At 64.9% G+C, this 110,028-nt stretch carries 100 protein-coding genes, 3 tRNA genes and 1 pseudogene; 61 read left to right on the top strand and 43 right to left on the bottom strand.

Features of this window, described 5'->3' with window-relative positions; all coding sequences use genetic code 11:
- Both DT069_RS21890 and DT069_RS21885 read right to left on the bottom strand, forming a co-directional pair.
- Positions 1–275, bottom strand: a pseudogene (locus tag DT069_RS21890) (ferredoxin); the annotation flags it as partial.
- Complete coding sequence (locus DT069_RS21885) at positions 272–3,166, bottom strand: molybdopterin oxidoreductase family protein (protein WP_119462469.1); 2,895 nt, start codon at positions 3,164–3,166, stop codon at positions 272–274. The gene DT069_RS21885 and the pseudogene DT069_RS21890, both read right to left, overlap by 4 nt.
- 158 nt (positions 3,167–3,324) lie before the next feature.
- Here DT069_RS21885 and DT069_RS21880 point away from each other — a divergent pair, with 158 nt between their 5' ends.
- Together DT069_RS21880 and DT069_RS21875 are read left to right on the top strand one after the other, a co-directional pair.
- The gene (locus tag DT069_RS21880; protein ID WP_119462468.1) at positions 3,325–3,549 is read left to right on the top strand and encodes a sulfurtransferase TusA family protein; all 225 of its coding nucleotides are present in this window, start codon (positions 3,325–3,327) and stop codon (positions 3,547–3,549) included.
- Between the two features lie 142 nt (positions 3,550–3,691).
- Positions 3,692–4,126, top strand: coding sequence for a hypothetical protein (locus DT069_RS21875; RefSeq protein ID WP_162913351.1), 435 nt, complete (start codon positions 3,692–3,694; stop codon positions 4,124–4,126).
- A gap of 19 nt (positions 4,127–4,145) precedes the next feature.
- Here the strand turns inward: DT069_RS21875 and DT069_RS21870 are convergent, their stop codons facing one another.
- Entirely contained in the window at positions 4,146–5,243 is a 1,098-nt protein-coding gene (locus DT069_RS21870) for a TAXI family TRAP transporter solute-binding subunit (protein ID WP_425450457.1), read from the bottom strand.
- A 251-nt stretch (positions 5,244–5,494) separates the two neighbouring features.
- Between DT069_RS21870 and DT069_RS21865 the strand changes: the two genes are divergently transcribed.
- Complete coding sequence (locus tag DT069_RS21865; RefSeq protein WP_162913350.1) at positions 5,495–6,037, top strand: GIN domain-containing protein; 543 nt, start codon at positions 5,495–5,497, stop codon at positions 6,035–6,037.
- Entirely contained in the window at positions 6,013–6,612 is a 600-nt protein-coding gene (locus DT069_RS21860; RefSeq protein WP_119462465.1) for a DedA family protein, read from the top strand. The genes DT069_RS21865 and DT069_RS21860 overlap by 25 nt, the downstream gene beginning before the upstream one ends.
- Before the next feature lie 8 nt (positions 6,613–6,620).
- Here DT069_RS21860 and DT069_RS21855 read toward each other — a convergent pair whose 3' ends face one another.
- The 3 genes from DT069_RS21855 to DT069_RS21845 are packed head-to-tail and all read right to left on the bottom strand — an operon-like array spanning position 6,621 to position 9,262.
- A complete protein-coding gene (locus DT069_RS21855) occupies positions 6,621–7,835 on the bottom strand; it encodes a beta-ketoacyl-[acyl-carrier-protein] synthase family protein (protein ID WP_119462464.1) in 1,215 nt (404 codons plus the stop codon).
- A 20-nt stretch (positions 7,836–7,855) separates the two neighbouring features.
- Positions 7,856–8,107 (bottom strand): acyl carrier protein, encoded by a 252-nt coding sequence (locus DT069_RS21850; RefSeq protein WP_119462463.1) that lies wholly within the window; start codon positions 8,105–8,107, stop codon positions 7,856–7,858.
- 12 nt (positions 8,108–8,119) lie between these two features.
- Positions 8,120–9,262: a UDP-3-O-(3-hydroxymyristoyl)glucosamine N-acyltransferase gene (locus DT069_RS21845; protein ID WP_119462462.1), complete on the bottom strand. Its 1,143-nt coding sequence runs from the start codon at positions 9,260–9,262 to the stop codon at positions 8,120–8,122.
- 375 nt (positions 9,263–9,637) lie between these two features.
- Between DT069_RS21845 and DT069_RS21840 the strand changes: the two genes are divergently transcribed.
- Positions 9,638–14,659 carry a HAMP domain-containing protein gene (locus DT069_RS21840; RefSeq protein ID WP_119462461.1) on the top strand — a complete coding sequence of 1,674 codons (5,022 nt, stop codon included), beginning with the start codon at positions 9,638–9,640 and terminating at the stop codon, positions 14,657–14,659.
- A 34-nt stretch (positions 14,660–14,693) separates the two neighbouring features.
- Entirely contained in the window at positions 14,694–16,781 is a 2,088-nt protein-coding gene (locus DT069_RS21835) for a response regulator (RefSeq protein ID WP_119462460.1), read from the top strand.
- 5 nt (positions 16,782–16,786) lie between these two features.
- Here the strand turns inward: DT069_RS21835 and DT069_RS21830 are convergent, their stop codons facing one another.
- Complete coding sequence (locus tag DT069_RS21830) at positions 16,787–17,566, bottom strand: enoyl-CoA hydratase-related protein (protein WP_119462459.1); 780 nt, start codon at positions 17,564–17,566, stop codon at positions 16,787–16,789.
- Positions 17,567–17,789: 223 nt separating this feature from the next.
- Between DT069_RS21830 and DT069_RS21825 the strand changes: the two genes are divergently transcribed.
- Together DT069_RS21825 and DT069_RS21820 are read left to right on the top strand one after the other, a co-directional pair.
- Positions 17,790–20,261 carry a sensor histidine kinase gene (locus DT069_RS21825; protein WP_119462458.1) on the top strand — a complete coding sequence of 824 codons (2,472 nt, stop codon included), beginning with the start codon at positions 17,790–17,792 and terminating at the stop codon, positions 20,259–20,261.
- Between the two features lie 179 nt (positions 20,262–20,440).
- Entirely contained in the window at positions 20,441–22,315 is a 1,875-nt protein-coding gene (locus tag DT069_RS21820) for a sensor histidine kinase (RefSeq protein WP_119462457.1), read from the top strand.
- A 28-nt stretch (positions 22,316–22,343) separates the two neighbouring features.
- Here the strand turns inward: DT069_RS21820 and DT069_RS21815 are convergent, their stop codons facing one another.
- Positions 22,344–23,312, bottom strand: coding sequence for a GlxA family transcriptional regulator (locus tag DT069_RS21815; protein ID WP_119462456.1), 969 nt, complete (start codon positions 23,310–23,312; stop codon positions 22,344–22,346).
- Positions 23,313–23,436: 124 nt separating this feature from the next.
- Here DT069_RS21815 and DT069_RS21810 point away from each other — a divergent pair, with 124 nt between their 5' ends.
- The 5 genes from DT069_RS21810 to DT069_RS21790 all read left to right on the top strand — a co-directional run bounded on the left by DT069_RS21810 (position 23,437) and on the right by DT069_RS21790 (position 28,380).
- The gene (locus DT069_RS21810) at positions 23,437–23,622 is read left to right on the top strand and encodes a hypothetical protein (protein WP_119462455.1); all 186 of its coding nucleotides are present in this window, start codon (positions 23,437–23,439) and stop codon (positions 23,620–23,622) included.
- Positions 23,623–23,788: 166 nt separating this feature from the next.
- Positions 23,789–25,915: an acetate--CoA ligase family protein gene (locus DT069_RS21805; RefSeq protein ID WP_119462454.1), complete on the top strand. Its 2,127-nt coding sequence runs from the start codon at positions 23,789–23,791 to the stop codon at positions 25,913–25,915.
- 263 nt (positions 25,916–26,178) lie between these two features.
- Entirely contained in the window at positions 26,179–27,387 is a 1,209-nt protein-coding gene (locus DT069_RS21800; RefSeq protein ID WP_119462453.1) for a pyridoxal-phosphate-dependent aminotransferase family protein, read from the top strand.
- A 148-nt stretch (positions 27,388–27,535) separates the two neighbouring features.
- Entirely contained in the window at positions 27,536–27,757 is a 222-nt protein-coding gene (locus tag DT069_RS21795) for a hypothetical protein (protein WP_119462452.1), read from the top strand.
- 11 nt (positions 27,758–27,768) lie between these two features.
- Complete coding sequence (locus DT069_RS21790) at positions 27,769–28,380, top strand: glutathione S-transferase family protein (protein ID WP_119462451.1); 612 nt, start codon at positions 27,769–27,771, stop codon at positions 28,378–28,380.
- 11 nt (positions 28,381–28,391) lie between these two features.
- Here the strand turns inward: DT069_RS21790 and DT069_RS21785 are convergent, their stop codons facing one another.
- Positions 28,392–28,763, bottom strand: a complete 372-nt coding sequence (locus tag DT069_RS21785) for a response regulator (RefSeq protein WP_119462450.1) — start codon at positions 28,761–28,763, stop codon at positions 28,392–28,394.
- 163 nt (positions 28,764–28,926) lie between these two features.
- Positions 28,927–30,033 carry an ABC transporter substrate-binding protein gene (locus tag DT069_RS21780; protein ID WP_119462449.1) on the bottom strand — a complete coding sequence of 369 codons (1,107 nt, stop codon included), beginning with the start codon at positions 30,031–30,033 and terminating at the stop codon, positions 28,927–28,929.
- Positions 30,034–30,311: 278 nt separating this feature from the next.
- Here DT069_RS21780 and DT069_RS21775 point away from each other — a divergent pair, with 278 nt between their 5' ends.
- From DT069_RS21775 to DT069_RS21760, 4 genes are all read left to right on the top strand, one after another.
- A complete protein-coding gene (locus tag DT069_RS21775; protein WP_119462448.1) occupies positions 30,312–31,340 on the top strand; it encodes an NAD(P)H-dependent flavin oxidoreductase in 1,029 nt (342 codons plus the stop codon).
- Between the two features lie 32 nt (positions 31,341–31,372).
- Complete coding sequence (locus tag DT069_RS21770; RefSeq protein ID WP_119462447.1) at positions 31,373–31,987, top strand: 5-formyltetrahydrofolate cyclo-ligase; 615 nt, start codon at positions 31,373–31,375, stop codon at positions 31,985–31,987.
- A gap of 444 nt (positions 31,988–32,431) precedes the next feature.
- Entirely contained in the window at positions 32,432–33,085 is a 654-nt protein-coding gene (locus DT069_RS21765) for a CDP-alcohol phosphatidyltransferase family protein (protein ID WP_119462446.1), read from the top strand.
- A 202-nt stretch (positions 33,086–33,287) separates the two neighbouring features.
- Positions 33,288–36,146 carry a PAS domain-containing sensor histidine kinase gene (locus tag DT069_RS21760; protein WP_119462445.1) on the top strand — a complete coding sequence of 953 codons (2,859 nt, stop codon included), beginning with the start codon at positions 33,288–33,290 and terminating at the stop codon, positions 36,144–36,146.
- An 18-nt stretch (positions 36,147–36,164) separates the two neighbouring features.
- Here the strand turns inward: DT069_RS21760 and DT069_RS21755 are convergent, their stop codons facing one another.
- Positions 36,165–37,247 carry an AI-2E family transporter gene (locus DT069_RS21755; RefSeq protein ID WP_119462444.1) on the bottom strand — a complete coding sequence of 361 codons (1,083 nt, stop codon included), beginning with the start codon at positions 37,245–37,247 and terminating at the stop codon, positions 36,165–36,167.
- Between the two features lie 1,084 nt (positions 37,248–38,331).
- The gene (locus DT069_RS21750; RefSeq protein WP_119462443.1) at positions 38,332–38,757 is read right to left on the bottom strand and encodes a hypothetical protein; all 426 of its coding nucleotides are present in this window, start codon (positions 38,755–38,757) and stop codon (positions 38,332–38,334) included.
- Positions 38,758–39,054: 297 nt separating this feature from the next.
- On the opposite strand from DT069_RS21750, the gene DT069_RS21745 reads away from it, so the two are divergent.
- Positions 39,055–40,863 carry a glycoside hydrolase family 15 protein gene (locus DT069_RS21745; protein ID WP_119462442.1) on the top strand — a complete coding sequence of 603 codons (1,809 nt, stop codon included), beginning with the start codon at positions 39,055–39,057 and terminating at the stop codon, positions 40,861–40,863.
- 179 nt (positions 40,864–41,042) lie between these two features.
- Here the strand turns inward: DT069_RS21745 and DT069_RS21740 are convergent, their stop codons facing one another.
- The 4 genes from DT069_RS21740 to DT069_RS21725 all read right to left on the bottom strand — a co-directional run bounded on the left by DT069_RS21740 (position 41,043) and on the right by DT069_RS21725 (position 43,467).
- Positions 41,043–41,528, bottom strand: a complete 486-nt coding sequence (locus DT069_RS21740; protein WP_119462441.1) for a hypothetical protein — start codon at positions 41,526–41,528, stop codon at positions 41,043–41,045.
- A 1-nt stretch (position 41,529) separates the two neighbouring features.
- Positions 41,530–42,174 carry a DUF5671 domain-containing protein gene (locus DT069_RS21735; protein ID WP_119462440.1) on the bottom strand — a complete coding sequence of 215 codons (645 nt, stop codon included), beginning with the start codon at positions 42,172–42,174 and terminating at the stop codon, positions 41,530–41,532.
- Positions 42,175–42,302: 128 nt separating this feature from the next.
- Entirely contained in the window at positions 42,303–42,638 is a 336-nt protein-coding gene (locus DT069_RS21730; protein ID WP_162913349.1) for a hypothetical protein, read from the bottom strand.
- 607 nt (positions 42,639–43,245) lie between these two features.
- Complete coding sequence (locus tag DT069_RS21725; protein WP_119462438.1) at positions 43,246–43,467, bottom strand: hypothetical protein; 222 nt, start codon at positions 43,465–43,467, stop codon at positions 43,246–43,248.
- 730 nt (positions 43,468–44,197) lie between these two features.
- Between DT069_RS21725 and DT069_RS21720 the strand changes: the two genes are divergently transcribed.
- Both DT069_RS21720 and DT069_RS21715 read left to right on the top strand, forming a co-directional pair.
- Complete coding sequence (locus DT069_RS21720) at positions 44,198–44,584, top strand: hypothetical protein (RefSeq protein WP_119462437.1); 387 nt, start codon at positions 44,198–44,200, stop codon at positions 44,582–44,584.
- A 248-nt stretch (positions 44,585–44,832) separates the two neighbouring features.
- Positions 44,833–45,180 (top strand): hypothetical protein, encoded by a 348-nt coding sequence (locus tag DT069_RS21715; protein WP_119462436.1) that lies wholly within the window; start codon positions 44,833–44,835, stop codon positions 45,178–45,180.
- Positions 45,181–45,404: 224 nt separating this feature from the next.
- Here DT069_RS21715 and DT069_RS21710 read toward each other — a convergent pair whose 3' ends face one another.
- The 4 genes from DT069_RS21710 to DT069_RS21695 form a co-directional block, all read right to left on the bottom strand.
- Positions 45,405–46,442 carry a YeiH family protein gene (locus DT069_RS21710; protein ID WP_119462435.1) on the bottom strand — a complete coding sequence of 346 codons (1,038 nt, stop codon included), beginning with the start codon at positions 46,440–46,442 and terminating at the stop codon, positions 45,405–45,407.
- Between the two features lie 31 nt (positions 46,443–46,473).
- Positions 46,474–46,926 (bottom strand): hypothetical protein, encoded by a 453-nt coding sequence (locus DT069_RS21705; RefSeq protein ID WP_119462434.1) that lies wholly within the window; start codon positions 46,924–46,926, stop codon positions 46,474–46,476.
- 172 nt (positions 46,927–47,098) lie between these two features.
- Positions 47,099–47,174: transfer RNA gene (locus DT069_RS21700), tRNA-Thr, on the bottom strand.
- Positions 47,175–47,367: 193 nt separating this feature from the next.
- Complete coding sequence (locus DT069_RS21695) at positions 47,368–47,745, bottom strand: hypothetical protein (RefSeq protein ID WP_162913348.1); 378 nt, start codon at positions 47,743–47,745, stop codon at positions 47,368–47,370.
- A 186-nt stretch (positions 47,746–47,931) separates the two neighbouring features.
- Between DT069_RS21695 and DT069_RS21690 the strand changes: the two genes are divergently transcribed.
- Entirely contained in the window at positions 47,932–48,792 is an 861-nt protein-coding gene (locus DT069_RS21690; RefSeq protein ID WP_119462432.1) for a carbon-nitrogen hydrolase family protein, read from the top strand.
- Between the two features lie 22 nt (positions 48,793–48,814).
- Here DT069_RS21690 and DT069_RS21685 read toward each other — a convergent pair whose 3' ends face one another.
- From DT069_RS21685 to DT069_RS21675, 3 genes are all read right to left on the bottom strand, one after another.
- Positions 48,815–49,420: a hypothetical protein gene (locus tag DT069_RS21685; RefSeq protein WP_119462431.1), complete on the bottom strand. Its 606-nt coding sequence runs from the start codon at positions 49,418–49,420 to the stop codon at positions 48,815–48,817.
- A 113-nt stretch (positions 49,421–49,533) separates the two neighbouring features.
- Positions 49,534–50,886 carry an aspartate aminotransferase family protein gene (locus DT069_RS21680; protein ID WP_119462430.1) on the bottom strand — a complete coding sequence of 451 codons (1,353 nt, stop codon included), beginning with the start codon at positions 50,884–50,886 and terminating at the stop codon, positions 49,534–49,536.
- Between the two features lie 161 nt (positions 50,887–51,047).
- The gene (locus tag DT069_RS21675; protein WP_162913347.1) at positions 51,048–52,040 is read right to left on the bottom strand and encodes a tetratricopeptide repeat protein; all 993 of its coding nucleotides are present in this window, start codon (positions 52,038–52,040) and stop codon (positions 51,048–51,050) included.
- A 195-nt stretch (positions 52,041–52,235) separates the two neighbouring features.
- On the opposite strand from DT069_RS21675, the gene DT069_RS21670 reads away from it, so the two are divergent.
- Positions 52,236–53,111 carry a DMT family transporter gene (locus tag DT069_RS21670; RefSeq protein ID WP_119462428.1) on the top strand — a complete coding sequence of 292 codons (876 nt, stop codon included), beginning with the start codon at positions 52,236–52,238 and terminating at the stop codon, positions 53,109–53,111.
- A gap of 42 nt (positions 53,112–53,153) precedes the next feature.
- Here DT069_RS21670 and DT069_RS21665 read toward each other — a convergent pair whose 3' ends face one another.
- The 3 genes from DT069_RS21665 to DT069_RS21655 all read right to left on the bottom strand — a co-directional run bounded on the left by DT069_RS21665 (position 53,154) and on the right by DT069_RS21655 (position 55,750).
- Positions 53,154–53,510, bottom strand: a complete 357-nt coding sequence (locus tag DT069_RS21665) for a response regulator (RefSeq protein WP_425450456.1) — start codon at positions 53,508–53,510, stop codon at positions 53,154–53,156.
- A gap of 229 nt (positions 53,511–53,739) precedes the next feature.
- Positions 53,740–54,486: a Crp/Fnr family transcriptional regulator gene (locus DT069_RS21660; RefSeq protein ID WP_162913346.1), complete on the bottom strand. Its 747-nt coding sequence runs from the start codon at positions 54,484–54,486 to the stop codon at positions 53,740–53,742.
- Entirely contained in the window at positions 54,479–55,750 is a 1,272-nt protein-coding gene (locus tag DT069_RS21655; protein WP_119462425.1) for an MFS transporter, read from the bottom strand. Before DT069_RS21655 ends, DT069_RS21660 begins: the two co-directional genes overlap by 8 nt.
- A 391-nt stretch (positions 55,751–56,141) precedes the next feature.
- On the opposite strand from DT069_RS21655, the gene DT069_RS21650 reads away from it, so the two are divergent.
- Positions 56,142–56,423, top strand: a complete 282-nt coding sequence (locus DT069_RS21650) for a hypothetical protein (RefSeq protein ID WP_119462424.1) — start codon at positions 56,142–56,144, stop codon at positions 56,421–56,423.
- A 13-nt stretch (positions 56,424–56,436) separates the two neighbouring features.
- On the opposite strand, the gene speB is transcribed toward DT069_RS21650, so the two are convergent.
- Positions 56,437–57,390 (bottom strand): agmatinase, encoded by a 954-nt coding sequence (gene speB, locus DT069_RS21645; RefSeq protein WP_119462423.1) that lies wholly within the window; start codon positions 57,388–57,390, stop codon positions 56,437–56,439.
- A gap of 107 nt (positions 57,391–57,497) precedes the next feature.
- Here speB and DT069_RS21640 point away from each other — a divergent pair, with 107 nt between their 5' ends.
- From DT069_RS21640 to DT069_RS21630, 3 genes are all read left to right on the top strand, one after another.
- Positions 57,498–57,869, top strand: coding sequence for a DUF6152 family protein (locus DT069_RS21640; protein ID WP_425450455.1), 372 nt, complete (start codon positions 57,498–57,500; stop codon positions 57,867–57,869).
- Complete coding sequence (locus DT069_RS21635; protein WP_119462421.1) at positions 57,869–58,369, top strand: hypothetical protein; 501 nt, start codon at positions 57,869–57,871, stop codon at positions 58,367–58,369. The genes DT069_RS21640 and DT069_RS21635 overlap by 1 nt, the downstream gene beginning before the upstream one ends.
- Positions 58,370–58,471: 102 nt before the next feature.
- Complete coding sequence (locus DT069_RS21630) at positions 58,472–59,659, top strand: pyridoxal phosphate-dependent aminotransferase (RefSeq protein WP_119462473.1); 1,188 nt, start codon at positions 58,472–58,474, stop codon at positions 59,657–59,659.
- Here the strand turns inward: DT069_RS21630 and DT069_RS21625 are convergent.
- Positions 59,623–60,306, bottom strand: coding sequence for a TetR/AcrR family transcriptional regulator (locus tag DT069_RS21625; protein ID WP_119462420.1), 684 nt, complete (start codon positions 60,304–60,306; stop codon positions 59,623–59,625). The genes DT069_RS21630 and DT069_RS21625 overlap by 37 nt on opposite strands.
- 104 nt (positions 60,307–60,410) lie before the next feature.
- On the opposite strand from DT069_RS21625, the gene DT069_RS21620 reads away from it, so the two are divergent.
- From DT069_RS21620 to DT069_RS21605, 4 genes are all read left to right on the top strand, one after another.
- On the top strand, positions 60,411–61,505 hold the full coding sequence (locus tag DT069_RS21620; RefSeq protein ID WP_119462419.1) for an ABC transporter substrate-binding protein: 1,095 nt from the start codon (positions 60,411–60,413) through the stop codon (positions 61,503–61,505).
- A 110-nt stretch (positions 61,506–61,615) separates the two neighbouring features.
- Positions 61,616–62,449: an ABC transporter permease gene (locus DT069_RS21615; RefSeq protein WP_119462418.1), complete on the top strand. Its 834-nt coding sequence runs from the start codon at positions 61,616–61,618 to the stop codon at positions 62,447–62,449.
- Positions 62,449–63,231: an ABC transporter permease gene (locus DT069_RS21610; protein ID WP_119462417.1), complete on the top strand. Its 783-nt coding sequence runs from the start codon at positions 62,449–62,451 to the stop codon at positions 63,229–63,231. Before DT069_RS21615 ends, DT069_RS21610 begins: the two co-directional genes overlap by 1 nt.
- Positions 63,228–64,289, top strand: a complete 1,062-nt coding sequence (locus tag DT069_RS21605) for an ABC transporter ATP-binding protein (RefSeq protein WP_119462416.1) — start codon at positions 63,228–63,230, stop codon at positions 64,287–64,289. The genes DT069_RS21610 and DT069_RS21605 overlap by 4 nt, the downstream gene beginning before the upstream one ends.
- Here DT069_RS21605 and DT069_RS21600 read toward each other — a convergent pair.
- Complete coding sequence (locus tag DT069_RS21600; protein ID WP_119462415.1) at positions 64,286–65,038, bottom strand: MBL fold metallo-hydrolase; 753 nt, start codon at positions 65,036–65,038, stop codon at positions 64,286–64,288. The genes DT069_RS21605 and DT069_RS21600 overlap by 4 nt on opposite strands.
- A gap of 157 nt (positions 65,039–65,195) precedes the next feature.
- On the opposite strand from DT069_RS21600, the gene DT069_RS21595 reads away from it, so the two are divergent.
- From DT069_RS21595 to DT069_RS21585, 3 genes are all read left to right on the top strand, one after another.
- A complete protein-coding gene (locus DT069_RS21595; protein WP_162913345.1) occupies positions 65,196–66,488 on the top strand; it encodes a TylF/MycF/NovP-related O-methyltransferase in 1,293 nt (430 codons plus the stop codon).
- Between the two features lie 102 nt (positions 66,489–66,590).
- Positions 66,591–67,181: a putative pterin-binding protein gene (locus tag DT069_RS21590; protein ID WP_119462413.1), complete on the top strand. Its 591-nt coding sequence runs from the start codon at positions 66,591–66,593 to the stop codon at positions 67,179–67,181.
- A 39-nt stretch (positions 67,182–67,220) separates the two neighbouring features.
- Positions 67,221–68,663, top strand: a complete 1,443-nt coding sequence (locus DT069_RS21585) for a sensor histidine kinase (protein WP_119462412.1) — start codon at positions 67,221–67,223, stop codon at positions 68,661–68,663.
- A 125-nt stretch (positions 68,664–68,788) separates the two neighbouring features.
- On the opposite strand, the gene DT069_RS21580 is transcribed toward DT069_RS21585, so the two are convergent.
- Positions 68,789–69,646, bottom strand: a complete 858-nt coding sequence (locus DT069_RS21580; RefSeq protein ID WP_119462411.1) for a DMT family transporter — start codon at positions 69,644–69,646, stop codon at positions 68,789–68,791.
- Between the two features lie 45 nt (positions 69,647–69,691).
- The gene (locus DT069_RS21575) at positions 69,692–70,498 is read right to left on the bottom strand and encodes a FadR/GntR family transcriptional regulator (protein ID WP_162913344.1); all 807 of its coding nucleotides are present in this window, start codon (positions 70,496–70,498) and stop codon (positions 69,692–69,694) included.
- Between the two features lie 138 nt (positions 70,499–70,636).
- Here DT069_RS21575 and DT069_RS21570 point away from each other — a divergent pair, with 138 nt between their 5' ends.
- The 6 genes from DT069_RS21570 (at position 70,637) to DT069_RS21545 (ending at position 77,236) form a co-directional block, all read left to right on the top strand.
- Entirely contained in the window at positions 70,637–71,977 is a 1,341-nt protein-coding gene (locus DT069_RS21570) for an NAD(P)/FAD-dependent oxidoreductase (protein WP_119462409.1), read from the top strand.
- A gap of 131 nt (positions 71,978–72,108) precedes the next feature.
- Entirely contained in the window at positions 72,109–73,575 is a 1,467-nt protein-coding gene (locus DT069_RS21565) for a glutamine synthetase family protein (protein ID WP_119462408.1), read from the top strand.
- A gap of 86 nt (positions 73,576–73,661) precedes the next feature.
- The gene (locus DT069_RS21560; RefSeq protein ID WP_425450454.1) at positions 73,662–74,537 is read left to right on the top strand and encodes a class II glutamine amidotransferase domain-containing protein; all 876 of its coding nucleotides are present in this window, start codon (positions 73,662–73,664) and stop codon (positions 74,535–74,537) included.
- A complete protein-coding gene (locus tag DT069_RS21555) occupies positions 74,534–75,367 on the top strand; it encodes a GltB/FmdC/FwdC-like GXGXG domain-containing protein (protein ID WP_119462406.1) in 834 nt (277 codons plus the stop codon). The genes DT069_RS21560 and DT069_RS21555 overlap by 4 nt, the downstream gene beginning before the upstream one ends.
- Positions 75,368–75,412: 45 nt before the next feature.
- On the top strand, positions 75,413–76,792 hold the full coding sequence (locus tag DT069_RS21550; protein WP_119462405.1) for an FMN-binding glutamate synthase family protein: 1,380 nt from the start codon (positions 75,413–75,415) through the stop codon (positions 76,790–76,792).
- Between the two features lie 12 nt (positions 76,793–76,804).
- Positions 76,805–77,236, top strand: a complete 432-nt coding sequence (locus DT069_RS21545) for a hypothetical protein (protein ID WP_425450453.1) — start codon at positions 76,805–76,807, stop codon at positions 77,234–77,236.
- 173 nt (positions 77,237–77,409) lie between these two features.
- On the opposite strand, the gene DT069_RS21540 is transcribed toward DT069_RS21545, so the two are convergent.
- A complete protein-coding gene (locus DT069_RS21540) occupies positions 77,410–78,003 on the bottom strand; it encodes a hypothetical protein (protein ID WP_119462404.1) in 594 nt (197 codons plus the stop codon).
- Positions 78,004–78,471: 468 nt separating this feature from the next.
- Between DT069_RS21540 and DT069_RS21535 the strand changes: the two genes are divergently transcribed.
- Both DT069_RS21535 and DT069_RS21530 read left to right on the top strand, forming a co-directional pair.
- Entirely contained in the window at positions 78,472–79,833 is a 1,362-nt protein-coding gene (locus DT069_RS21535) for an ammonium transporter (RefSeq protein WP_119462403.1), read from the top strand.
- Positions 79,834–79,851: 18 nt separating this feature from the next.
- Entirely contained in the window at positions 79,852–80,088 is a 237-nt protein-coding gene (locus DT069_RS21530; protein ID WP_119462402.1) for a hypothetical protein, read from the top strand.
- Positions 80,089–80,140: 52 nt separating this feature from the next.
- Here the strand turns inward: DT069_RS21530 and DT069_RS21525 are convergent, their stop codons facing one another.
- Positions 80,141–80,362, bottom strand: coding sequence for a hypothetical protein (locus tag DT069_RS21525; RefSeq protein WP_119462401.1), 222 nt, complete (start codon positions 80,360–80,362; stop codon positions 80,141–80,143).
- A gap of 69 nt (positions 80,363–80,431) precedes the next feature.
- Here DT069_RS21525 and DT069_RS21520 point away from each other — a divergent pair, with 69 nt between their 5' ends.
- From DT069_RS21520 to DT069_RS21465, 12 genes are all read left to right on the top strand, one after another.
- Positions 80,432–81,673 carry an FAD-dependent oxidoreductase gene (locus DT069_RS21520; RefSeq protein ID WP_119462400.1) on the top strand — a complete coding sequence of 414 codons (1,242 nt, stop codon included), beginning with the start codon at positions 80,432–80,434 and terminating at the stop codon, positions 81,671–81,673.
- Positions 81,674–81,686: 13 nt separating this feature from the next.
- Positions 81,687–81,995: a sarcosine oxidase subunit delta gene (locus tag DT069_RS21515; protein ID WP_119462399.1), complete on the top strand. Its 309-nt coding sequence runs from the start codon at positions 81,687–81,689 to the stop codon at positions 81,993–81,995.
- Positions 81,992–84,937, top strand: coding sequence for an FAD-dependent oxidoreductase (locus DT069_RS21510; protein ID WP_425450452.1), 2,946 nt, complete (start codon positions 81,992–81,994; stop codon positions 84,935–84,937). The genes DT069_RS21515 and DT069_RS21510 overlap by 4 nt, the downstream gene beginning before the upstream one ends.
- Positions 84,938–84,939: 2 nt before the next feature.
- The gene (locus tag DT069_RS21505; protein WP_119462398.1) at positions 84,940–85,671 is read left to right on the top strand and encodes a sarcosine oxidase; all 732 of its coding nucleotides are present in this window, start codon (positions 84,940–84,942) and stop codon (positions 85,669–85,671) included.
- A gap of 99 nt (positions 85,672–85,770) precedes the next feature.
- Positions 85,771–86,409 (top strand): helix-turn-helix domain-containing protein, encoded by a 639-nt coding sequence (locus DT069_RS21500; protein WP_119462397.1) that lies wholly within the window; start codon positions 85,771–85,773, stop codon positions 86,407–86,409.
- A 105-nt stretch (positions 86,410–86,514) separates the two neighbouring features.
- Entirely contained in the window at positions 86,515–87,423 is a 909-nt protein-coding gene (locus tag DT069_RS21495; RefSeq protein WP_119462396.1) for a class II glutamine amidotransferase, read from the top strand.
- Positions 87,420–88,103: a protein glxC gene (locus DT069_RS21490; RefSeq protein ID WP_119462395.1), complete on the top strand. Its 684-nt coding sequence runs from the start codon at positions 87,420–87,422 to the stop codon at positions 88,101–88,103. Before DT069_RS21495 ends, DT069_RS21490 begins: the two co-directional genes overlap by 4 nt.
- A complete protein-coding gene (locus DT069_RS21485) occupies positions 88,103–89,449 on the top strand; it encodes an FMN-binding glutamate synthase family protein (protein WP_119462394.1) in 1,347 nt (448 codons plus the stop codon). Before DT069_RS21490 ends, DT069_RS21485 begins: the two co-directional genes overlap by 1 nt.
- A gap of 113 nt (positions 89,450–89,562) precedes the next feature.
- On the top strand, positions 89,563–90,870 hold the full coding sequence (gene glnT, locus DT069_RS21480) for a type III glutamate--ammonia ligase (RefSeq protein ID WP_119462393.1): 1,308 nt from the start codon (positions 89,563–89,565) through the stop codon (positions 90,868–90,870).
- Positions 90,871–91,053: 183 nt separating this feature from the next.
- Entirely contained in the window at positions 91,054–92,736 is a 1,683-nt protein-coding gene (locus DT069_RS21475) for a formate--tetrahydrofolate ligase (protein ID WP_119462392.1), read from the top strand.
- 28 nt (positions 92,737–92,764) lie between these two features.
- Positions 92,765–93,109 carry a cupin domain-containing protein gene (locus DT069_RS21470; protein WP_119462391.1) on the top strand — a complete coding sequence of 115 codons (345 nt, stop codon included), beginning with the start codon at positions 92,765–92,767 and terminating at the stop codon, positions 93,107–93,109.
- A gap of 113 nt (positions 93,110–93,222) precedes the next feature.
- On the top strand, positions 93,223–94,725 hold the full coding sequence (locus tag DT069_RS21465; protein WP_119462390.1) for an aldehyde dehydrogenase: 1,503 nt from the start codon (positions 93,223–93,225) through the stop codon (positions 94,723–94,725).
- Between the two features lie 123 nt (positions 94,726–94,848).
- On the opposite strand, the gene DT069_RS21460 is transcribed toward DT069_RS21465, so the two are convergent.
- The 4 genes from DT069_RS21460 to DT069_RS21450 form a co-directional block, all read right to left on the bottom strand.
- Complete coding sequence (locus tag DT069_RS21460; RefSeq protein WP_119462389.1) at positions 94,849–95,112, bottom strand: hypothetical protein; 264 nt, start codon at positions 95,110–95,112, stop codon at positions 94,849–94,851.
- A 116-nt stretch (positions 95,113–95,228) separates the two neighbouring features.
- Entirely contained in the window at positions 95,229–95,795 is a 567-nt protein-coding gene (locus DT069_RS21455) for a PEP-CTERM sorting domain-containing protein (protein WP_119462388.1), read from the bottom strand.
- Between the two features lie 146 nt (positions 95,796–95,941).
- Complete coding sequence (locus DT069_RS25090; RefSeq protein ID WP_425450458.1) at positions 95,942–96,559, bottom strand: HAD family hydrolase; 618 nt, start codon at positions 96,557–96,559, stop codon at positions 95,942–95,944.
- A complete protein-coding gene (locus tag DT069_RS21450) occupies positions 96,448–96,957 on the bottom strand; it encodes an HAD hydrolase-like protein (RefSeq protein WP_425450459.1) in 510 nt (169 codons plus the stop codon). Before DT069_RS21450 ends, DT069_RS25090 begins: the two co-directional genes overlap by 112 nt.
- A gap of 544 nt (positions 96,958–97,501) precedes the next feature.
- Here DT069_RS21450 and DT069_RS21440 point away from each other — a divergent pair.
- Complete coding sequence (locus tag DT069_RS21440) at positions 97,502–98,266, top strand: SDR family NAD(P)-dependent oxidoreductase (protein WP_119462386.1); 765 nt, start codon at positions 97,502–97,504, stop codon at positions 98,264–98,266.
- A 9-nt stretch (positions 98,267–98,275) separates the two neighbouring features.
- Here DT069_RS21440 and aguB read toward each other — a convergent pair whose 3' ends face one another.
- From aguB to DT069_RS21425, 3 genes are all read right to left on the bottom strand, one after another.
- Positions 98,276–99,154: an N-carbamoylputrescine amidase gene (gene aguB, locus DT069_RS21435; protein ID WP_119462385.1), complete on the bottom strand. Its 879-nt coding sequence runs from the start codon at positions 99,152–99,154 to the stop codon at positions 98,276–98,278.
- Between the two features lie 173 nt (positions 99,155–99,327).
- Positions 99,328–100,707 carry an aspartate aminotransferase family protein gene (locus DT069_RS21430; protein WP_119462384.1) on the bottom strand — a complete coding sequence of 460 codons (1,380 nt, stop codon included), beginning with the start codon at positions 100,705–100,707 and terminating at the stop codon, positions 99,328–99,330.
- A gap of 398 nt (positions 100,708–101,105) precedes the next feature.
- Positions 101,106–102,458: a glutamine synthetase family protein gene (locus DT069_RS21425; RefSeq protein WP_119462383.1), complete on the bottom strand. Its 1,353-nt coding sequence runs from the start codon at positions 102,456–102,458 to the stop codon at positions 101,106–101,108.
- Between the two features lie 292 nt (positions 102,459–102,750).
- Between DT069_RS21425 and DT069_RS21420 the strand changes: the two genes are divergently transcribed.
- Genes DT069_RS21420 through DT069_RS21410 form a run of 3 tightly spaced genes read left to right on the top strand, consistent with a single transcriptional unit; the run spans position 102,751 to position 105,157 of the window.
- Complete coding sequence (locus tag DT069_RS21420; protein WP_425450451.1) at positions 102,751–104,154, top strand: glutamine synthetase family protein; 1,404 nt, start codon at positions 102,751–102,753, stop codon at positions 104,152–104,154.
- A gap of 4 nt (positions 104,155–104,158) precedes the next feature.
- On the top strand, positions 104,159–104,581 hold the full coding sequence (locus DT069_RS21415; protein ID WP_119462382.1) for a VOC family protein: 423 nt from the start codon (positions 104,159–104,161) through the stop codon (positions 104,579–104,581).
- Between the two features lie 18 nt (positions 104,582–104,599).
- Complete coding sequence (locus DT069_RS21410) at positions 104,600–105,157, top strand: GNAT family N-acetyltransferase (protein WP_119462381.1); 558 nt, start codon at positions 104,600–104,602, stop codon at positions 105,155–105,157.
- Here the strand turns inward: DT069_RS21410 and ald are convergent.
- Together ald and aptA are read right to left on the bottom strand one after the other, a co-directional pair.
- The gene (ald, locus tag DT069_RS21405; RefSeq protein ID WP_119462380.1) at positions 105,154–106,272 is read right to left on the bottom strand and encodes an alanine dehydrogenase; all 1,119 of its coding nucleotides are present in this window, start codon (positions 106,270–106,272) and stop codon (positions 105,154–105,156) included. The genes DT069_RS21410 and ald overlap by 4 nt on opposite strands.
- 104 nt (positions 106,273–106,376) lie before the next feature.
- Positions 106,377–107,720 (bottom strand): omega-aminotransferase AptA, encoded by a 1,344-nt coding sequence (gene aptA / locus DT069_RS21400; protein ID WP_119462379.1) that lies wholly within the window; start codon positions 107,718–107,720, stop codon positions 106,377–106,379.
- 173 nt (positions 107,721–107,893) lie between these two features.
- On the opposite strand from aptA, the gene DT069_RS21395 reads away from it, so the two are divergent.
- Positions 107,894–108,451 carry a cupin domain-containing protein gene (locus DT069_RS21395; protein ID WP_119462378.1) on the top strand — a complete coding sequence of 186 codons (558 nt, stop codon included), beginning with the start codon at positions 107,894–107,896 and terminating at the stop codon, positions 108,449–108,451.
- Here DT069_RS21395 and rlmB read toward each other — a convergent pair.
- Entirely contained in the window at positions 108,448–109,371 is a 924-nt protein-coding gene (gene rlmB, locus DT069_RS21390) for a 23S rRNA (guanosine(2251)-2'-O)-methyltransferase RlmB (protein ID WP_119462377.1), read from the bottom strand. The genes DT069_RS21395 and rlmB overlap by 4 nt on opposite strands.
- Before the next feature lie 167 nt (positions 109,372–109,538).
- Here rlmB and DT069_RS21385 point away from each other — a divergent pair.
- From DT069_RS21385 to DT069_RS21375, 3 genes are all read left to right on the top strand, one after another.
- A tRNA-Tyr gene (locus DT069_RS21385) sits at positions 109,539–109,624 on the top strand.
- Between the two features lie 84 nt (positions 109,625–109,708).
- Positions 109,709–109,782, top strand: a tRNA-Gly gene (locus DT069_RS21380).
- 132 nt (positions 109,783–109,914) lie between these two features.
- The coding region (locus tag DT069_RS21375; protein ID WP_162913343.1) for a GTP-binding protein at positions 109,915–110,028 on the top strand (114 nt) is incomplete at its 3' end.

Raw genomic sequence — 110,028 nt, 5'->3', positions numbered from 1 at the left:
GGGACGCAGGCCGGCTCTTCGCAGTGCAGGCAGGAGCGCGGGAAGTGGACCATCCGGCCGGCGGCGCCGGCGCCGGCCTCGAAGCTGTGCACCCGGTTGAACCAGACGCCGTCGGGCGCGCCGCCGTAGGGCTCCGTGTCGGTCAGGGGCGCCATCGCCCCGCCGCTGTTCCACTGCTTGCAGTTGACCGCGCAGGCGTGGCAGCCGACGCAGGTGTCCAAATCGATCACCAGACCCAGACGCGTCGCGCTCCGCTGGTCCGCAAGGCGCGTCACCGCTTCTGCTCCGGGCGCTCCCGGAAAGCGGCGCCGTAGCGCAGAATCCCAGGTCGCTTCGGAAGGCCGGGCGGGGTCGTCAAGGTGGGGAAATGCGGTGCCGGCTCGCCGGCCTCGTCCGCCGCCACCTTCTCCAGGCGGATGCGCAGATCGTACCAGGCGGCTTGGCCGGTTATCGGATCGGCATTGGCATAGCGATAGCCATCGGCGCGTGGCGGCAGCAGTTCCGCGATCACATGGTTCAGCAGGAAGCCGCGCGCGGCCTCGCCCGCATCGGGCGCCAGGTTGGCGGCGCCGGCGCGCCGGCCGATGGCGTTCCAGGTCCAAACCGTGTGCTCGTTCACGCCCTCCATCAGCTTGATCGGTGCCTTGACCCGGCCGTGATGGCTGACGATCCAGACCCAGTCACCGTCGGCCAGCCCCAGTTGCTCGCCGGTGCGGCGGTTGACATAGAGCCGGTTGGCGTTGTGGATCTGGCGCAGCCAGGCGTTCTGCGAGCCCCATGAGTGATACATCGACATCGGCCGCTGGGTGATCGCCTGCAGCGGAAAGGCGTCCTCCTCGATCACCAACTGCTCGAACGGCGGATACCAGAACGGCAGCGGATCGAAATAGGCCTCGACGCGGGCGCGGTCGCGCTCGGGCGGCTGCACGGCGCCGTGACCGCGCGCCGCCAAGCGGAATTTCTGCATCGGCTCGCTGTAGAGCTGCAGGATGATCTGCTGCGGCCGTTCGATGAAGCCGATCGTCGCCGCCCAATCGAGATAGGCGCGGTTGGCGTGGCGGAAGAATCTCTGCTCCTCCGGCAGCTCGTGCCGCCAGAAGCATTCGTTCTCCTTGTAGCGTTCGAGCTGATCGGGGTTCGGCGTGCCCTTGCCGTGCTGCGCGCCCTCCGGGCCGCGCCAGCCGGCGAGCATGCCAATGCCGGGCTTGCGCTCGTGGCGCACCATGTAGTCGGGATAGCCGCCGGGATACTTTGGCGCGCCGTCGGCATCGACCAATCCGGGCAGGCCCAGGCGGGCGCCGAGATCGATCAGCACATCCTGGAACGGCCGCACGTCGCGATCCGGCGGCAGGATCGGCTGACGGATCGCATCGGCGGCGCCGTCCGCATCGCAGATCGGCCGGTCGAGCAGCGAGATGCAGTCATGCCGCTCGAGATAGGTGGTGTCCGGCAGCACCAGGTCCGCATAGGCCACCATCTCGGAGAAATAGGCGTCGGCATAGATGATGCGCGGAATCTTGTAGTCACCGGTCGCCGCGTCCCGATCCGTCAGCATCGTCATGGTGCCGGCCGTGTTCATGGCCGAGTTCCAGCTCATGTTCGCCATGTACATGAACAGCGTGTCGATCGGATAAGGATCGCCGGCCCACGCGTTGGCGATCACCATTTGCATCATGCCGTGGGCGGCGAGCGGCGCTTCCCAGGAGAAGGCCTTGTCGATGCGCCGGGGCGTGCCGTCGGCCTCGACCAGCAGATCCTCAGGGCCCATCGGGAAGCCCAGCGGCGGGCCGGGCAGCGGCTGGCCGGCCATGACCTCGCCGACACGACCGGTCGGCCTCGGTCCCGGCGGCGCGGCGCGCGGGAAGGGCGGCTTATAGCGGAAGCCGCCCGGGCAATCGATGCTGCCCAGCAGCATCTGCAGAAGATGAATCGCGCGGCAGGTGTGGAAGCCGTTCGAATGGGCGGAGATGCCGCGCATCGCATGCATCGCGACCGGCCGGCCGATCATCTTGTCATGGCGGCGCCCGGCCCAGTCGGTCCAGGGAACGTCGAGCGTGATCTCCTGTGCGAAGGCGGCGTGGGCGAGCTCGGCGGCGATCCGGCGGATGGTCGCGGCGGAAATGCCCGTCTCGGGCGCCACCGCCTCGGGATCGTAGCGGGCATCGAGATAGCGCGCCGCCATCAACTGAAAGGCCGGCACGGCGGCTCGGCCGTCGGGCAGCGTGAAGCGGCCGACGAGCGCCGGCGTCACCTCGGGCAGGAGCGCGTTGACGGCGGCACCGCCGGTCTTGTCCCAGCAGAGCGGATTGCCGTCCGCGTCGCGGGCGAACAGGCCGTCATCGGCCGCGCCCGGATCCTGGATCACCAGCCAGGGCGCGTTGGTGTAGCGGACGAGGAAGGCGGTATCGATCTTGTCCGCCTTCAGCAGCTCGTGGATGAGCGCGAAGACGAGCAGGCCATCGGTGCCGGGCCGGATGCCGACCCATTCGTCGGCGATCGCCGAATAGCCGGTCTTGATCGGGTTGATCGAGACGAACTTCGCGCCGCGTTCCTTGAGCTTGCCGAGGCCGATCTTGATCGGGTTGCTGTCATGATCCTCGGCGACGCCGAACATCAGGAAGTACTGGGTGCGCTCCCAGTCAGGCTCGCCGAATTCCCAGAACGAGCCGCCGATCGAATAGAGCCCGGCCGCCGCCATGTTGACCGAGCAAAAGCCGCCATGGGCGGCGTAGTTGAGAGTGCCGAACTGGCTCGCCCACCAGCCGGTCAGCGCCTGGCTCTGGTCGCGCCCGGTGAAGAAGGCGAGGCGGCGCGGGTCGGTCCGGCGGATCTCGCCGAGCCACTGCGTCGCCAGATCGAGGGCCTCGTCCCACTCGATCTCCTTGAATTCACCGGCGCCCCGGTCGCCGACCCGGAGCAGCGGCTTCGACAGCCGCGCCGGCGAATACTGGGTCATCAGGCCGGCCGAGCCCTTGGCGCAGAGCACGCCCTTGTTGACCGGATGGTTGCGGTTGCCCTCGATGTAGCGGATGCGCCCGTCCTTCAGATGCACCTTGATGCCGCAGCGGCAGGCGCACATGTAGCAGGTCGAGAATTTGACGCTGTCGCCGACCTGCGGCGACAGATCGACGTCGTGCTCTTCGCGCGGCATGGAATCGACGCTCATCCCTTCGGGTCCCTTTCTCCGACGGTCGCCGCGACATAGAAAGGCGAAAACCGGGCAAGGTCAAACCCGCTGTCGCGAAACCGGCGCCCGGACTTCGCCGTGGCGCTTTCGGTGGCGGCAATCCCTTTGATAAGCTCGCAGGAGGAGGCAAAGAGATCATGACCACCACCCTCAACACCAAGGGGCTGAAATGTCCGCTGCCGGTCCTGCGCGCCCGCAAGGCGATGAAGGAGGTGCCGCCCGGCGGCCTGCTCCAGGTCCTGGCCACCGACCCCGGCGCGGTCAAGGACTTCGCGCATTTCTGCGAGGCGGCCGGCCATGAGCTGCGCGAGTCGACCGAAGCGGATGGCGTCTTTACGTTCCTCATAAAGAAGGCGAGTTAAGCTGCGGGAACGCGGCAGCTCCGGGGTTGGCTGGAACGAATGGCCAAGCTCCGAACCGTCGCGACTTGCCTTCCCATAGCGGGTGGCGGCGCTGGGAGGACGATCATGGCCCTGAAGAGCGCGCTTTCTCAGCCTGCTTCTGGTGGCGCTGACGCTTGGGATGACGTTCTGCCACGTCATGGAGATTCCGGGAAAGCTGCGCCTCGGCGGCGCGGCGTGGCTGACGGTCCAGCACAATCTGTATTTCGCCTTTGGGGTCGTGGGGGCCGCCATCGAGCTGTTGTCCATCCTGCTGACCTGGGTCGTGGTCTTTCTGGTCCGCAGGCGGCCCGCCTTCTTCTGGACCTTGGGCGCGGCGCTCTGCGTCACCGCAGGCCTTGTCGGCTGGTTCCTTATGGTGGCCCCAATGAATGCGGCATTGAGCGGCTGGACAGCGGAGACGCTGCCTGCAGACTGGACCAGCTATCGCAACCAGTGGGAAGCCGGGCATGCCATGCATGCCGCTTTCTTCGGGCTCGGCTTCAGCGCCCTCGTCGTGGCCCTCCTTGCAGAGACCCGGAAAAGCCCCTCGCGTTGAACGGCGAAGCCGGCCGGCGCTATTTCGGCAGCGGGCGAAGGCCGCGCAGTTGGTCGGCCTCGGCGTAATAGCGGGCGGCGCCGGGGTGGAGCGGGATCGGTATGCCGAGCAGCGCGGTTTCGATTCGGATGCGGCGGCCGATCGGATTGCCCTCGTCCAGCAGCTTGCGCGTCGAGGGGTGCCATAGGGCCCGCGCGAGGCCGAAGACCACGTCCTCCGAAAGCGTCGCGCTCACCAGCCAGAGCGTGCCGATGCCGATGGTGATGGTCGTGTCGGTGCCGCGATAGGCGGTGGCGGGAATGAGGTCCACCGTCAGGAAGGGGTATTTCATGCGCAGGGCCTCGGCGCCCTCGCCGTCGACGGGCAGCAGCCGGATGTCCTGCCGTCGCGCAAGGTCGACGATGGCCGGCAGCGGGTGACCGCCGACCATGAAGAAGGCGTCGATCTCGCCCGCGGCCAGCCGGCTCGCCGCCGCGCCGATCGAAAGATATTCGGCCTTCAGCGCCTTCCGCGCGATGCCGAAGCTGTCCAGCACCATGTCGGCGGTCAGCAGCGTCCCCGATCCCTTCTCGCTGATCGACACGCGCTTGCCGGTCAGATCCTCGATCGCGTGAATGTCGGAGTCGGCGCGGACCACGACATGCAGGCTCTCCTGGTACAAATGGGCAATGGCGCGCAGGCTGTCGATCGCGCCGGTCTCAGCGAAGATGCTGCTTCCGGTGAAAGCCCAATGGGCCACATCCGCCTGACAGAGGGCGGAGTCGAACTGCCCCGATCCGATCGCACGGACATTCTCGACCGAGCCCTGCGTCGTCTGCGCCACGGCGATCAGGCCGGGAATGCCGCAACTGCCGCCACGGTCGCATGACCGCGAACCCGGCGGGTTGCTGATTGCATTGGCGATCATGCCGCCGACTGGGAAATAGGAGCCGCCGGTCGCGCCGGTTCCGATCCGGAAGAAGCGAATCTCCTGCGCCAAGGCTGGCAGGGCGGTTAGCGTCAGGCAGCCGGCCAAGGTTCCGAGAACAGTCCCGAGACAGGCGCGCCGGTCGCGTCGCGAGATCCGCCGCTGGTCGAAAAGGCGCCGATAGGATCTCCAACCAAGCTCGTCCATCATGTTGGCTCCCGCAGGCTCCCTCAGGTCCCCCAAGATGTCACAGTCCAGGAGAACTTTGACTAAAATATGAAGATCCGAACGGCCACACCCGTTGTATCCGGATGGCGGGAATAGCCTTTCGGCCGCGCCATGTTAACTTTCCGAATCTCGGCGGCGTTCCGTCATGCGTTCTGCCTCTGGCGGGGCGCTCTTAGCAGGTCGGGATCGGCATGAAGGGACTTTCCGTCCTCCTGTTCGTCTTGCCGGCGATCGTGATCGGGCCGCTCCCCGGACTCGCGCATGGCGTGATCGAAAGGTCGGGAAAGGTCATCGTCGAACCAAGGAACATCGAAAATGGGGAGGTCGGTGATGTCGACTGCGTAAGGCTGGCCGGCATCGGTACGCTCATTCTCGAGCAAGGCGAGGGCGTCTCCCTGGCCGTCGAAGCGGAAGACAATATCCTGCCCCATGTGAAAATGGCGGTCAGCGACGGGGTGCTCACACTTTCGATCGAAACCGGCGAGGCGTATGCGATCCATCCGACCAAGCCGATCCTGTACCGGCTCAAGCTGGAGGATGTGGAGGGACTCGAACTTACAGGCGCCGGCAGCATTCAGGCCCAAGATATCCACATGGCGCTCCATCCATCTCTCAGGCCATTACCGGCATCGGCCGCGTCGCCGGAGCAGGCGCTCTCTAAACGGATCCCGCGCAGGTCGTCGGAACGAACCGGGCTTGCGGTCGTTGACGATTGGGACTTGGGACTCATCGCGGCAGCGGACGGGAGCGGATGGCCGACTGGATCAAGGGTGTGATGGATTCGCTGGGCTATCCAGGCATCGCGCTGCTGATGTTTCTAGAGAACATCTTCCCGCCGATTCCCTCCGAGGTGATCATGCCGATGGCGGGCTTCACGGCCAGCAGCGGCGAGCTCACGCTGATCGGCGTGGTGGTGGCCGGCGTCGCGGGATCGCTGATCGGCGCGCTGCCCTGGTATTTCGCTGGCCGGCTTTACGGGGGCGATCGGTTGAAGCGGTTCGCCGACCGGCATGGCCGGTGGCTCGGCGTCTCGCGGGACGACATCGAGCGGGTGACCGCATGGTTCGGTCATCACGGTCGAACGGCCGTCCTGATCGGCCGCCTCGTGCCGGGCGTGCGGACCTTGATCTCGGCGCCCGCCGGCGTCTGCGGCATGCCCTTGCTGTCGTTTCTGATCTACTCGGGCATCGGCACGCTGGGCTGGACCGCGGTGCTCGCCTATGCCGGCGTCCTGCTGCAGAGCAACTGGAGCGTCGTCGGGGATTATGTCGGCCCGATCGGCTCCATCGTCGTCGGCCTGATCGTCGCCTGGTTCGTCGTCCGGCTGATCCGGAATCGTTGCGGCGGTTGATGACTGATCTAATCGAACCGACGCAGCGCGAGGACCGCGTTCAGCCCGCCGAAGGCGAAGGAGTTCGAGAGCGCGGCGCCCACCACCCGCTCGCGCGCTTCGTTCGGCACGTAGTCGAGGCTGCAGTCCGGATCGGGCGTCATGAAGTTGGCTGTCGGCGGCACGACCCCGTCGGTGATGGCGCGAATCGCGGCGAGCAGCTCGAGCGCGCCGGCGGCGCCGAGCGCGTGGCCGTGCATCGACTTGGTCGACGACACCGCCAGCCGGCCGGCATGATCGCCGAACACGCGGAGCAGGGCCTGCGTCTCGGTCGCGTCATTGGCGACCGTGCCGGTGCCGTGGGCGTTGACGTAGTCGATTCGATCGGTCGGCAGTTCGGCATCCTTCAGCGCGCCCACGATCGCCCGGGCGGCGCCCGCCGCGGAGGGCTGAACGAGGTCGCCGGCATCGGCGGACATGCCGAAGCCGGCCAGTTCGGCGAGGATCGGGGCACCGCGGGCGCGGGCATCCTCCAGCCGTTCCAGAACCAGAATCCCGGCACCCTCGCCAAGGATCATGCCGCGCCGCTCGCGACAGAACGGCCGGCAGGTGTCCATCGCCATAACCCGCATCGCCTCCCAACCCTTCATGGTGCCGACGGTGATGCAGGCTTCGCTGCCGCCGGTGACGGCAGCGCGTGCCTGGCCGTGGCGCACCATCCAGAAAGCCTGACCGATCGCGTGATTCGCCGAGGCGCAGGCGCTGGCGACCGAAAAAGCGGGGCCGGAGATCCCGAACGTCATCGAAATATGGCTGGCGGCCGCGTTCACCATCAGCTTCGGGATCGTGAACGGGTGCAGCCGCGCGATGCCCTCGCCATAGAGCCGGCGATAGGAGTCGTCCTGCGTGTTCTGACCACCGACACCGGTGCCGACGATTACGGCCGTCTCCTCGGCCAAGCCGCTTTCGGCGAGTGGCAGACCCGACCCGGCGAGGGCTTCGCCCGCGGCAATCAAGGCGAACTGCACGACGCGGTCGAGGTAAGCCAACCGCTTTTCCTCGAAATGGCGCGTCGGTACGTAGTCCTTCACCTCGGCCGCGACGCGGACGCTGAGGAGGTCGGTCGGAATCGTAGTGATTGGAGCGATGCCGGAGCGGCCGTCCCGCATCGCCTGCCAGCAATCTTCGGCCCGATGGCCGAGCGCCGAGATGCAGCCATACCCGGTGATGACGACGCGATACATGGGGGAGGGGCGGTCGCCGGTCAGGCGGTTTCTTTTTCGCGCAGCACGCGCTCGACGGTCTCGACCAGATCGCCCACCGTGCGGACGTCGAAAGTCGGATTGTTATAAGGCATGTAGATCTGGAAATGTTCTTCGATGGCGAAGATGATCTGCACGACGTCGAGGGACTCGATTTCCAGATCATCGAGAGTCGATGTTGTCTGGATGCGATCGCGGTCGGTGTTGCCTTCTTTCGCGATGATATCGAAGATCTGCTCCCGAACCGCTGCCATCCTCAGCCTCTCCTACGTTTCGCTGCCTTCCCGCTCACCGTGCGCCTTCTCGATTCTGTCGACCCGCTGCGTCAGATTCATAAGATCTCGGAACATCCTCTTCAGGCGCTTGACATAGGCAATCTGCTCGAACGTCTCGTTCTTCGGCATTGCCGGAGAGCCGACGACCACGGAGCGGGGCGCAACATCGCGGGCAATGCCCGATCCCGCCAGGGCGATCGCATCATCACCGATGGTGATGTGGTCCGCGACGCCGGCCTGTCCGGCGAGCACGACGCGGTCGCCGATCCGGCAACTGCCCGATATTCCCACCAGTCCGGCGATCAGACAATTCTCACCAATCGTCGTGTTGTGGCCAATCTGCACAAGGTTGTCAATCTTGGTGCCGCGGCGCACGGTCGTGACGCCAAGGGTCCCGCGGTCGATGGCCGCGTTCGCGCCGACCTCGACATCGTCCTCCAGGATCACGGTCCCGACGGAGTTGATACGGACGATCCGTGTGTTCTGCGCTTCGACCCGTCCCGTGGCCCGGACGGTATCGATGCTGCCGGCCTCCGGCGTCGCATAGCTGAAGCCATCGGCGCCGATCGATGCGTTGTGCTGGAGGATCACGCGATCGCCGAGCACCACCCGCTCGCCGATGCGCGCGCCCGAGTGCAGCCGGCAGTTCTGGCCGATCCGGGCGTCGGCGCCGATCGTCACATGCGGCATCAATACGGTCTGCGCGCCGACGACGGCCCGCGGCCCGATATAGACGAAGGCGCCGACCGAGCAGAACTCGGCGACCTGCGCCGAGGGATCGATCACTGCCGTTGGATGAATGCCGTCCGGGGCGTGGAGCGGTTTGTCGAAGAGGTCGAGCAGAAGCGCCAGCGCGTAGCGCGGCCGCTGAACGACGAGATAGTTGGGTGGCCCCGCTGGCGGCTCTTCAGAGGGCGCCGGCTTCTCGGTGACGATCGCTGCGCCGGCGGCGGTCTTGGCCAGCGCCGCGTAGGCGCTCGGCTCGATGGCCAGCGCAAGATCGGACTCCGCCTGTGCCGCTGAAGGATGCACGACCTGGCGCACCCGGAACGACCCGTCGCCGACGAGCCTTGCCCCGAGGGAGTCGGCCAGGTCGCGGAGGGTCCGTCCGGGAAGGGGGTCCTGGATGCTCATGCGGAAAGTTTCCTCGCCGATCGAAAAGGGCAGGCCGGTTTTCCCGCTGTCATAGAGCTTATTCGGCGGCGGAGCGCAAGGGCGAGGTCGCCGGGAACGGCGGGAGGATCATCGGCGTGGACTTGCAATATTCGACAGGCTTTAATCCCTGTCGGACGCTCACTTGGATCAAGTCGGGCTTGCGCGTCTTTGCGGACCTCTGCCGGGGGCACCAAATGGCCAATGCAAGCGCGCCGGCGATCGACCGGCAACGCGGGCTTCCGGCGCGGACCAGAGAAGCCGTGCGAAACCGGTGGCGCAGATGAGCCCGCGCGACGCTAAGCAGCACAAGGCCAACATCCATCAGGCCAAGCCGTAGAAGGGGAGAAGGATAGCATGCAAACCGCCGTTCAAACCGATCACCTCGAATCGCGGCGCCTGCTCCGAGCCTTGCGCGCGTTCCGCCGCGGCGATTTTTCGGTGCGCCTGCCCGAGGATATGGCCGGCGTGGACGGCGAGATCGCCCGATCCTTCAACGAGGTTGTCGAGCTGAACCAGTCCATGACCCGGGAGTTCGAACGGCTGAGCACGGTCGTCGGCAAGGAGGGCAAGATTGGTCAGCGCGGAAAGGTTGCCGGTGCGCAGGGCGGATGGGAAGCCTGCGTCGACTCGGTGAACCGGCTAATCGGCGACTTGGTTCAGCCGACGACCGAAGTGGCGCGGGTGATCGGCGCAGTCGCCAAGGGCGACCTGTCGCAGACGATGGTGCTGGAGATCGACGGAAGCCCGCTGCGCGGCGAGTTTCTGCGGATCGGCAAGACCGTCAATACGATGGTCGGGCAGCTCGGCTCCTTCGCGTCGGAAGTGACGCGCGTCGCCCGCGAAGTGGGCACCGAGGGCAAGCTGGGCGGCCAAGCTCGAGTCAAAGGCGTCGCCGGCACCTGGAAGGACCTGACCGACAACGTGAACGCGATGGCGACCAACCTGACCGGCCAGGTCCGCAATATCGCCGAGGTGACGACGGCGGTCGCGAAGGGCGACCTGTCGAAGAAGATCACCGTCGACGTGAAGGGCGAGATCTTAGAGCTCAAGGACACCATCAACACGATGGTGGACCAGCTCAACTCCTTCGCGTCCGAGGTGACGCGCGTGGCGCGCGAGGTCGGCACCGAGGGCAAGCTGGGCGGGCAGGCGCGGGTGGAGGGCGTGGCCGGTACCTGGAAGGACCTGACCGAGAACGTGAACGCGATGGCGACCAACCTGACCGGTCAGGTCCGCAATATCGCCGAGGTGACGACCGCCGTGGCGAGCGGTGACTTGTCGAAGAAGATCACCGTCGACGTCAAAGGCGAGATTCTCGAGCTGAAGAACACGATCAACACGATGGTCGATCAGCTCAACTCCTTCGCGTCGGAGGTGACGCGCGTCGCCCGCGAGGTCGGCACTGAGGGTAATCTGGGTGGCCAGGCGCGAGTGGAGGGCGTCGCCGGTACCTGGAAGGACCTCACCGACAACGTGAACGCGATGGCGACCAACCTGACGGGTCAGGTCCGCAACATCGCCGAGGTGACGACGGCGGTCGCCAAGGGTGACCTGTCGAAGAAGATCACGGTCGATGTGAAGGGCGAGATCCTGGAGCTGAAGAACACGATCAACACGATGGTCGATCAGCTCGGCTCCTTCGCGTCGGAGGTGACGCGCGTCGCGCGCGAGGTCGGCACGGAAGGTAATCTGGGCGGGCAGGCTCGCGTCGAAGGCGTCGCCGGCACCTGGAAGGACCTGACCGACAACGTCAATCTGATGGCGGCGAATCTGACGGGTCAGGTCCGCAACATCGCCGAGGTGACGACGGCGGTCGCGAAAGGCGACCTGTCGAAGAAGATCACCGTCGACGTGAAGGGCGAGATCTTGGAGCTCAAGGACACCATCAACACGATGGTGGACCAGCTCAACTCCTTCGCGTCCGAGGTGACGCGCGTGGCGCGCGAGGTCGGCACCGAGGGCAAGCTGGGCGGGCAGGCGCGGGTCGAAGGCGTCGCCGGCACCTGGAAGGACCTGACCGACAACGTCAATCTGATGGCGACGAATCTGACCAATCAGGTGCGCGGCATCGCCGACGTGGTGACCGCGGTGGCGCGCGGCGATCTGAAGCGGAAGCTTGCGGTCGATGCGAAGGGCGAGATCGCCGCCCTGGCGAATACCATCAACGGCATGATCGAGACGCTCGCGACCTTCGCCGACCAGGTGACGAATGTGGCCCGCGAGGTCGGCATCGAGGGCAAGCTCGGCGGTCAGGCGAAGGTGCCAGGCGCCGCCGGCCTGTGGCGCGACCTGACCGACAACGTCAACCAGCTCGCCGCCAATCTGACGACGCAGGTCCGCGCCATCGCGGAGGTCGCCACCGCGGTGACCAAGGGCGACCTGACGCGCTCCATTACCGTCGAGGCATCGGGCGAGGTCGCCGCGTTGAGCGACAACATCAACGAGATGATCCGTAATCTCAAGGACACGACGCAGAAGAACATGGAGCAGGATTGGCTGAAGACCAACCTGACCCGGTTCACGCGCATGCTGCAGGGCGAGCGCGACCTCATGACCGTATCCAACCTGATCCTGTCGGAGCTGGCACCGCTTGTGGATGCGCAGTACGGCGTCTTCTATGTCGGCAATCGGGAGAACGACGAGACCGTTCTCGATCTCGTCGCCAGCTATGCGTCGGAACCGGCCGAGAGCCTGACCAGCCGGTTCCGCCTCCGCGAGGGCCTGATCGGCCAATGCGCCCAGGACAAGCGGCGCATGCTGCTGACCAATGTTCCGGGCGACTACCTGCACATCGGGTCCGGCCTCGGCCGGTCGGCGCCGGTCACAATCATCGTCCTACCCGTGCTGTTCGAAGGCGAGATCAAGGCGGTCATCGAGCTGGCCTCCTTCGGTCAGTTCAGCGACACGCACCAATCCTTCCTCGACCAGTTGATGGAGAGCATCGGCATCGTGCTCAACACGATCGCCGCGACGATGCGCACCGAAGGCCTCCTGAAGCAGTCGCAGCTTCTGACCGGAGAATTGCAGAGCCAGCAGGAAGAGCTGAAGAAGACGAACGACCGGCTGGAGATGCAGGCGCGTTCGCTGCGCAAGTCCGAGGAGATGCTGAAGAGCCAGAGAGAGGAGCTGCGGCGCACCAACGAGGAGCTGCAAGAGAAGGCGCAGCTCCTTTCCAACGAGAAGAAGCAGGTCGAGGCAAAGAACCTCGAAGTCGAGCTGGCCAAGAGCGCGCTCGAGGAGAAGGCGGAGCAGCTGGCGCTGACCTCGAAATACAAGTCCGAGTTTCTCGCCAACATGTCCCACGAGCTGCGGACGCCGCTCAACAGCCTGCTGATCCTGTCCAAGCTGCTGGGCGAGAACACGGACGGAAACCTCACCGAGAAGCAGACGGAGTTCGCGCGAACCATCAATGCGGCGGGGTCCGATCTGCTGTCGCTCATCAACGACATCCTGGACCTTTCGAAGATCGAATCCGGCACCGTCACCCTCGACGTCAGCGACATGCCGTTCCTGAGTCTGCGGCACCATATGGAACGGACCTTCGGCCAAGTCGCGGACGACAAGGAACTCGACTTCTCGATCGAGTTCTCCGATGCGCTGCCGCGCAGCATCAAGACCGACGAGAAGCGTTTGCAACAGGTCGTGATGAACCTTCTGTCCAATGCCTTCAAATTCACCAAGGAGGGATCAGTCAGGCTGCAGGTGAAACCGGTCACGGAAGGATGGAGCGGCATTCATCCGGCGCTGAAGAATGCGAAGCGCGCCTTGTCCATCGCCGTCTCCGATACGGGAATCGGCATTCCCGAAGACAAGCAGCGAATCATCTTCGAGGCGTTCCAGCAGGCCGACGGCACGACCAGCCGCAAATATGGCGGAACGGGACTCGGCCTGTCGATCAGCCGCGAGATCGCGCGGCTGCTGGGCGGCGAGATCCACGTCGCCAGCACGCCGGGCACCGGAAGCACCTTCACACTTTACCTGCCGCTCGAGGTGCCGGCGGCTCTCGGTTTTGCAGCGGACGCCGCGGCGCCGACGCAGCCCTATATCGGCGGGGCGGAGGATGCCGGACTCGCCCTTCTGCCGTCGACGGAGATAAAGGACGACCGCGAGCATATCCGGCTGGGCGACCCGGTCGCGCTGATCGTGGAGCAGGACGTGAAGCTCGCCGGACTCCTGCTCGATCTGGCGCGCGAGCATGGCTTCAAGGGTGCGGTATCGACGACGGGCGCGGGCACCCTGTCCCTAGCCAAGAAGTTCCGCCCCGACGCGATCATGCTGGAGATCGGCTTGTCGGATATGGACGGCTGGGTGCTGCTGGATCTGCTGAAGCGGGACTCTCAGACCCGCCACGTTCCCGTGCATGTGATTTCGGCCGAGGCGTACAGATGGCGCGCGCTGAACATGGGCGCCTTCAACTTCACCGCAAAGCCCGCCGGCAAACCCGCCGATAAGGACGCGCTGGTCGCCGCTTTCGACCGGCTGAAGCGCTTCACCGAGCGGTGGGTGAAGAAACTGCTTCTGGTCGACGACGATGAGGTACAGCGACGCAGCATCGTCAGCCTGATCAGCGACGAGGATGTGCAGATCGAGACGGTGACGTCACCCGATAAGGCGCTGAAGACTCTGACCGAGCAGGAATTCGACTGTCTCGTCGTGAATCTGACGACTCCCGAGGCAGGGGGCATCGAACTGATCGAGGGCGTCCGGTCGAGCGATCGTCTCGCGGCCATGCCGATCGTGGTCTACGCGGCGGAGCACGAGATGGGGACGGACGAGCGGCTCCGGAAGCTGGCTGAGACCGCCGTCCTGCGCTGCGCGGAATCAACCGGCGAGCTGTTCGACGACACGGCGCTGTTTCTGCACCGCATCGTAATGAACCTGGCCGACGAGAAGCGGCGGCTCCTGCAGCAGACCCGGTTGAAGGACCCGATCCTGCGCGGCAGGAAGGTCCTGATCATCGACGACGACATCCGCAATATCTTCTCGCTGATCAGCGTGTTCGAGCGGCACGCGATGGAAGTGCTTTATGCCGAGAATGGCCGTGACGGCATCGCCCTCCTGGAAGACACGCCGGACATCGACGTTGCCTTGATCGACATCATGATGCCGGATATGGACGGCTTTCAGACGATGCGGCAGATTCGGCAGCGCGAGGACCTCAAGGCCATGCCGCTGATCGCGGTCACCGCCAAGGCGATGAAGGGCGACAGGCAGAAATGCATCGCGGCCGGGGCATCGGATTATGTTGCGAAGCCCGTCGACATCGACTTGCTGCTGTCGCTGATCCGCGTGTGGCTTCAGCGGCAGGACGAGATGCCGGCCTGGGCGGGAGGAGCCGCGGCGCTGCCGTCGCGTACGGTCGAGGCTGGTGATTGAGGAGAGTGAAACGGCGCGCATAGGATCGGCGAAGATGAGCGCAACCGACGATCGGGCGAAGCAGTTGGAGGAAGGCGAGGAGCCGTTCCATGACGAGCAGGAACGCTCGATTACGGACGATGTCGCGAAGATCCTGATTGTCGATGACGATGAGCGGAATCTCTTCGCGCTCGAACGCGTGCTCGAGGAGCTGGGCGAGGAGATCGTGGCGGTCCGATCCGGCGAAGAAGCGCTGCGGCGCCTTCTGCGCGAGGATTTCGCGGTCATTCTGCTGGATGTCCTGATGCCCGGGCTGGACGGCTATGAGACCGCGTCGATGATCCGGCAACGGGAGCGATCGCGCCATATCCCGATCATCTTCCTGACGGCGATCAACAAGGACGAGGTCCATATGTTTCGCGGCTATTCGGCCGGCGCCGTCGACTATGTCTTCAAGCCCGTCGAGCCGTTCATTCTCAGGTCGAAGGTCGCGGTCTTCGTCGATCTCTTCAAGAAGACCCAGGAAATCCGGCGAAGTGCCGCACAGGAGCGTACGCTGCTGTCGGAGAATCTCCGGGCCCGTACGGAGAAGATGCTGGCGGAGCAGGCGCTGCGCCGCAGCGAGGAGCGACAGGCGCTGATCATCGAGTCGCTGCCGATCGCCCTCTACGCCATGGATTTTTCCGAGAAGGCTCCCGGTATCCGGCTCATGAGCGGCAATACCGAGGGAATCTGCGGCTTCCCGAGCGCGCGGTTCGAGGAGGACCCGGAGATCTGGGCAAGCCGAATCCATCCGGAGGATCGCGGGCGCGTGCTCCGGGAGTTCGGCAGGCTCGGGGCCGCCGGTTCGTTCGCGATCGAATATCAGTGGCGTTGCGCCGACGACGCCTATCGCTGCTTCCTGGACCAGGCCGTGCTGGTGCGGGACGACCATGGCAAGCCGAAGGAGATCTTCGGCACTTGGCTGGACGTGACCGAGCGGCGGCGGCTGGAACAGCAACTCGTCCATGCCCATAAGATGGAGGCGATCGGTCAGCTGACGGGCGGAATCGCCCACGACTTCAACAATATGCTGACCGTGGTGATCGGTAGTCTCGACCGGCTCCACCGATCGCTACAGGACGACAAGCGGGCCGCCAACCGTATCGAGATGGCGCTCCAGGGCGCGCTTCGCTGCTCCGACCTGACGCAACGTCTGCTGGCGTTCGCCCGCCGCCAGCCTCTGCAGCCGCAAGCTCTCAATCTGAACGAACTCGTCCCGCGGATGGCGGGCATGCTGCGCCGGACGCTCGGTGAGATGATCGAGATCGAGATCCGACCGGCGCCGCAGCTCTGGATCGCATGGGCCGATCCCTCGCAGGTCGAGTCGGTGCTCGTCAATCTGGTGATCAACGCGCGCGATGCCATGCTGGATGGCGGCACCCTGACCATCGAAACGGGAAATGTCAGCGTGTCGGAAGCCTTCGCCGCGCAGGAGCCGGATCTGCTTCCCGGCGACTATGTGATGCTGACGATCCGTGACACGGGCACCGGAATTCCGCCGGAACTGCTGGACCGCGTGTTCGAGCCGTTCTTCACGACCAAGGATACCGGACGGGGAACGGGGCTGGGGCTCAGTATCACCTACGGCTTCGTCAAACAGTCGGGCGGGCACATCAAGATCGACAGCCAACCGGGCCGCGGCACGACGATTCAGGTCTATCTGCCGCGTGGAACGGCATCCGGAACAACCGAGCGCGACCGTCACGCAGCCGACTTCACTGTCCCGCGGGCCCATGACGGCGAAGTCGTCCTGACGGTCGAGGATGACCAGGAGGTACGCAATCTGGCGGTCTCGATCCTGCAAGAGCTGGGATATACGGTGCTCGAAGCGGAGAACGGCAGGGTGGCGCTGCATATCCTGGACGAACAGGGTCCTGTGCATCTTCTGTTCACGGACGTCGTCATGTCGGGCGGGCTGAGCGGCCCGGATTTGGCGGCCGAGGCCATCAAGCGTCGACCGGACCTGAAGGTACTCTTCACCTCCGCCTATGCGGGCCAGTTCGTGAAGGAGTCCACGCTCCCCAATCAAGGCCGCCTGCTAAGGAAGCCCTATCGCGATCACGAGATGGCCTGCGCGATCCGGAGCGCTCTCGACGGCTGACGGCGTCAGCGGCCGCGCCAGACGGGCGGCCGCTTCTCCGCGAAGGCGCGCGGCCCTTCCTGGGTATCCTCGGAGGCGAGCAGGCGATCATAGGCGGGCGCTTGCCCGGTCCGCATCGCCGCGTAGGCCTGATCGATCGGCAGATGCTCGGTCACGGCAATCACTTCCTTGACCGCCGCAATGGACAGCGGCGCCGCGGCGACGATGCGGTCGGCCAGCTCGCGGGCTGCCGCGTGCAGTTCGGATCCTGACACCACCCGGTTCACGAGGCCCAGCCGATAGGCATCGGCCGCATCGAGACGGCTGCCGGTCAGCAGCATCTCCATGGCGATGGCCCGGGGCAGGCGGCGCGGCAGCCGCAGTACGCCGCCGGCATCCGGGATCAGCCCGATATTCACCTCGGGCAGGAAGAAGGTCGCCCTGTCGGCGGCGACGATCAGGTCGCAGGCAAGCGCCAGCTCGAAGCCGCCGCCGACCGCCATGCCGTTCACCGCGGCGATGACCGGCTTCCTCAGGTCGAACAGTTCGGTCAGGCCGGCGAAGCCGCCGACACCGTAATCCTGCGCTTCTCCGCCGGCGGCCGCCTTGAGGTCCCAGCCGGCGGAGAAGAACTTGTCGCCGGCCGCGGTGACGATGGCGACGCGCAATTCGCGGTCGTCGCGGAAGCCGGCGAAGATCTCGCCGAGACGGCGGCTGGTCGCCGCATCGATTGCATTGGCCTTCGGCCGGTCGATCACGATTTCGAGTACCGCACCCCGCCGCTCCGTCTGCACCGCATCCGTCATCTCAGATCTCCTCCGCCGCAGGTCCACATCCTGAGTGTGGCCGCACGACACTGTCAACGGCGGCCGCTGATGGCGGTCGAGCTCCGTTAATATTTTGGTAACCCTTATTAACGTTTAATCGAGCATCGGGTTAGCGGCTATTTGGCGCGCTTTTCGGCCAGTTACGGGCGCTCCGGTTTGCGGACCTCTTGACGGGGATCATCCCTGGTGACGACTCGCTCTGATGGCGATTCTTTCGACGGCTCAATCTAAGGTGTTGCGTCCAAGCTGGTTTGCCTTGCCCGAATGGGCGAAGCAGATCAAAGGGCGGCGACATGTTCAGCTGTTCGCCCTGGCGGCAACGGCGGTCTTGCCGATCCTCATCTTCTCGATCGTCATGGTGGTCCTGTTCGACCGTCAGCAGCAGCACTCGGTCGAGCAGATCCTCCGGCAAAGCGCCCTGTCGGCGATGGCCGCGATCGACCGCGAGCTCGCGTCCCACATCGCGACACTGGAGGCGCTGGCGGATTCGCCGCGGATCGACGACCGGGACATGGCCGGCGTCTACCGGCACGCCAAACGGGTGCTCGACAGCCGTCACGAATGGCTGACCATGCGGCTCAGCGATGCAAAGACGCATCGTCAAATCATCAACCTGCTGACGCCGCTGGGCGACGTCCTTCCGTCGGCGCTCGATCCGGAGGATATCGACACCGTCGTGGAAACCCGCCGGCCGCTGATCGGGAGCGTCCGTCCGGCCGATACGAGCGACACCGAGCCCTCCGTGATCCTCCGCGTGCCCGTAATACGCGACGGCACCGTTCTTTATACCCTGTCCGCATCCGTGCGAGCCGAGGCGTTTTCCGAGATCCTGATCAACCACGGTATTCCCGAGGGCTGGATCGCCACCGTGATCGACCAGCAGAACACCATCGTCGGGCGCAACGTAAGCCAGAAGGCGTTCGTCGGCACGCCGGCCTTGGTGTCGATGCCGGTGATGGAAGGCGACGCTACTGGAGGCTTTCTCTTCGTCCAATCCAAGGAGGGTGACCCGCTCTATGCGGCAATCAGCAGCTCCTACTTCTCCGGTTGGACCGTCGCGGTCGGCGCCCCGGTCGACATTATCGAGGGGCCGCTGCGGCGCTCGCTTCTTGTAGTTGGCGGCGGCGGCGTCACGGCGCTGCTCCTGGCGTTGGCGCTGGCCACGATCCTCACTCGTAATCTCGCGGGCCGCCATGAGGCGGAGCAGCGGCTGGCGGGCATCCAAGCGGAGCAGACTGCCGAGCGCCGCCTCACCGATATCGCCGCCAATTTTCCGGGCCTGATATATCGGCGGGCGCTGCAAGCCGATGGACTGATCAGCTTCCCCTATATCAGCGCGCGAGCCGAGCCGCTGATGGGGCTGAAACCGGAGCAGATCAAGCGCCAGATGCCGCTGGAGGAGTTCGGCCGGCAATGCATCTTCGCGGAAGACCTGCCGCGCTGGCGGGATGCGGTGCTGGTTTCGGCGCGGACGCTGGAACCCTATCGCCTCGAATACCGGATCCGCGATCCGGAGGGCGGGGTCCGATGGGTGCGCAGCATGGCTTACGCCCAGCGCGAGGGAGATGGCACCGTTGTCTGGGACGGTGTCATGCTCGACATCTCCGACCTGAAGGAGACCGAGCTGGCGCTGCGCGACAGCGATGAGCGCCTTCGGCTGGCAGTCGAAGCGACGGAGCTCGGCGCTTGGGACTGGAATCCGCAGAACGCGTCCTTCACCTGTTCCGATCGGAGCAAGAGCATCTTCGGCTTGGCACTGGAGGTGCCGGTGGACTATCAGGTCTTCCTCGCGCGCGTGCACCCGGAGGACCGACAACGTACGCACCGGGCGCTCAAGCATGCCCTGGACCCGGGCGGCGTAGCCGAGCTCAACCTCGAATTCCGCTCGCGCTGGCCCGATGGCACGGTGCGCTGGGTCGCGGCGCGGGGACAGGCGATGTTCGACGACGATGAGAGCGTGCGCCGCGCGGTACGCTTCATCGGTACGGTCCGGGACATTACCGCGCGCAAGAGTTCCGAGGAGGCGCTGGCGGCGGCCCTTGCGGAACAGGACAATCTGCTTCAGCAGAAGGACACGCTCCTGCGGGAAATCCATCATCGGGTCAAGAACAACCTGCAGGTGATCTCAAGCCTGATGAATCTCGAGGCCCTGCAGGTCGAGGATGACGACGCGCGCGAGCGTTTGAGGCTGGTCAGCCAGCGGATCGTGATTCTGGGGAACATCCACGAGCAGCTCTATCGCTCGGACGACTTCGCGCGGATCGATATCGGCGCGCGGCTCCAGGAGATCTGCCGCAGCCTGGCCAGTCTTTACCGCAATGACGCGGTCACGGTCACGGTCGATGCGGAAAAGCTGTTCTGCAATATCGAGACGGCGATCCCGATCGGCCTGATCACCAACGAACTTGTCTCAAACTGCTTCAAGCACGGCTTCCGCGACGGCCGGTCGGGTTGGGTGCATGTGTCCCTGCGCCGGATGGAGTCCGGTACGGTATCGCTGGTCGTGGCCGACAACGGCGCCGGGCTCCCCGCCGCCCCGCAGGACCTGCGACATGGCCTCGGCATGCGCGTCACCAGTGCGCTGGCCAAGCAGATCGACGCGGTCGTGCGCTTCGAGAGCGACGAGGGAACGCAGGTGACGCTCACGGCGCCCGGGCGCTTCTACGAAGGCTGAGGCCCGATCGGAGGGCTGACCCGACAATCCCGGCCACCGCACCAGGCGCAGGCCGCGAATGAGGGCCGGCGGATATTCTGAACGCGGGCCATGACCTTCCAGTCTTAAGAAAAAGTCAAGAAGTTCCAGGCAATACCTGATCACGACCCATTGCCTGGCCCACCGAGCGAGACGTCCTAATGACGGAGCTTCTCGACCCGACCTACGACTCGGTGCTCGTCGCTCTTTCGATGGGCGTATCGATACTCGCCTCGTTCGTGTCTCTCGATGTCGCCGCGCGGATCTGGCCGGCTCGCGGCTGGCCTCGGGGCGTCTGGATCGTGGCTGCGGCGACGGCGATGGGCGGTGGTATCTGGTCAATGCATTTCATCGGCATGCTCGCGTTCTCGCTGCCGATCGACATCGGCTACGATGTCTGGATCACGCTCGCCTCGCTCGTGACAGCCGTCGCGGTCACCGGCGTCGCTTTCGCGATCATCGCCGACGCGCAAGGTTGGCGCCGTCTGCTGTCGGCCGGCGCGGTGATGGGCCTGGGGGTCGTGGCGATGCACTACACCGGCATGGCCGCCATGCGGCTGCCGGCGACCCTGACCTACACGCCGTCCATCGTCGCGACATCCATCGCGATCGCCTGCGTCGCGGCGACGGCCGCGCTCTGGATCGCCGTTCGCGTTACCGGACTCTGGTGGCGGCTCGGCGCTGCGGTCGTCATGGCTGTGGCGGTGTCGGGCATGCACTATGTCGGGATGGCGGCGGCATGCTTCACCTTTGCGCCGTCGCTGCTCAATCCCGGTGCCGTGCAGTTCGAGCGGGGATCGCTTGCGCTGATCGTCGCGGCCGGCACGCTGCTGATCCTGGCGCTCGAGCTCCTTTCCGCAGCGATCGATCGCCGGTTCGCGGCTTTCCGCATGCGGGAAGGGGAGATCCTGCGGCTCAGCGCGCTGCGGTTCCAGAACCTGGTGCAGAGTTCGAACGATCTGATTCTCGTTGTCGACAAAACCGGACGGATTGATTTCGCCGCGCCATCCAGCCGCATGGCCATCGGTGAAGAGCCGGCCGCGCTGGAGGGGCGCAATATCTTCGAACGGGTCAGCGGTGCTGGCCTCGAAGGCCTGGGCGCCGCACTCATGACGGAGGAGAAACGGAACGCATTCGCCTTCATCGACAAGCTGCGGATTCGGAATGGCGACGGCTCGATGCGCGACTACGAGGCAACGGTTTGCAACCTGCTCGACGAGCCGTCGGTCAAGGGAATCGTTCTCACATTCCACGATGTCACCGAGCGCGAGCGGTCGGCGGCCGAACTGCGCCATGCCAAGGCGATTGCCGATGAGGCCAACCGCCTGAAGAGCGAGTTCATCGCCAACATGAACCATGAACTCCGGACACCGCTAAACGCCATCATCGGCTTCTCCGAGATCCTGGCGACCGACGAGGAGAATCGGCTGGCGCCGGAAACCTATCGCGAATATGCCGGCGACATCTACAGAAGCGGCTCGCAGCTTCTTGCCGTGATCAACGATATCCTCGATTTTTCCAGGGCCGAGGTCGGGCAGATCACGCTCAACGAGGGCGTCGTCGAGCCCGACGGGCTGGTCGGCGACTGCATCCGGTTCGTGGTGCCGATTGCCGCCAAGAAGGGCATTCGGGTCGGCCATGCGATTGCGCCCGGCACGCCGTCGTTTCTGGGTGACGAGCGGCGATTGCGCCAGGTTCTCCTCAACTTGCTGTCGAACGCCGTCAAATTCACGCCCGACGAGGGCCATGTCGACCTCCGCACCGGCCGGACGGTCGAGGGCGAGCTGGAGTTTGCCGTTTCGGATAGCGGCGTCGGCATACCGGCCGATAAGGTGAAGCAGGTCTTCGAACCGTTCTATCAGGTCGACGGGTCGCTGGCGCGGAACCAGGAGGGGACCGGGCTCGGCCTGGCGATCGCGAAATCCCTGGCGGAGCTGCATGACGGTCGGCTCGAGCTGTCGAGCAAGCCGGGCGAGGGCACGGTGGCGCGGCTCATCCTGCCGAAGCGGCGCATTCGGTTCGCTGTCGTCGCTTAACCGAGCCTGAGCCGGCCATCGACAATTTCTACTCCGGTGCGCCGCGCTCCGCGCGTGGGGGCTTGCCGAAGAAAGCGCGGTAGGAGCGCGAGAAGTGGGCAGCGGAGGCGAAGCCGCAGGCGATGCCGACATCGAGAACCGGCATGCCGGTATGCAGGAGCAGCGACCGCGCCCGGTTCAGCCGTAGCTCGTGATAGGTGCGGCGCGGCGTCGATTTCAGATGCCGATGGAACAGCCGTTCAAGCTGGCGCAGCGACAGCCCGGCCTCTGCGGCTACCCGACCGGGGGACAGCGGCTCTTCCAGATTGGCCTCCATCAGCCCGATCGCGCGGACCAGTTTCGGTGCGCTGGTGCCGAGCCGGGCGTGCAGCGCCATCCGCTGATGATCGCGGGCGGTGCGAATGCGGTCGTGGATGAACTGCTCCGAGATCGAGGCGGCGATCTCGTGACCGTGCTGAAGCGCGATCATGTGCAGCATCATGTCGATCGCGGCCGTCCCGCCCGAGCAGGAGAATCGTCGCCGGTCGATCTCGAACAGGTTCGGGACGACCTCGATGTCCGGGAACTCCTCGGTGAAGCTCTCCATCGCTTCCCAATGGACCGTGGTCCGGTAGCCTTCAAGCAGCCCGGCCTTCGCCAGAAGATAGCAGCCGGTGTCGAGCGAGCCGAGATCGGCGCCCTGCCGATCCAGCGCACGCAGCCACTTGAGCACCGCCTTGTCGATATGGAGATGCGGCTCGAAGCTGGCGCAGACGATGAGCGTCGCGAACGGCGGCGCGTCGTCGATCGAGTTCTCTGCCGGCAGGCTCATGCCGTTGCTCGCCTCGACCGGTGCGCCGTCGCGCGACAGGACATGCCAGCGATAAACGGGGGTGCCGGCCATGCGGTTTGCCACGCGCAGCGGCTCGATGGCCGAGAAGAAGGCCATCATCGAGAATTGCGGAACCAGAAAGAAGCCGATCCGCTGCGGAAATTCAGTACTCTTGTCGCCGAACATCGTGGGTTTCGATCGTCGCTGGACATCACATTCCTGTCGAATCGCATCAAGTAAGGCAATAGGAAATCGCGGAGTTTGACGGCATTGCGGGCGCGTCGGTGGGCCATGGAAGATGTTTCTCGGGATGACGCACGAGCGGATCTTCGCGCCGGGGCTGCTGGCCGGGCGGACGGCCTCGGTGACCGCGGGCGGAACCGGTATCGGCCTCGCCATCGCGGAAGAGCTGGGCGGTCTCGGCGCGCGCGTGATCCTCGGCGGCCAAATCAAGCGGCGCGGGCTCGGACTCTACACCGGCTGGGTGGATCAGTGATCGACCGTCCACGCATTTCTTCTGCGACCCCTCACCCCAATCCTCTCCCAGTCCACAGGCTTCGCCCGCGATTCTATTCAGTAGCCGGCGCAGCCGGCGGGTGGGGAGCGGGCGGAACCCGCGTCAGCGGGAGGGTGCGGGGCGGCAACACTCTTCGGTTCTAGCCATGCACGACATTACATACTCACCGACGAAACGGCAGCGCAACCTCAAGCGGCTGTTGTCGCCGCGCCATGTCGCCTTCGTCGGCGGCCGGAGCATGGTCGACGCGATCGAGCAGTGCGTCGCCGGCGGCTTCTCCGGCGCGGTCTGGCCGGTGAATCCGAAATATGACGAACTGGCCGGGAAGCGTTGCTATCCGTCGATCGACGCCTTGCCGGAAGCGCCGGACGCCACCTTCATCGCGGTCCCGCGCGAAGCGACCATCGAGGTGGTGCGCGATCTCGCAAAGTGCGGCGCCGGCGGGGCGGTCTGCTATGCCGCCGGCTTCGCCGAGATCGGCGGCGACGGCGTGGAGCGGCAGCGCGAGCTGGTCGAGGCGGCCGGCGATCTCGCCGTGGTCGGGCCGAACTGCTACGGCCTGCTGAACTATGTCGACGGCGTGCAGATGTTCGCCTCCGGACCGGGCGGCGAGCGGGTGGAGCAGGGCGCCGCCTTCGTCGCGCAGAGCGGCAACATCGCGCTCAACGCAACGATGAATCAGCGCTCGGTGCCCTTTGCCTATGTGATCAGCGCCGGGAATCAGGCGGTGCTGCAGATCTCCGACTATGTCGAGGTGCTGGCCGATGATCCCAGCGTGACGGCGATCGGCCTCTATATCGAGGGGCTGAGCGACGTTCCGGCCTTCAGCCGTGCGGCGGCCAAGGCGCTGGAGCGGGGCATCCCGATCGTCGCGCTGAAGGCCGGGCAATCGGAGCTGGGCGCCAAGCTGGCGCTCAGCCATACCAGTTCGCTGGCCGGCGACGACAAGCTTTACGCCGCCTTGTTCGAGCGGCTTGGCATTGTCCGCGTGACCTCCTTGCCGGCGCTGCTCGAGACGCTGAAGCTGCTCTCGGTCGCCGGCTTGCCGACGGGCGATCGGCTCGCGATCTTCACCTGCTCCGGGGGCGAGAGCCTGATGTCGGCCGACCGGGCCGCCGCGCTCGGGCTCGCGCTGCCGGAGCTGGCGCCGGCGCAGGTGGCCAAGCTGCGCACCCGGCTTCCGGACTTCGCGACGATCTCGAACCCGTTCGATTACAACACCTCGGTCTGGGGCGACCGCGCCGCCTGTGCCGCGTGCTTCGGCACGGTCCTGGCGGGCGATTTCGATTTCGGTCTTCTGGTGATCGATTATCCGATGGCCGATCCCGTCGGGCAGGTCGCCTACAATGCCGTGATCGACGGGCTGATCGATGCCTCCGAGCAAACCGGAAAGCGGGTCGGCTTTTGCAGCACCTTGCCGGAGCTCTTGCCGGAGAGCGAGCGGCGGCGGGCGATCGCGAAAGGCGTGGCGCCGATCCAGGGCCTCGATGAAGCGCTGAGCGCCTTTGCCGCGGCGGCGGTGCAGGCATGTCGCCGACAGGAGCTGAGCGCGGCCGGCGGGGTGCAGGCGGCGGTTCTCCCGCCCCGCACAGCCGCTCCGTCCGATCCCCGGCTGCTCGACGAGTTCGACAGCAAGCAGCGTCTCGTCCGGTACGGCCTGCGGGTGCCCGAAGGACGTCTCGCGAGCGCCGCCGAGGCACCGGCGGTCGCGGCGGCGCTCGGCTTCCCGGTCGTCGCCAAGCTGGCACGGCCGGCGCTTGCCCACAAGACGGAGGCGGGGGCCGTCGCGCTTAATCTGCGGGATGCGGCGGCGGTGGCGGATGCGGTCGCCGCGATGACCGAGTCGGTCGCCCGCTACAAGCCGGGGCTGGTTGCCGAGCGATTCCTGATCGAGAAGCAAGTTGGCAGTCCCGTCGCCGAGCTGATCGTCGGCGTTCGGCGGGACGAGCAGTTCGGCCTGGTGCTGGTCGTCGGCGCCGGCGGTATTCTGGTCGAGATGGTGGAGGATGCGGCGACGCTGCTGCTGCCGACGAGCCGCGCCATCGTCGAGCGGGCGATACGCGGCCTGCGGGTGGCCAAGCTGCTGGCCGGCTATCGCGGCCGGCCGGCCGGCGACAAGGTAGCGGTTGTCGATGCGGTGATGGCGGTGGCCGCCTTCGCGGAGGCCCACCGCGATCGCCTGGTCGAGCTCGACGTCAACCCCCTCCTGGTCCTGCCTGAAGGGCAGGGCGCGCTTGCCGTCGATGCGCTGGTGGTGATGGACGGGGAGTGACGTCCTTCGACAGGCTCAGGACGAGGATTCTACCAGGACCTCATGCTGAGCAAAGTCGAAGCATGGCACTTTGGCCGTTCAACATACTCATGCGTCATCATGTCGCAACAACGGCTTACGGCGTCCGTGAGGCTTGAGGCGGGCTGACCTCCCTGCCTAAACTGGTCGTTCACGCTCGAGCGGTTCGGGACAGGGTTCGCGCGCTCCGAGGCGTGACTTGCGAATAACTGGGAAATTCCTTGAACCAGCGGAGGAGAAGCGCTGTGCCGAACCAGAGTGGACGTCATTTCCTGCAGGTGCCCGGCCCGACCAATATTCCCGATCGGGTGTTGCGCGCCATCAGCGCCCCTGTCATCGACCATCGCGGACCCGAGCTGCAGAAGCTCGCTCTCGAGCTGCTCGAGCGGATCAAGCCGGTGTTCAAGACCAAGGGGCCTGTGGTGATCTTCCCGTCGTCGGGCACCGGCGGCTGGGAGGCTGCGCTGGTGAACACGCTGTCGCCCGGCGACAAGGTCCTGATGTTCAACACCGGAATGTTCGCCGCGCTCTGGTACGACATGGTTACCCGCTTCGGTCTCGAGGCCGAGTATGTCGACACCGACTGGCGCCGCGGCCCCGATCCGGAGATCGTCGAGGCCAAGCTGGCCGAGGACAAGGAGCACAAGATCAAGGCCGTGCTCGTCGTCCATAACGAAACCTCGAACGGCGTGCTGGCCCGGGTTGCGGAGATCCGCAAGGCGATCGACCGCGCGAAGCATCCGGCCCTCTTCATGGTCGATACCATCTCCTCGCTCGGCAGCAGCGACTTCCGGCAGGACGAATGGGGCGTGGACGTCGCGGTCGGCGGCTCGCAGAAGGGCCTTATGCTGCCGGCGGGCCTCAGCTTCAACGGCATCAGCGAGAAGGCGCTGAAGGCGGCGAAGACCGCGAAGCTGCCGAAATGCTACTGGGACTGGGACTGGATGTTCCAGAACAACAAGAACGGCTTCTTCCCCTACACGCCGGCGACGAACCTGTTCTATGGCCTGCGCGAAGCCCTCTCCATCCTGGAGGAGGAAGGACTCGACAACGTCTTCGCCCGCCACGACCGGCTGGCCGAAGCGACGCGCCGGGCCGTGCGCGCCTGGGGCCTCGAGATCGTCTGCGCCGAGCCGCGCGAATACAGTAGCTCGGTGACTGCCGTCTTCATGCCGCAGGGCCATTCGGCCGACGCGTTCCGGAAGAATGTGCTCGATAACTTCAACATGGCGCTGGGTTCCGGCCTCGGCCGGCTGGCCGACAAGGTGTTCCGCATCGGCCATCTCGCCAGCGTGAACGAACTGATGCTGGCCGGCACGCTCGGCGGCGTCGAGATGGGGCTGAAGCAGGCGGGAGTGCCGTACAAGAGCGGCGGCGTCCTGGCGGCGCTCGACTATCTCGCCGAGGCGACAGGAACTCCGGCGGCCAAGGCGGCCAAGAGCCAAGCGGCCTGAGCCGGTCCGCATGCTTCGGCTTCGCTCAGCAGGAGGGCCTCACCCTAAGCCTGTCGAAGGGTGAGGCCCGACTCGCGGGCTTTCGATATCGCGTATAGAATGGCGTCCCCAGCCGGGGACGCCATTCTTGTTTTCGCGGGAGGCGATCATGGACGAGCAGGAATTCGAGGCGGCGCTGTCGCTCCTCGTCGGGCAGATGGAGAACGAGGATGTCGACAGCCACGAGATATTCATGCGGCTAACCGCGATCCTTAACGGCATGAAAGCGCTCGGCATGCCGCTGCCGGCCGACCTCGTCGCGATGCAGGCGGAGATGGCCGAGGAGTTCGCGGTGCCGGACGAGGGCGAGGGGAGCGGGACGGTCGCGTAGAGGGGGATTGCTTGCTTACGCTGTACGATTACCTGCCGTCCGGCAACGGCTATAAGGTCCGGCTCCTGCTGTCGCAACTTGGGCGGCCCTTCGAGCTCGTCGAGAAGGACATCCTGAAGGGAGAGACGCGGACGCCGGAGTTCCTGGCGATCAACCCGAACGGCCGAATTCCGGTGCTGGTGCTGGAGGACGGCCGACGGCTCGCGGAGAGCGACGCGATCCTGTTCTATCTTGCCGAGGGCACGCCCTACCTGCCGGAGGACCGATTCGAGCGGGCCGAAGTGCTGCAATGGCTGTTCTTCGAGCAATACAGCCATGAGCCGAGCATCGCCGTCGCCCGATTCTGGATTCATTCGCTCGGCAAACGGACGGAATGGGCGGCGCGGCTGGAGGAGAAGTGGCAGCGCGGCCATCAGGCGCTCGCGGTGATGGAGCGTCATCTCGACGGCCGCCGGTTCTTCGTCGGCGAGCGCTACGGCATCGCCGATATCGCGCTTTATGCCTACACCCATGTTGCCGAGGAGGGTGAATTCGACCTCTCCGGCTATCCCCGAATCCGCGCCTGGCTCGACCGGGTCGCCGACCAGCCGGGCCATGTGATGATCACGCAAGGGGTGTTCTGACCGCGCCGGCCCTATGCAGTCGCCCACAGCCTGGTCGCCAGCCGTTTCAAATCCTCGAAGATGAATGGCTTCTCCAGGATCGGACAATCGAGGAAGCGGTCCGGCAGCGACTCGATGCCGTAGCCGGTCGCAAAGAGGACGGGGACCTGACGTGCAAGCAGGATGTCGGCCACCAGATAGGCCGGCTCGCCGTCTAGATTAACGTCGAGGATGGCACCATCGAGCTGCTCGGTCCGGGCCGCATCCAGGGCTTGCTCCAGTGTTCCGACCGGCCCGATCACCTCGCAGCCCAGCTGCTGGAGCAGTGCTTGCACCTCGAAGGCCAGAATTGCCTGATCCTCGACGATGAGAACGCGTCGTCCCGTCAAGGCTGGACGCGCCATGCACTCATTCTCCTTCAGCACACCCGATCAATCGGCGTCCGGTCGCCGCGTGCGGCAAGAGTAGTTCTGGTGATTCGCGGAATCCATCCCTCTCTTGCCGGCAACCCATCTGGAATAGAGGAATTGCCTCCAAGGAGTGTCCTATGGGCTCGGTTGCACCCGCTCAGATGCCGGCCTGGACCTGCTCGAGGGTTGCGATGTATTTCGCTTTGAGTTCCGGCTCGACCTCCTTGAGGAACACGCCCCGCTCGAACAGCGCTTCCGGCGAGGAAATCGCGAGCTCCTCCAGCCGTTCCGCCGGTACCCGTTCGAAGGCCTTGCGGTTCGAATGGCCGAGGCCGAACTCCTGTATCAGGATCTCGCCGGAGTCCGGCGAGGTCATCGAATCGATCAGGGCGTAGGCCGCATCGAGGCTGCCGGGCGGCTCGGAATGCAGCGCCAGACCGCAAACCCAGGTGAAGATGCCTTCCTTGGGATTCATGTAGTCGACCGGAACGCCTTGCTGCTTCAGCTCGACGACCGCGTCGTTCCAGGCATAAGCCGCGACCACTTCGCCGCTTGCCATCGCCTGCTGGACCTCGGTCTGCGAGGTCCAGTAGAAGCGCAGCAGGTCGCGCTGCTTCCTCATCAGCTCCTGAACCTCGGCGAGCTGCTCGTCGCTCAGCGACCAGGGGTTGTCGTAGCCGAGGACCAGCGCCGCGACGCCGACCGCCGCCGTCTCGCCGTCGAACATGGCGAGCCGGCCCTTATATTCAGGATCGTAAAGGATCTCCCAGGAGTTCTCCTCCTGGTACTTCTCCCCGACGATGTCGGTGCGGTAGACCACCGAGGCGTTGCCCCAGTCGAACGGAACGAGATAGTGCTGGCCGTCGAACACGGTGCCCTCGACGGTGGTCAGGCGGTCGAACAGGTCTCCCCAATGCGCCAGCCGGCCGGTGTCGACCGGCTGGATCACGTCGGCGTCGCGCCAGCGCGAAACGCTGTAGGTGCAGGGATGCAGCACGTCGGCGGCGAATCCCGCCCGCAGCTTCTGCAGCGCCTCCTCTTCCTGGCCGAAAATGGTGATGGCCGGGGGGCCGCCATAGGTGTCGGCATAGGCCGCAAACAGGTCCGGCCGGTCATAGCCGGCCCAGGTGAACAGGGTCGCCCCGTTCTCCGCCCGCGCCGGCCGCCGCAGCAACGGCATCGCCACGAGGCTCAAGCCGGCGGCCGCCAGCGCGTTGCTAAAGGCACGACGATCTATCCTGTCGAGCATGCGTGTTACGTGCATCTCCCACCTCCTTGTTTGTCGGAGTCGTCTGCTAGAGCCATCCGGCCGGAGCGACTATCCGTGCATGCTCCCCCGTCGGGAGGAGCGCGCTCGCTTTGACAAGCGAACCGCGCTCGGAGTGGAATGGTTCCAGGCATGGCCTGTTGCCGCGCCTGCTCAAGTTCCGCGAGTCGGCTCCTCTTCGTTCCTGCTCCTTCGACATGGTCGGGGTGACGAGGAGGCCGAGTCCTCATGTTGAGCCTGTCGAAGCATGAACCTGTCGAAATGTGAGGGCCGAGATGCCGATTGATTCTCCGATCCGAACCGCCGCCTGTGATCTCCTTGGCTGCGACTATCCGATCATGCTGGCGGGCATGGGCGGGGTCTCGCGATCGGAGTTGGTCGCTGCCGTCGTCGCTGCCGGCGGGTACGGGCTGCTCGGCATGGTTCGGGAATCGCCGGACCTGATCCGGCGCGAGATCGCGGCGGTGCGGGCGCGGACAGACCGGCCGTTCGGCGTCAATCTGATTCCCTATGGTACCGACCCGGCCTTGCTCGAGGCGGAGCTCCTTGCCTGTTTCGAGGCGCGGGTCCATTCCGTCTGCTTCTTCTGGGAGGTGCGGCCGGACCTGATCGCCCGCGCTCGCGAGGCAGGCTGTCGGGTGCTGTATCAGGTAGGCAATCTGGCAGATGCGCGTGCGGCGGAGCAGGCTGGCGCCGACATCGTCATTTGCCAGGGCGTCGAGGCGGGCGGCCATGTGCATGGCGGTGTCGCCTCGCTGGCCTTGCTGCCGCAGGTGACCAACGCCCTGTCCATTCCCGTTCTCGGCTCCGGCGGGTTCGCCTCGGGCGCCGGCCTCGTCGCTGCGCTGGCGCTGGGCGCCCAGGGGATTCATTGCGGCACGATGTTCCTGGCGACCGATGAATCCTTCGCGCACGACTTTCACAAGCGCCGTGTCGTCGAGGCTGGCTCCGACGAAACGGTCTATTCCGATGTTTTCGCGATCAATTGGCCGCCGCGCTCGCCGGTGCGCACGCTGCGCAACAGCGTGACGGACGCCTATCGCGACGATCTTCTAGGGCACGGGCCGGACGACTTCCCACGCGAGCCCGTGGCCGAGGAGGAGGGGCGGCCGGTCTATCGCTTCAGCACCGATTCGCCGTTGCGCAGCATGACCGGCGATTTTGAGGCGCTGGCTCCCTTCGCCGGCCAGAGCTGCGGGCTGGTCAATGCGGTCCGGCCGGCCGGCGACGTCGTGCGCCGGATGGTCGCCGAGGCGGAAGCGACCGTCGCGCGGCTGTGCGGTAGGGCGGACGGACGGGCTTGAAACCCGCCCGTCGATCAAGAAAGGACGATTTCATGGAAAGCTGGGACGAAATTCGCCGTTGGCGCAAGACCGAGCGCGCCGTCATGATCGAGCGCCGCCTCGCCGCATCGCGCGAGGACCGCGCCCGCTGGAACGAAGCGATCGCCGCAACGATCGCGCAACGGCTTCCCCAGTTCCGGCAGATGCTGGTCGGCTTCTATTGGCCGTTCAAGGGTGAATTCGATGCGCGGCCGCTGGCGCGCGCACTGCTCAAGGAGGGCGCGCGCTTCGCGCTGCCGGTCGTGGTCGAGAAGGCGGCGCCGCTCATTTTCCGGGAATGGTGGCCGGGAAAGACGCTGACGCCGGGTGTCTGGAACATCCCGGTACCGGCGGAGGGAGAGCCGGTGACGCCCGAAGCGCTGTTGGTGCCGCTGGTCGGCTTCGACCAGCAGGGCTATCGGCTGGGTTATGGCGGCGGCTTCTATGATCGCACGCTGGCCGCGATCATGGCCCGAACCGGCAGCAAGCCGTTGACTGTCGGCGTCGGATTCGAGCTGTCGCAAATGGCGACGATCCATCCGCAGCCCGTCGACATCCCGATGGATCTGATCATCACCGAGGCGCGGTTCGATGAGGTCCGGCCCGAAGGCCTGCTGCCGCTGACCTAGGGCCTGATCCGATCACATCGAAGCGATATGATCGGTGAATCAGCCTCTAATCATTTGAATGAAAGAACGACTCACCGATCAGGTTGCCCCAACCTGATCGGATCGTGCTCTAGGGCGACGGGCGCCTTTGACGCGTCCGGCCCGGGTCGGCTACGCCGCCTCGAATTGCAGACGATTCGCCCGCGGAGGGAACTTCGGGGCGCCGGCGGGCTTCCACTTCCTAGGGATGGCTATGAAGGAGGAGGCAGCGGGGCCTCCCGCCCTTATGGCGCCCTGACCGTCATTGCGGCTGATCGTCCGGTATCAAGCATTCGAAGGACGCTCTGACGGCTATTGTGGCGATTTACCGGAACTTTCTTGTCGGGCCGGGGGTTTCCTTTTGACCATCTCATAACTAGACTTTAGGAACATGATCTTCTCTCGCTTTGTTAGCGGGCGGCGGAAATGGCGAATCTGATCACGACGATCCGGTTTGCGCTTCTGTTTGTTCTGGTCGCATCGGCATACTTTGCCGCTGCGAAGTGGCAGCTGCTGAATGCGCCGCTGCTGCTGCTGATCATCGCGCTCGACGGCGTCGATGGCTATGTGGCGCGGCGCCGCGGCGAGGCCTCGGCGTTCGGGGCCATCTTCGATATCGCAGTTGACCGTGTCGTCGAGAACGTGCTCTGGGTGGTGCTCGCGCATCTCGATCTGGTACCGGTCTGGGTGGCGATCGTCTTCATCACGCGCGGGTCGATCGTCGATTCGATCCGCTATGCCGCGATCTCCGGCGGCAAAACCGCCTTCGGCATGATGCAGTCCCCGCTCGGCCGGTTCTTGGTCGCTGGGCGTTTCATGCGCGGGTCCTACGGCGCCGTGAAGGCTGTCACCTTCGGCTGGATCTTCCTGGTTCAACCCTGGCCGCGGCTCGATCCGGAGCTGTGGGCCGCGTGGTCGCTGCCGATCGAGACGGTGACAATGACTCTCGTCTATGCCTCGACGGCGATCTGCGTCATTCGCGGCGTGCCGGTCATTGCCGAGTTCCTGATGACCTCGGACGTCATTCGGAAGCCGCTGCGTCGACGTCCGAAACGTGCCGGCTACAACTTCCCCGTCTAGTGTGATGCTTCCAACGCTTGGTTCCCAAGCGTTGCGATCAGACCACTAGTTGATGCTTCCAACATTTGATTACCAAGCGCTGGGGGCGGCGGCGGGAACGACGTGCCGCGGAATTGTTTCGGTACGGCGCCATTTGGCGATAAGATGACAGTTCGACCATGTTCGTGATTTCTCCCGCGCCCTGCAGACGCGTGACCGGACGATGGCAAACGGCGGAACGGCATTCAGAGACCGAACGCTTTCGATCGCCGCGACAGCGGTCGAGGATCCGTACGCCGACCTCTTGTCCTCCATCTCGATCGGTTATGCCGTCCTTGATGGCGATTTGTGCCTAGTCCAAGCGAACGAGCGCTTTGCCGACATGATCGGTCAGCCGCAAGGCGTGATCATCGGTCAGAGAGTGCAAGACAGTCTTCCGCCGGACTGCGCGGACGAGCTGCTGCCGATCCTGGAGACGGTGCTCGATACTGGAGAGGCGATCGACAACGCGGCAGTGACCGGCGAGGGGCCGGGACTCGGGCGCCGGCCGCTCTGCTGGTACGTGGCCGCGCATCCTGTCCGGTTCGGCCGGGCGGTCGTCGGCGTCGGCGTGGCGATCAGTATTCTCACCGACCGCGATCAGCTGCAGGCCGAGCTTCGGGACAGCGAGCGTAAGCTCTTATCCCTTGCCGACGCCTTTCCGGCCAATATCGCGATCCTGGACGAGACCGGCAGGATCGTCTCCTGCAACAGGCATTGGCGGAACTTTGCCGTTGCGAACGATCTAGGCATCCCGAACTTCGGAGTTGGCGCCAACTACATCGAATTCTGCGATGCGGCGAGGGGCGTCGAGACCGATGATGCGCAGGCGATGGCAAGGGCGCTGCGTGCGGTACTGTCGGGCGGAAGCGAGTGGGAGTGCGTCGAGTATCCATATGATTCGCCGACGAGACGGGCGTGGTATCTGGCCGTGATCGCCCCCCTGTCCGAGCGCCGGCTTGGCAGCGTCGCCGTCATGCATTTCGACATCACCGCCCGCCGCGAGACCGAAGAGGCCCTGCGACGGGCACATGGCGAACTCGAGCTCCGGGTCGACGAGCGGACGGGCGAATTGCAGCGGGAAGTCGCCCAGCGTCGACAGGCGGAGGAGGCCCTGGCGCGCAAGGCCGCCGAACTCGAGGTACTGATGGAGGCCGCGCCCGCATTCATCCTAATCGCGCATGACCCGGCCTGCGAGCGGATCACGGGCAATCGTGCGGCGTACGAGATTCTTCGTCTGCCGCGCGGAACCAATCTTTCCAAAACCGCGCCGGACGGCGGGCCGGACAACTTCCGCATTCTTCAGGGCGGCGTCGAAATCCCGCATGACCAGCTGCCGCTCCAGATGGCGGCGCGGGGACTCGAGATCCAGGATTGGGAAGAGGAGATTCAAGTGGACGGGGGCGATGTCAGAATTTTTCTCGGCAACGCCAAGCCGCTCCTCGACGAACAGGGACGCATAAGCGGCGCAATCGCCGTCTATGTCGACATTTCGGATCGGAAGGTGACGGAGGGGGCGCTGCGCATCAGCGAAGAACGCTACCGCAGGGTCGTCGAGGACCAGACCGAGCTGGTCTGCCGCTTTCTTCCGGATACAACGATCGTCTTCGCCAACGCCTCCTGCGCCGCCTATCTGGGCTTTGCGCCGGACGAGCTACTCGGCCGAAAGGTAGCCGAGCTCATCGCGCCGAGCAGGCGGCCCGAGTTTCTTGCCGATCTGGCGTCCCTCAGTCCGCAGGAGCCGGTGCGTCGAAAGGAGGGGGCGTGGGAAAGCCCCTCGGGCGAAGCCTGCTGGCATATCTGGACGACGCGCGCCTTCTTCGATGAGACGAACACGCCCGTCGAGTTCCAGGCCGTCGGGACCGATATCACCGAGCTCAAGAGAGCAGAGGAGGCGCTTGCCTTGGCCAAGGCGCAGGCTGAGCAGGCGAATCTTTCGAAATCGCGGTTCCTGGCGGCCGCAAGCCACGATCTTCGCCAGCCGCTGCAGACCATCGGCGCAGTCTGGGGCTCCCTGTCGAAACTGGTCGGGGACGAAGACGGACGACGCTGCGTGAAGGCGCTTGGAGAAGCGCACGGATCGATGGTCACCCTGCTGAACACGCTGCTGGACATCAACCAGCTCGAAGTCGGGGTGACCACGCCGCAGATCGCGAACTTCCCTGTGATGACCTTGCTGGACAGGCTGCTTGTCGATGCCGAGCCGATCGCGCGGGCGAAGGGGCTTGATCTGCGGGTTGTCCGCTCCAGTGCCTGCGTGCGCAGCGACTTCGGCTTGTTGAAACAGATCGTTCAGAACCTGATCGTCAACGCCCTCAAATACACGAATGACGGCAAGGTCCTGTTCGGCTGTCGACAGCGCGGCCAGCAGCTTCGGATCGAGGTTTGGGACACTGGGATCGGAATGGCCGAGGATCAGCTCGTCCGGATCTTCGAGGAATTCTACCAGATCGACAATGTCGCGCGTGAGCGGAAGAAGGGCCTTGGGCTGGGCCTGTCGATCGCGAAGCGGATGGCGGATCTTCTGGGATATGCCGTCGAGGTCCGTTCGCAGCCGGGCAAGGGTTCCGTTTTCTCGCTGCTGGTTCCGCTCGGCAGCGCCGAGGTCAAGCAGGACGTGGCCGCTGCGCCGGCATCGGACGATCAGGGTGATTGGAGCGGCGCCCGGCTTCTCGTGATCGACGACGATCCGGCGGTCCTTGAGTCCCTTGCCGCCTTCCTGCGGGTTGAGGCGTTCGAAGTGCTGACCTCGACCGGGCTGGCCGGGGCCGCGAAAGAGATCGCGGCGGCCGGACGGCCCCCGGATCTCGTCATCGCCGATTACAGGCTGTCGGCGGAGAATACCGGCGTGCAGGCGGTTCGGAGCGTTCGCGAGAGCATCGGCCGCGGGATCCCCGGCATCATCCTGACGGGCGACGTGTCGCGCAGCCTGCTGCGGGAGATCAAGGACGCCGGCTGCCGGCTTCTGCACAAGCCCGGCGACCCAGACGAGATGGTCGCGTTGATCCGATCCATGCTGCGGCAAGGCCCGTCGTCGTCTTGATCACCAGCCACCTCCGGCTCACCCGTGCTCCGTTCCGAGCAGCGCGCTGACCGGTGCAAGGGCCGGGCGGCCGTCGCAAATGATCTTGAGGCTCACGAGAATCGGCACCGCCAGGATCGCGCCCATGACGCCCCAGAGAGACCCCCAGAACAGGATAAACACGAAGACGGCAATGGGATTCAGCGTCAGGCGTCGGCCGATGATCCAAGGAGTCGTGAAGTGCCCCTCGATGGTTTCGATCAGCGCGAAGGCGATCATCGGCAGAAGGATGCGGGCCCAATCGTCGAAGGTCAGGAGCGAGACGGTGCTGATGACCAGGAACATCAGGAAGGGGCCGAGATACGGAATATAGCCGAGAAAGCCGGACAGGGCGCCCCACAGCACCGGATTCGGCAGGCCGAGCACGGCCATGACGATCCCGGTGATGGTGCCGAGCGCAATATTGATCAGCGTCAGCGTCTGCAGATAGGCGGCGAGCTGCGCTTGGAGCCTGCGGCATAGATCGCGGGCATAGACCTGACGCGACTTGGATGACAGGGCTTCGAACATCCGTTCGACGGTGCGCCGGCCGAGGGCGAGAAGAAAATACATGATGAACAGCGTGACGATGGTGCTCGCCGCCGTGGACCAGGTCAGGGCGAAGATCTGTCCGGCGAGCGACGGCTCCCGGCGGACCACCGCATCGGGCTGTGCGCCGTCTAGGTCCGTCATCTCCTCGACGTCTTTCGCCGCCTCCTGCGCGTCCTCGACGGCCCGGCGCAGAGACCAGGTTTTTGTCCGCAGCTCCTCGATGATCTGCGGGCTGCGATTGATCCAGTCGGCTGCCGGTTCGGCAAGACCGTATAGCCCGGCGCCGATCAGCGCGAAGACGAGAAACAGCGTGATCGCCGCGCCGATACCTTCCGGAATTCCGATCAAACGGAGCCATCGCACGACGGGATAGACGATGATCGCGAGGAACAGGGCGACGAAGAACGGCAGCAGGATGCTGGACGCGAAATAAAGCGTGAAGAGAAGGGCTAGCACCCAAAGCCCGACGACGCCGATCTGAACGGCGCTCATCGAGGTCGACGCGGCAGGGTCCTCCAGCTTGTCCATCATATCCCCTTCATAAGGGGCCAACGATGACGGCCCCGTCTTGACCAACGCGCCGGCCAGGAAAAAGCTCCCTCCGCCGGAGGGCTTCGGCCGAGTAAATGCCGTTTGATGCGGAAGAAGAAGCTGTGCCAGGGCGCAAATGCCGGTGGACCGGGAACTCGTCGGCGCCTTCGGGGGTTATCTGCCAAGAAACGAGTCAGAAGCACCTCGCAAGAACTTCTTCGAGTCTCGTATCGGCGGACAGTAACCGACCTGGGAACCGCCCGGGACCTTCTGGAATTCATGCCGCATTGTCGAAACCGATCGGTTGGCTTTGGCGAGAGAAAAGGCGCAGATGAAGAACTGGTCCGAATCACCCGTTCACCCAATGCAGGCCGGCACGCCACAATCATCCCGGCGTGCCTTGCGGTCGGTGGCCGGCGCAACGCTCCTCCTCCTTGGCGGATGTGCCTTCTTCGAACCAAGAACCCAGGTCGTCGATTGCTGGGTGGTCGAGCCGGCGCAGTTAGCGGCGTTGGCGGACGAAGGGCAGTGCCTCGACGCATTCGCGCGCTACGTTGAGGAGGTCGAGCCTGCCGTCGGACCGATCGCAGCCGAATTCTCGGCAGGTCCTGGCGATGGCCCCTCAGGTCGGGCGGCTGCGTCCGGCGACGACGGTGGCGCATCGTCCAATGGTGGCGCCCGTGGAAGCGCGGGCGGAGGTGCCGGCCCTGACTCCGGCGGTGATACCGGATCCGGAGGTGGCGATACCGGTGCTGGCGATAGCGCTGGCAACGGCGCTGGCGGCAATGCCGGCGATAGTGCAGGTTCAGGGGCGGACAGTAACGGAGATAAAGGCGCAGGGTCCGATCACGGGAGCAAGGCGAACGGCGCCGCAAGCAAAGCGGGGGACAAGGCCAAGAATGCCGGTGCCAAGGCAAAGAGCAAGGTCGGCAAGGCTTTAGGCAAGGCGGGCAGGGCGATTGGCAAGGCCGTCGGCGAGGCAAGGGGGGCCGGGAGCAAAGCCGGAGGGGGCGCAGCCCGCGGGCGCTGACGATCCGGCCGGTTTACAGCGTGAGACCCCGAGTCTGCTGCGCAGATGGGTTGGTCATTCGGCCGCCGCGGCCCAGGGCTGGAGGCGATCAAGCTTCGCTTGCGCATCGGCAACCTTCGCGGTCCAGATCCGCACGGACTCCTTGTTGTGCTGGACCGCGTCTCGTGCGAAGGCGATTTGGCGCGCACGGTCTGCCGACTCAGGCCGCCGCAGCACGGCGCGGAGCTGCCGGACCGAGATGCGGAGCCACCGAAGATGCTCGGCGCGGACACATCGAAAGCGGAGCAGATCGGCGCGCAGCAGACCCTGCGGGTTATCCCGTTCCCATCGGCGACGCGCAGCGATCTCGTCGAGATCGCGCTCGCCGAGATCGCGCTCGAATGGGCCGTCATGGCGACGTTCGACGCGCGCGGTGTCATGGAGCAGCTCCGAGTCCGAGCGCGGTGAACGGTCCGGGAAGCTGTTGGAGACGTCGCTCATCTTCGATCTCCGGGGCTGATGCCCAAGCGGCCGATCTTGCGGTCTGTGCTGATATCGATGCGGCGTGGGCTGTAAGCCACGGTCCAGGCGCGACGGGCGCCGACAAACTTAGAAAATGCCGCTTCGGAAGAGATAGGAAATCGCAAGCGGCATTCAATGCAGTGGTGACGGATCGTGGCGGCGGGCGTCATCATTTGTCCTCGGCCTGCCTATCTGGTTAGTCTCGTCCCCCATGCCGCGACGGAACCGTCCCGCGGGGCGTGACCAAATGAACTGCTATGAGGAGGGAGCGTATCCATGCCCTCGCGGATCGAGGACTACGCGCTGATCGGTGATTGCGAAACGGCCGCGCTGGTGGCGCGCGATGGCTCGATCGACTGGCTTTGCTGGCCGCGCTTCGATTCAGGCGCTTGCTTCGCCGCGCTCCTCGGCGGTCCCGAACATGGGCGCTGGCGTCTGGCGCCGTCCGGCGCCGTCCGGCGGACGACCCGGCGCTATCGCGACGGCACGTTGATCCTGGAGACCGAATTCGAGACGGATGAGGGCGCGGTCACCCTGATCGACTTCATGCCGCTGCGCGGGGTCGCATCGGACCTGGTGCGAATGGTCGTCGGCCGGCGCGGTCAAGTCTCCATGCGCATGGAGTTGGTTGCGCGCTTCGATTATGGCGCGCTGGTCCCCTGGGTTTCGCGGCTCGAGGACGGCTCGCTTCGCGCTATCGCCGGGCCCGACATGCTGATCCTGCGGACCACCGTGCCCACGCATGGCGAGGGTCTCACGACGGTAGCCGACTTCACGGTGTCGGATGGAGAGACGGCCTGCTTCGTGCTCACCTATGCGCGGTCGCATCAGCTCCCACCCACACGCCTCGATCCGGAGCGCGCCCTCGCCGACACCGAGCGGTTCTGGCGCGACTGGTCGAGCCGGTGCAACCCGACGCGCGAATGGTCGGATGCGGTCACGCGCTCGCTGATCACGCTGAAGGCGCTCACCTCGCGGCCGACCGGCGGCATCGTCGCGGCGCCGACCACGTCGCTGCCCGAGCAGATCGGCGGAACGCGCAACTGGGATTACCGATTCTGTTGGCTGCGCGACACGACCTTCACGCTGATGGCCCTGATGGATGCCGGCTACTACGACGAGGCGCAGGCCTGGCGCGACTGGCTGCTCCGCGCTGTCGCCGGCAGCCCGTCGCAGATCCAGATCATGTATGGCCTCGCCGGCGAGCGACGCCTGACGGAGTTGGAGATCCCGTGGCTGCCGGGCTACGAGCAGTCGGCGCCGGTGCGGGTCGGCAACGCCGCTTCCACCCAGCTTCAGCTCGACGTCTTCGGAGAGGTGATGGACGCGCTGCATCAGGGGCGGCGCGGCGGCCTAGCGGAAAACAAGGTCATTTGGCAGCTCGAGCGCGCGCTGGTCGGTTATCTCGAGACGATCTGGGATCAGCCGGACGAAGGCATCTGGGAGGTGCGCGGCCCCCGGCGCCACTTCACCCACTCGAAGGTCATGGCATGGGTGGCGCTCGACCGCGCGGTCCGTAGCATCGAGGAGTTCGGACTGGAGGCCGCGGGTCGGCTCGACCGGTGGCGCGCCTTGCGCCAGCAGATCCATGACGAGGTCTGTCGCGAGGGGTTCGATTCCGAGCGGGGCACGTTCGTGCAGTCCTACGGGTCGAAGCAACTCGACGCCAGCCTTCTCCTGCTCCCGCTGGTCGGATTCCTGCCGCCGGACGATCCGCGGGTGCGCGGCACGGTCGAGGCGATCGAGCGCGACTTGATGATCGACGGCTTCGTGCTGCGCTACAACACCGCCAGTTCGGTCGACGGGTTGCCGGCGGGCGAGGGCGCATTCCTCGCCTGCAGCTTCTGGCTTGCCGACAATTTCGTGCTGCTCGGCCGGCGGGAGGAGGCGCGCCGCCTGTTCGAACGCCTGCTGGCGCTGCAGAACGACGTCGGCCTCCTGGCCGAGGAGTACGACCCGCACAGCCGGCGCATGCTGGGAAACTTCCCGCAGGCGTTCTCGCACGTGGCTCTCGTGAATACCGCCCGCAACCTGACCTATGTCGCCGGGCCAGCCGAGCATCGGGCACATCCGGAAGCCGATTAGAGCAGGATGGGACGAAATCGTCGGTCGAGGCGTTTATTCCTTTGTCAGGGCTTTGCGTGTGCCCCCGAAGGATGCTCCGGAAACCCGGAACTCCTTGAAGCGCGGACCCTGGTATATCCTCTTGGTCAACACTGCCCCGCTTCGGCGGGGCCTCTTTTTTCAGGCGTTGTCTCGGGTTTTCAGGGATCGAGGCTGATTTCGGTCGCCGCAACCGTGAAGCACTGCTCGCCGGCCTCATGCGTCCAGGTCCGCGCGACATCGTCCGCGCGGCGTGGCGCGGCTGCGGGATCTTGCGGGGAGGGCTCGGCAAAGGTCGCACAAAGCTCGAAGGTCGAGGCCGAGAGGACGCGATAGCGATAGGGCGCGTCCGTTTCGGGATCGGCCATGCCGGCCGGTCTGCAGCGCCCATCGATCGGCCGCTCGTTGGAAAGCTGCTCCATCTGCGAAGCGAGGGAGTCGAGGTCGGACGGCAGCGTGCCCCGTAATGTCCAGTAGCAATCGATCGCATGCGCTAAGACGTCCAGATCCTGGACCCGCCGCGCATCGATCCGGCGCCCTCGTTCGGTCTCCGGGCTTCCGATCAGGAAAAGGCCTGACGCCACGGCGGCCAGCACCGTGATCGTCGCGGCGACGGCGAGGCTCACGCCAAGCTGAGGGCGTGCCATGCTAAGCCTCCCGCTCGTCCCGCGCGGCGGAGTGCAGATAATAAAGGAAGATCGTGCCGGCGATCACACCTACGGTCAGGATCTTGAGCGACACGCGGACCGTGAGATCGCCGCTCAGGAAGCCGTAGATAAGGACGACAAGATCGCCGATCACCGTGACCGCTGCGATGAACAGCGTCAGGTACGTCAACCATCTGCGCACGCGCGAGGCGCGCTTTCCCGGCTCCTTCTTCGTTTCTCGCGCGATTCTCCGGGCGACGAGAAGGTAGACCGGGAAGGCGACGAGCAGCGTCGCGATCGACCAGCGGATCCGGTCGGCGGCCGAAGCCACGACCCAGTCGGCGGCAACAGGGTCCGGAATGACGCTGTCGATGATGCCGAACAGCAGGGCGCCGAGGCGATAGGCGCTCATGCCGAGCGCCGAGAATAGCAGGAGATAGAGAAACGCCTCCCGTGCCGACAGGGAGGGGCGCGGTCGCGGCACCGGGATCGGGAACTCCAGATCCGCATAGGCCGCCAGGGCCGCACGCACAGGCTCCGGCGGCCATCCGGCCTCAAGGAGGACGCGCTCGATCTCCGCGCGCGGTGTGCGCCGCGCGAGCGCCTCCTTGACGAAGTCCCCCAGCTCCCTGCCGACCGTTGCCATGAGTCCCCCTGCAGTCCGTTCCCCGAAGATCCGGTTATCGCCCTGAAGGCGACCGGAATCCATCACTGAAATTGGGGCCGTCGGACTGAGAGGTGGCCGATCGTGACCAGCTCCGCGAGGCGCTCAGCTCAATCGTCGTAATAGGACTCGTCCTGCGGTTGGCCCGTCCCGCCCTGGAACAGGTTGTTCAATAGCTCGCAGGCTTCGGCATTGCCCATGTCGCAGAGGTCGCGGAGCTGCGCCTCATAATATTGCTGCTCATTCAGCTCGGGCGTGAGCGCCTGCGCGTCATCGGGCGGCATCTCTTCCAGCGTGCGCTCGGCGCCGTCGAGACTGGAGCCCGCCCCAGGGTCTGGAACGGACTCCTGAGTTAAGCTCTGAGCCGAGATCGGGCTCACCGCGCCGGCGAGCGCCGCCGCGACCAGGAGCGAGGCAAAAATCTTGAAGCGGAAAAGAAGGATCATCGGCGGCATCCGTTCCGGCTAAAACTCCAAGATATCAGATAACTGCGAGTCGTCGAACGGCAAGATTGCCGCGACCGACGTCGGTGCAGCGCCGTCCCCGTCCGACGCCGATCCGAAGTGCATTCAACTGCATGGATTTATCGAAGGGAATGGTGCCCGCTACAGGATTCGAACCCGTGCCCCCCCCCCGATTACAAGTCAGGTGCAGATTCGATAAACCAAATCAATTTCGATAATCGGAAATGGTAATGCAATGAAAGCAAAGGCTTATCTGAAATACGAATCCATCCGATAGCATCAGACGCCAGCCGTCTGCTACCGATACGCTCCCACTAGGCGCTGATAACACGAGGGGGCGGAACGAGCGGGGCGCTGCCGACCGATGGGATTCTGCAGATCGGCTCGACGACCGAGATCAGGGCTAACGCCATCATCGTGATCGATTCCGATTGGTACGAGCAGGTAGTTGACTCCGGCGCAGCCTTGCGGGCGCCGGGAACGATCTGACGCTTCCCGAACCGACAGAGGATCAAGGGTCCGGCCAAGGACGGCGGGCGACCAGCCTAGCATCTGGTCGCCCGCACCTTTGTTGAATGCCTTGCGGCTTCTAGTCCGGGTCCACTATGACCGCGTCGTCGTCCAAGTCCGGATCCACTAGCCTGGCAGGTTCGTCATCCGGATCTACAACGACAGCGTCATCGTCGTCGTCTGGGACAACGACTGTTGACGGGGCCGCCGCCTCGCCTGACGGCGTGACAATCACTGGATCGCGGTCGACACACGCGATCAGAGCGAGCGGAGCTAAAGCGATAATCCAAGCGAAACGCATCCCGCGCCTCCTTTGGCAGTTGGTTTAGTGTAAACACCGGAGGTCGAAATAAGATCCAAGCTGAAGGCCGGGGCATTCTCGGATATACCGAGAAGCTACGATTGGGGCACGAGCAAATGTGCTGAAGGGAAATTACAAAGTGCCCCGTTCATGTCCAAACGACTTTCCACTATCACGGTTCTTCAACGTGTTGCGCTAGGATGGGACACACGGGACATGCACGGGGCAGTGAGATCTTGTCCTGCCGGTAACGATCGGACACGCGGAACTCCCCTTAGCCGACCGCCCGATTTGACGCCCAACGCGCGCCCAGCGCGGTTCTGGCGGTGTATATACCGCAAGAAGAGGGCGCCAGCCGTCGGATGTTGTTGTCGCGTTGAATGACCACTGGGCGGTGATGTTCGACAATCGCCAGTGATGCTCGCCGGCCGGAATCGGATCAACAGGTGGGGCGAGCCAATCTACGTACCGCGGACGTCCATCGTCGAGCGCGACTACCTTCTACAGCGGGTTGGCGAGCTGTGTGGCCCTTGTGATCCGGAGGCGCTTGCCGCCGCCATCCGGGTGCGGCCGCGGCGCTTCACCGCGCCACTTCTCCAACGCCTTGCGCCAAGGTCGAATGCCGTCTCGGAGCGAGACCGAGGAGCCGGGCACCGTAATTCGGAACCGGCCCTGGCGCCGGTGGTTCGTAGGACAGCAGCCTTGACGCACATTGTGGAGGACTAGGCCCATGCTGGAACACATCACGTTCGAGAAGGTGGAGGAGGTCATCCGGCTTGCGGAGCAGGCGCATCGTGCGCCGCATGAGATAGCCGCTGACCCCCAACGGGGCGGTCCCTCCGGCGATCATGGGGTGACGGTGCCCGACACGCCCCTGGAACCGCAGCCAAGCCGCGACTGGGGCACGGCGTTCGGGCGCTATCTCGGCGACCTGTCCGATCAGGCCCTCGCCGAGCTTATTGGACTGTACCGCTATGGCCATGGCGATGCGGCCAGCATCGATGACGCCGTTGACGGTGCGCTCCATGACCGGACCCCCCATGCGGCGAAGCTGACCTTCCTGTCGTCTCAGGCCGACCTGGCGCAGAGCCTCAGGCGCGCACTGAACCAGGTCTGACGAGACGCCGGCGGCCTTGGGCGCTGTCACGCGGCGTATAGGTTTGCAAGATCGGAGTGACGCCCCCATCTGAGCGTCTCCCCCGGTCCTCTCTGCCGGGATGAGCCGGCGATCTTGCAACCAGCGGTTTGCGGACAGGGCAATGCGTTCGCCACGGCCACCGCAAGAACACAACCGTTGCGGCCCGTCGCCCGGCATACAGTTCGCGAGGGCGCTCCGTACGCGATCGGCCAGCAAGAGGGCAGATCATGGCGACCCTTGATGAAATTCTCGCCGAAGTGCTCGGCACCGACCATCCGCGCAAGAGTTTATATGTCGATTTCCTCGCCGATGCCGCGTGCATCGCCCGGGAAGCCGGCAATCTCGCTGGAGAGGAGCAGGACGAATTCCTCGAGGAGTGGCAACAAGAGACCTGCTACAATGCGATGGCCGCGGGCATGCCCTTGGTTCATGCCCATTTCTTCTCGAGCGCCTTTGGGCTCCTCGCGCGGGTGCTGAAGGACGACATACACCCGCCGTCGACGGAGCCGACCGCTAGGAACACGGCACCTGATCGGAGCCTGGAGGGTCGATTACAACCTGAGCAGACTTCATAGGTGCTTGGAACTACCCCGCCCGGCGAAGACGCTGTGCGGGCAGTGACTTTGACGGACCCGGCGGGGCTGACTGCGGTCGAAAACGAACGCTGGCTCCGGACTACCGATCCCAAGCGCGTCGAACAAGCCTGCTCCTCTCGCTCAACTCGGACCACTTTGGCCAAGGCGGGTCGCCAGCATTTCGTGGTTTTCTCGCACCCCCTCGGGTGAATCGGTGCTGCGGCTCAGCCTAGGCCAACAAGAGCGAGAACAAGCAGGGCGATGAAGGCGGTCTCGGCCGCGATGAGGGCGATTGGCCGGCCTCCAACTTTGGCCATTGCAGCGATCGAGGTTTTCACACCGAGCGCGGCGATGGCTGTCACGATGCACCACTGCGATGCCTCGCTCAGTGCGGACTGAACCTGCGCCGGGATCGTGCCGAGACTGTTGAGGGCCACGATGGCGACAAAGACCATGAGAAATCCGGGAACGAGCCCTGACGCCCTGCCACCGTCTTCCTCCGGGCTTGCGCGCCGGTTGAGGAGCGAGATCGCCAGGACGGTCGGCAGCAGCAACGCGACCCTCAGCAGCTTGACAATCGTCGCGGCATCGCCCGCCTCCGGCGAGACGCTGTAGCCGGCGCCGACCACCTGAGCCACATCATGGATCGTACCGCCGAGGAACACCCCGGTCTGAACCGGGTCGAGACGAAGCCACGAGACCAGGATCGGATACAGCACCATTGCCACGGTGCTCAGCGTCGTCACGCCAATTATGGTGAACGCGGTATCCCGCTCGTGCATCTTGTACTTTGGCAAGACGGCCGAAATGGCCGCGGCGGCGGAGGCGCCGCAGATCGCGACGGCGCCCGCGGACAGGACGCCGAAGCGCCGCTTCAGTCCGAGCACCTGTGCGATGACGAAGCCGAAGCCAATCGTCAGCGCCACCGCCATTGCCACGCCGGCGAGAGTTGTCCAGCCCAGTGCCAGAACCTGCTCGACCGTGATGCGGGCCCCGAGCAATGCGACGCCGATCCGCAGGATCGATCTTGAGGTGAACGCCAGCCCGGGCTCGAATCGCCCATCCGCAGCGAGGAAATTGAATGCCATCCCGAGAAGAAGGGCGAACAGAATTATCGGCCCGCCATGCGCGTTCGATACGAAGCTCGCGGCCATACCGAGCGTGATGCTGAGCATCACACCGGGAAACAGGGGCTTGAGCCGTTTCCGCGTCCTTGAGAAGGAGGGGCGGATCGCGGACGCCAGCCTAGGGAGTGCATTCATCACGTGAACCGCTCGATCCTTTGACCGCCACTCATTGCGTGCGCGGCGATGATGGCCCGTCGCGGCATGAGCCATGCCGGGCCTCGCCCAGGGTAATTCCGGCAAAATCCATCTGGAGCCCCACCAAAGCAAGCGTCCGCTGGTCGGGCTCGCGCTCGGCCAGCAGGAACGGTCCGAAGTCGGCCGCCTTGGTTCGCGCGATCAGCACCAGCCCGGCCGGCAGGACGACGAGCTGCCAGAGCACGTCTTCGGGTTCGCAGCTGGCGGTGATCGGATCGATCCCGCTCGCGCTGTGCGCCGCCATCCGCGCGAAGGTGAGCATGCCGGCCGCATCGCGCATCGCGCGCCGGTAGGCCGGATGCGCGCCAAGCGGCACCGGCCCCATTTCAGCCGGCAGGCCCATCGTCGCGACGATCTTCGGCCCGAACGGCGTGCCCAGCAGGCGGCCCTCGATCAGAATGGCGGAGGCGCCCAGATCGCGCATCAGGGTGCGGCAGTGCCCAGCAGGCGCAGGAGCCTCCGCCCAGAACCAAGCTGCATTAAATTACAGCACCCTAATTTGGCGGACGAAAGGCAGGCCAATCATTGAAGGGGCGTGTTGATTTCGTCGATATACCAAACGGTATCGTCGCCGCAGGCTAAAGGATTGAAAAGAATGGTGCCGGCTACAGGATTCGAACCCGTGACCCCCTGATTACAAATCAGGTGCTCTACCAGCTGAGCTAAGCCGGCTTCTGAGGGCGAGGACGCCGTTCCCGCCGAGCCGGGTGCATAATAGTCACGTTTCGCGCCGGATCGAGCCTTTTTCACTGTCAGCCGTCATGGGCGACCGGAATGGGGCGGCCGCGATGAAGCGGAAGCGCCGATCAGGCCTCGGGCGCGTGACCCGAGGCCTGATCGGTCTCAGTCGAAAGGCAGGGTGGCCTCAGGTGTCGAGCAGGTCACCACATTCGTCGATAACGTCGTCCTGGATGGCTTCGTTTCCCGGTAGGCCGACCGCGAAGCGCTTCGCGAGATTTTCCCGCTCATCCCGATGCTCCCAGCCCTCGAGTGCGGCCATCTCCTTGTTCTCGGATGTCCAATGCGCCGTCGCGGCGTTGGCGCAGACCGCTGCCAACTGCTCGACTTTAGCATTCGCGACAGCCTCGTTCATGGTTCCCGTGGTGACGACCCAGCCGAAGCTGAATGCGATAATCGGCGCCAAGACGAGTCCGCCGACAACGCCCTTGATATAAGGCTTTGCCGCTTCAAATCTTTCTTTATTTATCATGGAAGGTCCCCATATTATTTCCTCTTGGCGCATATTTTTCTTATTTGCCAATCCTGAATGTTATTGCCGCAATGTGGCAAAATTGTGGTACCGGCCGGCGGTGTCTCGACTGCATCATTGTCGGAGCGTCGGCGCGGGTTTATCGGCGGGCACCGCGCCCTTATAGTCTCTGGTACTCAGATGGATTCATCGGGCGGCGAGACGTGGAGGACGGACGAGATGAACGGGAGTTTCACGGTGGCGTGCGTGCAGAATTGCGCCGAGCGCGACATGGCGCCGAGCATCGCCGCGGTGACCGATCTGATCCGCGGCGCGGCGGCGGCCGGCGCCACGCTAATCGTGCTGCCGGAGATGGTCACGATGATCGAGCCGCAGAACGCCCTGGTGCTCGAGAAAGCGGTGCCCGAGGCGGCGGATCCGGGACTCGCCGCCTTTCGCGACCTGGCGCGGGAGACCGGGGCCTGGATTCTCGTCGGCTCGCTGCTGCTGAAGGAGTCGGGCCGGTCCCGAGTCGTCAACCGGTCCTTTCTGCTCGACGGCGAGGGGGCGATCGTCGCCCGCTACGACAAGCTGCATCTCTTCGACATTGACCTGGAAGAGGGCGAGAGCTACCGCGAATCAGCAACGGTGCAGCCAGGCGACCGGGCCGTGCTGGCGCCGACACCCTGGGGGCTGCTCGGCATGTCAGTCTGCTACGATGTCCGCTTCGCCTATCTATACCGCGCGCTGGCGCAGGCCGGGGCCAGCTTTCTCAGCATTCCCGCCGCTTTCACCTACACCACGGGGAAGGCGCATTGGCATGTGCTGGTGCGGGCCCGGGCGATCGAAACCGGGTCCTACGTTTTCGCGGCCACCCAGTCGGGGACCCATGCGGAGGGGCGACGCACCTTCGGCCATTCGCTGATCGTCGATCCCTGGGGCGAGGTTCTGGCCGACGCCGGCAGCGACGTCGGCTTCATCACGGCGGAGATCGATCCGGCCAAGGTGGCGGCGGCGCGGTCGATGATCCCGGCGCTCCGGCATGACCGGCGTTTCGCCGAGCCGGATGCGCCGGTGGTCGAACGAGTCGCCGGGGCGTAGGGATCGCGCGCGCCGATGGCGATCAGAGAATCTGAACGGCGAACTTCACGTCCATGGTCATTCCGAGAATGCCCTGGCAATAGAGGGACCAGCCGTCCAACCGCCTGACGCCGAGAACGGTCGCGCTCGTGCATTCCGAATATTCGCGATGCGAAAACACCGTCATGGCGTCGGCGCTGTTGCCGAACTTCCCGCCGTTCACCAGCTCGACGCCGAGGGCCAAGCCTTTGTTGGCGGCATTGACCGAGGTCCTTGGCTGGATATGGCAGCAATAGACGTTCTTTTTGTCCGTCGTAAACCCGAAGCTGCAGGCGGTGAGCATGCCGGTCACCATGAGATCCGGACCGTCCATCGGAAGCTGGACCCCGTTGATGTTCGCCGCACTGGAAATCCCGTCGCGGTTTTGCATCGGAACGTTGAAGGCACGGAACTTCACTTCGCCAGGCGCGCCGGATTTGGCCTTGATATCGCATTTTTCGCGCCTGTCGTTCTTCGACTTGAGCGGGGCGGAAATGTAGAAGTCGGCCGCGCCGGCGCTGCTCGCACCGCCGATGGTGACGACCGTCGTCTTCAAGAATTCGAGGGTCGTCTGGCCGCGCAGCATCTGCAAGGCGAGTGCGGGATTCATCTGCGCTTCCCCATTGTTATATGACTGATCATTGAACGGCAAATGCGCTTATAGCGCTTGTCCATCCTTCAGCAAGAAAAAATACACGAAATACTTTAAAATTTCAGAAAATTTTAGTCGACCAGCGCCTCAACGCTCTCGCGGAACGCGGTGGTGTGCCGGTCGATGTCGGCCTCGGTCGCCTGTGGCGCGATCAGCGCCATGTTGTGGAACGGTGTCATCAGGATGCCGCGGTTCAAAGCCGCCAGATGCATATATCGGTCGAGCTCCGCATCGATCGCCGCCGCGGCCTCGCCGCCGTTCCTCGGCGGCCGTGGGCAGAACCAGTATTCGGCGCGGCAGCCGAGCCGGGTCACATGCCAGGGCAAGGCCCTCTCCTCGATCACCGCCTGCACCCCCGCGGTGAAGCGTTCGGCGAGCGCGATGGTGTGGGCGAAAGCCGCCTCGGTCAGCACGGATTCGAGCGTCGCCCGTATCGCGGCGAGCGACAGCGCATTACCCGCGAGTGTGCCGCCGATCCCGCCGGTGTCGGCGGTCTGGAGGTCCATGGCGGCACGGATGCGCTCGGCGATCTCCGACGTGAAGCCGTAGACGGCGGCCGGCACGCCGCTCGCGATCGGCTTGCCGATCGTCAGCATGTCGGGCTCCAGCCCATAGGCCTTGGTATAGCCGCCGGGGCCGGCGCAGATCGTGTGCGTCTCGTCGATGATCAGCAGCGTGCCGGTGCGCCGACTGATCTCGCGCAGCGCCGCATGATAGCCGGGCTCGGGATGGACGATGCCGATATTGGTGAGCGCCGGCTCGGCGAGCACGCAGGCCACGTCGCCGGCCTCGAGCGCGGCCTCGAGCGCCGGAACGTCGTTGATCTCGACCACTTTGGTGGTGAGCGCCGGGTCGACCGCCGGCCCGATATTGCCGGGCTTCGGTCCGGGCGCGCCGTTCTGCAGCGTCACGATCGTCTCGTCGACCGAACCGTGATAGCACCAGTTGTGGACCAGGATCTTGCTGCGGCCGGTGATCTGCCGCGCCAGGCGGATGGCGAACCGGTTGGCGTCGGTCGCGGTCAGCGCGACCTGCCAGTAGCGCAGCCCGAAGCGGCGCTGCAGCTCCGCCCCGACCCGAATCGAATCCTCGGTCGGCAGCATGAAGGTCGTGCCGCGGCGCAGCCGCTCGACGATCGGCCCGATGGCCTCCTCCGGCGCGTGCCCAGTCATCGCGCCGGTGTCGCCGAGGCAGAGATCGACATAGTTATGGCCGTCGACATCAGTGAAATGCGCGCCCTTGGCCTCGCGGACGAAGATCGGGAAGGCGCCCGCCCAGCGCACCATCCAGTTCATCGGCACGCCGTCGAGCAGGCTGGCCTTGGCCTCCTCGAACAGCGCCTGCGAGCGCGGATGGTCCTCGACGAAGCGATGCTGCTCCTCAGCCAGCGCCCGGCCCAGGCGATTGCGGTCGATCTCTGCCATGATGCCCCCTTTGCCTGCGAATCGGCGCCGCCGAGGCCGCGCCGGGCATCAGAATGCGTGGAGAAGCATCATCCGGCAACGGGGGAAATGATAGGGGAGAGGGAGTTTCCTTAGAACCTGATGCGATCACATCGGAACGATGTGATCGATGAATCACCCCCCTAGGACCGCCAGGACGCCTTCGTGACCCGCACGCGCCAGGCGGCGGTCTTCTGCTCGGCCTTGGGTTCGAGATGTGGTGCGGCCGTGGCCACGATCGATCGCATCCGGGCCGCCTCTGCCCTTTTCTCGGCGTTCGGCTCGAACTCGGTGGCGAGCGCCAGCCAGACAAGCGCCTGAGGAGCGTAGAGCTCGTTGATGTCGCGTTCCTCCGGGTCCATCGCCATCGCGAAATAGGTCCGGCCGGCGAGGAAGAAGGCATCCATGCGGCCGCGCTCGGCAGCCATGCGGAACCAGTAAGCTGCGGCATGCGGATCGCGCGGCACGCCCAGACCCTTCGAATGCAGCCGCCCCAGATGAAAGGCGGCGTTCGGCTGGCCGTTACTTGCCGCAAGGGACAGCCATTTCGCCGCTTCATCGTAATCCCGTTCGATGCCGTATCCGATGAGGTAGAGCTGTCCTAGATCGGCCTGGGCATAGCTGTCGCCCGCCCGCGCGCCCTGGTAGCAAAGATTGATCGCGGCGGCGCTGTCGCGCGGGGCCCCCTGGCCATAGAGGAAGTGATTGCCGAGCGCGCAGTAGGAGCGTGCCAGCCCCTGATCCGCCGCGCGCTGGTACCAGGCGAAGGACAGGCTGTAGTCGAGATCCCGGCCGGCTCCCGTGTAATAGCAGGTCGCGAGGTTGTGCTGGGCGGCAGCAAGACCGGCCAGGGCGGCCGTCTCGAACAGATCGCAGGCTCGGTGATGGTCCAGCGCGGAGGCGAGGCCGAGGCGGGCCCACTCGCCGAGCAGGTTCAGGGCTTCGATATCGCCACGATCGACGGCGGCGTTCAGTATTGCGATGGCCCGTGCCTCGTCGCCGGCGCTGAGAACGTCCATCGCCTCGGCGGTGCTGGTCGACGCCGAAGTCAACCGGGTGGTGATCGCGACGACCAGGACGAAGGCCATCGCGCCGCAATTCAGGATGAACCGCCAACGATATGAAATCTGCTTCATCAAAACGTTCTGCCGGGTGTTCTGCAGGTTCGGGGTGCTTTCCGACGCTGCGCCGGATCGCCAATGCCTAGAATCGATGTGAGAATGCTAAAAAGATGCTAACAAAAGGGCCATTTTGTGACACTCGGCGCTCCCCCTCGTCGTCCTGCGGCGAGCCGATCATTGGGGCGGTCGGCAGGAGAACGATAGGAGCCGATGGGCAAATCGACGGGGCCGAGTTCCGATCATCTCCGCGGTCTGGCGCTGACGACGGCGGGCGTGCTGGTTCTGACGCCGGACGCGCTGCTGCTGCGGTTGCTTTCGGCAGACCCCTGGACCATCGTGTTCTGGCGCGGGCTGCTGATGGCGGTGACCCTTGCCGCCGGCATTCAGGCGTTCGGCGAGGGCGGGCTGCGGAGCACCGCCCGCTCGATCGGCGGCGCCGGCCTCCTGATTGCGATCCTCTGGGCCGGCAACGCCGTTCTGTTCGTCGTCGCCATCACCCACACCTCGATCGCCAATACGCTGATCATCATCGCCGCGGTGCCGATGATCGCGGCGATCCTCAGCCATCTGTTCCTCCGCGAGCCGGTCGGCGCGCGGACCTGGGCAGCGATCGCGGCGACCCTCTTCGGCGTCGCCATCGTCGTCTGGAACGGGCTCGGCCACGGCACTCTGGGGGGGGATCTCGCGGCCCTTGCCGCCGCTGGCTTCGCGGCCGCGACCTTCGTCGTGCTGCGGCGGTCGCGCGCGGTGAACATGGTGCCGGCGACCGCCTTGAGCGGCGTCATCGCGGCGCTGTCCGTCGCCGGTGTTGCCACCCCCTTCTCCATCGGAATCGAGGATGCGCTGGTCCTCGGCCTCATGGGGCTCGTCGTACTGCCGGTCTCCTTCGGCCTGATCACGCTGGGGCCGCGCTATCTGCCGGCGCCGGAGGTCAGCCTACTGCTTCTGCTGGAGACGGTCCTCGGCCCGGTGCTGGTCTGGCTAGTGCTCGGCGAGGCTGTATCGACCGCCACGCTCGTCGGCGGCGCGGTGGTGATAGTAGCACTGGCGATTCACGCGATTCTGCTGCTCCGAGGGATTCGCTAGAGCACGATCCAATTAGGTTGACTCAAGCGGCGGCGGCGCGAATCAGGCGAGGAACCGGCGGACCGTGGCGAGGAACGGTGCCGCCCGAATCGGCTTCTCCAGATAAGCGTCGCAGCCGGTTTGGTTCAGGGTTTCCATCTCGTCGTCCGCGGCGAATGCCGTGACGGCTATGATCGGGATCGAGCGCAGCTCGGAATCCTGCTTGGCGCGCCCCATGGCCTCGCGGCCGCACATTACCGGCAATTCCAGATCCATGATGATCAGGCCGGGCCGGTGGGACCAGGCCAGCGCCAAGCCCTGCGCGCCGTCTCCGGCATGAAGCGTCTCATAGCCTTGAGTGCCCAGAAGATCGCGGAACAGCTTCGCGCTCAACTCGTTGTCATCAACAATAAGTATCATTTTTTCCATACTGACTCTGTCAACCCGCACCACGCGCCAATCACGCAATGTGGAAATGCTGGATCATTCGTAGAGGGAACGCAGTGATAGCCATCACAGTTCCACCGGTATTTCGCCAGCACCTAGCTCTGTTAATACACTATTGTGGTGGGGTAAATGTTGGATCCGTGCGGTGCTTGCGGCCCTGCGGCCTGAGCGTCCCAGCTGCCTGCCCTAGAGTCTGATCGGATCAGGCTCTAGCGCTGCCCTGCAGTTGCAGGGTTCGGACGATGTCCTCGAGCGCGGCGCGGTTCATCACATACAGGTTTCGGCCCTTCCGGCGCAGCAGGTCGAGCGGATAGAGCTGGGCCAGGGCTCGGTTGACCGTCTCGCGCGTGGTGCTGGTCCGGCTGGCGATCTCGCGGAGCGGCGGCAGCGGGCGCACGACCCACAGCCCTGGCACGGCGGAGTCGGGCACGGCCATCCGCAGCAGCTCCGCATAGACGCGTTGCGTGGCGGCGAGCGTGCTCAACTCCATGATCCGTAGATCGCCCGCGCGAACCATCTGCGCCAATCGCTGCAGCACCTTGAAGGTGATCTCGGCCCGTCGTTGCAGAAGCTCGAGAAACAGGTTCGGCGCCAGGCTGGCGAGCAGCGAGTCCTCCGCGGCGATCGCATAGGCCGACCGCGGCTGCCCGTCGATTGCCGACAACTCCCCGAAATAGGTGCCGGTCCCTGCCGTGGCGAAGCCGATCTCGCGGCCCGACAGCGAGAAGTCGACGATGTTGACGGCGCCCTGGACGATGAAGAATACGTCGCGGCTGTCGCTGCCCGTCTCCAGGACCTGCTCTCCGACGCGGAAGAGGCGCCAGCGGCAGGAAGTTTCGAGACGCCGCAGCTCCGCCTCGTCCAGGCCGTCGAACAACGCGAGTCCCTTGAGCGACCGCGCCGCCGCGTTTCCTTGGCCCTCTCGTTGACTTGCGGTGTCATCAGCCATGCGTCGCCTCCGCCGGTGCCTCTTCATCCGCGGGTTCTTCGGCCGATTGGGGAGTAAGCGATGCGGCGACAGGCGACCCGCTCGGCGGAACGGATACGTAAGGCCCCTGCTCCTCGAGGGGCGGGCTCGCCCGCATGAACATGCGATAGATCGCGAACAGGCCGATCGCGCCGTGAATGGCGGCGAGATAGATGAAGAATCCGGCCGGGCCCATTCCCGACATCAACGACCCGGCGGTGAACGGGCCGAAGATCGCGCCGATGCCGAAGACCAGGACGAGTCCGCTGCTCGCCGCCACCATCTGGTCCGGCCTCAGGAAGTCGTTGGTGTGGGCCAGGCAGAGCGAATACATCGGCAGCGACAGGCCGCCGAACAGGCAGACCAGGGCAAAAAGCCCGACCTGCGATATCGCCGATACCGGGATCGCGGCAAGCGCGACCGCGCCGGCCAGCAGCGTGACGATGGTCATCACGCTGCGGCGGTCGAACCGATCCGATAGCCGGCCGACCGGCAATTGCAGCAGGACGCCGCCCAGGATCACGGACGACATGAACAGCGAGATCTCCGGTATGGAGAGGCCGATCCCCTTGCCGTAAACCGCACCCATCCCGAAGAAGGCGCTGTGCGCGAGGCCGATGCCGAGGCAGCCGCAGACACCGAGCGGCGAGATCCGGTAGAGCTGCTTCAGCCTGACCGGCGCCGGGGCGGCGAAGCTCGGCGCCGGGCCGGTCGTCAGCAGGATCGGCACGATCGCGAGTGAAACCAGGACGGAGACAAGCGTGAATAGCTCGAAGCTGCCGGGGTCGGCGGCATTGAGCAGGAGCTGCCCGCAGGTCAGGCCGGCGAACTGAACGACCATGTAGATGGACAGGAGCTGGCCGCGCGTCTCGTTCGTGCTGCGCTCGTTGAGCCAGCTTTCGGCGACGACATAGAGGCCGGCATAGGAGAATCCGGTGACGATCCGCATCGCCGTCCAGGTCACCGGATCGACGAAGATCGCATGCAGCAGAACCGCGGTTCCGGCGAGCGAACCGAGCGCGGCGAATACCCGGATATGGCCGACGCGGCCGACCGCGCGCGGCGCCAGGGTCGAGCCGGCGAGGAAGCCGATGTAATAGCCCGACATGACAATGCCAGTGACCGCCGTCGGGAAGGCTTCCAGCGACGCCCGGATACCGAGCAGGCTGCCCTGCAGGCCGTTGCCGATCATGATCAGCGCGATGCCGAGCAGAAGCGCCCAGGTGGCGGAGATAACTGCGAGCATGAATCCCCGATTCCGGCGGAACTGCCGAGACGCTACAGCAGGGCTGCCCCCGAGATCGCCTCGGCCGCACCTATGTAGCAGAGGCTGCGGCCGATCCCATCAAGATTCCCTGCCGGAGCACAAAATACCGCCGAATCGGGTCCGGCCCCCGCTGACCGACCGACATGTTATGGTCTTTCCCCACAGGGCCCTGTCGAAAGAAGTTCTGCTGGTTAAAATATCGATCTAACAGTTACTGGTACATCCGGAGATTTTATTCAGTGTCGTGCCCGGACATGATCCGGGCATCGATCGTGTCGTGGCCACCTGGATTGCCGGGTCAAGCCCGGCAATGACAACATAAGGGGGAGGACTCGAAAGCGGTCCAAAAGCCGCTGTAGAAGGAGCAGCGATGACGGCAATTGCCCGTGGCATGACAGTGGTTTCGGTGGTGCTCGGTCTCGCCGGTTGCGGAATCGGCGAACCCGATGGCCCGCCGATCGTCAACGCCACGCCGAACATGGTCGAGATCCTGCTCCCTGACGACTTCCCCGGCAGCGTGGCGTCCTTGCAGCGCGCCGCACATCGCCGCGCGGCGGAGCATTGCGCGGACTACGGCCGTCAGGCGCTCTATATCGGCCAGACCCCACGGGTGGGAAACTGGCCGATCGTCGCCACTTTCGCCTGCGAGTGACGCGGGCTCCTCTTCAGTTCCGATACTGCACGCCCGGCAGCACGCACAGCATCTCGAACAGGAGGTTGGCGCCGACCAGCGACGTGTTGCCGGACGAGTCGTAGGGCGGCGAAACCTCGACCAGGTCGCAGCCGACAATGTCGAGGCCGCGGCAGCCGCGGATGATCTCCATTCCCTGCGTAACGGTGAGGCCGCCAATCTCCGGCGTGCCGGTGCCGGGCGCGAAGGCCGGGTCGAGCCCGTCGATGTCGAAGCTCAGATAGACCGGCCCGTTGCCGAGCTGCTCGCGTATTTCGGCCATCAGCGGCGCCAGCGATTTGTACCAGCACTCCTCCGCCTGAACCACGCGGAAGCCCTGGTCGCGCGGCCAGTCGAAATCCTCGGCGGCATAGCCGCTGCCGCGCAGGCCGATCTGCGCCACCCGCTTGCCGTCGAGCAGCCCTTCCTCGACCGCGCGGCGGAACGGCGTGCCGTGGGCGATCCTTTCGCCGAACATATGCTCGTTGATATCGGCATGGGCGTCGACATGGACGAGGCCCACCGGGCCGTGCCTCTTGCGCATCGCGCGCAGGATCGGCAACGCGATCGTATGGTCGCCGCCCAGCGTCAGAGGCTTGCAGCCGGTGGCGAGGATCGTGTCATAGGCTTCCTCGATGATCTCGATGCTCTTGGCCAGGTTGAAGGTGTTGATCGCCACGTCGCCGATGTCGGCGACCGACAGGCTGTCGAACGGCGCCGCGCGCGTCGCCATGTTGTAAGGCCGGATCAGGCAGGACTCGGCGCGGATCTCGCGCGGGCCGAAGCGGGTGCCGGAGCGATTCGAGGTACCGATATCGAATGGCACGCCGACGAAGCAGGCGTCCAGCCCTTCGGCGCTGGGCCGGCTCGGCAGCCGCATCATCGTCGCCGGTCCGGCAAAGCGCGGCATCTGGTTGCCGCCGAGCGGCTGATAATGGGTCTTGGTCATGGTTTACCTCTTTCTATCGCTCCTGAACGACGCGGACGCTTTCCGCACTTGCCGCCCTATATAGATCGGGGCGAAACATCCTGCATCAAAGAGAAAGGAGAGACGGCATGCGTAAAAGACTGATGTTCGGAAGCCTGTTCGGCGGCGCCCTGTTCGCGGCCGTCCTCGGTATCGCGCCGGCGGTCGAGGCGCACCATGGATGGAGCAGCTACGACTCGACGAACCTGCTGACGCTCACGGGCATGGTGCAGGAGGTCACGATCGAGAATCCGCATGGCATGCTGCAGCTCGAGACGCCGGAGAAGACCTGGACCATCGTGCTGTCGCCGCCCTCGCGGATGGTGCGCCGCGGCCTGCCCGCCGAAGCGATCACGGTCGGCAGCGAGGTGACGGTCGAGGGCTATGCCCATCAAAGCGTCGAGGACGAATTGCGGGCGGAGCGGATCACGGTCGACGGCCAGACGGTCGAGCTGCGCTGATGGAGCATGCCGCCGCGTCGGGGCCGGAATGGCTCTCGATGGTCGAGCTGTCGGCGGTCGGGCAGGCGATGCGCCAGTCTACCTGGCTCTATCCCCTAGTCGAGACGGCGCATATTCTCGGATTCGTGATTTTGGTCGGCACGATCACGCTCTTCGATCTCCGGCTTCTCGGGTTTGGGCGATCGCTTCCGATCGATCGGCTGGCGGGCTTTGTCCTGCCGATTCCGGCTTTCGGCTTTCTGTTGGCGCTGGTTACGGGCGCGCTGCTGTTCGTGACCGAGGCGACCGCCTATGCCCGCAATCCGCTGTTCCTGGTGAAGCTCGGCCTGATCGCGCTTGGGCTTCTCAACGTTCTGTATTTTCACCTGGGGCCATATCGGACGATCGATCTATGGCACCCGGCGAAGCCGGTGCCGGCCGCGGCGCGGCTCTCCGGGCTGCTGTCGCTGACCCTTTGGTTCGCCGTGATCATTTCAGGCCGGCTGATCGCCTATGTCTGACCGCCGGTCTGGACGCGCTACCCCCTGAAGGCGTCCCCTGTTGCGGTTCGGCCGCGGATCGCGCACCATCCGCCGCCGGAACACGGACTCGGGATGATGGTCATGAAATTCTCCTCTTTCGTCGAACGCATCGGGGGCGAGGGCGCCGCGGCATGGAACATCCATTCTCGCGCCGTCGAGCGGCTGCGCCGCGGCGAGGACGTGATCCTGCTCAGCGTCGGCGATCCCGATTTCGACACGCCGGCGCCGATCACCGATGCGGCGATCGCGAGCCTGCGGGCCGGGAACACCCACTACACCAGTGTCGTCGGCGAGCCGGAACTCCGGCGTGTCATCGCCGCGCGACACCGTCGCAGCACCAGTCAGGAGGCCGGGCCGGAGCAGGTAATCGTCCTTGCCGGGGCGCAATGCGGACTGTTCAGTGCCGCCCTGTGCATCCTCGAGCCGGGCGACGAGATCGTCGTGCCGGAGCCGATGTATGTCACCTACGAGGCGGTGATCGGCGCCACCGGCGCGCGCCTCGTCACGGTGCCGCTGAGGTCCGAGCGGCATTTCCATCTCGATCCGCGCGACCTCGCCGCGGCGGTGACCGGGCGGACTCGCGCGGTGCTCCTGAATTCACCCCACAACCCGACCGGGGCGGTGCTGACGCGCGAGGCGGTCGAGGCGGTCGCCGAGATCTGCATTCGGCATGACCTCTGGCTGATCTCCGACGAAGTCTATGCGTCGCTTGCCTATGACCGCCCGTTCGTCAGCCCTTGCGGCCTGCCCGGCATGGCGGAGCGGACGGTCACGGTGAACAGCCTGTCCAAGTCGCACGCCATGACCGGCTGGCGCCTGGGATGGGCGGTCACGCCGCCCGAGATGGTCGAGCATATGGCCAATCTCGCCTTGTGCATGCTCTATGGCTGCCCCGGCTTCGTCCAGGACGCCGCCGTGGTCGCGCTCGAGGCGGAGCTGCAGGAGGTGGCAATGATGCGCGAGGCCTATCGGAGCCGGCGCGACCTCGTCTGCGAGCGGCTGGGTAGCGTTCCCGGGCTGCGCTGCCATCGGCCGGAGGGCGGCATGTTCGTGATGCTCGACGTCCGCGACACAGGGCAATCCGCCTATGCGTTCTCCGAGGGTCTTCTGGAGGTTGCGGGCGTTTCGGTCCTCGCCGGCGATGCCTTCGGCCCGAGCGCGGCCGGCCATGTCCGCCTTAGCCTCGGCGTGTCGGAGGAGGCGCTCCGGACGGCCTGCGACCGGATCGCGGATTACGTCGCGAGCGGCTCCCGACGTTCATCGGCCTGAGGCCGCTTCCGTTCGGGCGTCGCGGTACCGGCCGGCGCGATCAGCCCTTCGAAGACCATGCGGATATGGCGGAACATCGCCTCCTTCATTGCCGCCAGTGGCATGTCGTCCTGGGCCACGAAGGTCATGAAATGCGTGTTGCAGACGGCGAACAGGATCTGGCCGGCATCATCGCAGCGCAGCGTCGTGGGCAGCCGACCGCGGTCCTGTAAGGCAGCCAGCAGGTCCGCCACTTGCCGGGCCAGCTTGCCGTCCAGTTCCGCATAGCCTTGGCCGAACGGCGTCGCCGCCTGGGTCAGGGCCGTCGCCATGATGTTCCGCCACAGCCGCTTGTCGAGATAGACGAGCGCATGATCGACATAGCCTTCGAGGAGACGGTTGACCGCGGCGACGGGGTCGGCAGGCGGGCGGGCAATCAGTCGCTTTCCGTCCGCGCGGATCTCCTCACCGTCGAGAGCGACCAGTGCCAGAAGCAAGTCTCCTTTCGAGCGGAAGTAGTTGTAGACGGTTCCGGGCGCCACGGCCGCGCGCTCGGCGATTCCCTCGATGCTCGTGCGGTCGAACCCGTCGCGCCGGAACAGCTCGCCCGCGGCGGCGAGGATATCGCGCCGTCGCCCCGCCTTTTGTCGCACCCTGAGACTGGTCATGAACCGACTTCAAAAAATGAATTGACCCATTTTTGAAGTCGGTTCATTTTTTGGTCAAGGTGAATGTTCGCCAACTCGATAATCAATAAGATTGGGAGGCTCCGATGCTGCGTTCTCCGCTGCCGTTTTCCCCGATCAGCCGCCGCCGGCTTCTGGGCGCCGGCGCCGCGCTCGCCGCGACCGGCGCGGTCGGGCTGCCACGCCGCGCGCGTGCCGCCGAGGAGCTGAACGCGCTCGTCTGGTGCGATCACACGGACGCGGCGCTGCTGCAGCCCTTCGAGGAGGCGTTCGACTGCCGGATCAACATCAAGGACTATCAGGAAACGGGCGCCGCCTTGGCGATCCTAGAGCAGTCGCAGCCGGGCGACTGGGACGTCATCGTGGTCGATTCGGTGGACGTGCTGCCGAAATTCGTCAGCCAAGGCCTGCTGGCGGAGCTCCCGGATGACGAGATGCCATGGGATACCATCTTCCCGGAGTTGCGCGCGCCCGAGCTGCACTATGCCGGCGGCAAGCTTTACGCCGTGCCGGAGAAGTTCGGCTACAACGCGATCGCCTACAACAATAAGAAGGTCGATTCCGCCGACGTCCGACGGGCCGACATCATGTGGAACCCGGACTACGCAGGCCGCATCGCGATCTATGACTACTACATCCCGGCAATGGAGATGGTCGCGCTCGGCATGGGCATCAAACCGCAGGACCTGACGGCCGACAATCTGCCGAAGATTCGGAACAAACTTCTGGAGATGAAGCAACTCGCCGCCGTCATCGGCGACGTGCCGACGGTTCAGAACGCGCTGATCACTGGCGCCGCCGACATCATTGTCGCCGGCGGGGAGTTCGTCGTCGCCGGTCTGTCGGGTGAGAACGCGGCGCTCGACTGGACCATTCCGGAGTCGGGCGGCATCCGCTGGATGCAGGGGATCGGCGTTTTCGCCGATTCGACGCGGAAGGACCTGGCGACCGAGTTCGTGAAGTATATCGTCGGGCCGGAAGGGCAGGCGCAGCTCGCGACCGCGAGCTGTTACTGGGCCATGCCGGCGAACCGCAGCGCCGCCCTCGGCGATGCCGAGAAGGCGCGCCTGCGCTGGGACGAACAGCTCGGCTTCATCGCGAACTCCTATCCCTATTTCATTCCCGATGCGGAGCTCGACGCACAGATGCTCGAGGTCTGGACGGAGTTCCTGCAGGCCTAAGGCGTCGCCTTCATGTATTCGGTGTGTTCTCTTATGCTTCGACAGGCTCAGCATGAGGGCTTTGGAAAGAACCTCATCCTGAGCTTGTCGAAGGATGAGGCTTAGTGCGGATGAAGCGCTGGGCGTACGTACCAGCCCTCCTCTGGACGGCGCTGTTCTTCATCCTGCCGCTCTCGGCCATGCTGGCGCTGAGCTTTACGGAGCGCGTGGCCGGCCGGACGGTCTGGAGCTTTTCTCTGGCGAACTACGCGGCGTTTTTCACCCGCGCCGACGGCGCCTTCGTCGAGGCGCTGCTCAACTCGATGGAGGTGACGGTTGCGGTCACGGTGCTCAGCATCCTGGTGGCCTATCCGCTCGCCTACATTCTGGCCTACCGCGTTCCGGCGCGCTGGCAGCGGCTGCTGCTCGTGTTGGTCGTGCTGCCGTTCTGGACCTCCTACGTGATCCGGTCCTATAGCTGGCTTCTGGTTCTCTCCGAGAACGGCACCCTCAATGCGGCCATGACGGGCCTCGGCCTGATCGACCAGCCGATCGGTCTCGGCAACACCCGCGGCGCGACGATTCTCGGGTTCGTCCATTTCTTCACGATGCTGCTGACGCTGACGATCTACGCCAATCTGGTGCAGATCAAGGAGTCCTACCGCAAGGCGGCGGCCGATCTCGGCGCCTCGGCGGCACAGGTCTTCCTGCGCATCACCCTGCCGCTCAGCCTTCCGGGCGTTGCCGTCGGCGCCTTCCTGACCTTCGTGCTGGCGATCGGCGACTACATCACGCCGCAGATCCTGGGCGGCAGCCGGGAACTGCTGCTGCCCCAGGCGATCATGCTGCAGATCGGCCGCCAGGCCGATTTCCCGCTGGCCTCGGCGCTGAGCATGATCCTGATGCTGGTGGTGACCGTCGCCTTCCTGCTGTTTGCCCGCCGGCTGAAGATGGAGCGGGTCTGATGCGGCTGCGCGACCTGCCGGCAATCGTCTATGTCATCATCGCCATCGGCTTCATCTTCCTGCCGGTGGTCGTGCTGGTGCAGTTCTCGTTCCAGGACGGTATCCTGCCCGTGCCGCCCTTCAAGGGCTTCAGCACGCAATGGTACGAGCGGGTGTTCGACAACCGGCGCCTGATGGAGGCGCTGTGGAACTCGGTCCTCGTCGGCCTGCTGTCGTCGCTGGTCGCGACGGTCCTCGGATTCCTTGCCGCCTATGGCCTCGCGCGCAGCCGCCCGCGGTTTGCCGGGGCGGTGCAGTATCTGCTGATGGCGCCGATCACCGTCTCCTATCTGATCATCGGCATGGGCCTGCTGATCACCTTCAACATGAGCGGCATCGGCAAGTCGCTGCTGGCGATCGGCATCGGCCATGTCGTGATCAACCTGCCGCTCACCTTCGCGATCCTCTATTCGCAGATGGGCGAGCATCAGGCCAATGTCGAGCGCGCGGCGCACGACCTCGGCGCCGGCGACCTGCAGGCCTTGCTGCTGATCACCATGCCGATGCTCTGGCCGGCCCTGCTCGCCGCCTTCTTCATCGCTTTCACCCTGTCCTGGGACGAGTTCGTGATCGCCTTCCTGCTGAGTCGCTTCGACGTCACTCTGCCGGTGATCATCTGGAGCATGCTGCGCTCGGGACTCAGCCCCGAACTGAACGCGGTCGGCACGCTGGTGTTCGGCGTCTCGATCCTGCTTGCCCTTCTGGTCGAATTCGCGCTGCGGCGTGGCCGGAGAACAAAATGACCGAACCGCTGGTCGAGCTCGTCGGCCTTCGCAAGACCTATGACCGCGCCGTTGCCGTCGACAAGATCGACCTGGCGATCGGCAAGGGCGAGTTCGTTGTGCTGCTCGGCCCGTCAGGCAGCGGCAAGACGACGATCCTGTCGATGATCGGCGGCTTCACGGAGCCGACCGAGGGGCGGGTGCGGATCGGGGGCATCGACGTGACGGCCATGCCCCCGGCGCGCCGTCCGACCGCGACCGTATTCCAGGATTATGCCCTGTTTCCGCATATGAGCGTGTCGGCCAATGTCGGTTTCGGCCTCGCGATGCGGAAGGTGCGGAGGGCGGAGCGCGAGCGGCGCGCCGAGGACATGCTGCGGCTGGTCGGCCTCGAAGGGTTCGGCCCGCGCTCGATCCATCAGCTCTCCGGCGGGCAGCGGCAGCGCGTGGCGCTGGCCCGGGCGATCGCGGTGGAGCCGACGGTGTTGCTGCTAGACGAGCCGCTGGGCGCGCTCGACCTCGCGCTCCGGCGCCAGATGCAGGAGGAGCTGGTGCGAATCCAGAAGCGGCTCGGCACCACCTTCGTCCATGTCACCCACGACCAGGAGGAGGCGATGAGCGTGGCCGACACGGTCATCGTCATGAACCGGGGGCGGGTCGAGGACAGCGGGCAGCCGGCGCGCGTCTATCTCAAGCCGGCGACGCTGTTCTCGGCGACCTTCATGGGCGAGAGCAACATCCTGTCCGGCCGCGTCACGGAACGGGCAGGGGAGGGGGTGCGGGTCGAGACGGCGCTTGGCGTTCTGACGGCTGCGGGACAAGCAGCGCCGGGCGACCGCGTGCATCTTTCGATCCGGCCGGAACAGCTTCTGCTCGAGCCGGCAGCAGGCGAGGTTTCGCTCGGCCGTGCCCGGATCGCCGAGATGTCGTTCCAAGGGACGCATCTGCGCTGCCACGCACGAAGCGAGAGCGGCGATCTCGAGCTGCTGCTGCGCGCTCGCGTCGATGCGCCGGTCGCCGTCGGCGAGGCGATCGAACTGCGCGCTTGGCCGGCCGATATTGTGCTGCTGAAGGATTAGCCGACTTCAGCCGGGCAGCCGGGGCGGCGCTTGCCGGCGACGTATTCGTCGATCAGCGTCCGGTAACGCTCGGGCCCGAAGCTCGGGAAATGGCCGCCATGGACGATTCGCACCGGCAGGTCGCGCAGCCGCTCCATGCTCTCGACGTAGTCGTCCACGTTCGAATGATAGCAATCATCGATCAGCGGGCCGTCATAGACCGTGTCGCCCGAGAACAGAGTCCCGGTGGCGCTTTCCCAGAGCGCGATCGAGCCGGGCGAATGCCCGGGCAGGCTCAACACTTCGAAGCGGCGGTCGCCCAGATCGATCACGTCACCGTCCTCGAGTAGGCGCGTCGCCGGTGCGGGCGCGACCTCATAGCGCTCGGCGCTGTAGCTGCCCGGCGGCAGGGCGGTGAAGATCTCGTCGCTGACATAGAGGTCGGCGAGCGTGTTGACGCGCGTCGGCTGTGCCATGATCGCCGCCTCGGCCCGATGCACCGCCCGCTCGGGGAACTCGTGATGGCTGCCGATATGGTCGAAATGGGTATGGCTGGCGACCGCCATAACCGGCCGTTCGGCGAGCGCCGCGATCCGGTCCCTGAGGCTGACGACGCCCATGCCGGAATCGAGCAGGAGATCGCGGTCGCGGCCCCGGACATGCCAGATGTTGCAGCGATAGAACGGCTTGACGCAAGGCTCCCAGATATGGGTGACGCCGTCCTCAAGGCTGCGGGTCTCGAACCACATTTCGGCTATGGCAATATGCATGGCTGTTCATATAGCATAAACCCTCGTTAGGAGTAGGGGGCGCCCATAGGCTCTCGGACGAGCAAGCCCATTCGGCGAAATTCCCGACGAATCATGGGTTTCATCGACGCCGCGCCTTGACCGGGCAAAGCCGTTCATGTGGGGGGAGGTTTTCGCCTTGTCGAGCAAGCATAGTGGCCTCGTCGATCACTCGACGATTTCAATCTCGACGCTCGCCGACCGGTTGCCGGCCGGAGCGGGGTTGATCATCACGTCCGGAGATGGCGTATCGGAGCGTCCCTCCGGCGTGCCGATCACGGCGGGCGCGGCGACCTGGGACATTCTGGATCCGGCAATGGAGGATCCGCAACTGCTCTCGGGCTATGGCGACGATCGCTACGACGTCCTCTATGCCGAAGATGTCCTGCAAACCTTGCCGAGACTGTCGGTCGCTCTTGCCAACTGGACGCGGGTCGTGCGGCCCGGCGGCGCAATGGTTCTTACCGTGCCGCAAGGGTGCGACGGCAAGGCCGCTTCTTGGCGCTTCACCATGCAGGATCCAGCGGTGGCCGACGGCAGCGTCAATCTCCTCGAACTCCTGCGGGTGATTTGCCATCTGGCGGAGGTGGAGTATGTCGCCCTGATGCCAGGGACTCCGGATTCCCGCGCGGCATCGGCGAACGGTTCGGATCCAGAGCGTATGCCCAAGGACGCCCCCGAGGGCTTCCACCGGCGGATCGAGGTCCTGCTGCGCAAGCGGCCACATCCGCTGACGCCGGTGCAGTCGAACGACGCGCCGGAGATACAGATGCTGGTGAAGCTGACCGAGGCGGCCATCGCCGCGCGGGCGCAATGGCAGACGATGGAGGAGTTCGAAGCGATCCTGGCGAGCGGCGTGCGGGACGCGACCGTGGTCGATCTCAGTCGTCTCTATCTCCTGTATCAATGGCTCCTGACGACCCTGCGCCTGCCCGGAGACTGTATCGAGATCGGCAGCTTCCGGGGCGGAACGGCGAAGCTAATCTCGGAGACGCTGCTGCGCCGCCAGGCCGGCGGCGAACTCCATCTGTTCGACACCTTCGCCGGGATGCCCGACCGGCTGTCGCTCGACGAGGCTGGCCTGAAAGGGTGCTTCGCCGACACCTCGGTTGCCGAGGTCCGGCGTCTCCTGGCAAACAACCCCCACGTCCATCTCCATCCCGGTATCTTTCCCGATACGATTCCGCCGGGCCTTCACGATCACTGTTTCCGTTTCGCTCACATCGACGTCGACATCGAAAGTTCCGTCCATGACTGCCTGGCCTTCGTCTATCCACGCCTCCTGCCGGGGGGCGTTATGGTGATCGACGACTACGGTCATGCCGAGTGCCCTGGAGCCACACGCGCCGCGGAGCGGTTCTTCGCCGATCGGCCGGAGACGATCGTCCAGATGCCGCTCGTCAGTTCGGCCGTCGTGATTAAGAGTGCCTGACAGGCACCCGGCAAGTACCTTAACGTCCTCTTAAAGAGCTCGGGCTATCTTCATCATGATGAAATGGCCTGTTCTACAGGACGTTGAGCAAAGGAGCGAAACATGCAACGCCTGTTCTTGCTGGCGGCCCGGATCATCTCCGGAAGAGCGGCGTTCTTTGCCATCCTGGGCCTGTTTGGCCAGATCGATCCCGTCTCTGCGCAGTCCGCGGTCTATGAGGTCGTCAGCGAACAGACGCTGATGCCGGGCGATCCGGTTCCCAAACCCGAGGGCCCGATGGTGCTTCGGGTGAGCGGGCGTGTCGATGCCGGTGAAGACGGGGTGGCTGCCTTCGACATGCCGACCTTGGAACGGCTGGGGGTGGTCCGGTTCACGACGTCGACCAACTGGACCGAAGGGAAGGTTGTCTTTGAAGGCGTGCTGCTGTCCCGTCTTCTGGAGGTCCTCGGCGCCGAAGCGGACGCGACGAGGCTCATCCTGACCGCCTTGAACGATTACAGCATTCCGATACCGATTTCCGACGCCCGCGATTGGCCCGTAATTCTCGCTTTCAAGGAGAACGGGGCCTACATGTCGCGGCGCGAACGGGGGCCGCTGTGGGTCGTCTACCCGCAGCATGCCTATCCGGAGCTTGGCAGTCGGGAATATCTGTCGCGATGGGTTTGGCAGCTTGCGAAGATCACCGTCGAGTGATGGCGTGGGTCAGATCGGCTGAATTGAAATGACGGCGTTATGGTCACCGGGGGAAAACTAACCTGGGCGATCTGCTTCGCCCTTCTATTGCTGAGCACACCCTTGCTGGTCAGCGACCTGCTCATGCTGCAACGCAGCGTCGAGGAGTCCAGCGGCGCGGATTTCTGGTACGAGGCGCAGTTGAACCGGGAGGTGCTTCGGCTGAAGCTGGAGCTGACGCAGGCGAAGCTCGGTGGTGAGGCGGCGACATCGGATGCCGACATCCGATTCCAGATCGATCTTGTCTTCAGCCGCCTCAACACGCTGCCGAAGCGCCGTGACAATGACTGGCACACCCAGGGTATCGCCGACCTGAAGGAAATCGGCTTGATCCGCCGGGAAATAGAGGCGATCGACGCCACCTTGCCGCTTCTCGAATCGGACCGACCGGCCTTCCTGGCGATTGCCATCGCCCATATCGACGCCACGCTCGAGCATAGCCGTGCCTTGTCGCTTCGGGTCGCCGAACGGCAGAACTCCCTTGTTGGCGCGCTCCAGGCGCTGTTCAAGGGCTTTCAGCAAAAGCTGCTCGCCTACGCGATCGGATTCATTCTCCTGGTTCTCGGTCTCATCTACCTCATGGTGCGCTACATCCGGTCCGAGCGTGATCTGCGCGCCTCGAACCAGCGGCTCACCGAAATGGCCATCGGGCTCAGCAAGGCGCGAGACGCAGCCGTCGAGGCAAGCCGCGCCAAAGGACGGTTCCTGGCCAATGCCAGCCACGAGCTTCGGACGCCGCTCAACGGCATCATCGGCTTTTCGGAGTTGCTGCAGGGCGGCTATGCCGGCGCCCTTAGCCAGAAGCAGGTCGAGTATGTCGAGGACATCCACAATTCGGCGGAGCGGCTGCTGTTGCTGATCAACGACATCCTCGACCTTTCGAAGGTGGAGGCCGGAAAGCAGACGCTCGCCGAGGAGGAGATGTTCCTCGACCAAGTGGTCCGACAGGCGGTTCACGACGCGCGCGAAATCGTCCGGCGGGCCTCGCTCACTGTCCATATCGAAGCCGAGCCCGCGCTTCCGGCCATTCGGGGCGACGCGGCCAGGATGCGGCAGGTCATCGATAACCTATTGTCCAACGCGATCAAGTTCACGCCCGCCGGCGGCGCCATCCGATTCAATCTCGCCCGGCCTCCGGCCGGTGGCATCCGCGTCACCGTCACCGACACGGGCATCGGCATCGAGAGCGACGAGCTACGGAAGGTCTTCAACGCTTTCGAACAGGTCGACAGCGCCTATGCACGTAAGCAGAAGGGGACCGGCCTCGGTCTTCCGTTGGCCAAGGCCTTCATCGAACTGCATGGCGGCACCATCGCGGTCAGCAGCGAGATCGGCGTCGGCACCGAAATTCTCGTCGAACTGCCGGCCAGCCGCGTCTTCCCGGGGGCGGTGGCTAACCACTCTGCCTCGGCCGTTGCGGAGAAGGGCGCATCCGGCCGCTAGAGTCTGGTCCGATCACGTCGGTTCGATGTGATCGGACCAGACTCTAATCATGTGAAATGGAGGACGATTCACCAGTCAGGTTCATTCAACCTGATCGGATCGTACTCTGACAGGACCAGACCCTGTCAGATCGATAGCACCGCAACACCGCAAAAGATAACGGCGATGCCGATCCACTGCGCGGCGCGTATCGGCTCGCGCAGGATGAGCCGCGCGAGCACCGCCGTGACCGCACCGAAGGTCGAGGCGGTGACCGCGGCGATTTCGGCCCCCTCACCATAGCTGCCCTCGTACAGCGCAAGATAGCCACCGGCATCCAGCAGGCCTTGCGCCGCCAGGACCGGCCACCAAGGCAGCGGCACCGTCGGCGCCGCACGCTGGGCGAGAAACAGAACGAGAAGCGATAGCAGGCTGATGACGCGCGTAACCCATAGAGTCTGCAAATTGCCGTAGATCGGGACCGCGAGCTGGGCGGTGGAAACCGCGACCGCGAAAGCCACGGCGGAGCCGAGCGCGATGACCACGGTCTTGCGCAGATCGCCGCGGCTCGCCACGCCCGCCTCCTCGAAATGGCCGGTGGAACGGGCGACGATGATGATCCCGACCAGGGTGGCCGCCATCGCTGCCCATTGCACCGCGTCGGGACGCGCACCGGCAAGCACGGCGAAGGCCACGACGAGCGCCGGATAACTGCCGACGATGGGCGAGACGACGGACAACGGTCCGCGCGCCAGCCCCTGATAGAGCAGTAGGGTCGCCAGCATCGTGGTCATGCCCGCGGCGCCGAGCAGCCAGAGTCCGGCGGGCGCCCAGTGGAGCGGGACCTCGGCGAGCCAGACCCAGAGCGAGAGCACTGCGGAGCCGACGAGCAGCATGCCGAACAGGGCGCTCTGGTGGCCGACCGCCCGCCCGCTGAAGCGGGCGACGAAGTCGGCGGTGCCCCAGCTGAGCGCAGTCACGCCGCCCCAAAGTCCCGGCGTCACGCTCGCCGCCTCTTCATGCTGTCTCCGACGGCGGCACCAGGCACTCTAATCCTGGTCCGCGCCCAGGAGTTGTCGCCGCGCATAATGCAGGTGATTGGTGACGATCGCGACGGCACCCTCGACGTCGCGGGTGCGGATTGCCTCATAGAGACTGCGATGCTGCCGGTTGTACTCGGTGATCCGCTCCGTCGTGAGGACCTTGTCCTTCATCGCGTTCCACTGGTCGTGGGTGCGGACCTCGTTGATCTGGCGATAGAGCCAGACCATCAGCGGATTGTGCGTGCATTCGGCGATTAGAAGGTGGAACTGCTCGTCCCAGAGGGTGAAGCCCTCCGGATCGCCGCTCGATGCCTCCGCCCGGTCGATCATCTCGCTGAGACGATCGATGTCGCGGGCCGTGGCGTTGAGCACGGCCAGCCGCGTCATATGCGGCTCCATCCCGAGCCGGACCTCGATCAGTTCGACTGGGCTGGTCAGCTCGGCGATATCGTCGGTATGGCTCCGCGCACGGAAATTGACGAAGGTGCCGCTGCCGACCCGCCGCGTGACCAGCTGTTCTTCCTCGAGCTGATCCAGGGCGATCCGGACCGTCGTGCGAGAGGCGCCGAAGGCCTCCGCCAATTGCCGCTCGGCCGGTAGCTTTTCTCCATAGGCGTAGCAACCGTCGATGATTGCTTGGCGCAGCTGCGCCGTGATCCAGGCCGAGCCCCGGACCGGGTCGCTGAGGACCCGGTCCGGGGTGCCCGGGCGGGGCGCTGCGGAGGCGGATAGGCTCGCGACACCGGCGGGCGAATCGAGCACGCCGCCATGCGCCCCCGGATCCGGCAAGCCGCGCGCACCAATTTTGGCCATTTCTGTGCCTTTTGAAAAAATTGGTTTGAAAGCGGACCGTCTTATGATTGAAATAATATCCGATTCCGTCAAGCCCATGGTCCCGCCGCTGCAGATGGCGTCGGGATTTCATCGGGGTCGCCTGCGAAGGGACGCAACATGGCTATACCCTCACACGTTAAATACCTCATCATCGGTGCCGGAATTCACGGGCTGAGTTCCGCCTATCACTTGGCGAAGAACCTGCGGGAACGCGGCAAGGGCAGCGGCAAGGACATCCTGGTCGTCGACAAGGGGGGCATTGCCTCCGGCGCGTCGGGGATCGCCTGCGGCGTGGTGCGGAACAACTACTTCCAGCCGGCGATGCGCCGCCTGATGGCGCACAGCGTCTCGATCTGGGAGAGCGATCCCGAAGCCTACAGCTATCATCCCGTGGGCTATATGCAGATCAGCCCCGAGGTGATGCACAAGGACGTCGCCCAGATCGCCAAGGAGCAGAAGGAGATCGGCTACGAGTCGGTCTTCATCGAGGGCGAGGCCGACAGCATGACCTACATGAAAGGCCTGCTCGACGATTGGCAGGCCAAGGGCATCACCTCGGTCCTGCACGAGAAGCGGGGCGGCTACGCCAACAACCGCGCCTCGATGTACGGCCTGGCGAAGAAGGCCGAGAGCGAGGGCGTCCGGATCCTGACCGGCGTCAAGGTCACCGGCATGCAGCGGGACAATGGCGGCGCCGTGAAGGCGGTGGAGACCGACCGCGGCACGATCGCTTGCGATCAGGTGATCGTCGGCGTCGGCCCGTGGGTCAAGCATATCTGGGACATGCTCGAGCTGCCCAACGCGATCAACATCAAGGGGCGCGACGGCAGGACGCACGAGAACGTGCCGATGTGGGCTTATTGGAGCCTGCAGGAGGGCACCCTCGGCGTCGATCCGAAGCTGCAGCGGACCAATGACGGCAAGATGCCGCCGGTGATCCATGTCGACACCGACGCGACGCTCTACTCCGATGTCGACGGCTCGGTCGTCACCGATCGGCTCTGGGGCATCTACTACAAGCCGGACTTCAATTTCGGCGGCATCCAGGGCGGCGCCATGCCCTACAAGATCGAGACGCCGCCCGACGAAGTGGCGGTTGACCCCTACGGCCCCGACTCGCCCGACTTCATCGTTGGCGACGATTTCGCCCATATGTGGTGCTCGGCGCTGGCCTTCTGCCAGAAGCGCTTCGAGGGGCAGATCAAGGTCTACAAGAAGGAGCCGTCGGGTGGCATCGGCTGCTTCACGGCCGACAGCTTCCCGGTCTTCGACCGATTCTGCGAGAACGCCTACATCATCGCCGATTCAAACCACGGCTATAAGATGATCGGGGTCGGCAAGCTGGTCGCTGACGATATCGTGGGTGCAGGCAGCGAGCTGCTCGAGCCCTTCCGGTTTTCACGCTTCGCCGAAGGTCGGCTCCATCCGACCTCAAACAGCCCGTTCCCCTGGAGCTAATCCGGGAGCGACGGCATAATATGGACAGGGAGGAATAAATTGGTTTGGAAATGGTTTGCGTTGGCCAGTCCGAGCCAACCCCCCTTCGTAGAGGAAACGTTCCATCAATCCTAACAGGACAGGGGTAAACCATGACCGATTTGGAGGCATATGTAAGCGCTGAAGGGCGCGCGGAACTGGTCAAGCAGGTCCGGTCGAAGATCGACGAACTGGGCATCAAATACATCTACTACCAATTCGTCTCCGTGACCGGCCGCATCGTCGGCAAGGGCGTACCGTCCGACCATTGGGAGCAGATCGCCGAGCGTGGCTTCCAGCTCGTCTACGGATCGACCGCGAATCTCTTCGTCGATCGTCATCGCAACTATATCGGCTATGGGCCGGAGGCGTCGGAGCTGGTCGGCATTCCCGACCCGGACACCTTCGTTCAGCTCCCCTGGGACAAGCGGATCGCGCGCGTCTTCTGCACCTGCTTCCGCAATCGCGAGGAGAGGGTGAACCCGGGTGGTCACCTGACCTCCGACTGCCGCGGCAATCTCAGGATCATCCACGAGCAGTTCCAGAAGGACCATAACGGTCTGCATCTGCGCCACGGCACCGAGCCGGAGATGATGTGGCTGAGAAAGGGCGAGGACGGGCTGCCGTCCGGCGGCTTCTCGAAGCCGAACTGCTATCACATCGACCAGTTCGAATCGCTGCGCCCGGTGTTCATGAAGGTCATCGAGTACGCCGAGGCGATGGGCCTGGACATGATCCAGGGCGATCACGAGGACGCCCCCGGCCAGCTCGAGCTGAACTTCACCTTCGACGACGCGCTGCGCACCGCCGACCGGCTGACCACCTACCGGCAGATCTGCGCGCAGGTCGCCCGCGAGTTCAACCTGATCGCCTGCTTCATGTCGAAGCCGTTCATGGGCGTCTCGGCCTCGGGCTGCCATCACAACCTGTCGCTTTGGCATGGCGGCGAGGACCGGCTCAACACGCTGCACCAGGATCCGATGCCGGGAATGGAGCAGAACTTCCTCTATCGCAAGGGCGGCGAGAACACCTTCCTGCCCGAGAATGGCGAGGGCAAGCCTGGTCCGATCGGCCTCTACAGCATCGGCGGTGTGATCCGGCATCTGGGTGCGCTGACCGCGATCGGTTCGTCGACGGTCAATTCCTATCGCCGGCTGTGGGATACCGGCTTCTGGGCGCCGGTCTATGCCGACTGGGGCTATCAGAACCGGACCTGTGCCCTGCGCGTCTCCGCGCCCGGCCGGTTCGAATACCGCTCGGTCGATTCGATGGTGAACCCGTATCTGATGGCCGGCGCGCTGCTCAAGGCGTTCGACGACGGCATCAAGAACAAGCTCGACCCGGGCGAGCCCGAGGAGCGCAACATCTACGAGGCGATGGCGGCCGGCAAGAAGGTGAAGAAGCTGCCGATGTCGCTGGGCGAGGCGCTGACCGAACTCGAGAACGACACCGTGATCCGGGAGGCGATGCCGGACGAGATGTACAAGGTCTTCACGCATTACAAGCGCGACGAGTGGGAGAAGTACATGGCCACCGTCACGGACTGGGACGTCGAGACCTACTGGGATTACCTGCCTTAAAGTGAAGGGAGTTCTACGCAATGTGCGGAATAGCCGGATTGATACATCGGCGTAAGACCGGCGACATCGGCCGGGAAATGACCTCGATGCTGCAGTCCCTCAAGCATCGTGGACCGGACTCGACCGGATTCGCGCTCTACGGCAAGCCCAAGAGCGACGAGCTTGTCATGCGGTTCAAGGTCGCCGAGCAGGAGGAGATGAACAAGGGCTTCGACATCCACGACCAGGTGAAGCAGCGCAAGGCGGAAGTGAACCGTCGGCTGGAGGAACTTGGCGCGAAGATCGTCGAGGAGGAGCCGGCGACCGAATACGCCTTCCGTTATCGGATGAAATATGACGGCGACCGGCGGAAGCTGGCCGATTATATCGAGGATGTCGATGGCGCGGAGATCCTGTCGCTCGGCCATGGGCTGGAGTTGATCAAGGATCTCGGCGACGCCGGTCGCGTCGCCAATCAGTACAGCCTCTCCAGCTTCAGCGGCACGCACGCCATCGGCCACACCCGCATGGCGACGGAGTCCGACGTCGATATCCGCTCGGCCCATCCCTATTGGGCCTATCCCTTCGCCGATGTCTCGGTGGTGCATAACGGCCAGCTCACGAACTACTGGAACGGCCGGCGCGCTCTCGAGCGGCGGGGCCATCGGTTCATGTCGAACTGCGACTCGGAGCTGATCGCCGTCTATCTCGCCGACAAGATGGAGCAGGGAGCCGAGCTCGAGGACGCCATGCGCGACTCGATCGAGGAACTCGATGGCGTCTTCACCTATCTGGTTGCGACGTCCGACAGCCTCGGCATGGCCAAGGACACGATGGCGGCGAAGCCGATGGTCCTCTACGAGGGTGACGACTTCATCGGCCTGGCCTCGGAAGAGGTCGCGATCCGCAGCGTGTTCCCGCACGAAATCAACACCTTCGATCCTTACGAGGGCGAAGTTCGCGTTTGGAAGAGCCACGCATGAAACAGCATATCTCTCACGAAATGGGGATGCACACCGAGCAGCTCGCCGGTCGCACCCAGCAACGCTTCTTCTCGCCCGAGGAGGAGGAGAATTTCGTCTATCCGGGGTCGTTCGACGTCGACTTCAACAAACGCACGGAGCTCGACGCCGGACCGCTCGACGCGAAGCAGATCAACCTGAAGCTTCGCGAGTTGATGAGCCAGGGCTACGGCACCATCGTGCTGAAGAACCCTGGCGCCAAGCACGGCGTTGCCGTCGGCATCCTGAACCGCCTGCAGCTCTATATCGAGGGCAGTCTCGGCTATTTCGGTTGCGGCCTGATCGACGGCCCGAACATCCGTATCAAGGGCCGCGTGGGCTGGTCCTGCGGCGAGAACATGATGGCGGGCACCATCATCGTCGAGAAGAACGCAGGCTCGACCTTTGGCGCTGCGCTGCGTGGCGGCGATCTGGTCTGCCTCGGTGACGTCGGCGCCCGAACCGGCATCGATATGAAGGGCGGCACTATCATCGTCGGCGGCCGCACCGGCGCCTTCTCCGGCTTCATGATGCAGCGCGGCCGCATGGTCGTTCTTGGCGACGCCGGCAAGAACCTCGGCGATTCCATGTATGACGGCACGATCTATGTGGGCGGCAAGATCGCCGACCTCGGCGTCGATGCCGTTCCGGGTGAGATGACCGATCTCGACGTGGCTTGGCTGAATCGCAAGCTGAAGCTTTACGGGCTGGAGACGCCGAACGGCGTCGAGAACATGACCAAGATCGTCGCCGGCAAGAAGCTCTGGAACTACGACAATCTCGAGCCGTCCGAAAAGAAGATCGTGCTTTAGGCCTCGGCCGATCCTCGCAGGCTCGAACGAAAGGAACAGGTAAACATGGCGAAAGAGAAACAGGCGCCGCAGACGGCACCGGCCGGGAAGAAGCCGAAGCGCAACACGAGTCTCCTCGGTCGTAGCTTCATCTTCCCGCATGAAGTCATCGACGATATCCACATCAAGGCGGAGCTCGGCCGCTACCGGATGCGCGGCTTCTCGCTTTTCAAGAAGATCCCGACCTGGGACGATCTCACCTTCCTGCCCGGCACGCTGACCCGCTTCGTCATCGAAGGCTATCGCGAGAAGTGCCTGACGAAGACGATCATCGGTCCTAAGGCGAAGCGGCCGCTGGAGCTCGATATTCCGATCTACATCACCGGCATGAGCTTCGGCGCGCTGAGCTTCGAGTCGAAGATCGCGCTCGCGCGCGGCGCCACGATGGCCGGGACCGCAACCTGCTCGGGCGAGGGCGGCATGATCCCCGACGAGCGGCGGTTCTCGTCGAAATGGTTCTACCAGTGCATCCAGTCGCGCTATGGCTTCAACCCGCATCACCTGCAGCTTGCCGACGCGGTCGAATTCTTCATCGGCCAGGGCTGCAAGGTCGGTCTCGGCGGCCATCTGATGGGCCAGAAGGTGACCGACCAGGTGGCGGAGATGCGCTCGCTGCCGGCCGGCATCGACCAGCGCTCGCCTGCCCGTCATCCCGACTGGCTCGGTCCCGACGATCTCGCGCTCAAGATCCAGGAGATCCGGGAGGCGACCAACTGGGAGATCCCGATCCAGCTCAAGCTCGGCGCGGCGCGCGTCTATGACGACGTCCGCATGGCGGCGAAGACCGGTCCGGACAGCATCTATATCGACGGTATGGAAGGCAGCACCGGCGCCGGCCCGCATTTGGCGACCGAGGAAACCGGCGTGCCCGGCATCGCCGCGATCCGCCAGGCGCGCAAGGCGCTGGACGATGTCGGCAAGACGGGCGAGATCTCGCTGGTCTATGCCGGCGGTATCCGCAACGGCGCCGATGTGGCCAAGGCCATCGCCCTTGGAGCGGACGCGGTCGCGATCGGCCACTCGGCGCTGATGGCGTTGAACTGCAACAAGGACATCCCCGAGGCCGACTACATCAACGAGGTCGGTGTCGAGGCCGGCGACTGCTATCACTGCCATACAGGCCGTTGCCCTGTCGGTGTCACGACCCAGGATCCGGAACTCCGCAAGCGTCTCGATCCCGATGAGGCGGCCGAGCGCGTCTACAACTTCCTGCACTGCCTCGCCATCGAGTGCCAGATGATGGCGCGGGCCTGCGGCAAGACCAACGTGCATTCGCTCGAGCCGGAGGATCTTGCGGCGCTGACCATGGAGGCCTCTGCGCTCGCCATGGTCCCGCTTGCCGGATCCCAGCACACGGTCGGGCGTCCCGACATGCACCGGTATTAAGGAGGGGCACTCATGGCAACCACAGGCAAGGCTGCGCCGACCCAACCCAAGTCGCTGGAGTCGGTCAAGGACATTGATCACTTCATCAAGACTGAGGGCCTCGATACCGCGCGCGAGAAGGAGATTGGGCAGCACATCGGCTACCGCTACGACGTCAACCTGGTGCCGGACTACAGCCGTCTCACGCCATTTCTCAAGACCTATATGGAGACGATGGGCTGGGACGACCTCAACTGGCTCGAGGATGTCCATCTGGGCTATGAAGAGGGCCGGGCGGCGGTGTTCGACCGGAACATCAATGGCTGGGTCACCGTTCCGGAGAACATGAAGCTGCCGGACAACCAGCAGGATCGCGACATGCTGGCCCGAGAGCTTCTTATCAAGTTCCAGATGTCGAAGCGCCACCCGATGGTGGATCTTCGGAAGGCCTACAAGAAGTTCTGATGAGGTGGAGGATGCAGGCGGGATGTCTAGTGGTCTGATCGCAACGCTTGGAAACCAAGCGTTGCGTGAATCAGCCCACCAAGTTTGAATCTCGTGTGATTCAGCCTCCAACACTTGGGGACCAAGCGTTGGAACCATCACACGAGAATCCCGCCTGTTTTCGTTTGGGCCGATCAGTCGGCCGGGAGGCTTGAGCTCCGCATCCAGTCCGGCGTGAACGACAAGACGCGGACGCCAGCCGGGATGTCGGAATTGAATAGACGATTATGCCAGTAGGTCGCTTGGTAGAATGCGTCGTTCTCGTCTAGCTCGTCGACTTCGCAAGGGATACGGTATCCCTTACTGAACTGCGAGAACTCGAGCATGCAACGGCCTTCCGCGAGAAGGTGATCGACGAGCGGCATGGCGGGGCCGAACAGCGCAGTCATAACGTCGCTGAAGTCTCGGGGCCGCTGAAAGTAGTTGGAGGCAAGGATCTGCAAAGCCTTGTCGTAGCGCTCGACCGGATCGAGGGTCTTCAGGACCTGATAGCGGAACAGCTGAGTGCTGGGCTCCGGGTCGTCCTGCACGATCAGGACGGTTATTCCGCCGGCGATCTCCTCGCCCCTCACGGTGGTCACATGCGGCCGCATTCCCTGCGACGGTCGACCGGAATTCTCGCGGACCGCCAGTTGCCGCAAGCGGCATTGCCAGCCGAGAAACTCGTCCCGCAACGCCGCCGCGGCCGGCTCGAGCAGAATGACATTGTCGCGGTCGTCGTCGGTCATCTTCAGCGCTCCTTTTCTGATGGGTTCGAAAACCGGCGCCTTCGAACCTTCTTGTTCTTCTTGTTTGCTCCAGGTTGCCGACCAGTCTCTGCCGGCTTTCTCGTCTTTATCTTCTTGAACGACTCACCTATCATTCAAAAACTGTTCCTAAGGGGAATCTGGAATGGGGCAGGGACAAAAGCAAGTGTCGGCAGTACTACAGATGGCGACCCTTTGTCCGTCATGTTAATGGAATTTTTCCGCGCGGCGGGGCATGCGGTGGTGGTGCGTTGCCGCCGAAGGGCAACGCCGGCGTATCCTTTCAACCTTAGCATCTCGGGCGACAGCCCTCGCGGTGAGGAGGCGCGGTACTGAAAGTCTGAATCATATCCAATCGAGGCTGAACCGGTCCGGCTCCGGCTCGCGTGATTCGAGCTGGCCGAACGAGCCGGCCCAACGAAAACCAAGTCCTTAAAAAAGGGGGACGGAATGGATAGTGATATTGGCGCTCTAACAATCATATTTACCGAGTTCTACTACTGGGTGACCGTGGTTTTCATGTTCCTGATCCATGTTGGATTCTGCATGTATGAAGTCGGTGCTTCGCGGACCAAGAACATGATGCACACCCTGATGAAGAACACGATGCTGATCCCTCTCGTCACCGTCACCTTCTTCTTCTTCGGCTGGTGGATCTATTGGGCGTTCCCCAACGGGATCCCCTATATCACCGGCGATGTTCCGGAGTTGGCGGCGGCGAACACCGCCTGGTCCGAGGTGATGGCGCCCAACATGCAAGACCGCATCACCGGCGTCTTCTGGGCTGCTTTCCTGCTGTTCTCCTGGACGGCGGCTTCGATCGTGTCGGGTGCGGTGATCGAGCGGATCCGGTCCGGCGCGTTCTGGCTCATTGCTGTGCTGGTCGGCTCGTTCGCCTGGATCATCGACGCCGCCTGGGGCTGGCATCCGGACGGCTGGATGGTCCGCGTTCTCGGCTATCACGATGCCTATGCCTCGGGCGTTATCCATGCGATCGCCGGCGGTGCGGCGCTTGCGGTGTTGCTCAACCTCGGCCCGCGCATCGGCAAGTTCCGGGCCGACGGCACCCCGCGCAACATCGTGCCGCATAACCCATGGCTGGTCACAGTGGGGCTGTTCCTCATCTATACCGGGTTCTGGGGCTTCTATGTCGCCTGCAACATCCCGATCTGGGACATCCAGGCCGGCGACGGCGTGTTCTATTCGGCGACCAATATCTATCTGGCGCCGACCACTCTGTCGGGCATCACGCTGAACTTCCTGATGTCGCTGTCGGGCGGGCTGATGGCCGCCTATATCGTCTCGCGAGGCGACGCCTTCTGGACCTATTCCGGTGGGCTGGCGGGTCTCATCGGCGCATCGGCCGGCAACGATCTGTACCACCCGGTCCAGGCGATGCTGATCGGCGCCGTCGTGGCCGCGATCATCTATAAGCTGCACCACTGGGTGGAGCGGCGGTTCAAGATCGACGATGCGGTCGGCGCCGTGGCCGTGCATGGCTATGCCGGCTTCCTCGGCGTGGTCATCGCCGGCTTCATGCTGTGGGGCTATCCGGCCTCGCCGAATCCCGAATACGCCGCGATCTCGCCGTGGGGCAACTTCATCGGCGCGATCATCATGTTCTTCGTCCTCGGCTTCGTTCCCGCCTATGTCCTGTCGGCCATCCTCAAGGGGATGGGCGCGCTCCGGATTCCGCGGGAGATCGAACTGGTCGGTCTCGACCTGTCCGAATATGCGGGGCGCTATATGAGCGAAGAAGATGTGAAGAACGCGGAACTCGATGAGGCGCGCGGCGCCGGCTACGTCCGATAGAATGGGAGGAAATGAGAGATGAGTACCGGAGATATCGTCGACTGGACGGGCACGATGGCCGATGTCGGTCCGCTCTATCCGTTCGTCGGATCGGAATATTTGCTGTTCCTCGTCGGCATGGCCTTCTGGATCGGCTGGCATATCTGGCAGTTCCGGATGGAGAACAGCAACTATCGGGACGACTCGGAGACCTTGAAGCAGAACAACAATATGGATAAGGCGCTGCGCGGCGAAAGCGTGCTCCGGCCGATGTAGCCTGGGCGAGGCGCGATCAGGCGGACGTCGGTTTTCCGGCGTCCGCCATTCTTTACGGGCGTAGCGGAACATCGCCCGTTGCCGTGGTTCGGCCTGTCGGGGGCGCAAAATCAGGGCTGAACCACAGGAAAAAATCTTGCTTGATAAGAAACATAGCGGTAGCTTGCACAGAGGTAAGAAGGCCCGTCTTCGCGATGCCGGATGCTCCGGCGCCGGCCTGGATTTTCAAAGCCGGAATTTTCAGGCGAATAGGGTCGATCTGTTGCCGGCGCATCTGGCGTAACCTCGCGTCTTATGCGAGGTTTCGCCGCGAGAATGTCGCCCGCAGAGTGCAGGTGTAGGAATGCCCCTCGGTCTTCTGAAATACGGTTTGAGCAGCAAATATCCGGCCCGGCGCCATTTCCCGCCGGCCAAGGATCTCAAGCGAAGCTATGACGTCGTGATCATCGGCGGCGGCGGACATGGCCTCGCCGCCGCCTACTATCTGGCCCGCGATTACGGCATCACCAATGTCGCCGTGCTCGACAAGGGCTATCTCGCCGGCGGCAACACGGCGCGCAACACCGCGATCATCCGGTCGAACTATCTGACCCCTGAAGGCGTCCGGTTCTACGAAGAATCGATGAGGCTGTATCGCGAGTTGAGCGAGGAGTTCTCCTACAACATCCTCTACTCGGTCCGGGGTCATTTCACGTTGGCCCATACCGATGCGGCGATGCGGACCAGCCGCTGGCGCGCCGAGGTCAACAAGCATCTCGGCGTCGATTCCGAGCTCATTTATCCGGACGACATCCGCAAGCTCTGCCCGTCGATGAATCTCAGCGACGACGTGCGCTATCCGATTCTGGGCGCGCTCTACCATCCGCCGGGCGCGATCGCGCGCCATGACGCCGTCGCCTGGGGCTATGCCGCCGGCGCGGCGCGGCGCGGGGTCGAGATTCATCAGATGACCGAGGTCACCGGCATCCTGACGGAGAACGGGCGCGTCAAGGGCGTCGAGACCAACCGCGGCACGATCCATTGCAACAAGGTGCTGCAGGCGGTCGCCGGTTCGAGTTCCCTGGTCGGCAAGATGGCCGGCCTTCGCCTGCCGATCCGGACCATTCCGCTGCAGGCCTGCGTCTCGGTGCCCTTGAAGCCGTTCCTCGACCAGATCGTCGTCTCGGGCAGCCTGCATGTCTATGTCTCGCAGTCGTCGCGTGGCGAGTTGGTGATGGGCGGATCGACCGATCCCTACGCCCTCTACTCGACGCGCTCGACGCTCGATTTCAAGGAGTCGCTGCTCGGCCATATGCTCGAGCTGTTTCCCTTCCTCGGCGAGGTCTCGGTTCTCCGGCAGTGGGCGGGGATGACCGATATGACCCCCGACTTCAGCCCGGTCATGGGCCTGACGCCGATCGAGAACTATTACATCGACTCGGGCTGGGGAACCTGGGGCTTCAAGGCGACGCCGATCTGCGGCCGGACCATGGCGGACACGGTGGCGACCGGCGTCGCGCCGAAGCTCATCGAGCCTTTCCGGCTCAGCCGGTTCGATGAGTTCGCCCAGGTGGGCGAGAAGGGCGCCGCGTCGGTCGGTCACTGAGAGGGTTCCTGCCATGAAAATCATGAATTGCCCGCTCAATGGGCCGCGCAACATCTCCGAGTTCGTCTGGGGCGGCGAGGTCAGGACCATGCCGGACCCGAACGGCTGCACGACCGAAGAGTGGGCGGACTACGTGTTCCTGGAAAACAATACCGCCGGCATCGTTCGCGAGTGGTGGTGCCATGTCCCGACCTCGTTCTGGTTCATCGCGGAGCGCAACACAGTGACGGATGAGATCATCAGGACCTACCCGGCTGGGGAGGTTTTCAAGACGCGCGTCGACTTCGCGCCGCGTCCGAAGACGCAAGAGGGCACGCGATGAATGGAACCGGGGTGAACGGGGCCGGAATGAACGGAGCTGGGCGGCTGCCGGCACCAGCGGGGCGGCTGATCGATCGTAATCGGACTGTCCAGTTCAACTTCGAAGGGCGCAGCTATGAGGGCTTCGCCGGCGACACGATCGCCAGCGCGCTCGCGGCGAACGACGTCTGGCTGCTGTCCCGCTCGTTCAAATATCGGCGTCCGCGCGGCGTTCTGACGATGGCCGGACAGGATGCGAACACGCTGGTCCAGATCGGCCCGGAGCCGAACGTCCTCGCCGACCGGCGCAGTATCGGCAACGGCATCAGCGTGCTGGGCCAGAACTATGACGGCAGCCTTGAGAACGATCGCGGCCGCTGGGTCGAGTCGTTCGGCCGGTTCATGCCGGTCGGCTTCTATTACAAAGCGTTCTACAAGCCGAAGAGCGCCTGGAAGTTCTGGGAGCGCGTCATCCGGAACAAAGCCGGGCTCGGCAAGGTCGACGTCGACGCCCACCACGGCTACTTCGACAAGCAATATCTGTTCGCCGACGTCGCGGTGATCGGCGGCGGCCCCGCCGGATTGTCGGCGGCGCTGCAGGCGGCAGAGGCGGGTGCCGAGGTGATCCTGGTGGACGATACGCCCGAGCTCGGCGGATCGCTGAACTACGCCCGGTTCGACGGCAGCGGCGAGATGGCCCGCACGGTCGGCGGCGAGTTGCGGGCGGCGGTCGCGCTGACTCCCAACATCCGCGTGCTGAGCGCGGCGACCTGCACCGGCTGGTTCTCCGACAACTGGCTGCCGGTCATCGCCGGCGACCGGCTTTACAAGATGCGGGCGAAGGCCGTGGTCATGGCGACCGGCTCGATCGAGCAGCCGATGGTGTTCCGCAATAACGACCTGCCGGGCGTCATGCTCGGCTCGGCGGCGCAACGCCTGATCAGCTTCTACGGTGTGAAGCCGGGTCGCCGGGCTGTCGTCGCCACCGCGAACGCCGATGGCTATGGCGTGGCGCTCGACCTTATCGAGGCGGGGGTGGCCGTTCAGGCGGTCGTCGACCTGCGCCCGTCGGTCGCGCCGTCACCGCTGGCGAAGGCGATCTTCAATCGCGGCATCCGCGTGGTGACCGGCCACACGATCGCCGAGGCGATGCCGTCGGCCGCGCGGGACCGGGTCGCGGGCGTGCTCGTCGCCGAGATCACGGGCGAGGGCACCTTCGCGCAGGCGGCGGAGACGATCGAATGCGATCTGGTCTGCATGTCCGTCGGTTACACCCCGGCGGGGCAGCTGCTGCATCATGCCGGTACCAAGTTCTTCTATGACCGGGCCTCCCACATGTTCCAGCCGGGGGTCGTTCCGGCGCATGTCTTCCCGGCGGGGTCGGTGAACGGGACCTATAATCTCGACACCGTGATCGCGGAGGGGCGCCATGCCGGATGGGCGGCGGCGAAGGATGCCGGCTTGGCCGCCGGCGCGGAACCGGCCATGTCCGGTGAAAAGGGCGCGGCCGGCCAGACCCATCCCTGGCCGATCTTCCCGCACCCGAAAGGCAAGGACTTCGTCGATTTCGACGAGGACCTGCAGGTGAAGGATCTCATAAACGGCCTCGCCGACGGATATGACAATATCGAGCTGCTGAAGCGCTACTCGACGGTCGGCATGGGCCCGTCGCAGGGCCGCCATTCCGCCGTCGCCGCGGTCCGCATCACGGCGAAGGAGACTGGCCGCGACATTGCCGGCATGAGCGTGACGACGCAGCGGCCGCCCTATATGCCGGAGAAGTTCGGCCATCTCGCCGGCCGCGTCTTCGAACCCGAGCGCCATACGGCGATGCATCACCGCCATATCGAGGCGGGCGCGAAGATGATGGTGGCGGGACTCTGGTACCGCCCTGCCTTCTATGGCCCGTCCGAGAACCGCGAGCAGGCGATCCGCGAAGAGGTGCTGAGCGTCCGCGAGAATGTCGGCCTCATCGACGTGTCGACGCTCGGCGGGCTCGACATCCGGGGGGCGGACGCGGCGGAGTTTCTCAACCGCCTCTACACCTTCGCCTATGCGAAGCAGCCCGTGGGCCGGTCGCGCTACGTCCTGATGACCGAGCAGGCGGGCGCGATCATCGACGACGGCGTCGCCTGCCGCTTCCATGACGAGCATTTCTACGTCACCGCGACGACGGGCGGCGTCGATGCGGTCTACCGCCAGATGCTGTTCTGGAACGCCCAGTGGCGGCTCGATGTCGACGTGGCCAACGTCACCGCCGCCTATGCCGGCGTCAACATCGCCGGGCCGCGCTCCCGCGAGGTCCTGCAGAAGCTCTGCGACGACGTCGACCTGTCGGCCGAGGCATTTCCCTATATGGGCGTGCGCACGGGCACGGTCGCCGGCGTGCCGGTGCGCCTGCTGCGGGTCGGCTTCGTCGGCGAACTCGGCTATGAGATCCATATTCCGGCGAGCCAGGGCGAGGTGGTCTGGGATGCTTTGATGGCGGCCGGCCAGCCCTTCAGCATCCGCCCCTTCGGCGTCGAAGCGCAGCGCGTGCTGCGCCTGGAGAAGGGGCACATCATCGTCGGCCAGGATACCGACGGCCTTACCCATCCCTACGAGGCGGATATGGCCTGGGCGATCAGCCGCAAGAAGCCGTTCTTCGTCGGCGGGCGCTCCATCGAGATCCAGGCCGAGAAGGGCCTGACGCGGAAATTGGTCGGCTTCACTCTTGATGACCCGCAGGCACCGGTCCCCGAGGAGTGCCATCTGGTGATCCGCGGCGGCGCTATCGTCGGCCGCGTCACCTCGGCCGTGCGGTCGCCTTCGGTCGGCAAGGTGATCGGCCTCGCTTATGTGGCGCCGGACCAGGCGGAGGTCGGCCAATCCTTCGACATTCGCATCGGCGGGGGCCGGATGATCGAGGCCCGCGTCGTTCCGATTCCCTTCTACGACCCGGAAAACAAGCGACAGGAGATGTAGCCGTGGCTGCAGTCAATGCCCTTCAGCCGACCGATCGCCTGCGGCGCAGCTTCGTCTATCGCATCCTGCAGGCGAATGGCGCCGTCTTCGAGGAGATCAACGGCGGCGCCGTCGCGATGAGGTTCGGCGCTTCGACCGAGTCGGAGGTTGCGAAGGCCCGCAGGCTCGGCCTTGCCGACCTGTCGCCGCTGCCGCGCACCGGTTTTAAAGGTGTCGGCACGGTCGACTGGCTGACGGCGCAGGGCCTGACCATCGGTCCGGACAGCAACCGCGCCTACCGGCAGAGCGGTGGCGAGCTTGCGGCGCGGCTGGCGCCGACGGAAGTGCTGCTGCTCGACTCCCTGTCCGGTGACGGGGCGCTGATCGAGCGGTTGAACGGCGCATGGGGCTGGAGCACCGAGACGCCGCGGAAGCCGATCGGCTATCCGATGCCGCGCGCCGACAGCCATTGCTGGTTCGCGGTGACCGGAGAGCAGGCCCCCGCCATGTTCGCGAAGATCTGTGGCGTCGATCTGCGCCCGAACAAGTTTCCCGAGGGGGCGATTGCCCAGACCTCGGTCGCCAGGATTAATGGAATCGTGATTCGGCAGGCGACGGCCCTGCCAAGCTATTATCTGCTCGCAGACAGCGCCTCCGCAGAGTATCTGTGGCATGGCGTAATGGACGCGATGCTTGAGTTCGATGGCGGGCCGGTCGGCTTGGCGGCAGTTCGGGAGCTGAGCAGCGGCGTCTAGGCAGCCTCCGACCTCTGGCCAGGTTGGCCGGGTGCAGGGACCCTGCCTGGATTGCCGTGATCAGGCAGGCGTTTCGGTGCCCGGGAAGGAAGGGGGAGGTTGACGAAAAGTCGACAGAACGAGGAGTTTCAGGATCCGCACGCGCTTTCCGGTGCTCGCGACAGCGGTCTTGAGGTTTCGATCGGCCGGGAAGTCCGGGAATTTCGCCGCAAGCTCGACATGACGGTGGCCGAGTTGGCGCGTCTCGCAGACCTGTCCGCGGGCATGCTGTCCAAGATCGAGAACGGAATGACCTCGCCGTCTCTGGCCACATTGCAGTCGCTGTCCCGCGCGCTGCATGTACCGGTCACCGCCTTCTTCCGAAAATATGAGGAGGAGCGCGACGCCACCTTCGTCAAGGCTGGCCAGGGTCTGACGATCGAGCGGCGCGGGACGCGGGCCGGGCATCAGTATCAGCTGCTCGGCCATACGATGCGCAAGAATATTGCGGTCGAACCTTACCTGATCACCTTGAGCGAGCGGTCCGACGTCTTTCCGCTCTTTCAGCACGCCGGCGTCGAGTTCCTCTATATGCTCGAAGGCGAGGTCGGCTATCGCCACGGTGACAAGACCTACATCCTCACGCCCGGCGATTCGCTGTTCTTCGATGCCGACGTGCCGCATGGCCCCGACGATCTGCGACGCCTGCCCATCCGTTTCCTCTCGATCATCACCTACGCCCGGGGACCGGAAGAGTAGGCTGAAAATTCCTGAGAGGAAATTTTTTTTCCTCATCATTGCGCAGCGGATGATTTTCCGCTAACGTCGCCTGTGCTTGGGTGTCCACGAAAGGGCAGTGTCATCATGTGTGGAATCGTCGGTCTTTTTCTGAAAAAGCCGGAACTTCGGCCGCAACTCGGCGCGCATCTGCAGACCATGCTGGTCGGCATGACCGATCGCGGGCCCGATAGTGCCGGCATCGCCGTCTATCATCGCCCGGTCGAGGCGAATCAGTGCAAATTGACGACCTTTCACGCCAACCCGGACTATCCCTGGCGGAAGCTCGGGGGGCAGCTCGCCGAGGCGCTCAACGCCGAGGTGGATGTCGAGATCAAGGCCAATCACGCGGTGATCACTGTCGGCGCCGCCGAAGGCTCGGCGCGCGCCTGGATCACCCGCAGCCATCCGGAGGTCCGGATCATGGGCTATGGCCAGCTGATGGAGGTCTATAAGGACATGGGCCTGCCGGCCGACGTGGCGCGGCGATATTCCCTGGAGGGGATGGAAGGGTCGCACGCGATCGGCCACACCCGCATGGCGACGGAAAGCGCGGTGACGACCGAGCATTCGCATCCCTTCACCGCGGCGCCCGATATGTGCCTGGTCCATAACGGCTCGCTCAGCAACCACAACAATCTCAGGAAGTGGCTGCGTCGGCGCGGGCTGGAGTTCGAGACCGACAATGACAGCGAGGTGGCGGCGCGTTACTTCGCCTACCGCCTCGGCGAGGGTGCGACCCTGGCCGAAGCGCTGGAGGCCGGCCTGCGCGACCTCGACGGCTTCTACACCTTCACCATGGGCACCCGCGACGGCTTCGCCGTGTTGCGCGACGGCATCGCCTGCAAGCCGGCGGTGCTCGCGGAGACCGACGACTGGGTCGCCATGGCGTCGGAGTTCCGCAGCCTCGCCAACCTGCCCGGCGTCGAGAAGGCCAATATCTGGGAGCCGGAGCCGGCCGTTGTCTATACCTGGAGCCTGCAGGAAGCCGCATGAATACCATCGATCTTTCCAAAACACCGGTCCGCGAACTCAATCAGCGCCTCCACGATCTGACCCCGGACACGAACGAGCGCCTGTGGCGGATCACCAATCTAAAGGGTGAGCACGCGCTCGCCGTCGGTCTCACGGTCCCCATCGAGGTCGAGATCGACGGGCATGTCGGTTACTACTGCGCCGGCATGAACAAGGAGGCCAAGGTCGTGATCACCGGCCATTGCGGCGTCGGCGTGGCCGAGAACATCATGTCCGGCGAGGTGCGGGTAAAGGGCAACGCATCGCAGGCGGCCGCGGCGTCTGGTCATGGCGGCCTCGTGGTCATCGAGGGCGACGCCAGCGCCCGCTGCGGCATCTCGATGAAGGGCGTCGACATTGTCGTCGGCGGATCGGTCGGACATATGAGCGCCTTCATGGGACAGAGCGGGAGTCTGGTCGTCTGCGGCGATGCGGGGCAGAGCCTGGGCGACTCGATCTATGAAGCCAGGCTCTATGTCCAGGGAAGCGTCGAGAGCCTCGGCTCCGACTGCATCGAGAAGGAGATGACGCCGCATCATCTGGCAAAACTCGAGCGGCTGCTGTCCCGCGCCGGGATCGAGGCCGACCCTCGTCGCTTTCGCCGATATGGCTCGGCGCGGCGGCTCTACAGCTTCCACGTCGATCAAGCGGAGCAGTACTGATGGCTGACGATTCCCGTTCGTTCCCGTCCGGCGGCGAAGCCCCCTGGGGTGGTCGCGAGTCCTGGACGTTCGATCAACCGACGATCTCCTACATCCAGCGCGCCGCGACGACGGGCATCTATGATATCCGCGGTGGTGGCGCCAAGCGCCGCGTTCCGCATTTCGACGATCTTCTGCTCCTCGGAGCGAGCGTCTCCCGGTACCCGCTCGAGGGCTATCGCGAGCGGTGCGACACCAACGTCGCGCTGGGAACCCGTTTCGCCAAGAAGCCGATCGAGCTGAAGATTCCGGTGACGATCGCCGGCATGTCGTTCGGCGCCCTTTCGGCCCATGCCAAGGAGGCGCTGGGCCGTGGCGCCAGCCAAGCCGGCACCAGCACCACCACGGGCGACGGCGGCATGACGGACGAGGAGCGCAAGGCGTCGAAGATGCTCGTCTATCAGCTTCTGCCCTCCCGCTATGGCCTCAACCCCGACGACCTGCGCCGGGCCGACGCCATCGAGGTGGTGATCGGTCAGGGCGCCAAGCCCGGTGGCGGCGGCATGCTGCTCGGCCAGAAGATCAGCGACCGGGTGGCTGCGATGCGGAACCTGCCCAAGGGGATCGACCAGCGAAGCGCCTGCCGTCATCCAGACTGGACCGGCCCGGACGACCTGACGATCAAGATCCAGGAGATCCGCGAGATCACCGACTGGGAAAAGCCGATCTATGTTAAAGTCGGCGCCACGCGGACGCGTTACGATGTTGCGCTGGCGGTCAAGGCGGGCGCCGACGTGGTCGTCGTCGACGGCATGCAGGGCGGTACCGCGGCGACCCAGGACGTGTTCATCGAGCATGTCGGAATTCCGACCCTGGCGGCCGTTCGTCTCGCCGTCGAGGCCTTGCAGGAGCTCGACATGCATCGCAAGGTGCAGTTGATCGTCTCCGGCGGTATCCGGACCGGCGCCGACGTGGCCAAGGCGCTCGCGCTGGGCGCCGATGCCGTCTCCATCGGGACCGCGGCCATGGTCGCGCTCGGCGACAACAGCCCGCATCTCGTCGACGAGTATCGCAAGCTCGGGACGGCGCCGGGCTATTACGACGATTGGCAGGAAGGGCGGGATCCGGCCGGTATCTCGACGCAGGATCCGGAGCTCGAGAAGCGGCTCGATCCGGTCCTCGGCGGCCGCCGGATCGCCAACTACCTGCAGGTGCTGACCCTGGAGTGCCAGACGCTGGCCCGCGCCTGCGGCAAGACCCACGTCCACAATCTGGAGCCTGACGATCTCGTCGCGCTGACGATCGAGGCGGCGGCGATGGCCGGCGTCCCGCTGGCCGGGACCGGGTGGATTCCCGGGCGAAGCTAGCGAGCGAGGCGGGGACTTGCCGGCCCGCGGGCCGGCCCGGGGACCATGCAGTGGAATGATGCAACAAAACACCCGGCGATGCCGGGCGCGGAAAGAGAAGCAGGGAGCGATAGATGCCCGTCGATCTTCAGAAAGTAGCTAAAGAGAGGAATATCAAATATTTCCTGATCAGCTTCGTCGACATGTTCGGCGGGCTGCGGGCCAAGCTGGTCCCGGCACAGGCGATCGGACAGATGCAGCGCGACGGCGCCGGGTTCGCCGGCTTCGCCACCTGGCTCGACATGTCGCCGGCCGATCCCGACCTGTTCGGCAAGCCTGATCCGGACAGCCTCATCCAGCTCCCCTGGAAGCCGGAGGTCGGCTGGCTGGCCAGCGACCTGTGGATGGACGGCAAAGAGGTGGCGAACACGCCGCGCGTGATGCTGAAGAAGCAGATCGCGGCCGCCGCGAAGCAGGGCTATCGCATGAAGAGCGGCGTGGAATGCGAATTCCACCTCGTCACGCCGGACGGCAAGGCTCTGGCCGATCCGCATGATACGCTGGAAAAGCCCTGCTACGACCAGACGGCGCTGATGCGGCGCTATGACGTGATCACCGAGATCTGCGACAGCATGCTCCAGCTCGGCTGGGGTCCGTATCAGAACGACCATGAGGATGCCAACGGCCAGTTCGAGATGAACTGGGACTATGACGACTGCATGAAGACGGCCGACCGCCACGTATTCTTCAAGTACATGGTCAAGACCATCGCCGAGAAGCATGGTTTGCGGGCGACCTTCATGCCGAAGCCCTTCATGAACCTGACCGGCAATGGCTGCCACGCTCATATCTCGGTCTGGGACGAGACGGGCAAGACCAACCTGTTCCAGGACGATGCGGGCGAACTCGGATTGTCGAAGCTCGCCTATCAGTTCCTCGGCGGCATCATGCATTCGAGCGAGGCGCTCTGCTCGATTTTCACGCCCACCGTCAACAGCTTCAAGCGGATCAACGCGCCGCGGACGACCTCCGGCGCGACATGGTCGCCGAACACCATCAGCTATACCGGGAACAACCGGACCCACATGGTGCGGATTCCCGATGCCGGCCGGTTCGAGCTGCGGCTGATGGACGGCGCGGTCAATCCGTATCTGCTTCAGGCCGGCGTGCTGGCGGCCGGCCTCGACGGTATCGCCAACCAGCGCGACCCGGGCGAGCGGCTCGACATCAACATGTACACGGATGGCCACAAGCTGGAGAACGTCCGGCGGCTTCCGCTCAATCTTCTCGATGCGATCCGCATCACGGACCAGAGCAAGGTCCTCCGCGCCCAGCTCGGCGACGCGTTCGTGGACAGCTACGTCAAGATGAAGAACGAGGAATGGCGGAGCTACATGCGGCACCTGTCGGGCTGGGAAACCGCCAATACGCTCGATTGCTGACCGCTGCGTAAAGGCGCGACGATTCGTCGCAGGCAGGTGTGGCCGCAAACGCCTCGCAAACGCCTTGACGGCCGGTCGGGGGGTGGCGTGGCGGTTGCGCCTGCTTCCGTTTTTTGGCAAACACACCGGGACCGTATGTCGGGCGGCTCCGGCAGCGAATGAAAAATGAGGGAGAAGCAACGGATGGCGAAGAAGGTCGGAAGCGATATCGAGATTGCTCGCGCGGCGGAGATGCAGCCGATCGAGAAGGTGGCGGCCGCCCTCGGTATCCCCGAAAAGGATCTGTACCGCTACGGTCCGACCAAGGCGAAGCTGTCCTTTGATTTCGTCAATAATCTTCAGTCGAAGCCTGACGGCAAGCTCATCCTGGTGACGGCGATCACGCCGACGCCGGCGGGCGAGGGCAAGACGACGACGACCGTGGGCCTCGGCGACGGGCTGAACCGGATCGGCAAGAAGACGATGATCTGCCTGCGCGAGCCGAGCCTCGGGCCGTGCTTCGGCATGAAGGGCGGCGCCGCCGGCGGCGGCTATGCCCAGGTCGTGCCGATGGAAGACATCAACATGCACTTCACCGGCGACTTCCATGCGATCGGCACGGCCAACAACCTGCTCGCGGCGCTGATCGACAATCACATTTACTGGGGCAACGAGCTGGGCATCGACCAGCGGCGGATCACGTGGCGCCGCGTCGTCGACATGAACGACCGGGCGCTGCGGGTGATCACCAACTCGTTGGGCGGCATCTCGAACGGCTTCCCGCGCGAGGACGGCTTCGACATCACCGTGGCCTCGGAGGTGATGGCGATCTTCTGCCTCGCCACCGACCTCGATGACCTGACCCGGCGGCTCGGCAACATCATCGTCGGCTACACCCGCGACCGCAAGCCAGTCTACGCCCGCGACCTGAAGGCCCAGGGCGCGATGACCGTGCTGCTCAAGGACGCGCTGATGCCGAACCTGGTGCAGACGCTGGAGAATAACCCGGCCTTCATTCATGGCGGCCCCTTCGCCAACATAGCTCACGGCTGCAACTCGGTCATCGCGACGAAGACTGCGTTGAAGCTGGCGGACTATGTCGTGACCGAGGCGGGCTTCGGTGCTGATCTGGGCGCCGAGAAGTTCTTCGACATCAAATGCCGCAAGGCGGGTCTCAGCCCGCGGGCGGCGGTGATCGTCGCGACTATCCGGGCGCTGAAGATGCATGGCGGCGTGACGAAGGAAGACTTGGGCAAGGAGAACGTCGAAGCCCTGAAGAAAGGCATGACGAACCTGGCCCGCCATGTTGAGAACGTGCGCAGCTTCGGCGTTCCGGCAGTGGTTGCCATCAACCGCTTCTCGGCCGATACGGATGCCGAGTTGGACGCGGTGCGCCAGCTCTGCGCCGAGCTCGGCACCGAGGCGATCGAGTGCACGCACTGGGCCGACGGCGGCGCCGGCACGGAGAAGCTCGCGCGCAAGGTCGTCGAGCTGACGGAGACGGACGGCGGCGGGTTCCGCACCCTCTATCCGGACGACATGCCGCTGTGGGACAAGGTGCGCACCATTGCCCAGCATCTCTATGGCGCTCAGGGCATCGTCGCCGATAAGAAGGTGCGCGATCAGTTCGCCGAGCTGCAGAAGGCCGGATTCGGGCATTTCCCGATCTGCATGGCCAAGACCCAGTACAGCTTCTCGACCGATCCGAACCTGAAGGGCGCGCCGAGCAACCATGTCGTCCCGGTCCGCGAGGTTCGGCTGTCGGCCGGGGCCGAGTTCCTGGTCGTGATCTGCGGCGAGATCATGACCATGCCCGGCTTGCCGCGCGTACCGGCGGCGAACAGCATCCGCGTCAATGAAAGCGGGCAGGTCGAAGGCCTGTTCTAAACGCGGGCAAATATGAAGGGAGGCGGCCATGGCAGACGGTGGACGACGAGCGACCGTCGCTGACCTGCTGGGCCGCCTCCCTAGGCCGAACGGCGAGCGCTTCGCGGTCGCCTTCGAACGCGGCAGCTTGACTGTCGAGCTGTACGCGCCGCGGGGTAGCGACCCGCAGAAGCCGCACGACCGCGACGAGGTCTATGTCGTGATGCATGGCAGCGGCGAGTTCGTCTGCCGCGACGACCGCTTCGATTTCGGGCCGGGCGACCTCCTGTTCGCGCCGGCCGGCGCGGTCCATCGGTTCGAGAACTTCACCGGCGATTTGACCGTCTGGGTCATTTTCTATGGGCCGCGTGGGGGCGAGTTGCCGGGCGGCTGACGCCCCCATATTCTGTCCGGGTTCCGCCTTGCCCGGCCGCTGAGCGGACGCTACAGTCCATCACTATAGCCGCAATCAAACATCCCAAGAATCATCAGACCGGGAGAACATTGATGTCTGCTGCGTTGTCCCTCGACGCCTGGAAGTCTCAGGCCTCCAGCCTTTCCTACCGCAATCAGGCCTTCATCGACGGGAAATATGTCGACGCCGCATCGGGCGAAACCTTCGACTGCATCAATCCCGCGACCGGCGAGGTTCTGACCAAAGTCGCGGCCGGCGACAAGGCGGATATCGATCGCGCCGTCAAGGCCGCGCGCACCGCCTTTGAGAAGGGCAGCTGGTCGCAGATGGCGCCGGCCAAGCGGAAGAAGATTCTGCAGAAGTTCGCCGATCTTATCGAGAAGCATGGGACCGAGCTGGCGTTGCTCGAGACGCTCGACATGGGCAAGCCGATCCGCGACAGCTCGAGCATCGACATCCCGGGCTCGGCCAACTGCATCCGCTGGTACGGCGAGGCGCTCGACAAGATCTATGACGAGATCGCGCCGACCGGACCCGAGGCGGTGGCCATGATCCGGCGCGAGCCGGTCGGTGTCGTCGGCGCCGTGGTGCCGTGGAACTTCCCGCTGATGATGGCGGCCTGGAAGATCGGCCCGGCGCTCGCCACCGGCAACAGCATGGTGCTGAAGCCCGCCGAGCAGTCGCCGCTGACCGCCATCCGCATCGCCGAGCTCGCGGCGGAGGCAGGCATTCCCGACGGCGTGTTCAACGTCGTGCCGGGCTTCGGCGAAACCGCAGGGCAGGCGATCGGCCGCCATATGGACGTCGACTGCGTCACCTTCACCGGGTCCGCCGAGGTCGGGAAGTATTTCCTGAAATATTCCGGCGAATCAAATATGAAGCGCGTGTCGCTCGAGTGCGGTGGCAAGACACCGAACATCATCATGGCCGACGCGCCGGACCTCGACGCCGCGGCCACCGCCGCGGCCTGGGGCATCTTCTTCAACCAGGGCGAAGTCTGCAACGCCGGCTCGCGGCTGATCGTCGAGGAGTCGATCAAGGACCAAGTGATCGAGAAGGTGATGGCGGTCGCCGAGAAGCTGCGGCCTGGCGATCCGCTTGACCCCAAGACCCGGATGGGCGCGATCGTCGACAAGACGCAGATGGAGCGGGTGCTCGGCTATATCGAGGCCGGCAAGGGCGAGGGCGCCAAGCTGCGGATGGGCGGCGGCCGGGTGAACACCGATAAGGGCGGCTTCTTCATCGAGCCGACCCTGTTCGACGAGGTCGACAACAAGATGAAGATTGCCCAGGAGGAGATCTTCGGCCCGGTTCTGTCGACCATCAGCTTCAAGGATGCCGACGAGGCGATCCGGATCGGCAACGACACGATCTACGGCTTGGCGGCCGCCGTGTGGACGCGCGACATCACCAAGGCGCACAAGGCCGCCCGCGCGCTGCGTGCCGGGGTCGTATGGGTCAATTGCTTCGACGCCGGCGACATCACCTCGCCGTTCGGCGGCTTCAAGCAGTCCGGCTTCGGCCGTGACAAGTCGCTGCACGCGATGGACAAGTACACCGAGCTGAAGACCACCTGGATCAACGTCGGCGCTTAGGGTCAAAGAAGGAACCTCGGGCGGCTGCCGCCAGTCGCCTCCGGCAACGGCACGACGAGGAGCCGAGAGCAGCCGCCCGAGCGACGGCCGCGAGACCGCGACGGAGGCGCCGGGCTGCATGGCCTAGCCCTGCGCCGTCAAGATCGTGCGCCGGACCAGTGCCTCCAGCACCCGGTCCTTGGCAGGCACCGACACGCTCAGGCGACCGTTGCGCAGGTGAAGCCCGTCGTTGGCGCGCAGGATCGCCTCGGCCATGCGGTTGACCGCTTGAACGCGCAGCCCCGCGTCGACGAGGATGATGCCGACGTCGATCCGGTCGAGCGTGGCTGCCGTCGCGGCGAGTCGTCCTCGTTCGAGGGCCGCCGCACCATCGCCGTCACCCTCCACGCACGGGCGCTGTGCGCTTCCCGGATCGGCGGCGAACGCCGCAGAGATCGGTGTCCCGCCGTCGATCCGGTTTGAGAAGCGGCGTCATGGCTGCGGCGCGGAGCGGGTGACCCGCCTTACGGCTGTTCGGCTCTGCGCCGTGCGATCAGTCTAAGACCTGCGAGGCCAATTCCGAGCAGCGCGATTGTTGCCGGCTCCGGGACGGTCGTTGCCTGTGTCAAGCTGACAATGCCGCGGAATAGGTCCTCGCCCTCGGCAAATCGATAGGTCGGGGCTCCCGCGTCATCAGCCACGCCGCAATCTATGTGACGGCCAATCGAGCAAAACCTGACGGCCTCGGGAAATGAACCGAAATTGGTGGTGTCGTTCAGAAAGCCCTCAAAGGCCGTGCTCCCGGCCATGAACGAATAGAGCACATGTCCAATCAACTGTTGGTCGCCAGACGGAACAGGGATGCTAAGCAGAAACAGGCTGTTATCCAAACCGCCAGTCCGCCCGGCGCCGAAGTCCCAGACGAAGTCGGTCATGACCCCCGAATCCGCGTCATAGAGGAACGACCCGGTTCCCGGGCTACCTGATACCGAGCCGTCGAACTCCACGGCGTAAGCGATGGGCGCGGCGGATGCCGCGACAGGCGCGCAGGCCAGCGTGAGCGCAACCGCCACGCAACGAAGTGCTTGCATGTGTCCTCCATTCAAACCGCCTCGTGCGACGGACAGTTGATCCCTGATAAATTATGTAAAATGCATTTCAATGAACCACTGAAACATGCGCAATACAAGATTAATGCTACCGAATTTATTGTAATAAGCCTGTCCTGGGTAAGTCATCAAGCTGCGGGAGCGCGAGGCGAGACAGTCGATGCCGCCCACGGCGGCGCGCCGTTGGCCGCACGCTCATGGACGCCCGGATGAGTGGTCACCATGGGGCGCCTCCGGCGCTCCGTAGGACCAGGGTCGTGAGTTCGGACTGTCGGGCCGTTCCGGTCGCAGTCGCGATGGTCGACGCAGTCATTCCTCGAATCTCGATCATGCGACTTCCCCCTGTCTATCGGCTCCCCGGATTGGAGGGATCGCACGTTCGAATGCATCGGAGATATCCCCATACGGGGATCGTGCGCCACGTCGTTGCAAGGAGCACTTGCGCGCGGTACGGCGCTTGGCGGGTAGTTCGTCGTCAGATCGGCGAGATGCTGCATGTGCGCGAAGGTGGGGGCCGCGCCAGCGGCGCGCAGGCGCTCGGCATGTCCGGGCCGACAGTGGCCTCCGCCCGCGAATCCAAGGACCCGCATCTCGGCGGCGACCGCCGCTTGAGCTCCAGCCACGCTGCCCTCGATCACCAAGCACGCTTGCGGCGCTGTACCCATGCGGCGGGCGGCGAACAAGACCAGATCCGGCGCCGGATTGCCGCGCGGAACCTGCGCCGCACTGAAAATGTGCGGATCCAAGCGGCGAAGCAGGCCGAGACCGACAGCGAATGCCGCAGCCGCGCGGGCCCGTTGCTCGAAGCGACGCAAGCCTTGCACGCCAGCATGTCGAGAGCCGCCTCGATCCCGGCCGTCGCCTTGAGCTCGGACCTGAACGCCGCCGCCGTTCGATGCCGAAGCGTGTCCCCGAGGTCCGCTGGCAATTTCCGGCCGTAGCGGATCTCAAGGTCCGCGAACATCGCCGTCGTACTGAGGCCGAGATATCGGTCCATGATCTCTTCCGCCGAGATGGAAATGCCGATCTCGGTCAAGCACGCCGCATCCGTGCGGCAGGCGATGAGCTCTCTATCGACGAGTACGCCACTGCAGTCGAAGATGACCAGATCGGAGTTGGGGCAGATGTCTGGGTGACGAGTCATGGTGGACAGTGATGGCCGAGCCGGATCCGGAGCGACATCATTCTCCCATCCCGATCTGGCCGCCGCAGTCGGGCTGGCAGTCTCTCGAAGGCCATTTCGAAGAAAGCGGGACAGTGCTGAAACCAGAGAACAGCGATCACCCGCCCGCGTCTTTCAGCACCACTGTGGATCGGCCATCCTTGTCAGGGTGCGCTCCCATGTGCCGGGCCAGGGTCCAGTTGAGGGTTCTCACACGGACATGTCTATTCTTGAACGTTTTCCATTTTCTTGAGTCTTTTCACACGCTCCCAGGAGGACAATGGCTCGCCATGGCGTCCATGATGGGTGACCGGCGTCGGAAAGGCCTTGACCTACGCGTCTCTCAGCAGCACCGTGAGACGGTCTTCCCCGACGTCCTCCTCGATCTGGATCCAGCCTCGCTTCGCGTAGAAGCCGCGCCGCTCGCGGGAGACACACTGGTACGTGCGGTTGCGGCTCGACCGTCGGTCAAGCTGGACGGGGAGGCGAACGGGCGCGTCCCCGTTTTTCTTTGGAGGCAGGGATCGTGAAACTCGACGGAAAGATCGTCCTGGTCACCGGTGCCACTTCTGGAATTGGCGCGGCGATCGCGGCGGCCATGGCGACAGAAGGCGCGATTCAGATGCTGTCCGGCCGTTCGGCGCAGCGGGGCGAGGCCGTGCGTCGACGGGTCGAGGAGAGCGGCGGCCAAGCGACCTTCCTCGCCGGCGATCTCGCCGAGCCCGGCTTTGCGGAGCGACTCGTCGCTGCGACACTGGAGCGGTTCGGCCGGTTGGACATCCTGGTGAACAATGCCGGCCTGCTGTTTCGCGGAACGATCGACCGTTGCAGCGATGAAGAATGGCACCGAACCATGGCGGTCAACCTGCATGCCGTCTTCTATCTGAGCCGCGCGGCTGTCCGCGAGATGAAGCGACAGGGCGGCGGCGCGATCGTCAATATCGCCTCCGATTGGGGGCTCGTCGGCGGGCGGAACGCGCTCGCCTATTGTGCCAGCAAGGGCGCCGTCGTGCAGATCACGAAATCGCTGGCGCTCGATCATGCCCCGGACGGGATCCGCGTCAACGCGGTCTGCCCGGGCGATACGGCAACGCCGATGCTCGACAGCGCGATTGCGCTGCGCGGCGTCGGTCGCGACGAGGGACTGGCGCAACTCGGCGCGGCGGTGCCGATGGGCCGGGTGGCGACGCCGGAGGAGATCGCGAAATCGGTCGTCTTCCTCGCATCCGATGACGCCAGCTACATCACCGGCGCGACCCTCGCAGTGGATGGCGGTCACACGGCCGGTTGAGCCGTCCGGTCAGTCGGCCCAGCTATTGCCGTCAAGCGTCAGGAGCGGCGTGTAGAGTTCCGGCCGCCGATCGCGGAAGAAGCCCCACGAGGCGCGCATCGCGCGGATGCGGTCGAGATCGAAGGTCGCGGTCAGCACCGCATCTTCATCCTCGCCGGCCTCAGCCACCTTCTCGCCATGCGGGCCAGCGATGAAGGAAGAGCCGTAGAAAGTCAGGCTGCAGCTTTCGCCCTTCTCGAGCCCGATCCGGTTCGAGGCGACGAGCGGCGTCATATTGGCGCCGGCATGGCCCTGCATCACCCGCTGCCAGTGATCGCGGCTGTTGATCGTCGGATCTTGCGGCTCGGAGCCGATCGCGGTCGGGTAAAACAGGATCTCGGCGCCCTGAAGGGCCATGGCGCGGGCACATTCCGGAAACCATTGGTCCCAGCAGATGCCGATCCCGATCATAGCGTACTTCGTGTCCCAGACGCGGAAGCCCGTGTCGCCGGGATTGAAATAGTACTTCTCCTGATAGCCCGGCCCGTCGGGAATATGCGACTTGCGGTAATGACCGAGCGCCTCGCCATTGGCATCGAAGACCATCAGCGAGTTGTAATAGGCATTGTTTGCACGCTCGAAGAAGCTGACCGGCAGAACCACCTCCAGCTCGCTCGCCAGACGGCTCATGCGCCGCAGTGTCGGGTGGTCCTTCATCGGGTGGGCAAGCGCGAACATCTCCTGCTTCTGGTCCTTGCAGAAGTAAGGGGTTTCGAACAGCTCCTGCAGCAGGATGACCTGGGCGCCCTTGGCCGCCGCGTCGCGGACCATCTGCTCCGCCTTTGCGACGTTCTCCGCGACTTTCGGACCACAGGCGAACTGCGTAGCCGCCACCGTTACCTGAGCCATGCTCGATCCTTTTCCGGACTCGCGACAAATACCGCCCGAGAATAAAGGTCGGCGGCAACGTGCTTCAAGCCCACGGGCGACGGCGGAGGAAGATTTCTGTTCGAGGGCCCTCCCCCCGCATGGCGAGGGGAGGGAAGAGACGGTAGGTGAGAGAGGCCGGAGCTGTTTCCGGCCTACTTCCCACCGATGTCGGCGAGCGTCAGGTCCAACGCCTTGCGCACCCCGTCGACGAACTCGTCGATATGCTCGCGGGTCCAGATCAGCGGCGGGGAGAACACCAGCGCGTCGCGGACCGCACGCATGATGATGCCCTGCTCGATGCAGTGATCGCGGCACTTCACCCCGACCTCGTCGGCCGGGTCGAAGAGCTGCCGCTTCGCCTTGTCCTTGACCAGCTCGATCGCGCCGATGAAGCCGACGCAGCGCACCTCGCCGACCAGCGGGTGAGCCTCAAGCTCCTTCATCCGCTGCGCGAGATAGGGGCCGGTCTCAGTCTGCACCCGATCGATCAGCCCTTCCTCCTTCATGATGCGGATGTTCTCGATCGCGACGGCGCAGGCGACCGGGTGGCCTGAATAGGTGTAGCCGTGGTGGAACTCGCCGCCCTTTTCGATCAGCGTCTCGGCGACGCGGTCGCCGACCATCACGGCGGAGAGCGGCAGATAGCCCGAGGTGATGCCCTTCGCCAAAGTCATGAAGTCCGGCTTGATGTCGAAAAGCTCGCTGCCGAACCAGCGGCCGGTCCGGCCGAAGCCGCAGATCACCTCGTCGGCGATCAGCAGCAGATCGTACTGCTTGCAGATGCGCTGCACTTCCGGCCAGTAAGTCTCCGGCGGCACCAGGACGCCGCCGGCACCCTGAATCGGTTCGCCGATGAAGGCGGCGACATTGTCCGGGCCGAGCTCGAGGATGCGCTGCTCCAGGGCCTCCGCCGCCTTGCGGCCGAACTCGGCCGGCGACAGGTCGCCGCCCATCGCGTACCAGTACGGCGGCATGACATGGACGAAACCGGGCAGCGGCAGATCGGCTTGGCTATGCATCGCCGACATCCCGCCGAGGCTTGCCGACGCCATGGTGCTGCCGTGATAACCGTATTCGCGGCTGATGAAGGTCTTCTTGCCCGGCTTGCCCTGCAGATTCCAGAAATGCCGGACCATGCGGACGATCGAGTCGTTCGCGTCCGAGCCGGAGCTGCCGTAGAAGACGCGGTTGAGGCCTTCCGGCGTCAGGCCGACGAGAATCTCAGACAGTTCGATGGAGGGCGGCGTCGCGGTCTTGAAGAAGGTGTTGTAGTAGGGCAGCTCCAGCATCTGGCGATAGGCCGCCTCGGCCAGCTCCTTGCGGCCGTAGCCGATATTCACGCACCACAGCCCGGCCATGCCGTCGAGGACGCGCTTGCCCTCGGAGTCCCAGAAATAGGCGCCGTCGGCGCGCGTGATGATGCGGCTGCCTTCCTCGGCCAAGTCCTGGTAGTGGGTGAACGGATGGAGATGGTGCCGGGTATCGATGGCCCGCCACTCGGCGGTGCTGTTGCGAACGGCAGTCTGCGGCATGATTGTGCTCCCTGAAGTGACAATGTGGAACGGCGCAATAGGGGATGCGGCCGCGACCGCCCATGGCATACCACTAGGGCGGCGCAGCCGCGCGTCGATCAGGGGTGATCAGGGATTGAAGCCGATCCGGGCGCAGAGGATCATTAGTTCGGCGCGAAGCGACAAGGCCGAGCAGCGGCGCTCATGGCGCCGTACCGACCCGGCCGGGCCTGCGAAGAGGCCGAGGGCGCGTTGCGCCCCCTGGTTGCAGTTTGTCCGAACCATGAACGCAGTCTAGCACAGGCTCGTGTGATGGTTCCAACGCTTGATTCAAGCGTTAGAAGCTGAATCACACGACAATTCAAAATTTGCGGCCCGTTCACGCGAACGCTTGGGAATCAAGCGTTCGCGACGGGACGCTAAACGTTCAAGAGAAGGTGCTCCCGCTCCCAGGAGCTGATCACCCGCTGATAGGCGTCGAGCTCGGTCTTCTTCACCGCGTCGACGGCGCGCATGAACTTCTCGCCGAGAACCGGCCGGAGCGGTCGGCAGCCGTTGAACTTGTGCAGGGCGTCGTAGAGCGTCCGCGGCAGGGTGTGGGCGAGCCGGTAGGCGCTGCCCTCGATCTGCTTGGTCGGCTTCAGCTTCTCGGCCATGCCGAGATAGCCGCAGGCGAGCGAGGCCGCGATCGCGAGATAGGGGTTCGCGTCGGCGCCGGCGAGGCGGTTCTCGACGCGCCGCGCACCCGGCGACGAGATCGGGACGCGCAGGCCCACGGTGCGGTTGTCGACGCCCCAATGCACGTTGATCGGCGCATCGGAATGGGGCTGCAGCCGGCGGAACGAGTTCACGTTCGGTGCCAGCAGCGGCATCACCATCGGCAGATAGCGCTGCAGCCCCGCCACATGCGCGCGGAACAGCGCCGAATCGCGGCCGCGGCTGTCGGCGAAGAGATTGCGGCCGCTGCGCTTGTCGACGACCGACTGGTGGATATGCATGGAGCTGCCGGGTTCGTTGGCCAGCGGCTTCGCCATGAAGGTCGCGTAGACCTGGTGGCGCATCGCCGCGTGACGGACCGTGCGCTTGAACAGAAAGGCCTGATCGGCGAGCTTCATCGGGTCGCCGTGGTTGAAGTTGATCTCCATCTGCGCGGCGCCGGATTCGTGGGTCAGCGTGTCGATGTCGATCTCCTGCGCCTCACAGAAATCGTAGACGTCCTCGAAGATCGGGTCGAACTCGTTGACCGCATCGATGCCGTAGGATTGGCGGCCGCTTTCTGGCCGGCCCGACTGGCCGATCGGCGGGACCAGCGGCAGGTCCGGATCGGTGTTGATCTGGACCAGGAAGAACTCCAGCTCCGGCGCCACGATCGGCTTCCAGCCGCGCTCGTCATAAAGCTCCAGAACGCGACGCAGGACGTGGCGCGAGGCGATCTCGACCGGCGACCCATCGGCGTAATAGCAGTCGTTCAGCACCTGGGCGGTCGGCTCGTCGTACCACGGTACCAGCCGCACGGTGCTGGCGTCGGGCTGGAGATAAACGTCGACGTCCTGTGGGCTGGTGACGAAGACCCCCTCTTCGTCGCCCCCATAATCACCCGTGACGGTCTGGATGAAGATGCTTTCGGGTAGCCGGAGGGCGTGGCCCCGGGCGCTTTTGATGAATTTGTTCGCCGGCAGGATCTTGCCGCGGGCGATGCCGGCCATGTCGGGGACGAGGCATTCCACCTCGTCGATCTTCCGCTCGGTCAGCCACTCTTCCAATTGCTTCATATGTCCAGCATGGTTCAATGTTTGGGCGAACGGCACCAGGTCGGGCGCCGTTGACGGGCCCTCTAAGGCGCCCTCGGCCAACAAGCCTGGTTGGGGCCTGGCCGGGGAGCATGATCGGGACAAGGAGGGGCGACGCGGATTCCCCTTTCGCACCCGCCCCAAGCCGGGATCCGCCGAAAAAGGTAGGCTATGGCTAGCATGAGGCCCGGATTCTGGCAAGATGGGGCCCTCTGGCCTACTGGCTCCTCGGGGGAGCGTCACGCCCCTTGACGGCCCGTGCGGGATCGGCAGGATGGCGTCGACCGTTCACAACCATGACATTTCCATGAGCCCGAAGCTTCCATCGGCCGAGGCCGAAGCGTTCCTGTCCGCACATCCCGAGATCTCCGGCGTCGAGCTGCTGGTCCCCGACAGCTCCGGAATCATCCGCGGCAAACGGCTGGCGCGCGAGGGACTGCTGAAGCTCTATGAGGAGGGGGTGCGCCTGCCGGGCTCGATCTTCGCTCTCGACTGCACCGGCGCGGATGTCGAGGAGGCCGGGCTGCAATGGGAAGACGGCGATGCCGACCGCATCTGCTGGCCGGTGGCCGGCACGCTGAAGCCTGTGCCGTGGCACAAGCGGCCGCTCGGCCAGGTTCTGCTGGCGATGTCCGAGGAGGACGGCCGGCCGTTCTTCGCCGATCCACGGCAGGTCCTGTCCCGCGTGCTCGACCGCTACAAGGCGGACGGCCTGACGCCGGTGGTCGCCGTCGAACTCGAGTTCTACCTGATCGATCGGGAACTCACGCCGGAGGGCCGGCCGCGGCCGCCCGTCTCGCCGATGACGGGGCTGCGCGAGCGTGCGATGCAGACCTACGGCATGGCGCGGCTGAGCGAGTTCGACGAGTTCTTCGCCAATGTCGAGACGGCCGCTGCGGCGCAGGGAATTCCGGCCGATGCCGCGGTTTCCGAGGCGGCGCCCGGGCAATATGAGATCAATCTGAAGCATGTTCCCGACGCGCTCGCGGCGGCGGACCATGGCGTTCTGCTGAAGCGGCTGATCAAGGGCGTGGCGGCCGATGTCGGGTTCGACGCCACCTTCATGGCGAAGCCTTTCGCGGATCAGGCGGGCAACGGTCTGCATATTCACTTCAGCCTGCTCGACCAGGATGGGCGCAATGTCTTCGACGACGGCACGGGCCAGGGCAGCGAGCGGCTCCGCCATGGGATCGGCGGCCTGGCCGAGTCGATGGGCGAATCGATGGCGATCCTTGCGCCCAACGCCAATTCCTATCGCCGCTTCCAGACCGGAAGCTATGCACCAACGGCCGCCGCCTGGGCCTATAACAATCGGACGACCGCGTTGCGCATTCCGAGCGGCAACGGCATGGCGCGCCGTATCGAGCACCGGGTCGCCGGCGCCGACGCGAACATCTACCTCGTGGTGGCGGCGGTCCTGGCCGGGGCGCATTACGGCCTCGCCCAGCGCATCGATCCCGGCCCGCCGATCACCGGCAACGCCTACGAGCAGGTCGATTCAACTCTGCCGACGACCTGGCACGACGCGCTGCGCGCCTTCGACGAGGCGGAGGTCCTGCCCGATTATCTCGGCGCGGAGTTCTGCCGCGTCTACAGCACCTGCCGCTGGGCCGAGCGACGGAACTTCCATTCGGTCGTCTCGAACCTGGAATATGAGTGGTATCTGCGGACCGTCTGATGCGATGACCGCCGGGGCGCCCATCACCGTTCAGGGAATCGATCACGTCGTCCTCCGCGTTCGGGACGTGGAGCGTATGGTGCGCTTCTACGGCACGGTGCTGGGCTGTGCCGTCGAACGACGGCGGGAGGATCTGGGTCTGGTGCAGCTCCGGGCCGGCCGCTCGCTGATCGACCTGGTCGACGTCGCCGGCAAGCTCGGGACGGAAGGCGGCGCAGCACCCAGCGCGGAGGGTCGCAACATGGACCATCTCTGCCTGCGGATCGAGCCGTTCGACAGCGCGGTGATTCGCGCCCATCTCGAAGCGCATGGCCTCACGCCCGGCGAGGTCACCGACCGCTACGGCGCCGAGGGCGAGGGGTCGTCGATCTACCTTGAGGATCCCGAGGGCAACAGGCTCGAACTGAAGGGTCCGCCGAACGCTTGAGCGGATGCTGTTATCCGGATGCGACATAGATCGAAGCTACCGGACCAGCGGATCGATAGTGGGGCGGATGGCGGCCTCGCGCTGGTCGCGCTGACCGAGTCCGGCCTGCCGCTCATCCGGCGCTGGCTCGGAGCGCCGCATGTCGCCCGGTGGTGGAATCCAGCCGAGGCTGGCATCGCAGAGATCGCAGCTCATCTGCGAGGCGATTCGGTTGCGCCGTTCTTGATGGAACGGCAGGGCCGGCCGGTCGGCTATCTGCAGATCTATCGCGCTGATGGCGACCCGTTCTGGAGCGGACACGACCTTCCGCGGGAGACCCATGGCGTCGATCTCTTCATCGGCGAGTCGGAGGTCGTCGGGCGCGGGCTCGGTCCGCGGTTCCTGCGCCTTGCGGTCGCCCGACTCTTCGCCATGCCGGAGGTCGCGCGCATCCATATCGACCCCGACCCGCACAATGCCGCGGCAATCCGCGCCTATGAGAAGGCGGGATTCAGCCGGGTCGGGCTGATCGAAACGCCCGACGGACCGGCGCTCTATATGACGCAGCGGCGCCCCGGGAGCCGACGGGCCGGTTAGAGGCTCAGCGCCTCCTCGACCGGTGTGAAGTCGAGCTTCAGCGCGTCGGCGACCGCCTTGTAGGTGATGCGGCCTTCATGGACGTTCAGCCCGTTGCGGAGATGCTTGTCCTCGGTCAGCGCCCGGCGGTAACCCTTGTCGGCGAGCGCCAGGGCAAAGGGCAGGGTGGCGTTGTTCAGCGCGAAGGTCGAGGTGCGCGCGACCGCGCCCGGCATGTTGGCGACGCAGTAATGAACGACGCCGTCGACGATGAAGGTGGGGTCGGCATGCGTGGTCGCCTTGCTCGTCTCGAAGCAGCCGCCCTGGTCGATCGCGATGTCGACGAGCACGGAGCCGGGACGCATCTGCTTCACCATCTCGCGCGTCACCAGCTTCGGCGCCGCGGCGCCGGGGACGAGCACCGCGCCGATCACGAGGTCGGCGTTGACGACGTGCTTCTCGATCGCGTCGACGGTGGAATAGATCGTGTTCAGCTTCGGCCCGAATTGGCTGTCGAGCTCGCCCAGCCGGTCGAGCGACCGATCGATCACCGTGACATGCGCCTCCATGCCCATCGCCATGCGCGCCGCGTTGGTGCCGGAGACGCCGCCGCCGATGATCACGACCCGGGCCGCGGCGACGCCCGCGACGCCGCCGAGCAGGATGCCGGCGCCGCCGGACTCCTTCTCCAGGCAATGGGCGCCGACCTGCACCGACATCCGGCCGGCGACCTCGCTCATGGGGCCGAGCAGCGGCAAGCCGCCGCGCGCGTTCGTGACGGTCTCATAAGCGATCGCGATGCAGCCGGAGTCGATCAGTCCCTTGGTCTGCTCGGGGTCGGGGGCGAGATGCAGGTAGGTGAACAGGATCTGGCCCGGCCGCAGCATCTTGCATTCGCCGGGCTGCGGCTCCTTGACCTTGATGACCATCTCGGACTCGGCGAACACCGCCGCGGCGTCTTTCGCGATCTCGGCACCGGCGGCGCGATAGGCATCGTCCTCGAAGCCGATGCCGGTGCCGGCCTGGGTCTCGACGAGCACCTTGTGCCCGTGATGCACTAGTTCGCGAACGCTCGCGGGCACGAGGCCGACGCGGTACTCGTGAGTCTTGATCTCCTTCGGCACACCAATGAGCATGGGTTCACTCCGGTAATGGCAAAACAAGAATGAGCGATATCAAAACAGGTTCGTCCGCCCGCCGGTCGGCGAGCGGGCGCTGGTCTAGAAAAACCTTCGGCCGATCAGTCGAGGTCGCGCAGCACCTCCGCGAGAGTGCCAAAGATCTGGTCGATGTGGCTCTTCTCCAGGATCAACGGCGGCGATAGCGCGATGATGTCTCCGGTCGTTCGAATCAGCAAGCCCTTCTCGTAGCAGCGCTGGAAGGCGTCGAACGCCCGCTTGGTCGGCTTGCCGGGGAGCGGCTCGAGTTCGATGCCGGCGATGATTCCGAGGTTGCGCAGGTCGATGACGTTGCGCGTTCCCTTCAGCGAATGGACCGCATCCTCCCAATAGCCCGAGAGCTCCGCCGCCCGCTCGAAAAGACCCTCCTCCTTGTAGGTGTCGAGGGTTGCGAGGCCGGCGGCCGCGGCGACTGGATGGCCGGAATAGGTATAGCCGTGGAACAGCTCGATCGTGTTCTCCGGCGCGTCCATGAAGGCGTCGTAGATGCCCTTGCGGACGAACACCGCGCCCATCGGGATCGTGCCGTTGGTCAGGCCCTTGGCGGTGGTGATGATGTCGGGCCGGACGCCGAAATATTCGGTCGCGAAGCTCGCGCCGAGGCGGCCGAAGCCGGTAATCACCTCGTCGAAGATCAGCAGGATGCCGTGACGGTCGCAGATCTCACGCAGTCGCTGCAGATAGCCCTTCGGCGGGACCAGCACGCCGGTCGAGCCGGCGACCGGCTCGACGATCACCGCGGCGATCGTCGAGGCGTCATGCAGCGTGACGATCCGCTCTAGTTCATCGGCCAGCTCCGCGCCCCAGCCCGGCTGGCCGCGGCTGAAGGCGTTCTTCGCCGGATTGTGGGTGTGGGGCAGGTGGTCGACGCCGGCGAGCAGGCTACCGAAGACCTTGCGGTTGCTGACGATGCCGCCGACCGAGATCCCGCCGAAGCCGACGCCGTGATAGCCGCGCTCGCGGCCGATCAGGCGCTGGCGCGCACCCTCGCCGCGGGCGCGGTGATAGGCGATCGCGATCTTCAGCGCCGTGTCCACCGACTCCGAGCCGGAGTTGGTGAAGAATACGTGGTCCAGATCGGCAGGCATGAGGGTCGTCAGCCGCGAGGCCAACTCGAAGGCGAGGGGGTGGCCGAGCTGGAAAGAGGGCGCGTAGTCGAGCTTGCCGACCTGCGCGCGCACCGCCTCGGTGATCTTTTCGCGACCGTGGCCGGCATTCACGCACCACAGCCCGGCGGTGCCGTCGAGGATGCGGCGGCCGTCGATCGCCGTGTAGTGCATACCCTCGGCGGAGACCAGCAGGCGCGGCTTCTGCTTGAACTGCCGGTTCGCCGTGAACGGCATCCAGTAGGCTTCGAGATTGTTCGGGGAGATGTCGAAATCCGTCGGGAGGGTCGTGCTCTGCATGGGCTGCTCGCCAGGTTCTTGTCGGTTTCGAAGAAGGTCAACCAACCTATCATGCTTAAAAAAGTCGACAAGTGGGATGTTGCAAGAATTCAGGAAGGCCCAAAAACGAGTGGAACAACGATGTGAATGTTGAATATATTAAACAGACTTAACGGCCCGAGTGAGAGGATAGAATGAATCGAGCGGAATTCGACGTCGGGGCGCGGCTGCGGATCCTGCGCGAGATGCATGGGCTCTCGCAGCGGGAACTGGCGAAGCGGGCCGGCGTCAGCAACGCCATCATCTCACTGATCGAGCAGAACCGCAGCAGCCCATCTGTCGGCTCGCTCAAGAAGGTGCTGGACGGGCTGCCGATCTCGCTCGCCGAGTTCTTCGCCGTCGATCCGGCGCCCAGGCCGCGCGTGTTCTTTAACGCGGACGAACTCGTCGAGCTGGCCGGCGGCCGGATCTCCTATCGTCAGGTCGGGCCGGACCTCGCCGGGCGGGCGCTGCAGATCCTGCATGAGCACTACGCACCGGGTGCCGACACCGGCGAGGCGATGCTGCACCATGAGTCGGAGGAAGGCGGCGTCGTCATCCGCGGACGGCTGGAGATCACGGTCGGCGACCAGAGCCGGGTGCTGGGGCCGGGGGAGGCCTATTATTTCGACAGCCGCCTGCCGCATCGCTTTCGCAATCTCGGCGAGGAGGAGTGCGAGGTGGTTTCCGCCTGCACACCGCCCAGTTTTTAGCCGCGCGCGCCGGATCGGCTCTGAAGCTGGCTCCGGGCGCGCTCATAGAGCGCAACAGCCGCCGCATTGGAGACGTTCAGATCGGCAATGGGGCCTCCAGTGGGCAGGCGCGCCAGAAAATCGCACCGCTCGCGCGTGAGGCGGCGCAGGCCGGCGCCTTCGGAGCCGAGCGCCAACGCGACACGGCCGGAGAGGGGAATTGCTGCGAGAGTCTCGCCGGCCTCCGCCGCCAGGCCGACGCACCAGAATCCGGCCTGCTTCAGATCGTCCAGAGCGCGGGCGAGATTGGTGACGCGGACCAGGGGCATATGCTCGAGAGCGCCGGAGGCCGCTTTGGCGAGAGCGCCCGACTCGGGTGCGGCGTTCCGCTCCGTCAGGACCACGGCCGCGGCGCCGAAAGCGGCCGCCGAGCGGAGGATGGCGCCGACATTGTGCGGATCGGTTACTTGGTCGAGCAGCAGAACGGTGCCCTCGTCGGGCGGCAGGGTCGCGCAGACCTCGTCGAGTGCGGCCGCCGGGAGGGGCCGGACCAACGCCGCCAGCCCCTGATGCACGGCACCCTCCGGGAGAAGATGGGTGAGCGTATCGCGGTCGACCCGCTCGGGTGCCGGCAAGCCGGTGGCGCGATCACTCATTCCCTTGGTCAGCGACTCGACGGTCGTGGCCGCCTCGGCGGTATAGAGCAGACGCAACAGATGGCGGCGCGCATTGCCGAGTGCCGCCGTCACGGGATGGCTGCCATAGAGCCAATAGGCGTCGCCGTCACCTTGGCCCCGCGGATGCCGGCTGGAGAGGTGATTCGGGCGGCCACCATGGCTTTTGGAGTCGCGCAGTCCGGCGCCGCGCGGTCGCGCAGCGGCCGGGTGGCCGTGGGGCCTGCTCGCGGATGGCTTTTTGGGGAACGTCTTGCGTTTGCTCATGGTGTGCGGCTAATATCTCTCCTAGACAAATGGTTGATGCAAGCGCCTTCGGTGGCTGGCCGTGTCGATCCCCGCCGAATGGTGGCGATTTCGTATGTTTTAAAGTTGACAAGCAAGCGCGAATCCTCATAGTTCGCAACTCCGTTGCGCCGGGCGCTGCGGTGTTCGGAGGGGTGCCCGAGTGGCTAAAGGGGACGGGCTGTAAACCCGTTGGCGTACGCCTACGTAGGTTCGAATCCTACCCCCTCCACCAACGGGCGCCGCGCTGGCGAGCGGACGGCGGCGCCCCGGATGGGCAAAGCCGGGCAAGGATGTAGGGAAGGGCGTAAGGAAAACCGCGGGTGTAGCTCAATGGTAGAGCTCCAGCCTTCCAAGCTGGCTACGTGGGTTCGATTCCCATCACCCGCTCCAAGTCAGGTGATTCCGGCCAGGTGGCCCCGATGGTTGATGAAGGGGCGAGCGTAGTATCGGGCCGGTGGGGTTAAGCATCGGTGTATTTACGGGGCGTCGGCAACAGACTCGACGAAGTAGGAACGGAAAGCGATGGCGAAGGCGAAGTTTGAGCGGACGAAGCCGCATGTGAATGTCGGGACGATCGGGCATGTCGATCACGGCAAGACGTCGTTGACGGCGGCGATCACGAAGGTCCTGGCGGAG

The organism is Virgifigura deserti (assembly GCA_003576685.1).
GTDB lineage: Bacteria > Pseudomonadota > Alphaproteobacteria > Dongiales > Dongiaceae > Virgifigura > Virgifigura deserti.
The sequence above is the reverse complement of the archived record's forward strand: the minus strand, read 5'-3'. Positions and strand labels throughout refer to the sequence as shown.

Bases quoted from the DNA above. Each gene is read 5' to 3' on its own strand.
- DT069_RS21475 (WP_119462392.1), top strand. From the start codon at position 91,054: ATGGCGAAGAAGGTCGGAAGCGATATCGAGATTGCTCGCGCGGCGGAG.
- DT069_RS21420 (WP_425450451.1), top strand. From the start codon at position 102,751: ATGGCGTCGACCGTTCACAACCATGACATTTCCATGAGCCCGAAGCTT.
- DT069_RS21725 (WP_119462438.1), bottom strand. From the start codon at position 43,467: ATGCGTTTCGCTTGGATTATCGCTTTAGCTCCGCTCGCTCTGATCGCG.
- DT069_RS21860 (WP_119462465.1), top strand. From the start codon at position 6,013: ATGGCCGACTGGATCAAGGGTGTGATGGATTCGCTGGGCTATCCAGGC.
- DT069_RS21555 (WP_119462406.1), top strand. From the start codon at position 74,534: ATGAAACAGCATATCTCTCACGAAATGGGGATGCACACCGAGCAGCTC.
- DT069_RS21675 (WP_162913347.1), bottom strand. From the start codon at position 52,040: ATGAAGCAGATTTCATATCGTTGGCGGTTCATCCTGAATTGCGGCGCG.
- DT069_RS21470 (WP_119462391.1), top strand. From the start codon at position 92,765: ATGGCAGACGGTGGACGACGAGCGACCGTCGCTGACCTGCTGGGCCGC.
- DT069_RS21455 (WP_119462388.1), bottom strand. From the start codon at position 95,795: ATGCAAGCACTTCGTTGCGTGGCGGTTGCGCTCACGCTGGCCTGCGCG.
- DT069_RS21755 (WP_119462444.1), bottom strand. From the start codon at position 37,247: ATGATGGACAAGCTGGAGGACCCTGCCGCGTCGACCTCGATGAGCGCC.
- DT069_RS21465 (WP_119462390.1), top strand. From the start codon at position 93,223: ATGTCTGCTGCGTTGTCCCTCGACGCCTGGAAGTCTCAGGCCTCCAGC.
- DT069_RS21525 (WP_119462401.1), bottom strand. From the start codon at position 80,362: ATGCGCCGGCAACAGATCGACCCTATTCGCCTGAAAATTCCGGCTTTG.
- DT069_RS21745 (WP_119462442.1), top strand. From the start codon at position 39,055: ATGCCCTCGCGGATCGAGGACTACGCGCTGATCGGTGATTGCGAAACG.
- DT069_RS21850 (WP_119462463.1), bottom strand. From the start codon at position 8,107: ATGGCAGCGGTTCGGGAGCAGATCTTCGATATCATCGCGAAAGAAGGC.
- DT069_RS21450 (WP_425450459.1), bottom strand. From the start codon at position 96,957: ATGACTCGTCACCCAGACATCTGCCCCAACTCCGATCTGGTCATCTTC.
- DT069_RS21530 (WP_119462402.1), top strand. From the start codon at position 79,852: ATGAGTACCGGAGATATCGTCGACTGGACGGGCACGATGGCCGATGTC.
- DT069_RS21880 (WP_119462468.1), top strand. From the start codon at position 3,325: ATGACCACCACCCTCAACACCAAGGGGCTGAAATGTCCGCTGCCGGTC.
- DT069_RS21715 (WP_119462436.1), top strand. From the start codon at position 44,833: ATGGCGACCCTTGATGAAATTCTCGCCGAAGTGCTCGGCACCGACCAT.
- DT069_RS21735 (WP_119462440.1), bottom strand. From the start codon at position 42,174: ATGGCAACGGTCGGCAGGGAGCTGGGGGACTTCGTCAAGGAGGCGCTC.
- DT069_RS21640 (WP_425450455.1), top strand. From the start codon at position 57,498: ATGCGTAAAAGACTGATGTTCGGAAGCCTGTTCGGCGGCGCCCTGTTC.
- DT069_RS21660 (WP_162913346.1), bottom strand. From the start codon at position 54,486: ATGGCTGATGACACCGCAAGTCAACGAGAGGGCCAAGGAAACGCGGCG.
- DT069_RS21585 (WP_119462412.1), top strand. From the start codon at position 67,221: ATGGTCACCGGGGGAAAACTAACCTGGGCGATCTGCTTCGCCCTTCTA.
- DT069_RS21720 (WP_119462437.1), top strand. From the start codon at position 44,198: ATGCTGGAACACATCACGTTCGAGAAGGTGGAGGAGGTCATCCGGCTT.
- DT069_RS21730 (WP_162913349.1), bottom strand. From the start codon at position 42,638: ATGATCCTTCTTTTCCGCTTCAAGATTTTTGCCTCGCTCCTGGTCGCG.
- DT069_RS21785 (WP_119462450.1), bottom strand. From the start codon at position 28,763: ATGGCGCGTCCAGCCTTGACGGGACGACGCGTTCTCATCGTCGAGGAT.
- DT069_RS21565 (WP_119462408.1), top strand. From the start codon at position 72,109: ATGACCGATTTGGAGGCATATGTAAGCGCTGAAGGGCGCGCGGAACTG.
- DT069_RS21810 (WP_119462455.1), top strand. From the start codon at position 23,437: ATGACGCACGAGCGGATCTTCGCGCCGGGGCTGCTGGCCGGGCGGACG.
- DT069_RS21620 (WP_119462419.1), top strand. From the start codon at position 60,411: ATGCTGCGTTCTCCGCTGCCGTTTTCCCCGATCAGCCGCCGCCGGCTT.
- DT069_RS21680 (WP_119462430.1), bottom strand. From the start codon at position 50,886: ATGGCAGAGATCGACCGCAATCGCCTGGGCCGGGCGCTGGCTGAGGAG.
- DT069_RS21695 (WP_162913348.1), bottom strand. From the start codon at position 47,745: ATGCGCCAAGAGGAAATAATATGGGGACCTTCCATGATAAATAAAGAA.
- DT069_RS21870 (WP_425450457.1), bottom strand. From the start codon at position 5,243: ATGATGGACGAGCTTGGTTGGAGATCCTATCGGCGCCTTTTCGACCAG.
- DT069_RS21740 (WP_119462441.1), bottom strand. From the start codon at position 41,528: ATGGCACGCCCTCAGCTTGGCGTGAGCCTCGCCGTCGCCGCGACGATC.
- DT069_RS21830 (WP_119462459.1), bottom strand. From the start codon at position 17,566: ATGACGGATGCGGTGCAGACGGAGCGGCGGGGTGCGGTACTCGAAATC.
- DT069_RS21705 (WP_119462434.1), bottom strand. From the start codon at position 46,926: ATGCGCGATCTGGGCGCCTCCGCCATTCTGATCGAGGGCCGCCTGCTG.
- DT069_RS21635 (WP_119462421.1), top strand. From the start codon at position 57,869: ATGGAGCATGCCGCCGCGTCGGGGCCGGAATGGCTCTCGATGGTCGAG.
- DT069_RS21815 (WP_119462456.1), bottom strand. From the start codon at position 23,312: ATGTTCGGCGACAAGAGTACTGAATTTCCGCAGCGGATCGGCTTCTTT.
- DT069_RS21590 (WP_119462413.1), top strand. From the start codon at position 66,591: ATGCAACGCCTGTTCTTGCTGGCGGCCCGGATCATCTCCGGAAGAGCG.
- DT069_RS21655 (WP_119462425.1), bottom strand. From the start codon at position 55,750: ATGCTCGCAGTTATCTCCGCCACCTGGGCGCTTCTGCTCGGCATCGCG.
- DT069_RS21710 (WP_119462435.1), bottom strand. From the start codon at position 46,442: ATGAATGCACTCCCTAGGCTGGCGTCCGCGATCCGCCCCTCCTTCTCA.
- DT069_RS21665 (WP_425450456.1), bottom strand. From the start codon at position 53,510: ATGATACTTATTGTTGATGACAACGAGTTGAGCGCGAAGCTGTTCCGC.
- DT069_RS21835 (WP_119462460.1), top strand. From the start codon at position 14,694: ATGAGCGCAACCGACGATCGGGCGAAGCAGTTGGAGGAAGGCGAGGAG.
- speB (WP_119462423.1), bottom strand. From the start codon at position 57,390: ATGACCAAGACCCATTATCAGCCGCTCGGCGGCAACCAGATGCCGCGC.
- DT069_RS21535 (WP_119462403.1), top strand. From the start codon at position 78,472: ATGGATAGTGATATTGGCGCTCTAACAATCATATTTACCGAGTTCTAC.
- DT069_RS21395 (WP_119462378.1), top strand. From the start codon at position 107,894: ATGAATCGAGCGGAATTCGACGTCGGGGCGCGGCTGCGGATCCTGCGC.
- DT069_RS21490 (WP_119462395.1), top strand. From the start codon at position 87,420: ATGAATACCATCGATCTTTCCAAAACACCGGTCCGCGAACTCAATCAG.
- DT069_RS21560 (WP_425450454.1), top strand. From the start codon at position 73,662: ATGCTGCAGTCCCTCAAGCATCGTGGACCGGACTCGACCGGATTCGCG.
- DT069_RS21615 (WP_119462418.1), top strand. From the start codon at position 61,616: ATGAAGCGCTGGGCGTACGTACCAGCCCTCCTCTGGACGGCGCTGTTC.
- DT069_RS21485 (WP_119462394.1), top strand. From the start codon at position 88,103: ATGGCTGACGATTCCCGTTCGTTCCCGTCCGGCGGCGAAGCCCCCTGG.
- DT069_RS21520 (WP_119462400.1), top strand. From the start codon at position 80,432: ATGCCCCTCGGTCTTCTGAAATACGGTTTGAGCAGCAAATATCCGGCC.
- DT069_RS21670 (WP_119462428.1), top strand. From the start codon at position 52,236: ATGGGCAAATCGACGGGGCCGAGTTCCGATCATCTCCGCGGTCTGGCG.
- DT069_RS21510 (WP_425450452.1), top strand. From the start codon at position 81,992: ATGAATGGAACCGGGGTGAACGGGGCCGGAATGAACGGAGCTGGGCGG.
- DT069_RS21540 (WP_119462404.1), bottom strand. From the start codon at position 78,003: ATGACCGACGACGACCGCGACAATGTCATTCTGCTCGAGCCGGCCGCG.
- DT069_RS21545 (WP_425450453.1), top strand. From the start codon at position 76,805: ATGGCAACCACAGGCAAGGCTGCGCCGACCCAACCCAAGTCGCTGGAG.
- ald (WP_119462380.1), bottom strand. From the start codon at position 106,272: ATGCTCATTGGTGTGCCGAAGGAGATCAAGACTCACGAGTACCGCGTC.
- DT069_RS21805 (WP_119462454.1), top strand. From the start codon at position 23,789: ATGCACGACATTACATACTCACCGACGAAACGGCAGCGCAACCTCAAG.
- DT069_RS21600 (WP_119462415.1), bottom strand. From the start codon at position 65,038: ATGCATATTGCCATAGCCGAAATGTGGTTCGAGACCCGCAGCCTTGAG.
- rlmB (WP_119462377.1), bottom strand. From the start codon at position 109,371: ATGAGCAAACGCAAGACGTTCCCCAAAAAGCCATCCGCGAGCAGGCCC.
- DT069_RS21775 (WP_119462448.1), top strand. From the start codon at position 30,312: ATGCCGATTGATTCTCCGATCCGAACCGCCGCCTGTGATCTCCTTGGC.
- DT069_RS21550 (WP_119462405.1), top strand. From the start codon at position 75,413: ATGGCGAAAGAGAAACAGGCGCCGCAGACGGCACCGGCCGGGAAGAAG.
- DT069_RS21825 (WP_119462458.1), top strand. From the start codon at position 17,790: ATGGCGATTCTTTCGACGGCTCAATCTAAGGTGTTGCGTCCAAGCTGG.
- DT069_RS21515 (WP_119462399.1), top strand. From the start codon at position 81,687: ATGAAAATCATGAATTGCCCGCTCAATGGGCCGCGCAACATCTCCGAG.
- glnT (WP_119462393.1), top strand. From the start codon at position 89,563: ATGCCCGTCGATCTTCAGAAAGTAGCTAAAGAGAGGAATATCAAATAT.
- DT069_RS21570 (WP_119462409.1), top strand. From the start codon at position 70,637: ATGGCTATACCCTCACACGTTAAATACCTCATCATCGGTGCCGGAATT.
- DT069_RS21650 (WP_119462424.1), top strand. From the start codon at position 56,142: ATGACGGCAATTGCCCGTGGCATGACAGTGGTTTCGGTGGTGCTCGGT.
- DT069_RS21855 (WP_119462464.1), bottom strand. From the start codon at position 7,835: ATGTATCGCGTCGTCATCACCGGGTATGGCTGCATCTCGGCGCTCGGC.
- DT069_RS21765 (WP_119462446.1), top strand. From the start codon at position 32,432: ATGGCGAATCTGATCACGACGATCCGGTTTGCGCTTCTGTTTGTTCTG.
- DT069_RS21630 (WP_119462473.1), top strand. From the start codon at position 58,472: ATGAAATTCTCCTCTTTCGTCGAACGCATCGGGGGCGAGGGCGCCGCG.
- DT069_RS21430 (WP_119462384.1), bottom strand. From the start codon at position 100,707: ATGCCGCAGACTGCCGTTCGCAACAGCACCGCCGAGTGGCGGGCCATC.
- DT069_RS21840 (WP_119462461.1), top strand. From the start codon at position 9,638: ATGCAAACCGCCGTTCAAACCGATCACCTCGAATCGCGGCGCCTGCTC.
- aguB (WP_119462385.1), bottom strand. From the start codon at position 99,154: ATGGCTCAGGTAACGGTGGCGGCTACGCAGTTCGCCTGTGGTCCGAAA.
- DT069_RS21685 (WP_119462431.1), bottom strand. From the start codon at position 49,420: ATGAATCCCGCACTCGCCTTGCAGATGCTGCGCGGCCAGACGACCCTC.
- DT069_RS21575 (WP_162913344.1), bottom strand. From the start codon at position 70,498: ATGGCCAAAATTGGTGCGCGCGGCTTGCCGGATCCGGGGGCGCATGGC.
- DT069_RS21780 (WP_119462449.1), bottom strand. From the start codon at position 30,033: ATGCACGTAACACGCATGCTCGACAGGATAGATCGTCGTGCCTTTAGC.
- DT069_RS21760 (WP_119462445.1), top strand. From the start codon at position 33,288: ATGGCAAACGGCGGAACGGCATTCAGAGACCGAACGCTTTCGATCGCC.
- DT069_RS21845 (WP_119462462.1), bottom strand. From the start codon at position 9,262: ATGAGCATCCAGGACCCCCTTCCCGGACGGACCCTCCGCGACCTGGCC.
- DT069_RS21690 (WP_119462432.1), top strand. From the start codon at position 47,932: ATGAACGGGAGTTTCACGGTGGCGTGCGTGCAGAATTGCGCCGAGCGC.
- DT069_RS21605 (WP_119462416.1), top strand. From the start codon at position 63,228: ATGACCGAACCGCTGGTCGAGCTCGTCGGCCTTCGCAAGACCTATGAC.
- DT069_RS21495 (WP_119462396.1), top strand. From the start codon at position 86,515: ATGTGTGGAATCGTCGGTCTTTTTCTGAAAAAGCCGGAACTTCGGCCG.
- DT069_RS21610 (WP_119462417.1), top strand. From the start codon at position 62,449: ATGCGGCTGCGCGACCTGCCGGCAATCGTCTATGTCATCATCGCCATC.
- DT069_RS21750 (WP_119462443.1), bottom strand. From the start codon at position 38,757: ATGAGCGACGTCTCCAACAGCTTCCCGGACCGTTCACCGCGCTCGGAC.
- DT069_RS21885 (WP_119462469.1), bottom strand. From the start codon at position 3,166: ATGAGCGTCGATTCCATGCCGCGCGAAGAGCACGACGTCGATCTGTCG.
- DT069_RS21625 (WP_119462420.1), bottom strand. From the start codon at position 60,306: ATGACCAGTCTCAGGGTGCGACAAAAGGCGGGGCGACGGCGCGATATC.
- DT069_RS21410 (WP_119462381.1), top strand. From the start codon at position 104,600: ATGCGACATAGATCGAAGCTACCGGACCAGCGGATCGATAGTGGGGCG.
- DT069_RS21820 (WP_119462457.1), top strand. From the start codon at position 20,441: ATGACGGAGCTTCTCGACCCGACCTACGACTCGGTGCTCGTCGCTCTT.
- aptA (WP_119462379.1), bottom strand. From the start codon at position 107,720: ATGCAGAGCACGACCCTCCCGACGGATTTCGACATCTCCCCGAACAAT.
- DT069_RS21415 (WP_119462382.1), top strand. From the start codon at position 104,159: ATGACCGCCGGGGCGCCCATCACCGTTCAGGGAATCGATCACGTCGTC.
- DT069_RS21425 (WP_119462383.1), bottom strand. From the start codon at position 102,458: ATGAAGCAATTGGAAGAGTGGCTGACCGAGCGGAAGATCGACGAGGTG.
- DT069_RS21795 (WP_119462452.1), top strand. From the start codon at position 27,536: ATGGACGAGCAGGAATTCGAGGCGGCGCTGTCGCTCCTCGTCGGGCAG.
- DT069_RS21770 (WP_119462447.1), top strand. From the start codon at position 31,373: ATGGAAAGCTGGGACGAAATTCGCCGTTGGCGCAAGACCGAGCGCGCC.